Origin of the sequence: Alcanivorax sediminis (assembly GCF_009601165.1) — a bacterium.
GTDB lineage: Bacteria > Pseudomonadota > Gammaproteobacteria > Pseudomonadales > Alcanivoracaceae > Alcanivorax > Alcanivorax sediminis.
This window is the reverse complement of record NZ_WIRE01000001.1, coordinates 1,716,589-1,831,931: the sequence shown is the minus strand read 5'-3', so window position 1 is coordinate 1,831,931 and position 115,343 is coordinate 1,716,589. Positions and strand designations below refer to the sequence as shown.

Below are 115,343 nucleotides of genomic sequence, written 5' to 3'. Positions count from 1 at the left end.
GCAACAGGATATTCTCGACCTGGAACCACAGCCTTCGCCCGATCAGCGCCCCGTACTTCAGGCAGACCGCTCCCTGCATTTTGCTATCGGTCACAGTGCCCAGCGGGAAGTGGAAATCCTGCAGGACGCCCTTCTACAGCGTTTTGCTGATGATCCTTCCCTGCAGCCCCGGGATGTAATTGTCATGGTGCCGGACATCGAAGCCTATGCCCCTTATATCGATGCGGTGTTCGGACGGCTGCAACGGGACGATCCCCGTTACCTTCCCTATACGCTCAGCGACCGCAGCGCCGGTGCCGCGTCACCCATGGCCCAGGCGATAGAATCACTACTGCATCTGCCGCAGTGGCGCTTCACCGCCGGTGACATTCTGGACCTGCTGGATGTACCCGCGGTGCGCCAGCGCTATGGCATTGAAGAAACCGACTTGCCCCAGCTGGCCAGCTGGATTGATCAGGCCCGCATCCGCTGGGGACTTCACAGCACCCAGCGCCACACACTCGATGTGCCTGGCTTTGAACAGAACAGCTGGGGCTTTGGCCTCAAGCGCATGCTGGCCGGCTACCTGATGGGGGATGGCCCGGCCTGGAACAACATCCAGCCACTGGATGAGGTGGCCGGACTCGGTGCCGAGCTGGCCGGTCGTCTGTCTTGTCTTCTGGATAGCCTGGAGCATCACTGGCAAGCCTTCCGCAGTGTCGCAACCCCAAGCGAGTGGCAGCAACGCTTCAGTACGTTGCTGGACGACCTGTTCAAACCTGAAGAACAGGACGATCAGGGACTGGATGCGGGATTGCGTGATGCCCTGAATGACTGGCTCGCAGCCTGCTCGGAAGCAGACTTCAACCATACACTGCCGCTGACGGTGGCCCGTCGCCCCCTGCTGGATGCCCTGAATTCGGAGAGCCTGTCCCAGCGATTCATGGCGGGTCGTATCAACTTCTGTACCTTGATGCCCATGCGTGCCATCCCGTTCCGGCATGTGTGCCTGCTGGGCATGAAAGACGGCGACTATCCGCGCCCCCAACAACCCATGGACTTTGACCTGATGCGCCAGTGGGGCAACTACCGGCCCGGTGATCGTTCCCGCCGGGATGACGACCGCTATCTGTTCCTGGAAGCCCTGCTCAGTGCCCGTGACAGCCTCTATATCAGCTGGACCGGTCGTAACGTGCGCGATAACAGTGAACGGCCACCCTCAGTACTGGTGGCGCAGTTGCGGGATCACATCAATCAGCGCTGGCAAAGCAACGACGGAGCCCCTGTGGATGCTCTCACCCAGGCGCATCCGCTGCAGCCCTTCAGCGCCCGGTATTTTGATGCCGCCAACGATGCCCTGCGCACCTATGCCAATGAGTGGCGCGTGCTGCACGATGGGCAGGCGCCGATGGTCAACAATGATCAGCCGCTGCCTCCGCTGGAGAACCAGGAACCGGTCAACTGCACTGCACTGGGCAGGTTTCTCAAACAACCTGTAGCGCATTTTTTTGAGCAGCGCCTGAAGGCGCGCCTCAAGCAGGATGCTCAGGTGCTCGACGACAGCGAACCCTTCGCCTTTGATGGCCTGCAGCGCTTCCACCTTCAGGACCAGCTGATCAGGGACGCCCTGCACGCGGGCCCGGAGCAGGCTCAAGGCGCCATGCACGCCACCCTCGACAGACTGGCCGCCAGTGGTGATCTGCCCTTGCACCCGTTTACGCAAAGCAGCCGTGACAGCCTGCTGGTGCCACTGGCCGAACCGTTGGAGGATTTTTTCACTCTGCTGGCGCAGAGTGGAGAACTGCAACCCCAACAGGAAATCCGCCTCTCTGCCGGACCGCTTCATCTGGAAGACTGGCTCACCGACTTGCGGGGCGCGAAAGGCAACCCGCAACGACTGGTGCTGCAAACCGGCAAGCTGGAAAAGCGTTACGAGAAACTGACCCGGGACTGGGTCATCCACCTGGCGGCCTGCGCCGCAGGCTACCCGCTGACGACGCATGTTCAGGGTCAGGATGGACGCTTCACCCTGCAGCAGGTCAGCCAGGCGGCAGCCCAGGGCTTGCTGGATCAGATTGGGTACGCCTGGCAGGAAGCGCTGTGTCATCCGCTGCCCGTGGCTTGTGCCACGGCCTTCGCCTGGCTCAGTGAGGACAATGACGAGAAACGTCGGCAAACCGCAGAGCGAAAATACACCAGCACGGACTTCAACCACGGCGAAGTGGATGATCCCTCGCTGGCACGGGCATGGCCGGATTTCGAAACGTTGTGGAAACAAGAAGCAGACGGACAACCTTTGTTCGAACACTGGACAGAGCAACTCTATGAGCCCCTCTACCTGAATAGCCACTGGGCCGAGCTGGGGGGTGCCGTATGAGCGAGCAGAGCGAGGTGCAGGAACCGTTGCTGCCGATTACGTTTCCCCTGCATGGCACTCAGTTGATTGAGGCCAGCGCGGGCACCGGCAAGACCTTTACCCTGGCCGCCCTGTATCTGCGACTGGTGCTCGGCCACGGCGAGGAACGCGCTTTTCAGCGCCCGTTGTTGCCGCCGGAAATTCTGGTCGTGACCTTCACCGAAGCGGCCACGGAAGAGCTGCGCGAGCGGATTCGCGATCGTCTCGCTGATGCAGCCCGTACCTTTGCCGATCCTGACGCCACCGCCGACGACCCGGTTCTGGCACAACTGCTTGCGGATTACGCCGAGCCCGAGCTACGCCAACAAAGCGCCCAGCGTCTGGATGCGGCAGCCCAGTGGATGGACGAAGCCGCCATCTACACCATCCACGGGTTCTGTAATCGCATGCTCAAGCAGCATGCCTTCGACTCAGGCAGCCTGTTCAGTCTGGAGCTGCAGGAAGATGCCAGCGAGGAACAATTGCAGGCAGCCCGCGATTACTGGCGCAACATTATTTCCCGGTTCCCGGTGAGCGCTGCCAACCAGTTACAGAGCGAGGGGCTGGGCAATCCCGACACCCTGCTCAAGGAAGCGCGTCCGCTACTGGGCCTGAAAGAGGCAGACCCGGACGCCTTGCCGGACAGCGTACAAAAGTGGCTGACTGAAACCGATCCGCAGGCAGAACTGGACCGACTGGCCCGCCAGCAACTGGCCGATGCCCTTCCCGACTTTGTGTATTGGGTTCGCGGCGCCCAGGACAACAAGTGGCTCAATGGCAACAGCTATCGCGCCAAGAGTGTGCCAGCCATGCTCAAGGTGCTGAAACGTTATGCCAACGGTGAAGGGCTGCGCGAGAAGGATTACGACACCCTGTTCAAGTTTTCAGAAGACGGCCTGAAACTGACCAAGAGTGGCCAGGAGCACCGCCCAAACTTCGACTTCTGCAAGACGCTGGACCGCGTCATGGCCGGCCGGGCAAACACCCGCCTGCCGCGCACCGACCTGCTCGCCCATGTGGCCGCCTGGATTGACCGCCGTGTGGATCAGGTCCGGCGACAAACCGCCACTCTCGGCTTTGATGACATGCTGACCCGCCTGCGCGATGCGCTGGGAGGCGCCAATGGCGAGCGGCTGGCCGCGGTGATCCGCGAACAGTTTCCTGTTGCCCTGATTGATGAATTTCAGGATACCGACCCGGTCCAGTACGGCATTTTTTCCGCGCTCTATGAGAATCAGCCCGACACCGGCTGGTTCATGATCGGCGACCCCAAGCAGGCGATCTACGCGTTCCGCGGAGCTGACGTTTTCACTTATCTGAAAGCGCGCAAGGCCACGGAGGGCAACCACCATACCCTCGGCAAAAATTTCCGTTCTGCGCATGCCATGGTCACTGCGGTGAATGAGCTCTTTACTTACAGCGACGAGACCTTTGGTGATGTGTTCCGCATGCAGCAAACCGGGAATCCCTTCCCCTTCAAGAAGGTAGCGTCGCAGGGCCGTAAGGAAGCGCTTGAAATCGACGGGAAGAAAAAGGCGGGCATCACCCTGTGGGTGGAAGATCGCGACAAGGCGGTGAGCGCAGGCCAGTACCGTGCGCAGATGGCAGAACGCTGCGCCACTGAAATCACCCACCTGCTCAATGGCGCAGAAAAAGGCGAAACCGGATTCCGCAAAGGCGACCAGTTCCGCCCCCTTCACCCCAATGACATCGCCATCCTGGTGCGCGACCGTACCGAGGCCAGGGCTATTCGTGATGCGCTGATGGCACGCTCTGTGCGCAGCGTCTATCTGTCCGATCAGGATTCGGTCTTTGCCCAGCCGGAAGCCGCCGACCTGCTGCTGATTCTGCAGGCTTGTGCTCACCCGGAATCCGATAGCCGGGTGAGAACGGCCCTGGCTTGCGCCTCTCTGGACATGGCTTACGTGGAGCTCGATGCCATCAATCAGGATGAAGTGCGCTGGGAGCACATGGTGGAACAGTTCCATGCCTATCGTCAGCAATGGCAACAACAGGGCGTGCTGCCCATGTTGCGCAATCTGCTGATGGATTTTCATGTCCCGGTACGGCTGAGCCAGAGCCTGGATGGCGAACGGGCCCTGACCAATCTGCTGCATCTTGCCGAACTGCTCCAGCAAGTGGCCACCCAATTGGACGGCGAACAAGCCCTGATCCGCTATCTTGATGAAACCGTGGAACAGCAGAACAACAGCAGCAAGGAAAGCATCCTGCGGCTGGAGAGTGACGACGACCGGGTCAAGGTCATCACGATTCACAAGTCCAAGGGACTGGAATACCCGCTGGTGTATTTGCCGTTTATCTGCAGCTTCCGGCCCGCGGACAAGAGCAAACCGCCCCTGCGTTTTCATGATGATGATCGCCTGCATGTCTCTCTGGAGCCCGATGCAGATGACGAACGCAAGGCTGATGAAGAGCGACTGGCTGAAGACATGCGCCTGCTCTATGTGGCGCTGACGCGGGCCTGCCACACCTGCACCCTGGGCATCGCGCCCTACGTGAAAGGCAACGGCAAAGTAAACCAGCTGGAAAGAAGCGCGGTGGGTCGCCTGCTGTTTGGCGAAGGAGTGGAGAACGAAAAACTCACCCGAGCACTGTTAGCCATCTCCAGCGATGCGGTGACGGTGACCGCGCCGCCGGAAAGCAATGACGAGCATTATCTGCCTGCGGAACAGACACTGACACTGCTGCCTGCGCAGCTGCCGCCAAAGCACTCACGTCAGCCCTGGTGGATTGCCAGTTACAGCGCGCTCAAGCAGGTGCAGGAAACCCTGGCCCCTGCCGATCCACGCAGCGACCAGCTGGCCGAACAGCCGGATCAGGACACCACACCAGAGCAGCAGCCCTTGCCAGGCACCATCCATGCTTTCCCGCGCGGCGCAGCCCCCGGCACCCTGCTGCATGATTTTCTGGAACAGGCCGCCAACCAGAACTTTGTTGCCACACTGGAAGCCCCTGAAGATTTCGAAATAGCTCTGGATGAAAAACTTCAGGCCCGTGGCTGGCAGGATTTCAGTGCCGTTATTCGTCAGTGGTGGAAATCCACATTGAGGACCGGCCTGCCACTGGCACAAGGACAGGTATCGCTGCATCAGATGCAACAGTATGTGCCCGAGATGGAATTCATGCTGCCGGCGCATCAAGTCAGCGTAGCGGAGTTGGATCAGCAGATCCGCCAGCATATCCACCCGACACTGCCTCGCCCCCGCCTGGAAGCGGATACGCTGAACGGCATGCTCAAGGGGTTTATCGATCTGGTGTTCGAACACGAAGGCAAATACTACGTACTCGATTACAAATCCAACTGGCTGGGTGTGGACGATAGCGCCTACACCGCCGATGCCATGACCCGGGCAATCCTCGACAAACGCTACGAGGTGCAATACGTGTTGTACCTGCTGGCGCTGCACCGTCTGCTCAAGAACCGTCTGGGTGAACACTATGACCCGGAGCTTCATCTTGGCGGCGCCGTTTATGTCTTCCTGCGCGGCATGCAGGGCCCGGCGGCGGGCACGGTATTCGACCGGCCGGATACGGCGTTGATTGAAAGCCTGGATGCGATGTTCGGAGGTGAGGAATGAGAAGCGAGCTTCAAGCTACAAGCTTCAAGCTACAACACGGGAAAGTCTGTAGCAGCCCGCCAACCATTTTATCCGCGATTCAAAGAAACACGAACGCGGGCACGCCTTATCACAGCCCGATAGCCTGTTTCGCGCCTTGCAGCTTGAAGCTTGTAGCTTGCAGCTCATACTCCCGGAGGGCTTGCCATGCAATCTGACATGTTCACTGCCCTCCACTGGGAGGATGCCCTCAAGCAACTGCGCGACAACGGACAACTCCGGGATCTGGATGTGGCCATTGCGCGCTTCCTGCAACAGCAGTGCGGTGATGCCAGCCATACGGTGCTGATGTTGGCCGCCCTGGCCAGCAACCAGCAGGCCAGTGGCCATTTATGCATTGATCTTGCCAACCCGGACCTTGAGCAACAGCTGTGGGGCACCAGCACACCCGAGAATGTTCAGGCTTTGCTGCCAGGCACAGCAAAAGCCTGGCTTGAGGAGCTTGAGCAGAGCCCCCTGGTCAGTCAGGACGGCAGCACCCCGCTGGTGCTGGATAACCAGCGCCTCTATCTGAAGCGCAACTGGTCCCAGGAATTGATCGTGGCGAAGGCCATTGCCACCCGGCTGGCCACGCCCTCCGGATTGTCTGCGCAGCAGCTTTATGGCCCGCTTCAGGCCCTCTTCCCGGATAGCGGCGATGGGACTAACTGGCAGCAGGTGGCTTGCGCGCTGGCCAGCCGCAGTGGCATCGGCATCATTACCGGCGGCCCCGGTACCGGCAAAACCACCACCGTGGTGAAGCTGCTTGGTCTGCTGCAAAGTCTGGCCATGGAGGACAACAAACGTCTTCGTATTCGGCTCGCTGCCCCCACCGGCAAAGCTGCTGCGCGACTGACCGAATCCATCGGCGATCAGGTAGCCGCCCTGCCCGTGCCAGACTCGGTACGGGACAGTATTCCCACCGAGGTCACCACACTTCACCGGTTGCTGGGTACCCGACCGGATTCACGCCATTTCCGTCACCATGCCCACAACCCGCTGCACGCAGATCTGGTGGTCGTGGACGAGGCCAGCATGATCGACATGGACATGATGGCGAGCCTTCTCAGTGCGCTGCCAGCCCATGCGCGATTGATTCTGCTTGGTGACAAGGACCAACTGGCCAGCGTAGAAGCCGGTGCAGTGATGGGCGACCTTTGTCGTCATGCCGCGGGTGGACATTATCAAGACAGCACGCTGGAGTTCGTGGCACAAAGCTGCGGTGCAGATATCGGCCATTTCAGCGAAGCGGTAAAAGGGCCCGGCACAGCGCTGGCGCAGTGTACTGCCATGCTGCGTACCAACTGGCGCTCCAAGGACAGCCCGGGCATCGGCGCTCTTGCCACCGCCATCAATGAAGCCAATCTGGCAGACATCCGTAACGCCTTCAAACACTATGCTGACAGTCTTTACCGCCGCCAGCTGACCAGCGATACCCAGCAACTGGAAAGGCTACTGGTGGAAGGCAGCGCCGGACATGATGGTCTGCGTAGCGTGTTTACTGCTGTTCAGACGCCGCCACATGATTCACACGAACTGGATCGCTGGGCTGCAGGCCTGCTAAAACAACTGACCCACCAACAGCTGCTCAGCGGGCTGCGCAGTGGCCCATTCGGGGTGGAGCAACTCAACCAGCGCATGACGCACTACCTGCAGCAGCAGGATCTGGCACCGGAACGGGAATGGTATGCCGGCCGACCGGTGATGATGACCCGTAACGATTACCAGCTGGGTCTGATGAACGGCGATGTGGGGCTGACCTTGCCCGGTACTGAAAACGAGCATGGCCAACGCGTGTTGCGGGTGGCCTTCCAGCTGCCGGATGGGCGCATCAAGTGGGTGCTGCCCTCCCGGCTGGATGGCGTGGAAACGGTGTATGCCATGACGGTGCATAAATCCCAGGGCTCCGAGTTCCGGCATACCCTGCTGGTGCTGCCGGACGCTCCCCACCCGCTGCTCACCCGTGAACTGATTTACACTGCTGTCACCCGGGCGCGAGAAACCTTCACGCTGCTGGAATCCGGGAATTCCGGTGTCTGGGATAGCGCCGTCAATAAACCCACCCGGCGTGCTTCCGGGCTGGCGTCACGACTTTGATTAATGGCGATGGATCAGGGCGATGGGGTAGCCGACTCAGTCACCGCTTGATGCAGCAATAGCGCCACGGCTGCCACACGGTTCATGGCATCCACGGAAAGGGTGGCTCCGGTGATGCCATCCACTTCTCGCGAAAGCTGCAAGGAATCGGTAAGAGTCACGCCGAGATATTGCTCACGAAAACCCGCCTGATGGACTTCACCACCCCGGGGCTCTCGGTAGACGAGCAGTTCAAGTACGGCTATCTCAGCGTCCGGCTTCACACCAATGCCGATGGTCATTGGCTGGTCCTTGCTCTTTTCATCAATGATCCAGGCGGTGGTGCCGTCCTGCTGCCAGTAGCGTAATCGCATACCGTTGTATCGATGCCCCAGTGCGGCTTCTATCTGATCACGGAGCTTGCCGCGAATGGGGAGCAACGAGATATCCGGGACATGATCACCATAAACCTTGGCCAGAAAAGCGTTCGGTTCAAGATACTCAGTGACATCGTAAGCCCTTACGATGCCCGGCAGGCACAACGTCACCAACAACAATCTGATCGTGTTGAAACAGCCGCACCCTCTCATCAGTTGACGATCCGTTCCTTGTCAAAGAAGGCTTCGATCAGCCACTGGTTGTAACCGCCCAGGCGCTCACCTTCCAAACGGGCTTCTGCCTCCTTGTAAATCGGATGATATTCCAGAGACTTGGGCACCAGTACCTGAGCCGTCCAGGTGGCAGCGCGAATCCAGCCGTAGTTGAACTTCTGCCACCAGCCGTATTTCATTTCATACTGATCCCGGATGCGAGGGGGCAACTCGGCAGAGGTGATGATTTCCTGCCCCCAGAGTGGCGCGATCATCCAGATAGACCGGGGATCGAACAGATCTTTCTTCAGCTGCAAGGCATTGGGCGTTACCGTCAGCTGGGGGCTATTCCACATGGCTTCGTTGTAGGCCATGAATTCATTCCAGTCCGCCGGGAGGGCGCTCTCCGGAATACCGAACAGCATGGCGAACAACTTGGTTTCTTCATAGAACTGATTTTTTTCTTCGGGCGTCAGTTCGTGCTCCAGTTTCTCATACATGTGCACGATGGTTTCCCACAGGGTGGCATGCACCCAGATCATGGCACTGATTTCATTGGCCCGGTACTCGGAACCATGATCGAAGGCCCCCGCCTGTTCGGTCATCTTTCCGTCGATTTCTTCGTGGATATCACGCACCTGATTGGCAGAGGCCATGGCCTGGGGAATACTGCCAAAGACCATGCTGGAAATATGATAGAAGGTACGGCGGGCACGTCCCAGAGGATCTGTGCGAACATCAGAGTGCTGATCAATGCCAGCCGTTACCCAAGGGTGAGCAACCTGCAACAACAAGGCTCGACCGGCCCCAAACGCTGGAGGGGCACCCAACCCATCCAGTTTCCACATCATGGAATCCGGACCGAACAGTCCCTCTCGGGGGTTCGGCATCTTGCCATTGTGAATCTTTGCCAGTTGGCGGCAGAAATCCACCTCGTTGATCCAGCGCGGCAGTGGCGCCCTGCCATCACGGGGAACCAGCTGGGCCACCACGTCACTGGATGGCTGCGGGTCTGAACCAGCCACGACCATCTCTTCGCTGACACCCTGATCACAAGGGTGCGTCAGATAGCCGGTTTCACCACGGACCAGATCCAGCCTCAATGACGTGTCTTTGCTATCAAATTTAATCTCGGAGGGAAGTCGATACCCCCCCTGCAGAGACATATATTCGCGGTAGTCGATATCCCAACCGGCCTCTTCCATCCGGTCGATTTCATAGGTGTCATCCTGATAGATGACCGCCTTTGCCGTTGCCGGCAACCCCCTTAACCAGTAAGAGAGGTTACTGGTGCTGATGCTTGATTTGATGTGCTTCGCCACAGACATCGCCTCGGCACCACCGATCACGTCCAGCGTTTCGCTGCCAGGCTCAAACACATTACCGCGGATAATCACCTTGGGTTCACCCACAGGCTCATCCATTAACACAGCAAGCTCATAGCTCTCACCGATCTGCTGATAGTAGAAGTAACTTTTGCTTTTTTTTCCGTCGGTAAAAAGCGCCAGCTTCCCTTCAACCCGCCACTCACTCATCCCCTCTGGGGATTTGGGCACATAGTGTGATTCCTTAAGGGACGAGCAGCCTTGTAAGGCAACCATCATTACAAGCAAAACGGCTTTGGCATGACGCAGCAGAACATCTTTCATGAGCTCTCTCTTTATTATTCAAATGGAAGACCAGCGTTATGCCGACTGTCGTAATGCCTTCTTGTCCATCTTGCCAACCGAGGTCAACGGGATTGCGTCGATAAAAAACACTTCCCTCGGCACCTTGTAAGGCGACATGTTTTCCCGACAGAAACTTTCCAGCTCGACTTTCAGATCCGATTCGCTGCGATCACTACCCGGCATCAGCTGCACATAAAGCTGTACCACATCATTACCGGGACGCTGGGTGTCCGGGCGTCCCACAACCGCACACATGGCTACCCAGGGGAGGCTCTGGACCTTGCTCTCCACTTCAACAGAGAACACCTTGTACCCCCCCACGATCAGCATGTCCTTGCTGCGATCACAAACACGAATAAAGCCATCTTCATCCATGACGCCCACATCACCGGTGTACATCCAGATCTTGCCATCCACTTCACGCAGGGATTTCTGAGTGGCCTCTGGCATCTCCAGATACCCCTGCATGACCTGGGGACCCGCAGCAATAATCTCTCCAGGCTCGCCCAGCGGCATCAGGGTTTCACCGTCTTCAGCATCGACGATGCGGACATCGGTACCCGGCAGAGGAATACCCACATGGGCTTCCTTGAAATGCGAGGCAGGGTTGAGGGTGATGACCGGGCTGGTTTCAGTCATGCCATAGACTTCACAGAACTTGCCTGCGCCCACTATGCTTTCCAGTTTCTTAACCTCTTCCTTGCCGAACGGCGCCGCCCCGGAAATGGCCATACGCAAACCGGAGAAATCCAGGCTTTTGAACGTGTCGTTGGCACACAGCATCTGGTACAAGGCCGGCACTGCTGCCAGCACTGTAGGCGTACGACTATTCATTTCACTGACGAAGTGATCGATATCACGGGGATCCGGAATCAGCAGAAAAGTGGATGCGGTACGCAGGGCATTGAACAGCACCGCCGCGCCACCGATGTGAAACAAGGGGAAGGCTGAGGCGACTGTTTCTTCACCCGTACGGTAGCCATAAAAGACATTGGCTTGCAGGTTGTTCATGAACAGGTTGCGTGACGTCAGCCTGGCGCCCTTCGGCAGGCCCGTCGTACCACCGGTGTACTGCAGGTATAGCACCTTACCCATGTCGACGCGGGTATTAACTGGCTCTGCAGCTTCCGGCAGGTGGTCATGCAGAGAAATGCCCGTCACGCCCTCAACGGTTGTATCCAGCGCGTCGCCCTCGCCAGTCAGGATATCCATCGGACCGGAAACGATCACCGTACCCAGGGAGGGGACCTTGCCCAGTACCGGCTGGACAGAGGTCTGCCAAAACGGCATCAGGGTCATCAGGATCTTGATCCTGGCGTCGTTGGCCTGATGAGTGATTTCCGGCGGGGTCATCAGTGGGGAAATGCTGGTGGTCACCATACCCAGACGGGCCGCCGCAATGAAACCAATCACGTATTGCGGTGTGTTGGGCAACTGCATGCCAAGCACATCGCCTTCTCTCGCTCCCTGGCTGGCGAACAGCGCAGCCATGCGGTCCGCCAGGGCATCCAGTTGTTTGTACGTGAGAGCCTGCCCCAGGAAAACCAGTGCTTCACGGTCCGGGAATTGTGTCGCGTAATCGCGCACGTAGTCAGACAGGGTCTTCTCAGGCAACTCCGGCAGAGTGTGCCAGTCCTTTCCCAGCGATTCGTAGGTCGAAAGCCAGGGACGATTAACCGAGTTCATAGTGCGCACCTTTCAGCGTTTTATTGAGGTTATAGGCTTCAGGGTGTTGGCGAGCGTCCTTGAATGCTTTTCGGGCCAGCGGAATCAGTCGAAGCGTTTTGGGTGTCAGGGCATGCATAACCCGATAAAAACGGCACCATGCCTTGAACAAGCGCTGATCATTACGGGTCCACGGAATAGCAAACTTCTCACGATACTGATCTGGCAACGTGGCCTTCAGAATAAAGCGCATAAAACGCCCCATCACCGCCCGGATCATCTTCCAGGCAAACTCCGGCAGCCAATCAACCGGGGGCTTCGGTATCTCAAGATAGTGGCTGGGTGCGAGAAGGTCTTTAGCCACATCTGTCATCTCGAGCTTATCTTTGATCATGCCGTGAAAATATTCCCAGTATTCGCTTTCGTTGGCGGGCAAGTCCTGGTCGCGGATCCCCATCAGCATGCCAAGCTGACGCCATTCCTTGAACATGGCGGCGCGCTGCTCGGCCGTGGGCGAGCGGCCCATCAGCTCGTGCATGCGGATGGTGGCGTCATACCCTGTGATATGTACCCAGCTATAGGCTTCAGGGTTAAGCGCAAAATACGTGTTGCCTTGCTTGTCCACGCCCTTGATCGAGCGGTGCAGGTCGTACAGTTTGACGCCCATATCAATGGCCTTTTGTGGGCGCGCATAGACAATCGGCCAGAGCAATTGGGTGGAGCGCCTGGCGCGCCCCCAAGGATCGGTTTTGTAGACCGAGTGCTCGCCTACACCGGCATCAATGATGGGATGGGATACCTGCAGCACGAAGGCCTGAGGCAGCATGAGATTGAACCGCCAGGAACCAAAGTCATGCCAGGTGTAGGAGTCCGGGCCAAGGGGAGTCAGAACGGGACGACTGGATTGCTCGGCGGCCTTTGCCATGGTTGTTTCCTGCGCATCAGATTGAGACGAAGAACAAAATACGTCTCATCGATAAGCATAACAAGCCACCCATACATTTTTCTGAAATGTGTATCTGCCGCGAACACGCGGCACAGAATGACGTGGGACGTCGGGGTTACCTGGAGAGCAAGGGACGCAGGTAAAGCTCCGCCACCTTGCGAACGCTGGCTTCATCCGCAGGATTCATAACGCCATCCGGGGACAGCACCATGGATTGCACAAGGCGCAGCATCAGCTCGGCCAACATTTCACTGGACTGGTCACGGATGTCTCCCTCCTTCTTTACCCTGTCCAGCAGGCTGGCCAGGTAGATACGGAAGAAGCTCATCATCTGCCACAAGCGTTGGGTCAGCATGGGCAAAATAGTTTCAGGTTCAGATGTCATCAGGCGCCGTAAAAGAGGGTGTCCGTAGGCTCGCGTCACCGCCAGCACAAACGATTCAAGCACTCTTTCCAGCCCTCCCTCGATGCTGCGCAAGTCGTCTTCAATCTTGGATAATTCACGCTGGCACTCTCTCAGAATCACTACCTGAATAAGCTGATCCTTGTCAGAGAATCGTCGATACGCCGTTGCCCGCCCCACTCCCGCTTTGGTAGCCACGTCTTCCATGGTGGTGCGGCGCAGGCCAAATTCCGTAAACAGCTCCAAACCGGAATCCAGCAATTTCTGGTAGGTTTTGTCCCCCTCCGGCACCTTCAGATTCTGGAAAAAGCTCTGGGTGACAGTGGCTGCCTGTGACATTTAGACTCCGGAGTCTCATCATTTTAGAAAATTTTATAACTCATGAAGCCTGTGGCCGTAAACCGTGCCGCCATCATCATTGGCGATAATTGAAAAAGCGGCCTGCAAGGACCGCTTTTGTTTTTCCCTCTGAATCAAACCTCATGCAGAACGGGCCATCTCCATCAGGTGCACATCAGCGTTACCGAACAGGCCATCCACCGCGGTGAGACGCTTCACAAAATGGCCCACATTCAACTCATCGGTCATGCCCATGCCACCGTGAATCTGGATCGCTTCCTGCCCGATTTTGCGCCCGGCACGCCCCAGCTGTGCCTTCATTGCATGCACTGCCTTGGCAGCATCGTCATGGCCTTCCGCCAGCTTCATGGTTGCGGCCATCAGCAGCGACCGGGTTTGCTCCATGGCGATGAACATGTCCGCCATGCGGAACTGCAGCGCCTGGAACTTGCCGATGGGCAGGCCAAACTGCTTGCGGGTCTTGCTGTATTCCACGGTGTCCCTGAGCAGCACTGCCAGGCTGCCCGCGCACTCGGCAGACAGGGCCAGCAGACCCTCCAGCAGCACAGCGCGGGCGATGTCATAACCCTGGTCCAACTCACCGATGCGCGCCGCCTCAGCGACCGTCACATTGCTGAAGCGAATCTCGGCCCCCTGACGACCATCTACGGTGCGATGGGGAATGCGCTCAATGCCTTCAGCATTGGCATCCACCAGGAACAGGCTCAGGCCGTCCTTGTCGCCGGGCTGACCAGCCGTACGGGCCAGCACGATCAACTGATCCGCGTGGTCACCGTTCAGCACGCAGGCCTTGGTTCCATTCAGTACCACGTCACCACCCTGCACGTCGCCCTTCATGGCGGTGTTTTCCAGGGTAAAGACACGCTCGTATTCTTCTGCGGCAAAAGCCAGCTGCAGGCCGCCTTCCAGCAGGGAAGGGATGGTTTCTGCCTGTTGCGCTTCAGAGGCATGACGCAGGAACCCCCCACCCAGTACCACGGTGGCAATGTATGGTGCCATGATCAGGCCTTCACCCAGTTCCTGCAGCAATACCATGGTCTCCAGTGGGCCCATGCCCAAACCACCATGCTCTTCGGCAAAGGGCACGGCCAACCAGCCCAGCTCAGCGAACTGCGCCCAGGTGGCTTCGTCCAGCGGCATCAGCTTCTTGTTCTGGCGGTGTTTCTCTACGTCGTGGTTATCACGGACAAAACGCTTGGCGCTGTCCGCCAGCATTTGCTGTTCTTCACTCAACTGAAAATTCATCAGACTTCTCCTGGTTGGCGGACGCTTACAAACCCAGCACGGCTTTGGCAATAATGCCGCGCTGGACTTCGTTTGAGCCGCCGTAGATGGAGCAGGCTCGTGAGTTCAGGTAATGGGGCATGGCGGTAAGTGCATACTCGGGGCCAATCACCGGCTGTTCGGCGCCGGGCACCAGCGCCTGCGGCTGCCAGATAGCGGCCTGGGCGCCGAGGGTGTCGATACGCAGCTCGGTGACTTTCTGCAGCAGCTCGGTGCCCAGAATCTTGGTCATGGAAGACAGCGCACCCGGATCCTTGCCCGCTGACAGCGCAGACTTTATGCGCATCTCGGTGAATTCCAGTGCCAGAACATCAGCGGAGACTGAGGCGAACTTGTGTTGCCACAGCGGATCCTGGCTCATCGGCCCCTGTACCGTCTGCTGCTTTTCCGCCATCAGACGGATCTTTTCCAACTGCACGTTCAGGCCCGGCGCGTATTCCTGGCCGCCACGCTCGAAGGTGAGCAGATACTTGGCCACGGTCCAGCCATCGTTCTCCGCACCCACACGGTTCGCCTGGGGAACGCGTACGTTATCGAAGAACACCTGGCACTGTTCAGTGACTTCATCCAACCCCACAATCGGCTCGATGGTGATACCCGGCAGATCCATATCCAGCAGCAGGAAAGTAATGCCCTGCTGTGGCTTGCCATCCTTGTTGGTCCGCACCAGTGCAAACATCTTGTTGGCGTAATGGGCGTAGGTGGTCCAGATCTTGGTGCCGTTGATGATGTAGTCATCACCGTCTTTCTCGGCAAAGGTCTTCAAGGAGGCGAGATCAGAACCGGAGCCGGGTTCCGAATAACCCTGACACCAGAAGTGTTCGCCGTTAAGAATCTTGGGCAGGTATTCGTTCTGCTGTTCTTCGGTGCCACAGCCGATCAGGCAAGGGCCACACATGTGCAGGCCCATGGGCACCAGCGGCGGCGTCTCTGCGCGCACCAGCTCTTCAGCAAAGATAGCGCGCTGGGTCACGCTCCAGCCGGTGCCGCCGTATTCTTTCGGCCAGTGAGGAGCGGCCCAACCCTTTTGATTGAGGATTTTCTGCCAGGCCATGGCTTCCTTCACCGGCGCAAACACCGAGGTCACCATCTTGCCCGCTTCCCGAATCTCGGGAGTCAGGCTTTCCTCAAGAAAGGTCCGCACCTCTTCCCGAAATGCTTTCTCCTGCTCCGGCACACGCAGATCCATACCGTACTCCGCTGTTATCAGAATCAATGATATACAGTGTATACGATGGCCTTTGAGACGCTTATGACGAGACGTATCACCCCTCTGGAGAAAACCGTCATATGCCATTTCGTTACGGGCTACGCCCTTCAATCGCTCAGCAGGACATCTACAGACCCGCTATAATCCCGCAACTTTGCTTTTCCAGAGACAGGCAGCCCAATGAGCATCAACTGGTTCCCCGGCCACATGAACAAGGCCACCCGAGAGATCCACGACATCCTCCCGAAGGTGGACCTGATTATTGAGGTGGTGGACGCCCGCCTGCCCTACAGCAGTGCCAACCCGGTGATCGAGAACTTCCGAGCCGACAAGCCCTGCCTGAAACTGCTAAGCAAATCCGATCTTGCCGATCCGGCGGTGACCCAGCAATGGCTGGATCATCTGCAACAGGACCCCAGCGTCCGCGCCATGGCCATCACTACCCAGAACCCCGAGCCGACCCGCAAACTGGCCGATACCTGCCGGCAGATGGTCAACAAGAAGATTGATCGCGCCACTACCATCACGGCCCTGATCACGGGCATTCCGAATGTGGGCAAGTCCACCCTGATTAATACCCTGGCCGGTCGCCAAGTGGCCAAGGCAGGGAATGAGCCTGCGGTGACACAGCGCCAACAGCGCATCGAACTTGGTGAAGGGCTGGTGCTGATCGACACCCCCGGCATCCTCTGGCCCAAGATCGAAAACCCGGCCAGCGGCTATCGCCTGGCCCTTTCCGGGGCCATCAAGGCCACCGCCATGCAGGATGACGACGTGGCCCTTTATGCCGCGGAGTTTCTGATGGAGGCCTACCCGGAACTGATGAAGGAGCGCTTCAAGCTTGATGCGCTACCCGCTGAAGGCGTGCCGTTTCTGGAAACCATCGGCCAGCTGCGCGGCTGTCTCGGCCGTGGCGGGCATGTGGATTTCGACCGCACGGCCACCCTGCTGATTAACGAGTATCGCAGTGGCAAGCTGGGCCAGATCACTCTGGAAACCCCGGCCATGGCGGAAAAGGAACACGTGAGGGTCGCTGAAATCCGAGCCAGCAAGGCGCAGGAAAAAGAAGAAAGGAAGAAGGCAAGAAAGGCCGCCTATAAGGCAAAGGCAAATAAAAAGGCCTGACGCCTGACGCCTGACGCCAATGATGAAACCGTAGAGCGAAAATGCCACATGGGCATCTCCGTCAGAGTGACCCAAAGGTCAACGGCGCAGATGGGCCCACCCGCAGGTTTTGCCGCAAAAGAGACCGGATTATTGCCCGCCGCGGGAGTTTGCCAGAAAGCGATGAGGGCTCAATCGAAGGCAAATCGCTTGCAGGCAAGCTCCCACCGCGACTCTGACAAAGGAAGCACCCGCAGAGCGGGCATAAAAAAAGCCCGGCATAAGCCGAGCTTTTTAGATCCGACCAAAATTTGGTCGGGGCGAGAGGATTCGAACCTCCGACCCCTTGCACCCCATGCAAGTGCGCTACCAGGCTGCGCTACGCCCCGAGGCGCTTTGTCAGCAGTGCTAACAAAGCGGCGTGCATCATAGCGGATTCATTCGCGGGATGGAACCAGTAAACGGCTGATTGGTCAGGGTTTGAGCGGCGACAAGCCACGAGCTTCAAGCTGTAACGCGTCACAGGGCATCTGTACTCGTTGCCCAGTGCCGGCCCCAGAAGCGGGGCCCCTTCCACACCACAAATCCAGCCTTCCCCATGGGAGCGGTCGTTCGACCGCGAAAGATGTCACCCTCAACTCAAAAGGGCGTGGAGCTTCGCCCTGTCAGTATGATGCGCGGAGATAGCTTTCCCGTAGGCGAGGCCTCGCTCGCGTTGTAGCTTGTAGCTTGGGGCTTGGGGCTGTGGCTGAAAAGGATCGCCTGTGGGCAGGCTCCTACTGTGAGCCGGGAGGAGGCGGGAGTCGATCAGGCATGAAAAAGCCCCGGGGCATGGCCACCGGGGCTGTTTCGCTTTCAGGCAAGCTCCCAAAGGAGCCAGCCCTGATCAGGAGGCCTTGAGCACGTCCAGAACGTCTTCCAGCTCCACAATCATCTGCTTGATCAGCTGATGATACTGGGTGGCCGATTCAGCATTGGCGCCACCTGTAAGCTGTTGACGGGCGCCACCAATGGTGAAGCCCTGATCGTACAGCAGGCTGCGGATCTGGCGGATCATCAGCACGTCCTGGCGCTGATAATAACGACGGTTTCCGCGGCGCTTCACCGGCTTCAATTGGGGGAATTCCTGCTCCCAATAACGCAGCACATGCGGCTTTACATCGCACAGATCGCTGACTTCGCCAATGGTGAAATAACGCTTACCCGGGATCGCCGGGAGTTCGTCGTTATGACTTGGTTCCAGCATAGGCCTCAACCCGTTGTTTTAATTTTTGTCCTGGACGAAATGTCACCACCCGACGCGCCGTGATTGGGATTTCCTCTCCGGTTTTCGGGTTACGTCCGGGCCGTTCGCTTTTGTCTCTGAGATCAAAATTACCGAAGCCTGAGAGTTTCACGGGAATGTTGTTTTCAAGGGAATGGCGGATCTCCTCGAAGAACATTTCCACCATTTCCTTCGCTTCGCGCTTGTTAAGGCCAAGCTCTTCGAACAGGCGCTCGGCCATGTCCGCTTTGGTCAGCGCTCCCATGATCACTCCCAATCCCGAATCAATCCCTTAAGGCGGCGTTAAACTGCTGTTTTAACTGAGAAACAACAGTATCTACCAGGTCGTTGACTTCTTGATCCTTAAGAGTGCGTGAACGGTCCTGGAAGGTCAAGCCCAAAGCGAGGCTTTTGCGATTTTTGCCGATGCTATCACCTTGATATATATCGAAAATCCGAACATCTGTGAGACGCTCATCACAGGCAGAACGCGCAGCAGCTACCAGTTCGCCGGCGGGGACGCTGTCATCAACAACAAAGGCCAGGTCGCGACGCATGCGCGGCTGATCAGAAACACCCACAAATTTTGGCAGCACACCCTGCTGAAGCGGGGCTGAGGCAAGTTCGAAAGCATACAGGTTGGCAGGCAGATCAAGATCTGAGGCCAGCCGCGGATGAATACGGCCCAGGTAGCCCACCACCTCGTCACCCCGCTTGAGAGCAGCCGTCTGCCCGGGATGCAGCGCTGGGTGCTCACCGGCGGTAAAGGTGAAGTCAGCGGCATCAGACAGCGTCAGCAGCGCTTCCACATCCCCTTTCAGATCAAAGAAGTCCACAGGACGCTTGCCTTCCCAGTTCTGGGGTTGGGCGCTACCAAACACCAGGCCGGCAATCATGGGCGTCTGCTCCAGACCTGCTTCACCCGGCACAAACCGCAGACCTGTCTCGAACAGGCGCAGTCGGTCAGCCTGACGGTTAAGGTTGTGACGGGCAGTGCTGAACAGGCCAGCCAGCAGGGTGGTACGCATTACGCCCAGATCCGAGGAGATGGGATTGAGCAGCGGCAGCGGCTCAAAACGAGGCTCCACCTGCTTGAGCAGGCCCGGCTCCACGAAGGTGTAGGTGATCGCTTCCAGGTAGCCTCGGTCAATCAGGGTGTCGGACAGACGACGCAGGGCCACCACGTGCTCTCCCACGGTTTCACCGGAGGGAGAACCCGCTGGCACCCGGCTGGGCAGCTTTTCATAGCCGTAGATACGCGCCAGCTCTTCGATCAGATCCTGCTCGATCTCCATATCAAAGCGCCAGCTCGGCGCCAGCACGACCCATTCCTTGCCGCTCGCCTGAGTAGACACTTCCATACCCAGACGACTGAGGATGTCTTCCACCTGGGTGGCCGGCAGCCCCATGCCCAGCAGCCCCTCAATGCGCTCGGCATGCAGGGTGATCTCGGCCTGTCTTGGCAACTTGTTCTCATCGACGGCCTCGGTGACCGGGCCCGCCTGACCACCAGCGATTTCCAGAATCAGGGCCGTGGCACGCTCGATAGCATCGTTCTGCAGCTGCGGATCCACACCACGCTCGAAACGGTGGGACGAATCCGTGTGCAAGCCGTAGGAGCGGGCCTTGCCGGCAATGGCCAGCGGTGCGAAGAAGGCACATTCCAGGAAGATGTCCTGGGTACTGTCTGTCACGGAGGAGGCCTTGCCTCCCATCACACCTGCCAGCGCCAGTGTGTCCTTGTCATCGGCGATGACGAGGGTGTCGTCGCGCAGGGTCAGTTCCTGCTCGTCCAGGGTAACCAGCTTCTCTTCAGCGCTGGCCTTGCGCACGGTGATCCCACCGTTCAGCTTGGCCAGATCGAAGGCATGCAGGGGCTGACCCAGCTCCAGCAGCACATAGTTGGTCACATCAACGATGGGGTCGATGGTGCGCAGGCCTGCACGGCGCAGACGCTCAATCATCCACAACGGGGACTCGGCCTTTACGTTAACGCCCTTGATGACACGGCCCAGATAGCGGGGACAGGCCTCGCTGTCAGCCAGGGTCACGGTCAGGGTATCGTCAATGGCCGGGGCCACCTTGCTGATGGCCACTTCCGTGATCGGGCACTGGTTCATCACACCCAGCTCGCGGGCAATACCGCGCACACTCAAGCAGTCAGCGCGGTTGGGGGTCAGGTCCACCTCAATCACCGCATCATCCAGCTGCAGGTACTCACGGAAGCTCTTGCCCACCGGCGCGTCTTCCGGAAGCTCCATCAGACCATCGATCAGGTCTTCCAGGCCCAGCTCGGAGGCGCCACACAGCATGCCGTTGGATTCAACGCCACGCAGCTTGGCTTTCTTGATCTTGAAGTCACCAGGCAGCTCGGCCCCTACCTGGGCGAAGGGGATTTTCAGGCCAGGACGCACATTGCTGGCACCACATACAACCTGAGTGGTGTTGGTGCCGTTGGACACCTGACAGACACGCAGTTTGTCCGCGTCGGGGTGCGGCTCGCAGCTTTCCACGATACCCACCACCACGCCGGAAAACTCCGGTGCCGCCGGCTCCACACCGTCCACTTCCAGGCCTGCCATGGTCAGCTGTTTGACCAGAGTGTCTGTATCGACCGCGGGGTTCACCCACTCCCGCAACCAGGCTTCATTCACTAGCATTTTCGAATTCCTTAAACGTGTTTGCGGGCGTTAGCTGAACTGGGACAGGAAACGGGTATCGTTTTCAAAGAACAGCCGCAGGTCATTGACGCCATAGCGCAGCATGGTGATCCGCTCGATACCCATGCCGAAGGCAAAACCGCTGTACTCGTTGGCGTCCACACCACCGTGCTCAAGCACTTTGGGATGCACCATGCCGCAGCCCATGATCTCGATCCAGCCGGTATGCGAACACACCCGACAGCCTTCACCACCACAGCTGACACAACCCACATCCACTTCGGCGCTGGGCTCGGTGAACGGGAAATAGCTGGGACGGAAACGCACCGGCAGGTCTTCCACTTCGAAGATGAAGCGCAGGAATTCGGCCACGGTGCCACGCAGGTCGGCAAACGTAATGTCCTTGTCCACCAACAGGCCTTCGACCTGGTGGAACATGGGGGTATGGGTCAGGTCGGAGTCACAACGATACACCCGGCCCGGCGCGATGATCCGAAACGGCGGCTTGCCCTGCTCCATCACCCGCACCTGCACCGGCGAGGTGTGGGTACGCAATAGTCGACCATCACCAAAATAGAAGGTGTCGTGCATGGCCCGCGCAGGGTGATGGGACGGGATATTCAGGGCTTCAAAGTTGTGGAAATCATCTTCCACTTCCGGCCCTTCGGCAATATCAAAGCCCAGGCGCAGAAAGAAATCCTCAATGCGGCGACGCATGCGGTTCACCGGGTGCAGATTGCCCGGCATGTCACCACGACCCGGCAGGGTTACATCCACGGTTTCGCTGGCCAGCTGCTCGGCCAGAGCCGCCTCTTCCAGCAGGGTCTTGCGAGCAGAAATGGCACCCTGCACCTTTTCCTTACCCTCATTGATCACCGCACCAGCCTGGGGACGCTCTTCCGCGCTCAGCTTGCCCAGGCCCTTCATCAGCGCGCTGATTTCCCCCTTCTTACCCAGGTACTTCACCCGTACATCGTCCAGGGCCCGGATATCGCCAGCTTGTTCGACTTCTGCCAGGGCAGCGTCGACCAGGGCATTGAGATTTTCCATTGAAGACTCCGCAGTCTTTTAAAAGCTGCAAGCTTCAAGCTGCAAGCTTCAACGCGGCTCCAGCGCTGTGCTATTCGAAAGCTTCAATGCCGCGCCCGAACTTAGCGGCGCAGGGAAAGCGGTTTCGGGTGGCAACAGTTGCGAACCGTGTTGTAGCTTGCAGCTTGTAGCTTGTAGCTGGTCTTTTAAACAAAAACGGGGGAAGAGCGCGAGCTCTTCCCCCGTTAGTGTACTGTCAGGCTATTGCTTAACAGTGAATCAGGCGGCAAGACTCGCTTTGGCTTTTTCGGCCAAAGCGCTAAAGGTCGCCAGATCGCGAACAGCGATGTCCGCCAGTACTTTACGGTCGATGTCGATGGACGCTTTTTTCAGACCATCGATCAGACGGCTGTAGGACATGCCGTTCAGACGCGCAGCGGCGTTGATACGAACAATCCACAGACGACGGAACTGACGCTTGCGAACCTTACGGTCGCGGTAAGCGTACTGACCGGCTTTGGTAACGGCCTGAACCGCTACGCGATAAACACGGCTGCGGGCACCGTAGTAGCCTTTAGCCTGCTTGAGAATCTTCTTGTGCCGACGACGGGCCTGCACACCACGTTTTACTCGTGCCATTTTTCAGTCTCCAGATCCGTATCAGTTATGCGTAGGGCATCATGCGTTTAACCAGAGCTACATCAGACTCATGTACCTCGGTTTTCGGACGCAGCTGACGGATAGTCTTGGAGGACTTCTTGGTCAGAATGTGGTTTTTGAATGCCTGCTTGCGCTTGAAACCGGAGGCGGTTTTTTTGAAACGCTTGGCAGCCCCACGATTTGTCTTGATCTTAGGCATGGTACCTTCTCAAGTTGGTTAGTTAATGCAGTAACCTTTCAGCTACAGAAAGGTTACTTCTTCTTTTTGCCCGGGCCGATCACCATGATCATCTGGCGACCTTCCATATTCGGGCGTTGCTCAACAGTGCCGATTTCTTCCAGGTCCTTCTCGATACGCTCGAGCAGATCCCGGCCCAGCTCCTGGTGCGCCATTTCCCGGCCGCGGAAGCGAACGGTAATCTTGGTTTTGTCGCCGGCCTCGAGGAACCTTCTGAGGTTACGCAGTTTCACCTCATAGTCGCCGATATCGGTGCCGGGACGGAATTTGATTTCCTTGACCTGAGTCTGACGCTGCTTCTTGCGCCCGTCTTTGGCCTTTTGTTTCGCCTCAAACAGATGTTTGCCGTAATCCATGATTCGGCAAACAGGCGGTTCCGCACCAGGGGAGATTTCTACCAGATCCAGCTGTTTAGAAGTGGCGTTCTCAAGGGCTTCCTGCAGGGTCACAATTCCCAGCTGTTCGCCGTCCACATCGATCAACCGAACGTCGGTTGCCTGGATTTGCTGATTAATTCGGGCGCGTTGCTCGCGGCCCTTATTGCCTCCACGCTTAATGTCGTGAACCTCCAATCTATTATCGACAATGAGGCGACTAGCCTCGTCCCCTCAGTAAGGCGCGCATTGTATGCCACCACAACGGGCACAACAACCCCAAACCCGTGGGCTGGAGCACGCAACTGACTGAAACGGAATGAACTCTGCCCGGTGGTGAGACGTCACGCACAACCCCAGAGGAGTGCATCATCGTCCCGTACGCCGGGAAGGCTGCGTATTTTAAGCAAATCCGGCTATTTTTCAAGCATCTTCATTACCCCCGGAGCTCCCCGACCACCATGGCCGGCTAGCCATGGCCACCCCACCGTATAATCAAGCAAGACACCGTGATGCGTGATGGGCACGCTGATTGGCCAACCCAACCCTGTTTCGGATAATTTGAACCATTTAACATTCCGGGGTCAGCTTGTAATGTTCCAGATGGGTTAGCAATGGGGGACAAAAGACAGCGATGGTAACGGACAAGCAAGGCCATAACAGCGATCCTGGCCATAATCGTTTGCGCGAGACAGACTCGCAGTGGCTTGGGCCGGGGGATGCCATCGACAAGCTGGACAACCTTGTCACCAGCCTCTACAGCTGCGTAGAGCATAAAGACGGCTTTGACCCCTTCCTGTGCCGCATCCGGGAAGAACTGGACCTGGCCAGCTGCTGCCTGGCAGTCATTCAGAAGAAACCTCAGCTCAAAGGCCTCTATGGCTGGGCCGTCGGCTACCCCCCTGGCGTGGTTCCCCTGATGCTGAAGACCGGCCTGGTCTTCAAGGATGAGGCCATAGCCCGGGCCCTGGAGCAGGGCCCCAACGCCCTGTTCAGTTATGCGGACGGGGATCCGGACCGGGATGTATTCGATGGCATGTCCAATTTCACTCGCACCTGGATTCGTGCTGCCGGCATTATCGACAGCGCCGCCATCGCCTTTACCAATAAATACCAGCAGCAGGTCATTCTGGTCTTCAACCGGCACAAGGGCAGCCCGATCTTCAGCAAGCAGGAGATGGCATTGCTGTCTCGCCTGAAGAAACATGCCGAGATTGCACTGGACCTCTACGAGCGGCTGCATCGCTCAGAGCAGATCTTCAAGGATCTGCAAAGCAGCATTGCCGTCCTCAGACAACCCGTGGCCGTGTTCTCTCCAGTGACGTTACTGATCAGTGCCAGCCCGTCATTCCTGGATATTGGCCGTCGCTATCAGGTCTTCAAGGTGAATGAAAACAGCAAGGAGATCGAGTTCCGGGATCAAGCCTTTGCCAAAAGCTTCTACACCCAGCTGATGCTCTTCATTACCGGTGAGACCTCCGCGCTGGACGACAACGACACCCTTTATCTGCAAACCGATGCCCTGCCCTTGCGACTCTCCATTACCCCGGTGCATAACGAGCAACGCAATAATCGCAATGTATTGGTCGAAATTTTCGACCCCAATGCCTGTCGCACGCCAAGCACCGCAGAAATCCGCAAGGTCATTAACGCCACGGAAGCAGAAGCGCGCGTCTGTCTCTGCCTGCTCAAGGGAGCCAGCACGGCTGAAGCTGCCGAGGAGCTGGCGCTGGCCGTCAGCACCATCCGCACCAACATCAAAGCCCTGTTGCAGAAGAACAGTTTCAACCGGCAGGTGGACCTGATCACGCATCTATTGAGGATCTGCTCCTAATGGGACCTCAATGCGCATAAAAAAGGCGGCCCGTGGCCGCCTTTTTTACTTACACCTGCTTACTCCCACTCAATGGTAGCTGGCGGTTTAGACGAGATGTCGTAGGTCACCCGGCTAATGCCCGGGATTTCGTTGATGATACGGCTGGAAACCAGTTCAAGGAACTCATAGGGCAGATGTGCCCAGCGAGCCGTCATGAAGTCGATGGTTTCCACCGCGCGCAGCGCTACCACGTATTCGTAGCGACGGGCATCGCCCACCACGCCCACGGACTTCACTGGCAGGAACACCGCGAACGCCTGACTTGTCTTGTGGTACAAGCCCGCAGCACGCAGCTCTTCGATGAAGATATGGTCTGCCAGACGCAGGGTATCGGCATACTCTTTCTTCACTTCGCCAAGGATGCGCACACCCAGACCCGGTCCCGGGAAGGGATGACGGTAAACCATGTCATAGGGCAGCCCCAGCTCGAGACCGATCTTGCGCACTTCATCCTTGAACAACTCGCGCAGCGGCTCGACCAGCTTGAGCTTCATGTCTTCTGGCAGACCGCCCACATTGTGGTGACTCTTGATCACGTGCGCCTTGCCGGTTTTGCTGGCGGCAGATTCGATCACGTCCGGGTAGATGGTGCCCTGGGCCAGCCAGTTGGCATTCTTCAGCTTGCCGGCCTCTTCATCAAAGATCTCGATGAAAGTATTACCGATGATCTTGCGCTTCTTCTCAGGATCCGCCTCGCCCGCCAGCTTGCCAAGGAAGTTGTCCTCGGCATCCACACGGATCACTTTCACACCCATGTTGTCGGCAAACATTTCCATGACCTGATCGCCTTCCTGGTGACGCAGCAGACCGTTGTCCACAAACACACAGGTGAGCTGCTCGCCGATCGCCTTGTGCAGCAGGGCCGCGACCACGGAAGAATCCACACCACCTGACAGACCCAGAATCACTTCATCACCACCCACCTGCTCACGGATGGTTTCAATGGCATCGTTGATGATATTGCTCGGGGTCCACAGCGCTTCACAGGCACACAGCTCGCGCACGAAACGCTCAAGCAGACGACCGCCCTGCAGGGTGTGAGTCACTTCCGGATGAAACTGGATACCGAAGAAACGTTTCTCTTCGTTGGCCATGGCAGCAATCGGACAACTGCCAGTAGTGGCAATCACCTTGAATCCTTCCGGGGTGGCGCCAACACGGTCACCATGGCTCATCCACACGTCCAGAAATTCCTTGCCGTGCTCTTCGTGATCGACAATGCCATCCAGAAGACTGTTCTTTTCAGCCTTTTCAACGCGAGCGTAGCCGAACTCGTGCTTTTCGCCAGCCACCACCTTGCCGCCCAGCTGCTCCGCCATGGTCTGCATGCCATAGCAAATACCCAGCACCGGCACACCCGCCTCAAACACCGCCTGCGGTGCACGCGGCGTCTCTGCGGCCGTTACGGATTCAGGGCCACCGGAGAGGATGATCCCCTTGGGTGCAAACTCGCTGATTTCCTCAGCGGTCATGTCGAAGGCACGTATCTCACAGTAAACACCGATCTCACGCACACGACGCGCGATCAGCTGGGTGTACTGGGAACCGAAGTCCAGAATGAGAATGCGCTGGGCATGGATGTCTTGCATGGGGTTCTATCCCGCGGTGGTTGCCGACGGTTAGGCCGGGCCTTGTTGGTAACAGGTCGGACGTCGCATGTCTGACGTCGGACACTAAAAGCAAAACGGCCGGAGATAACCCCGACCGGTTCTGGCGTCAGACGTCCGGCTTCGAACGTCCGACCCCTCTCAAGTCACGACAGGCCCGGAATCACCCAACCGGGTAATTCGGCGCCTCCTTGGTAATGGTCACGTCGTGAACGTGGGATTCCTTCATACCGGCGTTGGTCACCTTCACGAACTCCGGCTTGGTGCGCATCTCTTCCACGGTGCCACAACCGGTGTAACCCATGGAGGCACGCAGACCGCCCATCAGCTGGTGGACGATGGCACTCATCGGGCCTTTGTACGGAACCCGACCTTCGATACCTTCCGGCACCAGCTTCTCGATACCAGCTGAAGCATCCTGGAAATAACGGTCTGAAGAGCCAGTCTTGCCAGACATGGCACCCAGAGACCCCATGCCACGGTAGGCCTTGTAGTAACCGCCCTGATACAGCTCCACCTCGCCAGGCGCTTCTTCTGTACCCGCGAGCAGTGAACCGATCATGATGGCGCTGGCGCCGGCCGCAACGGCTTTGGCGATGTCGCCGGAGAAGCGAATGCCTCCATCGGCAATCAGCGGAACCCCGGTGCCTTCCAGTGCAGCAGCCACATCAGAAATGGCAGTAATTTGCGGCACACCGATGCCGGCCACAATACGGGTCGTGCAGATGGAACCCGGGCCGATACCGACTTTCACGGCATCAGCACCCGCTGCCACAAGATCCTTGGCGGCAGCAGCAGTGGCGATGTTGCCACCGATAACCTGCACTTCCGGGAAGTGTTTCTTCACCCAGGCCACTCGATCCAGCACACCCTGGGAATGACCGTGGGCCGTATCGACCACAATCACGTCCACCCCGGCCTCGACCAGTGCAGCAACGCGCTCATCGGTGCCTGCACCCGTACCGACAGCCGCGCCGACACGAAGGCGGCCCTGGGAGTCTTTGCAGGCATTGGGATATTTGCGGGCCTTCTCGATATCCTTAACGGTGATCATGCCGCGCAACTCGCCAGCATCATTGACCACCAGCACCTTCTCAATACGATTCTTGTGCAGCAGCAGCTGCACTTCGTCTGCACCCGCGCCTTCCTTCACGGTCACCAACCGGTCCTTGCCGGTCATGATGTCCTGAACACACTGGTCGAAATTGGTCACGAAGCGGGTATCGCGGCTGGTCACGATGCCAACTACCTTGTCACCCTCGACCACCGGCACACCGGAAATATTGTTGGCTTCGGTCAAACGGAGCAGCTCGGCCACGGTGGCGGTCGGGCCGATGGTGATCGGATCTTTCACCACGCCGGACTCGTATTTCTTCACCATGCGCACGTTACGCGCCTGCTCTTCCACATCCATGCTCTTGTGAAGGATGCCAATGCCGCCTTCCTGGGCCATGGTGATGGCCAGACGGTACTCGGTGACCGTGTCCATGGCTGCGGAGACCAGCGGGATGTTAAGTGAAATGTCCCGAGTCAGCTTACTCTTCAGGGACACATCCTTGGGCAGCACATTGGAATGGGCGGGCACAAGCAGAACGTCGTCGAACGTCAATGCCTCTTGCACGATTCTGAGCATATTGCACCGTAGGAAGTGAGGGGAGAGCCTGAGCAGCCATCCGCTTGGGATTCTGTCAGGCGCACCCGGAGTTAAGGAGGAGGACCGGGTGCCGCCGGTTAAGGCGACCTTACCTTGGCCACCCCCGGAAATTAAGCGGGCGATTATACGTCATTGTGCGCCTTGTACACAATCCAGACAGTGGCAGAGTACAACGAAAATCGCTACTCTCCCGCGATGAGCTTTTCATCCCGCACCGACCCCTTGTCCATCAGCCAGCTGAACCTGGAAGCCCAGGGCCTGCTGGAGGGCTCCTTTGCCGTCATCTGGCTCCAGGGGGAGCTTTCCAACGTTTCCCGCCCCTCTTCCGGCCACTGGTATTTCAGTCTCAAGGACAGCCGGGCCCAGATTAGCGGCGCCATGTTTCGAAATCGTAACAGGCTGGTGGATTTCAACCCCCAGAACGGCCAGCAGGTGCTGGTGCGCGCCAAAGTCACTCTGTATGTGCCACGCGGCAACTTCCAGATTGTGGTGGAACACATGGAGCCGGCCGGCCAGGGCGCACTCAAGGCGCAATTTGATGCACTCAAAGCGCAACTGCAGGCTGAGGGCCTGTTTGCCCAGGAGCGCAAGCAGTCGCTGCCAGCCTGGCCGAACCAGATTGGAGTGATTACCTCGCCCAGCGGGGCGGCCATCCGGGATATCCTTCAGGTTCTCAAACGCCGCTGTCCATCTATCCCTGTGGTCATCTACCCTGCGGCCGTTCAGGGCGCCGAAGCCCCTGCCCAGCTTCATCAGGCGCTGCAGCTGGCCATTGCCCGTAACGAATGCGACGTTCTGATTATCGGTCGGGGCGGCGGTTCACTGGAGGATTTGTGGGCCTTCAATGACGAAGCCCTGACGCGGGCGGTGGCGGACTGCCCTATCCCGATCGTTTCTGCGGTGGGCCACGAAGTCGATACCGGGCTCACCGACTTTGCCGCCGACTTGCGGGCCCCAACCCCCTCTGCAGCCGCCGAGCTGGTCAGCCCGGACCTGACAGTGGTCAGCCAGCGCTTCGGCACCCTGCAGCGAAGACTAAAGTGGGTCATGGCTCAGCAGCTGCGCGGCCCAAAGGATCGCCTGCGCCATCTGACCCAGCGACTGCGCTCACCGCGCCACCACCTGGAACAGAGCAGCCAGCGGCTGGATGAATTGCAGGCCCGCCTGCAACGGCAAATCCGTCATCAGTTGCGACTCACGGAAAGCCGGCTGCTGCCCGCCCAGCAGCGCCTGGCACGGGTCTCCCCGGAGCGCCTTCTGGAGGCTCGCCAGCAACGGCTGGAAAACCTCACTCTGCGCCTGCCACAACCTGTGCTGCGCAAGGTGGAACAGCAGCAACTTCAGTTGGCGAACCTGAGCAAGCGACTGGATACCGCCAGCCCCCTGCAAACGCTGGCCAGGGGTTACAGCATCAGCTTCAAGGGCAAGCAGGCGATGCGGTCAGTGAATCAGTTGAAGCCGGGGGATACGGTCACTACCCGGCTAAAGGACGGAGAGTTCAGCGCCCGGATTGAGCACGTTCAGGGGTCAGATACGGGGTCAATACCCGACTAAGTTGCTGACGCCGGAAGGGTTTGGCCAGATGGGCATTCATGCCTGCAGCAAGGCAACGCTCGCGCTCTTCTTCCATGGCATTGGCGGTCAGCGCAATCACCGGCATCGGCACCCTGCCCTGCTCCCGCTCCCACTGCCGGAGGAGACGTGTAGCCTCCATGCCGTCCATGACCGGCATCTGCACATCCATCAGGATACAGTCGAAATCGCGCTGCTCAGCTTTTGCCAGCGCCTCCCTGCCATTCACGGCAGTAACCACGGTCACTCCCATTTGCTCCAGAATACGACGTGCCACCATCAGGTTGACTTCGTTATCTTCCACCAGCAGCACCAGGCCATTCAGGGTGCGCGGAGCATCATCGTTGCCAATCAGCACAATCTCGCGATCATCACTCACCTCATTCCGGAAGAACAACCGCAACGACACCGTAAAGGTACTGCCTCCGCCCTCTGAGCTGGACAGGGTCAGCGTCCCGCCCAGCATTTCGCTGAGTTTGCGCGCAATAGCCAGCCCCAGCCCGGTTCCACCGAAGCGACGCGACGTAGAAGAGTCAACCTGGGAAAAGGCCTGAAAAAGACGGGACTGCTTGTCTTCAGGAATACCGATGCCGGTGTCCTTCACCGCCAGCTTCACGTCCAGCCAGTCTTCGCGGACCTGATGGGCGGAAGCACTCACGGTGATGCCGCCTTCATTGGTGAACTTGATCGCGTTGGAGATCAGGTTGTTGAGCACCTGACGCAGGCGCGTCGGATCGGTTCTGACCCGTTTACCGCTGATCAAGGCATCCTTTTCCAGCTTCAGATACAAGCCCTTTTTTTCGGCCAGGTAACGAAAGGTGGAAAGGCTATTATCAAGCAACGGGTCCAGCTCGAAGAAGACCGGGTCCAGATCCATGCGTCCGGCTTCGATGCGGGAAAAGTCCAGGATGTCGTTGATCACATCCAGCAGATGGCCAGTGGACTCCAGCGCCACCTGGGTATATTCGTGCTGCTCTTCGCTCTGCCGGGTTTGCTCAAGCAGCTGCAGCATGCCCAGCACCCCGTTCATGGGTGTGCGCAGCTCATGGCTCATCATGGCGAGAAAATCGCTCTTCGCCTGGCTGGCAGTCTGTGCCTGCTTGTGCGCAGCCTGCAATTCGTTGATGGCACTCTGCTGGTCTATTCGCGCTTCTTCCAGGCTACCTGCAAGCTGGTTGATGTCGCTTTGCAAATCACCCAGCTCACCCTGCAGATTACTGGTGCCGCGCACATGGTAATCACCACCACGCAGGGTGCGTAGCAGACCCGACAGATAGTTCAGCGGCGAGGCAATCTGGCGAGCCAGATAATGGGCGATCCACAGGCCAAGAATCATTGCCGACATGGCGGGAATCAGGCTGGCAAGCAGGATCTCCTTCTGCCTCGCCAGCAAGCGGGAGCTGGACATCCCCAACACCACCTCACCAATACGCACTGGAGCATCCCGGTGATTGGCCGACACCCGCATGGTGTCTGTATCGATCAGCGGCTGGCGATAAATTCCGGAGTGAAACTCGATAATACTGCTGCCAGCCACCCGGTCTTCACGCCCCTCGTACAGCAGCACCTTGCCGTCATTGTCCCTGAATACCACGTACTGGAGATCGGCCTGCTGCATGGCCAGTTGGGCCTGACGGCGCAAGTCGCTGTAGTTACCCGCCAGCACACCGTACTCGGAAGAGGACGCCAGCTGGGAAGCCATAAAGCTGCCCAGGGCCTGCAGATCACGATCCGCATCCTCAAAACGTTGCCAGGTCAACGCCACCAGCAACAAGCCGAGCATGAATAACGCCGGCACCACCCCGAGCAACTGGAGTTGCTTGCGGATGCCTGCCCCCGCCTTCACGGCATCACCTCGAGAGCTTCTCGTAGTGCTTCAGAGTCGTGGAAACGCATGTCAAAACTGTTGGCGACGTGTTCGTTAACGATCACGGAGGGGGTATGAACAAAACCTGAGCGCCGGAAACGGTGACGCGCCCTGAATGAGTCCAGCTGAATCAGCGTTTCGGAGACCAGATCGCCACCACTGGCAAACAGGCTTGCAGCACTGCCCGCATGAACATAGCTCTGCTCCGGACCAAACACCGGGCGTCGTTGCCGATAGCTGGTCAACAGGACCAGTTTTGCGCTGTCCGGCCCAAACAGGCCTTCATCCACTGGTAATACCAGGGCGTCCAGGGCCCCCAGCTCTTCACGCAATACGCGGCCAAGCTCTTCAGGTTTGTCTATCCGAAACAGGGTCAGACCAAGTCGGCCGCCATAATCCTTGACACTACCTTCCGACCAGGCGCTGTTCTTGCCAATGATCACGCCCACCTTCGCAGCCACGGGCATCATCAGTTGCAGCATGGCCAACTGGTCGTTCAGGGCGACCCCCGCCCAGATCGCGGCACAATGGCAGCCTTTGCGGCGCAATTTTTCCTCCAGGCGCCGACTCACAAACACACCCAGTACGGGCTTGTCATGACGGGAAGCACGAGAGAATGCCTCATCCCCCAGGGCCACAATCAATTCAGCATGTTCGCCGGAGGGCGCAATGCGAATATTCGGATCCCCCGCCTGCAAGGCATTCACAAAACCGCTCTTGAAAGGCCCCTCCGCTGCCTGAACATGGACCCTCAAGGGTTCGCTGGCAAACAGCGGCTGCGCTGACGACAATAGCCAGAGAAGCAAAAACCAACATCCATGTTGAGCTTTCATCTCAGAACCTCACCGACACCCCGAGCCACATCCTGTCCTCGGCGTAACGGTTCTCTTCAAACACTATTGGCGCCTTGTTGAGCGCATGCTGTGCCACCGCCTTCCATTCCACCTCCGAGCCAGCCAGCCGATGCCGAAAGCGGAGCTGGGCATCCACTCGCTCGAACGTATTCTGATTATAATCATTGAACAGATAATAGGCTGAACTGAGACCCCAGCGCTTGGTGAGCTGCCAGGCCCACAGCATACTGCCGCTGTTTCGGGCTGCCAGACGGGTCTCGGTCTTGATATTGGTGCGGGTATGAATATGGGCCCCCGTGGCCCTCAGCAAGTGGTTTACGGTGGGCCGCCAGGTAAGCTGTGCCTCCGTTCCCTGATGGAACACCTCTCCATCATTCGCCGGCACAAACTCGAACAGGTTGAGCGAATTGCTCAGCAAGTTGGTGAGCGACTCCTGGAAATAGCGAACGTCCAGTTCCAGCTCCTGTAACTGACCAAAGTAGCCCACTTCCCAGGAGCGAATTTCTTCTGACTCCAGCGTGCCCGGACTGGTGCGGGTGACGAAGAAATACGCCGGCGACCAGCCCAGCAACCCCTGAGGGTCTGATGCAAAAGCTCCACGCAAATCGTTGGCCCGAATATTGGTTTTCGCCCGGTCTTCATAAATATCGGGCGTCCGCACGGCCTCGGAATAGACATAGCGAAGACTGTGCCCCGGCATGAAACGCCAGTTCACTCCGGCTCGCGGGCTGAAATGCTTGCCGGTGAGCTCATCGTGCTCCCAATAGCCACCCAGATTGACCAGCACATTACGAATGACCTCCGCAGACAAGTTGCCAAACCCACGGTAACTCAGGTTCTCTTCTGTGCCGGACAGATAGGTCTCGGATTGCGCGCGATCCTGGCGTACGTTCAGACCACTGACCAGCCGCAACCGATCCGTGATTTGCAGGGTATCCTGCAGCTCCAGGTCATAGCGCTCTTCCTTGACATCAAGCTCATTGACCGCACAGAAATCCTCACCAACGCCCGACAGCACACCATAACGGGCGAGGACATCCGGATCAGAAAAGGCTGCATTCAGGGTGGCGTCAATATCGCTATTGTTGGCCAGAAAGAGGTCACGTAATTCCTGACTGAAGAACAAGCCGCCCCCCGGTCCGGTCTGCCCGGTCACCGGATCGAAATAGCACACCTTGAAGTCAGTCACTTCGTTGTTGTACTGGCCATACCCGGTGAGTTTGAGTTGGTGGGTATCACTGAAGACATGCTGCCACTCCAATTGCAGAAAGGCGCGCTCTCCTTTCTGTATCGGATCCTGACGGTACTCGCCAATGTCCGCGACACCACTTTCCTGAACTCTTTCCAGTCGGCTGGTGCTGCCTCCCGCCAGAACAGCAAAGGTGTTTTTCTCATCCGCCGTCCACAGCCATTCGCTGTTGAGCGTTTCGATCAACTTGGCATCAGGCAGCTTGGCATCTTCAAAGGGCTCGTCGTACCCCTCATCGGCACGACGTGCCACTGAGGCCCGCCATGCCATATCCTCTGACTGCCCCGCAGCCGCTGCACGGCCATCACGAATGCCATTATTACCGGCCGCCACAGACACGCTGTTGCGGCTGATATCCCTGGGATCACGAGTGATGATGTTGATAACCGCGGTAAATGCGTTGGCGCCGTAGGCCGCTGCCGCCGGGCCACGGGTGACCTCTATGCGCTCAACGTCCTGAATGTCCACCGGCATGTCATTCCAGTTGACGCGGGAAAGTCCAGGCTGGTATTGGCTACGGCCATCCAGCAACACCAACATGCGGCGGGTATCGCGGGCCTGGGTGCCATGATAGGCCACGGTGGGCACATTACCGTCCACCTTGACGGCAGACATGCCAGGCACCAGCTTGAGCACTTCATAAAGTTCGCGGGCGCCGCTGGCCTCAATCAGGTTACGGTCGATGACCGTGACGCTGGCCGGTGCCTCGGACTGGGGCTGACTGACCCGGGCGGGCGTCAGCACCATGGCAGGCATGTCGCTCATCGGCATCATGGGCTCCATGGGCTCCATGGCCCATGCCGTTGACGACAAAGCAGAAAAGGCTATTGCTCCCCAAATCCCCCGACGTTTGATAGCGAGCCCTCCCTGAATGCTGCGACTTATTTTTTCATGCGCTTGATCATTCGGCGCCGCTTGTGGGCCTGACGATCGGTGAGCACATTCTTCTTGCCCTCATACGGATTGGTGTTGGACTTGAATTCAAGCCGTATGGGCGTCCCTTCCAATTTCAGCACTTCCCGGAAGCGATTTTCCAGAAAACGTTTGTAGCTGTTTGGCAAGGATTCCGTGCGGTTCCCGTGCAAAACGATGGTCGGCGGGTTGTTGCCGCCCATGTGCGCATAGCGCAGCTTGGCCCGGAAACGGCCGTTTCGTGGTGGCGGATGCCCGGCCAGGATGGACTCCATGATGCGGGTCATCTCGTTGGTGCCAATCTTGATGAAGGCACTGTCCCACGCTTTTTCCACCATACCCCAAAGGTCGCCGACCCCGGTACCATGAAGCGCTGAAATGAACTTAATCTTGACCCAAGGGGCAAATTCAAGACGCCGCCCCAGTTCAATCCGCACCCTTTCCTTGTGGTCGGCATCAAGCCCGTCCCACTTGTTCACCGCGATCATCAGCGCGCGGCCACTATCAAGCGCATATCCCAAAAGATGCAGATCCTGATCGGTAATGCCCTCCCGGGCATCAATCACGATCACCACCACCTGGGCAGCCTCCACCGCCTGCAACGCCTTGATAACGGAGAACTTTTCCACCATTTCATAGACCTTGCCACGGCGGCGTACCCCGGCGGTATCAATCAGGGTGTATTTCTTGTCCATCCGCTCAAAGGGAACTTCAATAGAATCCCGTGTGGTGCCGGCATGATCGAACACCACCACCCGCTCTTCACCCAGCATCCGGTTGATCAGGGTGGATTTACCCACATTCGGACGCCCCAGCACGGCCACGCGAATGCTGCCATCATTGGTGTCGACCGGCTCGCCGTCTTCGTCGAAATAGGGTTCAAGATCAGGAAAGGCTTCCAGCACGGTCTCGATCATACTGCGCACGCCACGGCCATGAGCGGCGGCAATCGGCAGCACTTCGGTCAGGCCTAGCGTGTAAAAGTCGGCCATGGCCGTATCCGGATCGAGCCCGTCGGTCTTGTTGACCACCAGGTAGGTCGGCTTGGGCAGCTTGCGCAGCTCAGCCGCAATCTGCTCGTCAGCGGCAGTCAGACCCGACCGGCCATCCACCATGAACAACACCAGGTCCGCCTCACCGACCGCGGTCAGCGATTGCTCGGTCATCGGCACATCGATGCCATCATCGTTTTCACCAATACCCCCGGTATCCACCACGGTATAAAGGTAGTCGCCAAGCCTGCCATCACCGTATTTACGGTCACGGGTCAGGCCAGGGAAATCAGCAACCAGGGCGTCGCGGGTACGCGTCAAACGATTGAACAGGGTGGATTTGCCCACATTGGGCCGCCCCACCAGGGCGATAACCGGCTTCATAGGTGTCTCTGCAAGAGTATTTGGGCGCTATGGTAACGCGAAACGGGTTGGTGCGCTGCACGCAAAACGCCGACCAGGGCCGGTCGGCGCTTGAGTCACTGTCAGGTTGACGACGTCCTGCTAGCGGGGAACCAGACGGTAGGCCGACAACTTGCCATCAAAACCGATCACGTACAGCACGTCATCGTAGGCCACCGGCGTACCGGCAAAACCATCACGGTCATGGCGCTTGCGGGCCACAATGCTGCCATCATCCGCATTAAGCCAGTGGATATAACCTTCAAAATCGCCCACTGCCACCAGCCCATCCTGATAAGCAGTGCCTGTCAGGCGGCGGCCATACAGCTTGTCCTGCTGCCAGAGAACCGTACCACCACGCTGGTCTATAGCCCGGACCACACCCACATCGTCAGCAACGAACAGGCTGCCTGCGCCACTGGTGCTGATGGCGGTGGCACTGGACATGGCCTTGTCCCAGTATTGACGACCGGTATCCTTATCCAGCACACCCACCTTGCCCTGGAAGCTGACCGCGAAAACGCCGCCCCCCTCCACAACCAGACTGCCATCCACATCCACAAGGCGGTCCAGCTCGGAACGGCCGGTCGGCTCAGCAATGCGCTTTTCCCAGATGGGAGAACCACTGACCAGATCCAGCGCCGCCACCTTGGCATTAGCGAAGCCAGCATAAACCTTGTCACCGGCAATCACTGGCTGGGCCAGACCACGCAGAGTCAGGGTCGGAGGTGGCGTTTCATAATCCCAGCGCTGCTCACCGGTTTCGGCGTCCAAGGCGGTCACATGGCCATCCTGGGTCTGAAAAATGGCCAGGCTGCCATCACTGGTCGGAATGGCCAACGCCTCACCGGTCAACTGGGTGCGCCAGCGGGTTTCACCCGTTTCCGCGTCCAGTGCAACCGCCATCCCCTCACGGGTCCCGTAGAGCACCATGCCATAGCCGGCATAGAATGCCCCTGCGATGCGGTCACCGGTTTTCACCCGCCACAGCCGCTTGCCCTTGTCGCGCTGAATGGCATAGACGTTACCATTCACATCTCCCGCCACCACCAGCTGGGTAGTTACGGCCGGACGCAGGGTCAACTGACTCTCTTCAAGGCCATCGCCCACCCCCTCACTCCACAGCCGTTTAACCTTGTAGCTGGCCTTGAATTTGGGCAGATCGTTGGGCTCAATGGCGTTTGGGTTGGAGCTGCAGCCACTGACCAGCACAAAGCCAGCCAGCAGCAGGGGGAGCAGAAGGTTTTTCATGAAAATCCTGTTCAGGAAGCGGTCTTCAGGTCATCCAGTTTCATCTGTACGCGGTCTTTCTCGCCTGCATCCTGGAGTACGTTCAGCGCTTCGGCATAATGTGCCTGAGCTGCAGCCAGATCGCCCTGGCCCTTCGCAGCGTCACCACGCAGTTCCAGCGCCATGCCACTGAAGGCCTGCGGGAACTGACCGTTCAGTGCAGATTCGGCCTTGTCCCAGGCTTGCTGCTGCAGGTAAACCCGAGCCAGGCGCATTGCTGCGGTGTAGGTGAGCTCATCAGTGGCACCATCATTGGCCACTTCTTCCAGCAAGGAGATGGCTGCATCATAGTCAGCCTCGGACACCGCCAGGCTGGCCTTGGCCAGACGGGCATGATCCGCATAGGCTGAGCTCGGATAGCTTTCGATCAACGCATCGGCTTTCTCGGTCACGGCGTCTTTGCGGGCTTCGCCCAGACTTTCCAGCATGCTCTGGTACTGGCTGGAGGCTTCTGCGGACTGTTCGCCCTGATAGCCCTGCCATTCACGCCAGCCAATCAGCGCCGCCACGGCCAGAACCACGGTGATGATCGCGGCAGTGCCGTTTTCCTTCCACCAGCTCTTGAGCAGTTCCGCCTGTTCTTCTTCGTCACGGATGTAGTCGACCACCCTGATCTCCTTTCGTTTTTATGACCCGGAAGCGTTACTCCCGGCGCTTGTTTATTTCGCATCCCGACGTTCGAATCAACGTAGGGGAAGCAAGCCTCAAGCTTCAAACTACAACGCGGCAAAAGCCTTGCTTTTCGATTTCCGGCAACGCCGCGCCCGAGCTTAGATTGCGGGCAACACGATAACAAACGGCACCCGCCTTCTATCGCGCCTTGTAGCTTGCAGCTTGTAGCTGCCTTTATCCCAAGAGCGACGTCACCGCGTTGGCCACATCGCCCTGGGCAACCTGTACCTGTTCGCCCTGGCCACGCAGCGGCTTGATCGTCACCACCCCACTGGCCAACTCATCTTCACCGATGATCAGGGCCACCGCTGCACCGCTGCGGTCCGCTTTCTTCATCTGGCTTTTGAAGCTTCCGCCGCCACAATGCAGTTGCACACCTTTGCCGGGCAAGGCATCGCGCAGCTGCTCCGCAAGCGTCATGGTCGGGGCCAATACGTCACCCATGGCCATCACATAGACGTCAACCGGCGCCGACAGTTCCGGCATTTGCTGTTCCACCAGCAGGATCAGTCGTTCCACACCCATGGCGAAGCCTACCGCCGGGGTTGGCTTGCCGCCCAGCTGCTCCACCAGACCGTCATAACGGCCACCGGCGCAGACTGTGCCCTGGGCACCCAACGCATCGGTGACCCACTCAAACACGGTTTTGCCATAGTAGTCGAGGCCGCGAACCAGATAAGGATTCACTTTATAAGCAATGCCATTGGCATCCAGCAAGGCTTTCAGGCCTTCGAAGTGTGCACGGGCATCATCGTTCAGGTAATCGGCCAGCTGCGGGGCACTTTCCAGCACCTGGCGGGTGCCACCGTCCTTGCTGTCGAGAACCCGCAACGGGCTGCGCTCCAGACGCTTCTGCGAATCTTCGTCGAGTTGCTCGAAGTTGGCTTTCAGGTACTCCACCAGCGCCTCGCGATAACGAGCCCGGTCGTCGCTGTCACCCAGGGAGTTCAGCTCCAGCGTCACCTTGTCGGCCAGACCCAGGGCCTGCCACAACCGCGCGGTCATCATGATTACTTCCGCATCGATATCCGGACCGGTCATGCCAAAGGTTTCCACCCCGATCTGGTGGAACTGGCGATAGCGACCCGCCTGGGGCCGCTCGTGACGGAACATGGGGCCGGTATACCAGAGCCGCTGGGTCTGGTTGTACAGGAGACCGTGCTGTTCACAGGCACGCACACAGCTGGCGGTACCTTCCGGGCGCAGCGTCAGGCTGTCACCGTTGCGGTCGTCAAAGGTGTACATTTCCTTTTCGACGATATCCGTTACTTCACCAATGCTGCGCTTGAACAGGTCCGTCTGCTCGACGATGGGCATGCGGATTTCCTGATAGCCGTAACTGGCCAACACACCACGCACCTTGTCTTCCAGCCACTGCCACAGGCCAGTTTGCTCCGGCAGGATGTCATTCATCCCGCGAATGGAGGTAATTTTTTTACTCACGGAAATTCCTTGCTAAAAACGTCAGACCTCGGGAGGCGAACATCTGGCGCAAAACCTTATGGGTTCAAGCGTCAGACGTCAGGCTTCCGACGTCCGAGCAATCATTCACTTCTCGCAATGATGCCCTTGGCCTCATCTTCGCGCTGTTTCTTTACCTTGGCCCGTACCATCCGTTCCAGCTCGTCCACCAGGTCTTCTTTGGTGACATGATGGCTCTTCTCGCCATCAAGGTAGGAAAGATTATTGGGCGTGCCACCGGTCAGTCCCACGTCCGCCTCTCGGGCTTCGCCGGGGCCGTTGACCAGGCAGCCAATCACGGCCAGATCCACAGACTCATTGATATCTTCGAGCCTTGCTTCCAGCTCGTTGACGGTCTTGATCACATCAAAGTTCTGACGGGAACAGCTGGGGCAGGCAATGATATTCACGCCCTTCTTGCGCAGGTTAAGACTCTTGAGGATATCAAAGCCCACCCGCACCTCTTCCACCGGGTCTGCTGCCAGGGAAATACGGATGGTGTCGCCAATGCCTTCCATCAGCAGTGAGCCCAGGGCCACGGCCGACTTGACCGTACCGGAGCGAAACGTGCCCGCTTCAGTCACGCCCAGATGGAGGGGCTGCTCAATCTGTTGGGACAATTTGCGGTAGGCCTGCAGTGTCATGAACACATTGGACGCTTTAACGCTGACCTTGAAATCCTGGAAGTCATGGCGATCGAGAATATCCACGTGACGCAGGGCAGACTCCACCAGTGCATCAGAGGTCGGCTCGCCATACTTGCGCTGCAGTTCCTTTTCCAGGGAACCGGCATTCACACCGATCCGGATCGGGATCCCGTTATCCTTGGCGCACTGAATCACCGCCTTGATACGATCCTCCCGACCAATATTGCCGGGATTGATACGGAGGCAGTCGACACCCCGTTCGGCCACCGCCAGGGCAATCTTGTAGTCGTAGTGAATATCCGCCACGAGAGGCACGTCCACACGCTTGCGAATTTCGCCAAAGGCATCGGCCGCTTCCATGCTGGGCACAGAAACACGCACGATATCCACACCAGCATCCTGCAAACGCTGGATCTGGCCTACCGTGGCGTCCACATCACAGGTTTCAGTGTTGGTCATGCTCTGAACAGAGATGGGTGCATCACCGCCCACCGGCACCTTGCCGACAAAGATTTGTCGGGTCTTGCGGCGCTCGATTTTGACTTCCGGTTCCATGGTGTGTCCTGGCCTGAATCAGGGAAGAGTGAGAGAAACGACTTTACCGGGTGAATCCGTCGGCAAGGTGACAGCCTCGCCATTCAGGAAAAGTTCGCTCACCGCAGCCGCATTACCGAGCTTGAGGCTAAACGGTGCCTTGCCATCCACCTTCAGGGTGGCGCCAGCAGGCTTGACGCCCTGGCGCAAGACGCGGCCATTGGCATCGCGAATCTCCATCCAGCAATCTGCAGAGAGATCCAGCACGAGGCGGTCCAGCCCATTATCTGCCAGCATGTCCGGATCAATTTCCGGCTCCTGAACCGCTGCCTTGTCTTCGGCCACATCCTCAGCAGACCCGGTTTGCTGCCCCGCATCGTCAGCGGTCATGCCCGCCATGGCAGACCCCACCTCAGCGGTGCCCGCGTCGTCCTGAAGTTCTGTGTCCAGAGGATCGCTACTCTCTATCGATTCGTCAGACATCTCCTCAAGCGGAGCCATCTCTGCACTGTCAGAATCAGATGAACCCTGCGGCCAAAAGACCACCGCCAGCACGCCAATCATGACCAGTGCCACCACCCACATCAGTGGACGGGTCAGCAGCCCTGGCTTGCGTGGCAGGGTCGGCAGCTCCAGCGGCTTGTCGAAGGCATCCTCATTAACCATCTGCTGGAAGGTATTTGCCACTTCATCCGCAGGCAAACCCAGTAGCCGGGCATAGTTCTTCAGGTAACCCTTGACGAAGGTGGCCTCGGGCAGGCGCTCGTAATCGTCAGCTTCCAGTGCCAGCAGGTAGGATTGAGAGAGGTGCATACGTTTTGCCGCCTCTGCCGTGGTCCAGCCCATGGCTTCACGGGCCTTTCGGCAACGCTCGCCGGGTAACACGACCATCTTGTCACTCATTGTGCGCTCTCCCGTGCCGCTTTCCATTCCTGCCACTGCCGGAACTCCGGCGAGCGACGATAGAGATTTTCCAGTGCCAGTTCATAACTGGACAGCTGATCCTTGTAACCCAGCGTAGCCGCCAGCTGTGAACCCAACAGCAGTGAGCGCGCGGTTTGCCGGTTGCTGCGCTGTACGTACTGCTGGTAATAATCCCAGGCCATACGGGTGCGATCTTCCTTGAAATACAGATCCGCCAGTTCCAGGTTGGGAATCACTGCCCGCGGATTCAGGCGCAGGGCCTTGATAAAGGCTTTCTGGGCCTCTTCATCACGACCCAGCTCGCGATAGCAGCGACCGATATTTTCCCAGGCACTGCCACGCCCGGAATAGCTCGGATCGTTCGCCGCCCGCTCGAACCGCTTCAGGGCATCGTCATATTCCCCACGGGAAAACAACAGGGTGCCGTAGTTGTTCTGGGCCGGAGAGTAGTGACGATCAGCGCTGACCGCCTTCTTGTAGTGATATTCTTCCATGGCAGGATCTTGCTCATACTTGTAAAGCAACGCCATGGCATTGTGTGCAACCGCACTGTTGTCATCGAGCTGGAGGGCACGGGAAAAATGTCGGCGTGCCTCCGCTGGATCGCCTTGTTGAAGGTATTGCAGGCCCGCAGCGACCCGGCTGGTCACTGCATCGTCAACTTTGACTTCCCGCTCACCAGATTCCACCGTCACGCACCCGGTGGAGAGAAAGCCCATAAAGAAAAGGGCCCAAAAACCGCGAATAAGAGGATTCATTACGCTTGCGCTGTATTGTTATCCGTGTGTTCGGAGCGGTGAAAAATGGATTGCTTCCAGCGCTCACTGCGCCGGGTCCGGTCCTGCACCTGCCCCACCAGCTGACCACAGGCGGCGTCGATATCATCACCGCGCGTCGTCCTGACTGTAGTCAACAATCCATTGTCATTCAGATACTTATGAAATTCCAGAATATCGCTCTTGCGGGAGCGTTCATATCCCGCATGCGGGAAAGGATTGAACGGAATCAGGTTCACCTTCACCGGAATACCGTTGAGAAGTTTAACCAATTGACGTGCATGTTCCGGTTTGTCGTTCACATCCCGAAGCATCACATATTCCATGGTGATGGTGTTGTGCTTGTGGGTAATGTTCTTGGTGTAGCGCTTGCAGGCCGCCATCAGTTCTTTCAGCGGGTATTTGCGGTTCAGCGGCACCAGCTCGTTTCGCAGCTCATCGTTGGGCGCGTGAAGGCTGACCGCCAGCGCCACATCCAGATCCTGACTCAGCTGGTCGATTTTCGGGATCACGCCCGAAGTGGACAGCGTGATGCGCTTCTTGCCGATCCCGTAGCCGAGGTCATCCTTCATGATGCGCATGGCGGTGAGCACGTTGTCGTAGTTAAGCAGGGGCTCGCCCATGCCCATCATTACCACGTTGGTGATCGGGTGCTCACCCAAATTGCGGCGCGGGCCAAAAGAGCGGCTCGCTTGCCATACCTGGCCGATGATCTCGGCGCTGGTCATGTCCCGCTGGAAGCCCTGCTTACCGGTGGAGCAGAAGCTGCAGTCCACTGCACAGCCCACCTGTGAGGACACGCACAGGGTGCCGCGGCGGCCATCGGGAATAAAGACGGTTTCCACAGCACCACCATTATCCAGTTCGAACACCCATTTGCGGGTGCCGTCACGGCTGATGCTTTCGTGGGTCACTTCCGGGCCACGGATTTCCGCCACCTCGGAAAGCTTCTGGCGCAATGCTTTACCCACATCGGTCATTTGCTCGAACGAATCCGCCTGATGATGGTGGATCCACTTGAGTACCTGCTGGGCACGGAATTTCTTCTCGCCCATATTCAGGAAGAACTCTTCCATTTGCGGGCGATCAAGACCGAGCAGATTGACCTTCTGTTGGGCTGTCATAGCATTCTCCAGGACGGGAATTTGCCCCGTCTATATACGCGTCTGCCACGGCACAGGCCGTGGCAGACAGAGCAACATCGCTGAAATTAGCGAGTGCGCGGGCACAGTTCTTCGTCAGAGAAGAAGTAGGCCACTTCGCGGGCAGCAGACTCGGTGGAGTCAGAGCCGTGTACCGCGTTCTCGTCAATAGTCTGAGCGAAATCGGCGCGGATGGTTCCCGCAGCCGCTTCTTTCGGGTTGGTAGCACCCATCAGATCACGGTTCTTGGCGACGGCATCTTCACCTTCCAGAACCTGAACGACCACAGGGCCGCTGGTCATGAAGGACACCAGATCGTTGAAGAAGGGACGCTCTTTGTGCTCGGCGTAGAAACCGCCCGCCTGCTCGTCGCTCAGGTGTACCATCTTCATGGCAACCACTTTCAGGTCGGCCTTCTCGAAACGGGCAACGATGTCGCCGATTACGTTCTTGGCCACGGCATCAGGCTTGATGATAGAGAGGGTGCGCTCAACAGCCATCAGTCTGTTCACTCCAGATTTACGTTAAATGGTCCTCGGAAACCCAAACGGCTCCCCGGGGCAATGACAGGGGCGATCGGCAGACTGGCAAGCAGTCCACGCAGCAACCCCCTGGAACCGGCGGATTATACGCAAGAGAGGCGAATTATGATACCGTTGCCGCCCCGTCGGACACGCACCGCCCAGCCGTCACCGGGAGCCGGCATTTCTGCCCCCGGCCCTCATTCGACAGCGCTCGCGAAAGGCGTATAATACCCGACTAAATTACTCTGGTATTTTCCAATTACCCTGGACCGCAGGCGCTGATCTATGAGCCAAGCCGAACTGGACAAGCTGATTCGCTCCAACTACGAGGCCGGTTTTACCACCACCGTGGACACCGAGACCCTGCCTCCCGGCCTGAGCGAGGACGTCATCCGCTTCCTGTCTGCCAAGAAGGAAGAGCCGGAATGGATGCTGGAATGGCGGCTGGACAGCTACCGCAAATGGCAGGAAATGCCCTCTCCCTCCTGGGCACACCTGCAGCACCCCCCCATTGATTTCAATGAGGTGTCCTACTATTCCAAGCCGAAAAGCCTGGATAACGCCCCGAAGAGCCTGGATGAGGTCGATCCGGAGCTGCTGGCCACCTACGAAAAACTGGGCATTCCCCTGCACGAGCAGGAAATGCTGGCGGGTGTGGCCGTGGACGTGGTGTTTGACTCATCCTCGGTATTTACCACCTTTAAAGAGAAGCTGGCGGAAGCCGGGGTGATCTTCTGCTCCATCTCCGAGGCTATCAAGGAGCACCCGCAGCTGATCAAGCAGTACCTGGGCTCTGTTGTGCCCAAGGGCGACAACTTCTACGCGGCCCTGAACAGTGCGGTCTTCTCGGACGGCTCTTTCGTGTACATCCCCAAGGGTGTTCGCTGCCCGATGGAACTGTCCACCTACTTCCGCATCAATGAAGCCAACACCGGCCAGTTCGAACGTACCCTGATCATCGCCGACGAAGGCAGCTATGTGAGCTACCTGGAAGGCTGCACCGCGCCCCAGCGGGATGAAAACCAGCTGCACGCCGCCGTGGTCGAGCTGGTGGCCCTGCCCGGTGCCGAAATCAAGTACTCCACCGTGCAGAACTGGTACCCCGGTGACGAGAACGGCAAGGGCGGCATCTACAACTTCGTGACCAAGCGCGGCGTTGCCCATGACAACAGCAAGATCAGCTGGACCCAGGTAGAAACTGGCTCCGCCATCACTTGGAAGTACCCGTCAGTGATCCTGCGTGGCGACAACAGCATCGGGGAGTTCTACTCCGTGGCGCTGACCCGCCACATGCAGCAGGCGGATACCGGCACCAAGATGATCCATCTGGGCAAGAACACCAAGAGCACCATTATCTCCAAGGGCATTTCGGCTGCTCGCAGCCAGAACACCTATCGGGGTCTGGTGCGCATCAGTCCACGGGCAGAAAACGCCCGCAATTTCACCCAGTGTGATTCACTGCTGCTGGGCGATCAGTGCGGCGCGCATACCTTCCCGTACATCGAGTCGAAGAACCCCACGGCCACCATCGAGCACGAGGCCACCACTTCCAAAGTGAGTGATGACCAGATGTTCCTGTGTCGCCAGCGCGGTATTGACCCGGAGAAGGCCGTTTCCATGATCGTGAACGGCTTCTGTAAAGAGGTGTTCAAGGAACTGCCCATGGAATTCGCGGTGGAAGCCGGCAAGCTGCTGGAAGTGAGCCTTGAAGGCGCAGTGGGCTAACACCCGAGACTAACTACGCCGTAGGAGCTTTCCAGCAAGCGAAACTGCATTGGCCAACGCCAAATCGCTTGCAGGCAAGCTCCTACAGCAACCCCGAATCAACCCGGAGCCGGACTCCCGGCCCAATCGAAAGGCGCATTAAAACATGCTGGAAATTCGTGATCTGCACGCCTCCGTGGCGGACAAGCCGATTCTCAAGGGCCTCAACCTGACCGTTAACGCCGGTGAGGTGCACGCCATCATGGGCCCCAACGGCTCCGGCAAATCCACCCTGGCCAACGTACTGTCAGGCCGTGACAACTACGAGATCACCGGCGGTGAAGCTCTGTTCGAGGGCAAGAGTCTGGCCGAGATGGAGCCGGAAGAACGTGCCCAGGCAGGCCTGTTCCTGGCCTTCCAGTACCCGGTGGAAATCCCTGGCGTATCCAACATGGAGTTCCTCAAGGCAGCACTGGAGTCCGTACGTGGCGCCCAGGACAAGGAAGAGTGGGATTCTGTCACCCTGCTCCGCCAGGCCCGTGCAGCCTGCAAACAGGTCAACCTGGATGCCAGCTTCCTTAAGCGCGGAGTTAACGAAGGTTTCTCTGGCGGCGAAAAGAAGCGCAACGAAATCATGCAGATGATGCTGATGGAGCCGAAGCTGGCGCTGCTCGATGAAACCGACTCCGGCCTCGACATCGATGCCCTGCAGGTGGTGGCCAAGGGCGTTAATTCCCTGCGCAGCCCGGAGCGCGGCATTGTACTGGTGACGCACTACCAGCGTCTGCTCGACTACATCGTGCCGGACTTCGTGCACGTGCTGTACAACGGCCAGATCATCAAGTCCGGCGGCAAGGAACTGGCGCTGGAGCTGGAAGAAAAAGGTTACGGCTGGCTCACCGGCGAGGAAGAGTCCGCATGAGCCTCCCCTCCACCAATCTGGCTCTCGACCTGAAAACCCAGACTCTGGCCAGTGCACGTCGGCTGGCCGGCGATGGTGCCAATCTGGCCGCGCTGGAAGCGATCAGCTTCCCGGAGCGCAAGACCGAGCGCTGGAAGTACACCTCCCTGCAGGCACTGGCCGATGGCCACATGAATGCTGTCGCCAGTGGCGAGCTGAGCCAGCCCCTTCCTGCCCTCAGCGAGTATGTGGTGACGGTCACCAATGGCGTGCTCACCGGCAGCACCCTGCCGGACGGCGTGAGCCTTGCGCAGGCCAGCCCGGCAGTGAACGGCCTGGAAACTCCGTTCGCCTTGTATAACAGCGCAGTGGCAACGCCAGTGGTCCTGGAAGTGGCCGCCAACACCCGTATCGAACAGCCGATCCATGTGCAGATTCAGTCTGCTAGTGATGCACCGGCGCACTGCAACCCGCGCCTGGTCGTCAAGCTTAACAATGGTGCCGAGGCCACTGTCATCGAGCACTATCATGCCGAAGGCCAGGCCCTGACCAATGCGGTCACCGCCTTGATCACCGCTGACAATGCCAAGCTGACCCACTACCGGCTGCAGGGTGAGCAAGCGACTACCCTGTTCATCGGAACCCTTGTGATTGATCAGCAGGGCACCAGCACCGTAAACAGCTATCAGCTGATGACGGGCAACCGTCTGCGTCGTAATGATGTACATGCGCTGGTTGGCAAGAGCGGTGCCGAACTGAACATGAAGGGCATCTTTGTCGTTCGCGACAAGAGCCACGTGGATAACCAGATCTGCGTTGAGCACTCTGTCCCCAACTGTGAATCCGACCAGAACTTCAAGGGCCTGGCCGGGGAAAACGGCAAGGCGGTGTTCAACGGACGCATCCATATTCACCCGGGCGCCAGCGGTACCAACGCTGAACTTTCCAACAAAAACTTGCTACTCAATACCGGCGCGGAGATCAACACCAAGCCGGAGCTGGAGATCTACAACGACGACGTTAAATGTGCCCACGGCACCACCGTCGGCCAATTGGATCCCATCCAGCAGTTCTACCTTCAGTCCCGCGGCATTCCTGCGGCAGAAGCCAAGCGCATGCTGAGCCTGGGCTTCGTCAACGAACTGCTGATGTCGCTTCCCCATGAAAAAGTCGCTGAGTGGGCCACCCCCTGGCTTGAGGCCGAGCTGGTCCATGCCCGCCCGACAGGAGACGCTGTCTGATGACCGTGAAGGCACTGGATATCAACGCCCTGCGCGCCCAGTTCCCGATTCTGGATCAGCAGGCCAACGGCAAGCCGCTGGTCTATCTGGATAACGGCGCCACCACCCAGAAGCCGGTGGCGGTACTTGATGCCCTGCAGAACTACTATCGCAGCGTGAATTCCAACGTGCACCGTGGCGCCCACTTTCTTAGCGACGAGGCCACCGGTCAGTTCGAAGGTGCCCGCCAGACCGTAGCGGATTTCCTCAACGCCAGCCGCGAAGAGATTCTCTGGACCAAGGGCACCACCGAATCCATCAACATCGTTGCCCAATGCGTTGCCCGCGAACAACTGCAGCCCGGTGACGAGGTGCTGATCAGCACCAGCGAGCATCACGCCAATATTGTTCCCTGGCAGCAGGCCTGCCTGGCTAAAGGTGCCACCCTGAAAGTTATCCCGCTGGGCGACGATTGCAGCCTGGATCAGGACGCGTTCACTCAACTGCTCAGCGAAAAGACCAAAATCTTCGCCATCGGCCATGCCAGCAACGCGCTCGGCACTCTCAATCCGGTGAAAGAGATGATCGCCAGGGCGAAATCCATGGGTGCCATCACCCTGGTGGACGGCGCCCAGGCGGTAGCCCACTTCCCTGTGGACGTGCGAGACCTGGGGGCAGACTTCTACGCCTTCTCCGGCCACAAGCTGTTCGGCCCCACCGGCATTGGCGTGCTCTATGGCCGTCGCGAGCTGCTGGAAGCCATGCCGCCCTACCAGACCGGCGGCGAGATGATTGAGGTGGTGACTTTCGAGAAGAGCACCTGGAACCAGTTGCCCTACAAATTCGAGGCCGGCACCCCGAACATCGCCGGTGCCATCGGTCTGGCTGCTGCCATAAAATGGCTGAACGGCCAGGATCGGGTAGCACTGGAAGCCCATGAAAATGCCTTGCTGGCTCACGCTACCGAGCAGGCACTGGCGTTCGATGGGTTGAAAATCATCGGTACCGCCGCCAGTAAAGTGAGTGTGTTGTCGTTCCTTCTGGAAGGCGGTCACCCGGCGGATGTGGGCATGCTACTGGACAAGCAAGGCGTTGCCGTTCGTACTGGCCATCATTGCACCATGCCGCTGATGGATACCCTGGGCATCCCCGGCACTGTGCGCGCCTCGTTCTCGATTTATAATACCCTTGATGAGGTGGATAGCCTGTTCGCGGCGCTGGAGAAGGTACGAACCTTCCTCTAGGCTTGGCAGCCACGCCACTGTAGGAGCGTCGCTTGGGATGCGAAAAGCAGTGACGAGTTGCGAGGAGCGAGTTTCGAAAAGCAAAATACCAGGAAGATATTCCCGGCAAGGTTTTCGCAACTCGAAACTCGTGACTCGCTTCTGCCCATTCGCGTCTCAAGTGACGCTCCTACGGAAAGCTCAACCATGCATTACGCAAGGTAGGTAACACCCATGACGGTTCAGACTTTTACCCCTGGTCAGATCACTCTTCACCTGACCGAGGCCGCCAATAAACAGGCGCTGCGTGAAATCGCCCGCGCCAATGCCGCCGGCATCCGTCTGGATCTGGACGAATCCGGCTGCTCCGGATTCATGTATGTACTGGATTTTGTCGACGACGCCAAAGACGGCGACAAGCTGTTCGTAATGGATGGCGTGAATCTCTACGTGCCGGAAAAATGGCTGCCCATGCTCAATGGCCTGGTCATCGACTACGTCACTGAAGGCGTCAACAGCCTGTTCAAGTTCCGCAACCCCAACGCCACCGGCGAATGTGGCTGCGGAGAAAGCTTCACTGTGAACGAGGTCTGAGCCTTGTTTGAAGCCCCCAAGCCCAAGGAACAGCGCACCGTTGTCGTCCAGCGCGACGTACCGGCCCGCAAGGTACCGGATGGCACCCGTATCACCATCCCAAAGAACAGCTTTGTCAACCTGCGCCAGGCGCTGGGCGGCACCTATACTGTCACCATTAACGGCAACATGGCGCGCATCGACGGCACCGACGCCGATGCCATTGGCCAGGAACCCCTGAAGCTGGATTTTGCCCCCGCCAATGACGATGGCAGCGTGCGCCAGGAGGACCTGGAAACCACCCTGCAAACCATCTTCGACCCGGAAATCCCGGTGAGTATCAAAGAGCTGGGCCTTGTGTACGGCTGCGATGTGATCCAGCGTGACGGCCAGAACGTGGTTCAGGTCCGCATGACGCTTACCGCGCCCAACTGCGGCATGGGCCCGGTCCTGGTGGGAGACGTGGAAGATCGCCTTGGCAAGGTACCCAACGTGGACAAGGTGGAAGTGGCCCTGGTGTTCGATCCCCCCTGGAGCCGCGACATGATCAGCGAAGAAGCCCAGCTGGAACTGGGGTTGTTCTAAATTTACGCCGGACGCCCGACACTGAACGCCGGACGAGAAAAACCGCCACCGGTTTAGCGTCAGGCATCAGGCGTCCAGCGTCAGGCCATGGAGTCAAACGACGTGTTCGATATTCGCAGCATCAAGCTGGGCAGTGATGTGACCGCCGAGGACATTGCCGAGGATCTGGAGTTTCTGGACGACTGGGAAGAGCGGTATCGCTACATCATTGATCTGGGCAAGCAGCTGCCTGGCCTGCCCGATGAGCTGAAGACTGAGGACCGTTTTGTGCGCGGTTGTCAGAGCCAGGTGTGGCTGGAAACCGACTATGACACAGATGCCAATACGCTATATCTGGCAGTGGATTCCGACGCACTGATTGTGAAAGGCCTGGCGGCCATTGTGCTGTCAGCGCTGAACCAGCAATCTCCGCAGGCCATTCACGATTATGATATGGATGGATTCTTCGAACGTATTGATCTGCTCAGCCACCTCAGCCCCACACGTGGTAACGGACTGCGTGCCATGGTGGCGAAGATCAAGCATCAGGCCGAACAACTGGTCGCCTGATCACGCAACCCGCCCACACCCAGTGAGCCGCTTGCGTTAACCGGCTTGCTTGCTGGTCATCTCTCCGCTGCTCACCCGAAACACATAGGTGCTCTGTCCTCCCTGCCCTGGCTCGGACGCCAGTAGCGCCACCTCCTCATGAAACCAACTGGCAATGCCTTTGACAGCCCCGGGGATCATTGCCCCCATGTTGCGCGTGGAAGCATAGCGAATCTCCAACAGCCCCGCACCACAGCGCTTCACCGTAATCCCCGGTGCGTGGGCTTCAGGGTCCTTGAGCTTGAGAATACGTTCGTGGGTTTGCTGCAGGTTCACCAGGAAAGTGGTGGCATCGCAATCCTGCGGGATCATGGCTTTGTAGAGCTGCATGAGCGGGGCAATCACCCACTCGCCAAAATCCCCGAGCAGGTCATCACGACGCAGCCCGGAAGCCTGCTCTGCGGCCCTCAGCAGGGCCTCCATCTCCTCGTCCGGATAGATGGACACCGGCATATAGGTTTTGCCCTTCAAACCGGCATCTTCCACCGCGTGCCGCCAGATATCCTCGCCCAGGGCGGTATCCAGATAGCGTTTGAAACTGGAAACAATGGCTCCGTGCATGACTCGTCTCCCTGCGGGTTACACAGAAAGTCCAGCAAGAGGCATACCCGGAATAGCACCGCCTGGCGGCACTGTGACGCCACTCACACCTCTTTTTGTGACGAGGCTCACAATGCATTGCCGCGGCCTGTCACTTTATGCTGAAAGAGGTCGCTATTGGCGTATTTGGGAAACCCGCAACCGGCAGGGTCAGCCCTTCTGGCGTAACCGCGACACCGCATCCACTACACAGGCCGCCGCACGCTCAATATCAGCTTCAGAGGTAAAGCGCCCCACCGAGAACCGGATGGAGCCATGGGCCAGTGCATCCGGGATGCCCATGGCCTTGAGCACATAGGACGGCTCCAGGGACGCGGAGGTACAGGCGGAGCCAGAAGACACTGCCACCTGATTCATGGCGGTCAGCAGCATCTCGCCGTCCACATCAGCAAAGGCCACATTCAGATGTCCGGGGAGACGGGGGCTGTTGCCGCCATTAATACTGACCCCCTCCAGCTCACTGATGCCCTGCCAGAGCCGATCACGCAACGTGGCGATGCGTTGCCCCTCTTCTTCCCGACGGGCTACCGCCAGGGTGAACGCCTCGCCCATACCCACAATTTGATGCGTCGGCAGTGTCCCCGAGCGCATGCCGCGCTCATGACCGCCGCCATGAATCTGGGCAGCCACCTTCACCTCCGGCGCCCGCCGCACATACAAGGCTCCGATCCCTTTTGGCCCGTAGACTTTGTGAGCACACACTGACACCAGATCGACCGGCATAGCGCGCACATCCAGTGACAGCTTGCCAACCGACTGGGCCGCATCGGTATGGAACAGCACGCCACGCTCCCGGCACAGACTACCAATGGCCTCGATGTCGTTGATGACCCCGGTTTCGTTGTTGGCGTGCATTACTGACACCAGCACCGTCTCATCGCGGAGCGCAGCCTGCACCGCCCCAAGGGAAATACGCCCGTCTGCGTCAGGCATTAAGTACGTTACCTTATGGCCCTGCTGTTCCAGCCACTTGCAGGCATCCAGCACCGCCTTGTGTTCGATGGCGCTGGTCACCAGATGGCCACCACCCCGGGCCTCCAGTACGCCTTTCAGCGCCAGGTTATTGGCCTCTGTGGCGCCACTGGTCCAGACAATCTCACGGGGGTCGGCATTAAGCACATCCGCCACCTGACGACGGGCATTCTCCACCGCTTCTTCCGCCAACCAGCCATACAGATGGCTGCGGGAGGCCGGGTTGGCAAAGGTCCCTTCCGGGCCGAGGTGGCGCACCATCACGTCAACAACAGCCGGATCCACCGGAGTGGTGGCGGCGTAATCAAGATAAACAGCTTGGCTCATGGCAAAGATACAGACCAGTTGAACGACGGGAAAAGGAAGAAGAATTATAGCATTGGGGTACGCCGCATGTCGGACGTTCCGGACGTTAGAGGCATGCCAACTTGATGCAGCACAGGCGTCCGCGCTGTTGGCATCTCGTCCGGCATCAAGCGTCCAGCGTCATTACAAACTGCTGACGGGTAACCGCTGGTGACGATCCTGGCGCTCGGAAATCTGCTTCACTTCCTGCCGCGCCACCAGCTCACCCAGGGTAATCCCGCCCAGGAACGCCTGAATCTGGTCAGAGAGATCACACCACAGGTGATGGGTCAGGCAGGTATCACCCTCCTGACAGTCGCCCTGACCACCACAACGGGTCGCATCCACCGGTTCATCCACCGCCGAGATCACCGAGGCCACATCAATATCCTGGCTTTCGCGACTCAATTGATAGCCGCCACCGGGGCCGCGCACACTACTGACCAACCCATTGCGACGCAGCTTGGCGAACAACTGCTCAAGATAGGAAATGGAAATGCCCTGGCGATCCGAAATATCCGCCAGCGAGACCGGGCCCGCGTCAGCGTGCAGGGAAAGATCCAGCATCGCCGTCACCGCATAACGGCCCTTGGTAGTCAGTCGCATATCCACACCCTTTTTATGTGTATTCCAGCCTGAAGCCTAATAATCCCGACCAATTCAGTCAAGTATTTGGCCTGCAATAATGACAATGATTCTCAACTATGACAAGAAAACCCCAAATCGTTCCCCCGCTACGCAAAGACTGGCTAAACATTGCCCAGCTGAACGAGGAAAGCTTGACACCCGCACCCGCCTCACGGAAAATTCGCGGCCTCGAATGGCAAGGTAGCTCAGCTGGTTAGAGCACAGCACTCATAATGCTGGGGTCGGCGGTTCAAGTCCGCCCCTTGCTACCAGACAAAGAAAAAGGGTTAGAGAGCGATCTCTAACCCTTTTTTGTTTTTGCACTGCGGGCAACCACACGATTTATTGTGCATGCAAGAGAGGGCGAGTTACGGACACTCCCATGTCACAACAACGTACTGCCCGCGGAATGATTTCAGCTTGAAATCACTGAAACGATTCAACGTCTCGAGTAAGCGCGATGTGATTCGAGGGACTCAATCAGGCCGAATAACAAAATAATAGTTATCACTGAGCCTCAGGCGCAGGCATTCAGGGTCATCGGTGCGGTCTTCCCACTCCACGTCCTGGACCCCGAGGTCAAAAGCAGCCGTGTTGCGGGCGATGGATTTAAGGCGTTCGATATCGTTCGATTCAGTGATCAGGACAGGGGGAATCGGCGTGGCGGTGCCACGATGTTCACGAAACAGCTTCATTGTTTCTCTCCTTTGCGCACACCAACGCCATCTTTCAGCGTTTGATGACGGCCACTACGTCATGGGCAGTGGCGTTATCCTTATTGATCCTTTGGCGTCCAGAGGCATTCCTGGCAAACCACAAAATACGGTCTGACCTGTCTCCAACACCCGTTATTCGCTCTCTTTTGTTACCGGAATCAGAGAGCCCCTGCAATTGTCTACTTTTCTCATATTCAATTGTTGAATAGGCCCGCTCCCCCCACTCAAACCCTGTACCCAGGTCCGCAAAGGCAGCCATTCCTTTTGTGATTCAATTAATTAGCAGAGAGTAGAAAAGGACAAGCAAAGGACCTGCCGCCTCACCTGAGGCCAGAATTGCACCGACACCAAGTGACGAACGGCAGTTTTTAAATCATAAAATGATCAGGTGATTAGGCAGTTCGTTCTTCTCACCGGAGGCAGGTACGTGCTCGGCCAGCTTGTCGCCGCAGGCGGCCACACACTGCTGAAAGCCCTCCGCCACTTGCCCGGCTTTCACCCTCGCCACAAAGGCATCCACAATGGCCTGCCACTGGGCATCATCCACGTGGCGGGCAATCCCTTGATCCGCCAGGATCTCCACGTAATGTTCCGCTTCACTGACGAAGATCAGCAGCCCGGTATCGTCACGGGTGTGGTGCAGCCCCTGTTGCAGAAAAGCGGTGCGCGCCAGGCTGGCGGCACGCTGACGCTGAAGAGCACGGGGCACCAGCCGGAACTGGATGGGCTTGAAACGGAACAGCACCGCCAGCACGATCAGCACGCCCCACTGCAGCAGCAGGACTTCCAGAGACGTCAGCCAGTGCGGCATGAACAGTAGTGCGGCAGGGACCAGCAGGGACAACAGTGCTGCCCACAGGGTGGTGATATAACGATAGTCATCCGCCTGACTGGCCAGCACCGTGACCAACTCGGCATCTGTCCGCTTTTCCTGCTCTGTAATGGCCGCAGCCAGATCAGCCTGGGCTTGATTATCCAGCAACATCACCATCCTCCCGAGGCGCCACCGCCCCCAAAACCACCACCGCCGCCGCCGAAGCCGCCGCCACCAAAACCGCCACCGCCGCCAAAGCCACCGCCCCCCAAGGGCATGGGCAGGAACATAAAGCCGCCACGGCGCCCTCCCCTGCCTCCGCCACCGGCGGACAGCAAGAAAGTGATGATGATCATGATCGCGAGGATGACCAAGGTCTTGAGGCCTGACGGTTTCTGGCGTGGCTGCCGAGTACCGGCATATTCCCCTTTGATGGCTGCCAGAATGGCCGTCACGCCAGCCTGAATACCGCCATAGAACTGCCCCTGACGGAACGCCGGCAGGATTTCCTGCTGGACGATCAGGCTGGCCAGAGCATCAGTGAGGGTACCCTCCAGCCCATAGCCCACCTCGATGCGGACCTTGCGATCATTGGGGGCCACGATCAGCAGCACGCCGTTGTCGTTGTCCTTGCTGCCGATGCCCCAGTGTCGCCCCAGCTGATAGCCGTAGTCGGCGATGTCGTAGCCCTGTAAATCCGGCAAGGTCACCACCACCACCTGGTTGGAGGTGTTTTGCTCGGCGGCGGCCAGAGTGCCGGTGAGACGTTGCACTTGGGCCGGGGTCAGCAGACCGGCCTGGTCTACGACCCTGCCGGACAGTTCAGGAAATTCCGGCGCAGCCCAGAGGGGGCGCGCCAGCAGCAGCATGGCCAGTATCAGCAGGCGCATCATTCGAAGCTGACGGCCGGTGCCTCATCGGCCCCTTCCGAGGTCGCTTCATAGGTATCACGCACTTCCATGTCGCTGTACAGGAAGCTGTGCCAGAGGCGACCCGGGAAAGTACGGATCTCGGTGTTGTACTGCTGCACGGCAGCAATATAGTCACGACGAGCGACGCTGATGCGGTTCTCGGTTCCTTCCAGCTGGGACTGAAGCGCCAGGAAGTTCTGGTTGGCCTTCAAGTCAGGATAACGCTCGGCCACCACCATCAGGCGCTGCAGGGCAGAGCCAAGCTGGCGCTGGGCCTGCTCGAACTGCTGCAGTTTCTCCGGGTTGTCGAGCATGTTGCCATCGACCTGAATGGAGCCGACTTTTGCTCGGGCCTGGGTGACATCCACCAACACTTCCTGCTCATGGGCCGCATAGCCCTTCACGGTATTGACCAGATTGGGGATCAGGTCAGCACGACGCTGATACTGGTTTTCCACCTGACTCCAGGCGGCCTTCACCTGCTCGTCATAGGTAGGGATATTGTTGATGCCACAGCCACTCAACCAGCCCGCCAGCAACACCAGCACAAAACTACGCCACAGTGTCATTACCTTGTTCTCCATCAGTCTCATCCGTTTATGAATCTTCCAGCCAGATCGACAGCGGCGCCCGGCGTTTATCTTCACGCAGCGCCGCCAGTAGTTTGTCCTTGTTGGCCCGACTCAGCCGCTTCAGACGGGCTTCCAGCTGACTGGCCGAGGAACGATCACCGCCGGGCACCAGCAATACTGGCACCACGGGGCGTCTTACCCGGGTGTAACGTGCCCCTTTGGGGCTGTGATTGTGCTCGTGAAAGCGGCGAGCCGGCTGTGTGCATATACCGGTGTAAAGAGACCGGTCTGCACACCGCACCATGTAGACCCACCACTGTTGCATGCTTTTACATCTGGCTTTGAAATCATTGCTATGATGCCAGACAGAATTTTCACAACAAGCTCAACAAGGATGAAAACATGGTTACCTACCTTTATTGGTTTCTTGTCGCCGCTTTGGTCATCGGCACGCTGTTCGGTATTGGCGTACGCATGGAGAAATGGAAGCCTGCACTGATTATTGCCGCGCTGATCTGGTTCGTCGCCACCATCGCCTATTACTTCTGGCTACAGCAGGTGTTTGTGAAGCGCTTCGGCGGCACCATGAGCATCACCATCCCTGAAGAGCATTACCACCTCAATGCCACCTGGAAAGATGACAACCTGTGGATCGAGGACTACAACCCGGAAACCAATGAATGCATCTTCCGTGAGTATTCCCGCGGCAACATGCTGCAAGGGAGGGTCGTCTTGAAGAACTGTAATCCACTGGGTGCCCGGAACATTGCCCAGCCGCCCGCCAAGACCGAGTAACTGGCTGTTTAGCCTTCCCCTGCTCCGGTGATGACGCTACCCTTCTGCGCTATCCAGAATGATCACCACCGGAACAGGATCACCCATGAGCAATTCCGTCGAAACCCTGCTGTTTGCCCTGAACCTGATGCCCGAAGTGGTTGCCTTCGAACAGGTACAGGCCGCCATCGACGAGCACTACGATTACACCCCCACCCGCTTCACCAATGGCAGCGGCGATGACGTGGTGATTAACGAGGCTGGCACCAACGAAGGCTCTTGCAAGATTTTTGCCTTCGCCAAGCTGCACAAACTCACCGACGAGCAGACCCTGGCCTGCTTTGGGCACTTCTTCCGCGATCATGTGCTGAGCAACCCGGAAGGTGATGACCACGCCAACATCCGCACCTTCATGCGCCACACTCTGGCAGACGTCAAGTTCGACGGCGACGCCCTGACCCCCAAGGCACGCTGATCTTCGCGTGTCGTTGACCGATCAGGGGCAATAGTGCGGTTTTGGCCGATGACTGGAGAGCACCGTGATGCGCTTATTGAAAGTCGCGCTTGTTGCCTTGCCCCTGATAGCGATGCTTGGTACGCCTCTAGCAGCACACGCTGCCGATTGTGCCGCGCTGTTTGACACCCAGGTGCGCAAGCTGCACTCCAAAGACAACCTGGATTTGTGCGCGCTGACCCGCAACCAGCCCACCCTGGTGATCAATACCGCCAGCCGCTGTGGCTACACCGGCCAGTTCAAGGGGCTGGAAAGCCTCCACCAGCGCTACAAGGATGAGGGACTGGTCATTATCGGTTTCCCCTCCGATGACTTTCGCCAGGAGCTGGATGACGAGGCAGAGACAGCCAAGGTTTGCTACATCAACTACGGCGTGACCTTCCCCATGGCAGCGACCAGCAAGGTAAAGGGTGACGGAGCCCATTCCGTGTTCAAGGCACTTGCCGAGGGATCTGAAGCGCCTGGCTGGAATTTCAACAAGTACCTTGTCTCCGCAGATGGGCAGTCCATCCGCCATTTCCCAGCATCGGCAAAGCCATTGGGGGGCGCTCTGGAGGAGGCAATCAAAGCAGCGTTACAAACTCCCATCAGTGGGCAGTAGAACCCCCGGACGCAGGCTGCTATGGTCGATAGTTCCACTTTCAACCTGGGACAGGGCCCGTTGTGAAGGTTCTCAACAGTAAAGAACAGCAGCGTCATCGCCTCGAGCGCGATATGCAACGCTTTCTCGAGAAAGGTGGATCCATCAAGGAAGTCCCCAGCGGCGTCAGTGGCACCGATCCGGTCAGCGGCAAAGGGCATCAGACCGTGCTGTTTAACGGTCCTCGTGAAACCAGCCGCACCGATCTCAGCCAGGTGGCCGCCACCATTGATGCCCGCAAGCACAAACCCAAGCGCCAGCGGCTCAACCCCCGTCCACAGCGCAAACTGCTTTATGATGATTTTGGCGAACCGCTTCGCTGGGTCTGGCAAGATCGATAATCGCCAGGCCCCAGGGGCATGGCGTGTAATGTGAAAACCTCAACACTACTTCCAATCACCAAGAGGAAAGATGATGAAACGGCTTGGGCTGTTTTTCCTGGTTATGTTCATGGGCAATAGTGCCTTTGCAGGTATCATTGAAACCAACGTGACCCTGCCTGATGGCCTCGGCACCGGCGTCATGTACCTCAACGACAAGCAGAAGGAACCGTCTGCAGGTGTCATCGTGGTTCACGAGTGGTGGGGCCTCAATGACTACGCGCGCAACCGCGCCCGCATGCTGGCCAAGGAAGGGTTTGTCGCGCTGGCCGTGGACATGTATGGCACAGGCAAGGTCGCCACCCATCCCAAGGACGCCACTGCCTTCATGGAAGCGGCACTGGCCGAGCCAGAAAAAATGAATGCCCGTTTCGAGGCCGCCCGCAAGATGCTCCTCAAACAACAGCAAGTCGATCCCAAGCGCCTGTTTGCCATTGGTTACTGTTTTGGCGGCGCGGTCGTACTGAATCAGGCCCGTATGGGCGCTGACCTGGCGGGCGTGGCCAGCTTCCACGGCTCACTTGGCACCCAGACCCCCGCCAAAGCCGGTGACGTCAAAGCAAAGGTTCTGGTCGCAACAGGCCAGGCCGATCCCATGGTTCCCGCCGAGCAGGTCACCGGGCTGGTTTCCGAGATGAGCGCCGCCGGGGTGGACCTGCGACTGCTCAGCTTTCCTGGTGTGAAGCACAGCTTTACCAATCCGGGCGCTGATGCCGTGGCCAAGCGGTTCGAATTGCCGCTGGGCTATGATGCCCATGCAGACCTGACCAGTTGGGAAGCGCTGATGGATTTCATGGCGCAATAATTCCTCACCCTACCCCATCACCGCTGAACAGCACCAACAAGGGGCGCGACGAAATATCGCGCCCCATTTTAATGCAATTCTTTGACTCCCGTTAAAACCGTCTTCCTTCAGTTCAAACGCAACCCTTTGTTTTCCAGCTTTCTTTACAGTTGGCACCCCACTTGCAGAACTCAATGTCGAGGAATCGAATGGCACTTGCCATCAAGCACTCATGACAATTTGCGAAATAGACAGCTAGGGTTCCGGTCTTCTCCGTGAAGATGCCTGGTCCGAGAGCTGACGACCTCATCTGACTTACCTGGCAGAGGGTTACACGGCGGGACAAAAGCCCGGGAGAGCACGATGACAGCAGTGTCATTGGATTCCTCTCCGTCCGTAGCCAAGGAGGTCTGACATGACCCTTTCCGTACGCAAGACAGCAGCCGCTGCCGCATTTTCCCTGTTTGCCGTTCTCACTCCTGCCAGTGCCATGGCCAAGGATTCCTTCAGCGTTTGCTGGTCCATTTATGTGGGCTGGATGCCATGGGACTTCGGCGCCCAACAAAAGATCATCGACAAGTGGGCTGACAAGTACGATATCGAGATCGACGTAGTGCAGATCAACGACTACGTGGAATCCATCAACCAGTACACCGCCGGCGCCTATGATGGCTGTGCCATGACCAACATGGACGCCCTTACTATCCCTGCTGCCGGAGGCGTGGATTCAACCGCCTTGATCGTGGGGGACTTCTCCAACGGTAATGACGGTGTTGTGCTGAAAGGCACCAACAAGCTGGCCGACATCAAGGGCCAGAACGTCAACCTGGTCGAGCTCTCCGTGTCCCATTACCTGCTGGCACGTGCTCTGGATACGGTGGGTCTGAGCGAAAAAGACCTGACCGTGGTGAACACCTCAGACGCCGACATGGTCGCCGCCTTCACCACCAAGGATGTCACCGCCGTCGCCACCTGGAATCCACTGCTCAGCGAAATCACCGCCATGCCGGACAGCCACAAGGTGTTCGACTCTTCAAAGATTCCCGGTGAAATCATCGACCTGATGGTGGTCAACACCGACACCCTGAACGCCAACCCGAACTTCGGCAAGGCGCTCACGGGGGCCTGGTACGAAATCATGGCCACCATGTCCGCCGACGATGACGCAGGTAAGGCGGCCCGCACCTTCATGGCAAAGGCCTCTGGCACCGACCTGGCCGGTTACGAAGCCCAACTCGCCTCCACCCGTATGTTCTATAACGCCAGCGAAGCGGTCGCGTTCGTCAATAGCACCGAGCTGAAAGACACCATGCAGAAAGTGGCAGAGTTCTCCTTCGAGCATGGACTGCTGGGCGAAGGTGCTCCGGATGCCGGTTTTGTTGGTATTGCCACGCCAGCGGGCATATTCGGCAGCGACAGCAATGTGCAGCTGCGCTTTATCCCTGACTACATGCAGATGGCCGCCGAAGGAAAGCTGTAAATAAACGCCTGATGCCCAATGTCCGACGCCAGACGCTGGCGGCTCTTTCAGCCGGCGTCAGGCAGCCGGCCTCCTGCGATTTATCTACCGGGAATTGCCATGAAAAAACTGATCAATCGCCGCCCCGGCAATGCCATGAGCTGGGCGTTGGGACTGCTGCCTTTCCTGCTGCTAATCGTCGCCTACATGGTGGCATCGGATGCGCGATTGGCAGAGAACCCCAACGACAAGCTTCTGCCCGCACTGGACAGCTTTGTTCAGGCGATCGATCGCATGGCGTTCGAGCCCAGCAAGCGCAGCGGTGAATACCTGCTGTGGGCAGACACGCTCGCCAGCCTGCAACGGCTTGGCATCGGGGTCGCCATCAGTGCCCTGATCGCGGTCATCGTGGGAATCGGTAACGGCACCATTCCACTGATTCGCTCGACTTTCTCGCCACTGGTGACCGGGCTCTCACTGGTGCCACCCATGGCAATCCTGCCGGTGCTGTTCATCATCTTCGGGCTGGGGGAGCTGGCCAAGGTCATGCTGATCATCATCGGCATTACGCCTTTCATGATTCGTGATCTGCAACAACGAGCCATGGAAATCCCCACCGAGCAAATCATCAAGTTGCAGACGCTGGGCGCCAACACCTGGCAGATCATCACTCGCCTGGTATGGCCGCAATTGATGCCTCGCCTGATCAGTGCCGTGCGCCTGTCTCTGGGGCCTGCCTGGCTGTTCCTGATTGCTGCCGAAGCCATCGCAGCCACCGAAGGCCTGGGCTACCGGATCTTCCTGGTACGCCGCTATCTGTCCATGGATGTCATTCTTCCGTACGTGGTGTGGATCACCCTGTTGGCTTTCGCCATCGACCTCATCCTCAGACGCTATTCGCAATGGCGCTACCCCTGGTTCCACCAACAGGGTCATTAAGGGAGAACCATCACGATGGCTATTATCGAAATGAAAAACCTGTGGAAGGAGTACGGTGACCAGGTTGTGCTGGAACGGCTCAATGCTACCGTGCAGGAAGGCGAGTTTGTCACCATTGTCGGCGCCTCCGGGTGCGGCAAGACCACCTTCCTGAAACTCCTTCTCGGCACCGAAGAAGCCTCCCGTGGCGAACTGCTGATGGATGGTCTGCCCCTACCCGCCGAGCCGGATGAAAGTCGCGGCATCGTCTTCCAGCGCTACTCGGTGCTGAGCCACCTGACCGCACTGGAAAATGTGATGCTGGGTGGTGAGCTGCAGAGTAACCGCTGGCTGGGTATTACCTTCGGCAAAAAACGCAATCAACTACGCCAGGCCGCGCTGGACATGCTTGAGTCAGTGGGGCTCGGCCACGCTGCAGATAAATACCCCCATGAACTGTCCGGCGGTATGCAGCAACGCCTGGCTCTGGCCCAAGCGCTGATCAAGAAGCCGCGCATTCTGTTACTGGATGAACCGTTCGGCGCACTGGATCCCGGCATACGTGCAGACATGCACAAGTTGGTACTGAGCCTGTGGAAAGAGCAGAAACTCACCGTATTCATGATTACCCATGACATTACCGAAGGCTTTTATCTGGGCACCCGGCTGTGGGTGTTCGACAAGCCCAGGCTGGATCCCCAGGCGCCCGGCGCCTATGGCGCACGGGTGACCTATGACTTACCCGTGGGCGACTGCGAAAACGGCACGCTTACCAGCATCAACCGGAACGTGACCCGCACCAGCCGCGTTCTTAACGACACGCTATAAAAAACAGGAAAACGAAGGACTTCACCATGAGCGAAAGCCTTTACACAACGACCCTGCCCGGCAGCGCCCACTGGTCGCTGCGGGTACGCCGCGGCATGCAGCTACGCCTCACCGATCTGGAAGGCGGCGCCAACCTGTCCGTGCTGATGTACAACCCGGAAATGCTGCTCGAGCGTTACAACGCACCAGACACGCTCAAGGGCCAGCACACCTTCAAGTTGACCAAAGGCAACTGCCTGTATTCCGACATGGGTCGCGTGTTTGCCTCCATCGTGGAAGATGATTTTGGCTGGCATGACACCGTGTGCGGCACCCTGAGCGAAAAAACTCTTAAAGAGAAGTATGCCGTGCGCTCCTATCAGGATTGCCATAACCAATGGACTCTGAGCGGCGAGCACAGCTTCCTGACCGAGCTGGCCAAATACGGCCTCACTGAACGGGACATGGCCGCCAACCTGAATCTGTTTTCGAAGGTGACAGCAGATGATGACGGCAACCTGGTCTTCGATCCGTCAGCGGCCAAAGCCGGTGCCAGCATCACTTTGCGTTTTGAGATGGAGACCCTGGTGATTCTGCACAGCTGCCCACACCCGCTGAACCCGGCAGAGGAATACCCCATGAAGCCGGTGCAGATAGAGATGCTGAAAGCCGACCCGGTAGCCGCAGACGACTACTGCAAGAACTTCCGTCCGGAAAACGGCCGCGCATTCGAGAACAATCGTCTCTACCACCTTGGCCTTTGATATTCCGTAGGAGCTCTCTGTGCCCTTTAGGGTATGCCTGCAAGCGATAACCGCCATTCGCCTGCAGGCAGGCTCCTACAGCAAAAACATGTAGGCGCACGGAAAGGCGCAAAGGAAAGAAAAATGATCAAAGAAAGTTCTCGACAACCAGAGCAGGCCAGCTTTCGTGAAGTGGTGGCAGCCGGAGACTACTTCATTCGCACCATCAAGAAAGGTGAAACCGTTCGCCTGCTGGACCTGGAAGGTAATCAGGCTGCCGATACCCTGTTCTATAGTGCAGAAGATCCCGCTGAGCGTTACAGCGCCATGGACACCATCCGTGAGCAGGGCAACGTCTATCTCACCGCGGGCACCATGCTGATGAGTAACCGCATGAACCCGCTACTGGAAATTGTCGCTGACACTTGCGGGCGTCACGACACTCTTGGCGGCGCCTGTGCCACCGAGAGCAATACGGTGCGATACGACCTTGAAAAGCGTTGCATGCATGCCTGCCGAGACAGTTGGATGCTCGCCGTCAACGAGCACCCGGAATTTCATCTTGGCAAGCAGGACATCACCCACAACATCAACTTTTTCATGAATGTGCCGGTGACCGCTGAAGGTGGCCTGACCTTTGAAGACGGGATTTCTGCGCCAGGCAAATACGTGGAGCTCACCGCCTGCATGGACACAGTCATTCTGATTTCCAACTGCCCGCAGCTGAACAACCCGTGCAATGGTTATAACCCGACTCCCATTGAAGTTTTAATCTGGAACAACTGATCGTCATTTCCCCGGGGACGACCCCGGCGGCCAAGGTTTAAAAGACGGGACGACCCGTCATCTGTCGACGAGACAGCACCACAAGAGAAGAGTGCCATGTTCAACAAGGTTCTGATTGCCAACCGCGGCGCCATTGCCACCCGTGTTATCCGTACCCTTCAGTCACTGGGCGTTCAGGCCGTGGCGGTATTTGCAGAGGCCGACCGGGATTCCCTGCACGTGAGTTGCGCTGACGAGGCCTTTTGTCTGGGCGAAGGTAGCGCCCGGGATACCTATCTGAATCAGGAAAAGCTGTTTGCGCTGATGGAAGAACACGGCGTGGACGCGGTACATCCCGGCTACGGTTTTCTCAGTGAAAACCCGGATTTTGTCAAAGGATGTGAGGCCCGTGGCATTGCCTTCATTGGTCCCACGCCCCAACAAATGGATACCTTCGGCCTCAAGCACACCGCACGCGCCCTGGCCGAAAAAACCGGCGTGCCGCTGTTACCCGGCACCGATCTGCTCACCGACAAGGCCGCAGCGATGAAAGCCGCCGAAAAAATTGGCTACCCGGTGATGCTGAAGAGCACCGCCGGTGGCGGCGGCATCGGTATGCAGATCTGTGGAAGCGCTGAGAGTCTGGATAAAGCCTGGGATTCAGTACGCCGACTCAGCGCCAACAACTTTTCCAATGATGGCGTCTTTATCGAAAAATACATTGCCCGCGCCCGCCATATCGAGGTGCAGGTGTTTGGTGATGGCAAGGGCAAGGCCGTGACGCTGGGAGAACGGGACTGTTCTGCCCAGCGCCGCCACCAGAAGGTGCTGGAAGAAACCCCCGCACCCAATCTGCCGGACCAGGTACGAAGCGAATTACAGGACACTGCGCGAGCACTGATGGAAGCGGTGCAGTATCGCAATGCCGGTACCGTGGAATTCATTCTCGATCAGGACACCAATGCCTTTTATTTTCTGGAAGTGAACACCCGCCTGCAGGTGGAACATGGTGTCACCGAACAGATCTTCGGTGTGGACCTGGTGGAGTGGATGGTCAAGCTCGCCGCCGGCGATCTGCCCACACTGGATTCCCTCGGCCCCTTTACCGCCAAAGGCCATTCCATCCAAGCGCGGATCTACGCGGAAGATCCCAACAAGGATTTCCAGCCCAGCGCCGGACTCTTGACCGCAGTCAACTTCCCCGGTACCGACGGGAAGGCGCTGCGTATCGATCACTGGGTGGAAGCCGGGCTCACGGTGTCGCCACTATTCGATCCCATGCTCGCCAAGGTGATCATCCACGAAGCCGATCGCGACAGTGCCCTGGCGGCACTGAGCCAGACTCTCGATGCCATCACCCTGGAAGGCATTGAAACCAATCGGGAATACGTGCGCGCCATTCTGGCTGACCCGGTATTTGCGGAGGGTCGCATGACCACCCGCTACCTGAACGATTTCAGCTACGCCCCCTTCACCCTGGACGTACTCGCTGGCGGCACCATGACCACGGTGCAGGACTACCCCGGCCGCAGCGGTTACTGGCCGGTGGGCGTGCCGCCCTCAGGCCCCTTCGACAGCCTCAGCTTTCGCCTGGGTAACCGTTTGCTGGGTAACGAGGAAAATGCCGCCGGTCTGGAGCTCACCCTCAACGGCCCGACCCTGAAATTCAATCAGGCCACCCGCATTGCCCTCACCGGCGCCGACATGCAGGCCACTCTTGATGGCGCACCTGTCGCCAGCTATCAGAGTATCGCCGTGCAGGCAGGACAGGTATTAAAGCTGGGCAAGGTCAGCGGCGAAGGCGCCCGCGCCTATCTGACCCTGGCCGGCGGTATTCAGTGCACCCCTTATCTTGGCTCGCGCAGCACTTTTACCCTGGGCCAGTTCGGCGGACATGGCGGCCGCGCCCTGCGTACCGGCGATGTGCTGCATTTCGCGCAAGACACTGTTAGCAGCAACACAGCACCGGCCATCCCGGAAAGCCTGAAACCGTCACTGGGCAAGCAATGGACCTTGCGGGTGATCTACGGCCCCCATGGCGCACCGGACTTTTTCACCGACGATGACATGGCCATGTTCTTCACCACGGACTGGCAGGTGCATTACAACTCCAGCCGTACCGGTGTTCGTCTGGTGGGCCCCAAACCGCACTGGGCGCGCAGTGACGGCGGCGAAGCCGGCATGCATCCGTCCAACATTCACGATAATGCCTACGCTGTGGGCACCGTGGATTTTACCGGTGACATGCCGGTGATCCTGGGTCCGGATGGCCCTTCTCTGGGCGGTTTTGTCTGCCCGGCCACCGTGGTGCTGGCCGACCGCTGGAAGCTGGGTCAGCTGAAAGCCGGTGATACGCTGCGCTTCGAGGCGATCAGTCTGGAAGACGCCGACGCCCTGGCGGCTGAACAGGATGCCTGTGTCAGCGCCTTGAGCGAGCCGGTGAAACAGGTCGGTCCCGCGCCCATTACCACTCCGATTCTCAACACCCTGTCCGAGGATGAAGTCGGTGTCGACGTGGTCTATCGCGCCGGCGGCGATCGCTACCTGCTGGTGGAATACGGCCCGCTGGTGCTGGACCTGCGCCTTCGCTTCCGCGCCGATGCGTTGATGCTGTGGCTGGAGGAGCAAAAGCTCGACGGCGTGATCGAACTGACCCCGGGGATCCGCTCCCTGCAGGTCCATTTTGATCCGCAGATATTGTCCCGCGACGCCCTGCTGGAAACCCTGGCCAACGCCGAACGGGCACTGCAGCAGAAAGATGATCTGGAAGTGCCCTCTCGGATTGTGCACATTCCACTGAGCTGGGATGACGAGGCCTGTCACCAGGCCATCGAAAAATACATGCAGTCGGTACGCAAGGACGCCCCCTGGTGTCCCTCCAATCTGGAATTCATTCGTCGCATTAACGGGCTCGACAGCATTGATGACGTTAAGGCAATCCTGTTCAGCGCCAGCTACGTGGTGATGGGGCTGGGGGATGTGTATCTGGGGGCCCCGGTGGCGACGCCCTACGACCCCCGTCATCGTCTGGTCACCACCAAATACAATCCGGCACGGACCTGGACCGCGGAGAACTCCGTGGGCATCGGTGGCGCCTATCTGTGCGTGTATGGCATGGAGGGGCCCGGCGGGTACCAGTTTGTGGGGCGCACCCTGCAGATGTGGAACCGCTATCGAAAAACCGACGCATTTGATCAACCCTGGTTACTGCGCTTTTTCGACCAGATTCGTTTCTACGAGGTGAGCCACGAAGAGCTCAACCAGATACGCAGGGATTTCCCTAAAGGCGAATACCCGGTGAAAGTGGAAGAGACCACCTTCAGCCTGAGCGCATACCAACAGTTTCTGGACGACAATCAAGAAGACATCAGCGCCTTCACCAGCGCCCGCAATCGAGCCTTCGACGAAGAGCTGCAACGGTGGGTGGAAAGCGGCCAGATCAATTTTCAGTCGGAACAGGACCTGGACGCCAACAACGGTGCCGAAGAAGTGGATGGCACCCCGGTGGAGTCGCCAGTGGCAGGCAGCATCTGGAAATTGAATGTGGCCGAGGGCGACAGAGTGCAACAGGGCGATGTGGTGGCTGTGCTCGAATCCATGAAAATGGAAATCGAAATCTACGCTCCGGAATCCGGCAAGGTGGTCGCCATTGCACGGCAGGAGGGCCAGCAAATCAATGCCGGGCAGGCGATCATGGTGCTGGATTGAATGCAGGAGCGAGTGATGAGTTTCGAGTTGCGAAAGGGTAAACCTGGATACATTAAAGGTTTATGGCTTTTCGAAACTCGCTGCTCGAAACTATTATTACCTTGAGAGCCTGCCTGCAGGCGATTCTTCGCTTGCAGGCAGCTCCTACGGGTTGATCAGGGAACCGCCGAACAGTTGGCCGGCAGGCTGCGCTGGTCAATGATCATGAAACGGTTGGTATCAACACCGCCGCATTGCCAGAGCACGCCATCAGGCCAGGTGACGGTGAGGTCTGCGGTGTCGGCCTCCCCCATACCGAAATGCAAATCCGGCGGGTTCTGGCCATTGAAGTTGGTGTTGGCCATGGCAAAGCGGGTCTGGGTTTGCAGGCCGAAGGTCCCCCCCACATCCCCCATTACCTGCACCCTGGCGCCCAGCGCTTCCGTATTCGGCGACTGGCCAACAAGACGAACAGACAAGAAGCGCTTGCCGGCGCCATTTCCAATCTGGTTACTGTAGAACTGCAGCCCCCTGGAATGATCCAGCAAAGCCACATCAACATCACCATCGCGATCATGATCCAGACAGGTAATGCCACGGCCCTCGCTGGGCAACAGCAGCCCCCAGGCAACGGCTTGATCCACAAAGGTGCCGTCACCCTGATTGATGAACAGACGTGGAAGCGAGTCAAAATACTCCTGAGTGAATTTTTTGTACATCGCTATCATTGTGTCACCCGCTTCCGAGCGGCTGGCCTCGGCGGGGATGGCACCAAAGCCATTCACATGGAACACATCCAGGAAACCGTCATTGTTGAAGTCAGCAAAACACACCCCCCAGCCCCAGTTGCCATCGGCAATGCCGGCAGCATCAGTCACGTTCTCCAGTATCAGCTCGCCAGCGGTGCTGTTATTGCGATAGAGACGGTTTCCGGTCACGCCCCAGTTAGCCTCAGCCTCTCCGTTAGGGTCATAGATCGACGTGACAAACCAGTCCAGGTCACCGTCATTGTCGTAGTCCCCCAGAGTAGACCCCATGCCGTTTTCATCAGTAATAATTGACCGGTCAGTAATATTCGCGAACGTACCGTTGCCGAGTCCTTCCATGACCACACTGGTACCAAAATCGGCTCCCAGTAACAGATCAAGCTCGCCGTCAGCATTGATATCGGCAAACTGCGGTGAGAAATTCCAGGACTGTGAAAGGTCATTATTAGACAGGCCCGCGGCCACGTCATTGTGTTCGAGTTGAGCCCCCCCGTTGTTTTCCCAAAACACGGGGGCCGTCAACACATTGCCTGAGAACCAGTGGGCGAGAAACATCTCTGGATAACCATCATGGTTGGCGTCGGCAAAAGACATACCAAAGGTACTACGACTCATGCTCAAGGACCCGACCGGGTAGTAGCTGCCTTCATCGTTACTGGAATAAATCGGCAACCTTTTCTGTTGCAGGTTTCCCAATAACATCTCACGACGGTAATCACCGTTGAGGTCAATAAAGCCAGAGCCTGTAAACTTGCCACCGGGGTCATCGGTAAGTAGTGACATGGCATCGAAGCCCATTTGCCCTCCTCGATTGCGATAGAACACCATGCTGGATTGATCTCCCCCGGCATAGGCCAGATCCAGCCAGCAATCATCATCCAGATAGGCCGCACTCACCCCACCGGCAATCATCGTCGGCTCAATACTGAAGACGGAATCCAAGTCCCAGGTTTCTGGATAGAAACCATGCGGGTGCAATGGCCTACCCAGCAAATCATAAAGCCCGAAAGAGTACAGGTGGCGAGGCAGAAACACCGGCAGCCCTGAATTCACTGACAGCAGTGAAGGCTCGGCACTACAATCCGCCAATTCAGCAAAAGTAGTTCGGGCGGGTGCCGTAAAGCCCAATGCTACCGTCTTGGGATAATCACCCGGTTCGGCCGGAGGCTCCTGCGGATCTGGGTCCGGGTCCGGCTCTACCGGCACGGTCGGATCCGCTGCAGGGTTTACCCCCACGACCAGCAAATTACCATCTGGATCATCCGCCGCTGCCGGTCGCCACCGGTTCCTGCATTGGTAGTCTTTGACACAGTCATCGGTGAGGGTACGCAGAAACACGCTCAGAGCATTCACTTCCTGCACCGTAAGATCGCGGCCCGGCAACAGCGGTTCAGCCAGCTCAAAACTGGACGCAGACTGCACCATAAGGCTATGCCCCTGCGCATAGTCGTAACCTTCCTTTCCCTGGAACTGTGCGAGTTGCTGCAGCGAAAAATCATAGGACGACAACGCCTGGCGCGGATTGGCATGGTAGCGAATCACCTGGCTCAACTGGTCAAAGGTGCCAGCATGACCATAGGGCATGGTAACTTGAACATTCAGCAGGCTGGGCACACGAAAAGCATACTTGTCCGCCTCAAGGCGAGTGCTGTTCCAGCGGCCGATATCATCCTTTTCAGCGCGCATGAAACCACGGCCAATTTGCGGAAAACCCACGTTGTAGAATTTCTCGTTGGTGAAGAAGTCACCACTATGGCAGGCCGCACAACCCAGCCCCCCTTCGTCCTTGCTGGCAAAAAACAGTCTTGCGCCCTCTTTGGCAGTGGCAGTCAGTGCGGCATCGTTGCCTTGCACATATCGCTTCCATGGGCTCTCAACAAAGATCATGGATGACATGTAAGCAGCCAGTGCACGTTGCACATTCACGACGGTGATCACGTCCTGCGCACTGGCCTGCGGTTGATCAAAAGCCTGGCGGAACAGGGCCAGCCAGTTTTCGCTGCCTTCCGGGGACAGAAAATTGGTATCCACCTCGCCACGCAGCCTTGCCACCAGCCGCTCACGGTACTGCTGTTCCGACAAGGCGCTGAACAGGTAGGCGCGCATTTCATTGTGGTTGGTCAGCGGAAATTTCGAGAACACTTCCAGCAAGCCGTCCGCGCCGGAACCATCTGAAAGGTTACCGGTTTCCGGAGTCCGAATGCTCTGCCCCTTGCCGCCACTTTTCACCTCTGCGTCGAGTACAAACACTCGACCGTCATAGGACAGGCTACGATCATAGAGCGAAGCATTGAAGACGGTCTGGCTGTTTCGATGCATGTTGGGTTTGTCGTCCGCTGCAGGGTCCAGGTCCTTGCTGCTGTCAAGCTGACGGGCCGGACCTGCCTGGGAGGCATCCACGGGGGAGACCCCGATACCCAGAGACAGGGCATCACTTCCGCCAAAGTCCGGCATATGACAGCTGGCGCAGGATGAGGTCAGGTCACCGGACAGACTATGGGAGAAGAACAGCAGCTGCCCCAGCTTGATCCTGGGGTCACTGTCAGGAACCGCCTGGCTCTGTTGGCGGGAAGCCGCGGGATCGCCGGTCAGGCCCTTCTCAGCAATAACACTTCTCAGCCAATCGTCCAGGCCAGGTTCAGGTTCGACGGGATCTGTGGGGTCGGTTGGATCAGTGGGCAACGCTGCCGAGCTGGCAGGGCCACCACCGGAGGAGCCGCCCCCGCCACCGCATCCACCCAGAACAAAAACAACGACAGCGGCGAACAGCACCACAGAAAAACGTGCAAGCGACATCCCAGGGATCATGACAGGGTCCGGCAATCTTGTTGTTATCGCGACGAGAGTGTGTTTTACGTCTCACTTTAATTGGCATTATGGTACAGAAGTTAACCAAACCGCCACACAAAGTTTCACACTCATATCCTGCCAGATAACAGCCTATGCCTTTGTTTTTATTGCTAAAACCACACCATGGACATAAGCCGAAATTTTGTATACTCGCGTTTGAACCTAAGACGACGGTCCCTCAGAGCGCAGTCACCTTCTGCTTGCCACAACGTTCGCAACGGTACACCGTCACCAGCTTCCCCTGCTTCACATCAAATTGCTTTTCCTTGCATACCACCCACTTGTGAAAGCCGTGCTGGCACATGCCCTTGCGAGGCGATTTCTTGGCCGGTTTGCGAAAAGGTACAACATCACCCATAACGAATCAGACTCAGAACGTGGAAAGACAGCATAACAATTGCCTCTTGTGCTGTAATGCTGGCCTGTCAACATCGAAGCGCGGCGCACAAAGCCGTATAATTCGCCCCCCTTGAATCAACCGGCAGTGACAATGACAGATTTCACCCCCGGCCAGCGCTGGCTGAGCGAATCCGAAACCGAACTGGGTCTCGGCATCATCAAGGAACTGGACTACCGTCTGGTCACGGTGGAATACCCGGCAGTTGAGGAAGAGCGCACCTACGCGATCAACAATGCCCCCCTGTCGCGGGTGACGTTTGACGCTGGCGACACCATTCGCACTGAAGGCGAACTGGAACTGGTCGTCGCCGAGGTCAACGAACTCAACGGCCTCAAAGTCTACATGGCGCACCCCGCCGGCGAGCCGGAGAATATTCAGCCGGTCCCCGAAACCCTGCTGGGTCACACGCTGCGACTCAATTCCGCACTGGACCGCCTTCTGTCCAACCAGCTCTCCTCCAACCGCTGGTTTGAACTGCGCGTGGATGCACTCAATGCCCATTGCCAGCAGCAACAATCCCGGATCAAGGGACTGCGTGGCCCTCGCATCGATCACATTGGCCACCAGCTTTATATTGCCGATCAGGTCGCCAATCGCTATGCACCGCGTGTACTGCTCGCTGACGAAGTGGGCCTGGGCAAAACCATCGAGGCCGGCCTGATTCTTCACCAGCAACTGCTTACCGGTCGCGCCAGCCGGGTACTGGTAGTTGTCCCCCCGGCCCTGGTCCACCAGTGGTTTGTGGAGATGGTTCGTCGCTTTAACCTGCACTTTTCTATCTTCGATCGTGAACGGTTGGAGGCGCTGCAGCCGGAGACCAGCATCAAGGACATGCTGGCGCAGATTATCGAGGAAGAAAAAGGGGAAGCCCCGACCAACCGGGACAACCCGTTCATGGCCGAGCAGCTGGTGCTGTGCAGCACCGACTTCCTGGCTGAATGCGATATTGACGACCTGGCCGGTGCCGATTGGGATCTGCTGGTAGTGGACGAAGCCCACCATCTGGAGTGGAGCGAAGACGCGCCCAGCGAAAGTTATCAGCGCGTGGACGCCATTGCCCGCCAGGCCCGCGGTTTGTTGCTGCTGACCGCCACCCCTGAGCAGCTTGGTCTGGAAAGCCACTTTGCCCGCCTGCGGTTGCTGGACCCGGACCGATACCCAAGCCTGGATGCCTTCAGGGAAGAACAGAGCCACTACCAGGAAATTGCACAGCTGGCAGGCGAACTCCATGATCAGCCACGTTGGGACGCTGACCTGGTCAACCGTGCCCAGGCACTTCTGCCCGACATGGCCATTCGCGACTCGGATCGTGATGCGGTATTGGCGGAGCTGCTCGACCGCTCAGGCCCCGGCCGGGTCATGTTCCGGAATACTCGCCACAATATTGCCGGCTTCCCCCAGCGCACGGTGCATGGCTACCCACTGGCTCTGCCGGATGAGTATCGTTATGACAGTGACGAATCCCTGGACGGCCAGCTGCATCCGGAAACCCTGTATCACGATGACCGCTGGTGCACACTGGACCCCCGGGTCAGCTGGCTGGAACAGTTTTTCAAGCAACACCGCCATGACAAAGTGTTGGTGATCTGTGCCAGTCGCCATACTGCCAGCGATCTGCATGCCCATTGTAACTACAAGCTGGGTATGAACATCGCCATGTTCCATGAGGACATGGATCTGATCGAGCGTGACCGCGCGGCGGCGTTCTTTGCCGATGAAGTAGACGGCGCCCAGGCGTTGATCTGTTCCGAGATCGGCTCGGAAGGGCGCAACTTCCAGTTTGCCCATCACCTGGTGCTGCTGGATCTGCCCCTCAACCCTGACCTGCTGGAACAACGCATCGGCCGCCTGGACCGTATCGGTCAGAGGGAGGATATCCAGATCCATGTGCCCTACTTCGAAGGGCATGCCCAGGAGGTGCTGTACCGCTGGTATCACGAAGGCATGAATGCCTTCGAACACACCAACCCCGCCGGGCATGACATTTATTTGCGCAGCCGTGATGCACTGGAACCCCTGCTGAGTAGTGATCCGGAGTACACGGCTATCGATGCCCTGATCGAAGAAACCAGGGTGATCACCGATGAACTGCACACCCTGATGGAAACTGGTCGTGACCGCCTGCTGGAGCTGAGCTCTTGCGACAGTGACAAGGCGGACGCGTTGAAATCCGCCTTGCAGGACGCCGATGATTCGTCTCCCCTTCCCTTCATGCAGCGTGTGTTCGACCGTTACGGTGTGGATCAGGAAGACCATTCCGACACGGCCGTGATTCTCAAGCCCGGTCCACATATGCGTGACGCCTTTCCGGGTCTGCCGGATGAAGGCATCACCATGACCGATGATCGCGCCACTGCACTGAGTCGTGACGACATGCAGTTCCTTACCTGGGAACACCCCATGGTCACTGGCAGCATGGAGATGCTGCTGGGCGAAGACCGTGGCAAGGCTGCTGTCAGCCTGCTCAAGAACCCGCGCATCAAGGCTGGCACCCTTTTAATCGAGGCCATCTACACCGTAGAGTCCATGGCGCCACGTCATCTGCAGGCCGATCGCTTCCTGCCGTGCACCGTAATTCGTCACCTGCTGGATGCCAACGGCAAGAACATCAGCAAGGCAATCAGCCACGAAGGCTTGAGCCAGCAGTGCCACAAGATGGACAAGCCGCTCAGCCGTAAAATTGTTTCCAGCCAGAAACCCTTGCTTGAAAAGCTGCTGAAAGGCAACGAGGCTGCCGCCGTCAAGGAAGCGGACGTTATCATTGCAGAGGCACTGGACGCCATGCGGCAGGAGCAGTCACATGAACTTGCGCGTCTGAAAGCGCTGCAAGCCAAAAACCCGGCGGTGCGGGATGAAGAAGTAGTGGCCCTGGAAACCCAGACGGCACAGCTGGAAAAGCTGCTGGCCAGCGCCCAGTGCCAGCTCAACGCAGTACGCGTCATCGTTGCCGGAGGGGAATAATCATGGCCTTGCTGGACTGCATTGAGATTGAACCGAAACAGACCGCTGTAGCCAGTGTGATATGGCTCCACGGGCTTGGCGCCAGCGGCCATGACTTTGAACCTGTCGTGCCAGAGCTACAGTTACCGGCAGATCTGCCAGTGCGCTTTGTCTTTCCCCATGCGCCGAATATTCCTGTCACCGTGAACGGCGGGATGGTGATGCCGGCGTGGTATGACATCCTGGCCATGGATATTGATCGCAAGGTGGACGAAAGCGGTGTACTCGCCTCCGCTGACGCAGTAGATGCCCTGATCGAACGAGAGTTGGCACGGGGAATTCCCAGCAGCAGGATCATCATCGCCGGTTTTTCCCAGGGGGGGGCGGTGGCCTACCAGTGCGCCCTACGCCACCCCAAACCGCTGGCCGGCTTACTGACGTTGTCCACTTACATGGCCATGCCGGTCAGCCCAAGTAATGCCAATGCCCAGCTACCAGTCATGGTTTGCCACGGCAGTCGGGACCCGGTGGTCCCCGAACAACTCGGCCAGCGAGCCGTGGCCAGCCTCAAGGCCATGGGGCTCAACCCTGAATACCGCAGCTACCCCATGGAGCACATGGTGTGCCTCGAGCAAATTCGCGATATCGGGGAATGGATAAGAGAACGCCTGATGCTTTATGCTTGATGCTTGATACAAAAAGGCCCGCCCGATACCCCGGGCGGGCCTTTTTACGTCGCCCCCCCCCTCTCTATGCCCCGCTGTAGAAGAGCCAACTTGTTGGCTGAAGAGCTCTCCGCAGGCATGGCCTCTGTAGAATGACCACCCGCCTTCGTGCAACAAGTTGACTCTCCTACATATTCGAAATGCGTTTCTGGAATCCTTACCTCGCTTAGGCTCGGATCGCCTGCAGGCAGGTTATTCGCTGCGCTCACCCCTTTGGGGCCGCACTCCGTGCGTTACTCCGCTACGCTACGTTCCTGCAGCGGCTTCGTAGAAATGATAGCGATCGGGAACTTTTAGGGGCTTTCTATCGAATCAAGCGTAGCTTGTAGCTCAGCCCCCCCTTTTACCTTCTTTCACAATCCCTGCGTCCTGTTTGCACATTTCGGACTCAGTCTGAAATGTGCAATCTTTGTGACCACCGGCACATCCAGAAACATTTTGTACCCGGTTAGCCGGCACCATTGTCAGAATGGATAGTCAGACCTGACAGACAGAACGGTCGGACGAATAAGGAGAACCCCATGAAAACTACCACTGTGCTTACCCTTACTGCCCTGCTTGGGCTCAGCGCCGTACCCACCATCAGTCAGGCACGCCCGCCCTGGGAAAAAGAAAAAGCCCAGCAACAGGAAAGCGCCAGGGTGCTGCTGGTGGACAGCCGCCGCGACCGCGACTATTCCGACTACCGCTTCACCACCCGTGAGCGTGAGGCTCTGCGCAACCGCATGAGCCGTCGCGACTATGAATCTCTGCCCCCCGGCTTGCAGAAAAAAGTCGCCCGCGGCGGCAAGCTGCCACCGGGCTGGCAAAAAAAGCTGCAGAAAGGCCAGCGTCTACCCGATGATCTGTACTACAACGGCCAGCGCCTGCCGGTCTACGACGACATCCGTCATATTGATGGTGTCACCGATGTCATCATCGACAATGAAGTGGTCCGGGTCATCGACGCCACCCAAACCATTATCGATGTATTCGGAATTCGCTAAAGGCAGGTTTACTGCAGGGTCCACAGAGATCACGGAGGAAAGACCGCTTTTCCCTGCGACCTCTGTGCGATCTGTGCGGTCCGTGGAGAAACAGGTTTTGATATTGCTTTAGCGTCTGGCGTGATGCGTCCAGCGCCCAGCGCTGCAGAGCCGCCCACAAAAAAGCCGCGCCCTTTTCGGGGCGCGGCTTTTTTGTGGGCAGTGTTGCGTGACGCGTGCAGCGTCTCTTACAGCCAGTACACGGTAACGAACAGGAACAGCCATACCACGTCTACAAAGTGCCAGTACCAGGCACCCGCTTCCCAGGCAAAGCAGTTGTCTTCACTGAAGTGGCCCTTGATCACACGGATCAGGGTAACCAGCAGGAAGATGGTACCGATAGTCACGTGGGCACCGTGGAAACCGGTCAGCAGGAAGAACAGGCTTCCGTAGATACCCGCGTCCAGAGTCAGCCCCATGTCATAGGCATGTACGTATTCCAGTGCCTGCAGGCCCAGGAAGAGCACACCCAAGGCAACCGTGATGGCCTGGAACAGGATCAGGGTACCGCGCTTGCCCTCCAGCAGAGCGTGGTGAGCGATCGTCAGGGTGATGGAGGACACCAGCAGGATCGCGGTATTGATCGCCGGCAAGCCCCATGCGCCCATGGCCTGGGTCATTTGACCGGACGGGGTCTCGGTCAGCGGCCACATGGCCTGGAAATTCGGCCACAGCAGCTCGTGGGTCATGGCGTTGGAGCCTTCACCGGCCAGCCAGGGAATGATCAACCAACGGGTGTAGAACATGGCACCAAAGAAGGCCGCGAAGAACATCACCTCAGAGAAGATGAACCACAGCATACCCTGACGGTAGGATCCGCCCAGCTGGTTGCTGTGCAGTCCGGTCACGGATTCCTTGATGGTGTCGCGCCACCACAGGGCGATCACTACCAGCAACCAGGCCAGACCCAGGAAGAACAGGGGCTTGCCAGTGAAGCTCGGCTCCATATCAGCCATGGTGCTTTGCTGGATGAAGTGAGCGCCGCCCACAGCGGTCATACACAGACCGATGGACGCGGTCAGCGGCCAGGGGCTGCTTTCCGGTACGTAATACTTGTCAGTAGCCATTAAAATTCTCCTCTACAACCAGCTGTTATCAGTTCACAGCCACGCTGTTGTTTTTACCGGCGACCCGCTCTGTCACATCAAAGATGGTATACGACAGAGTGAATTGATTAATGTGACGGGGAATTTCCGGATCCAGATAGAAAATCATCGGCATGTCCTTGCGTTCGCCTGCCGCCAGAGTCTGCTGATCGAAGCAGAAGCACTGGGTTTTATGCAGGTAACGCGCCGCAATACCCGGAGTCACCGAAGGGATGCTCTGGGTCACCATGTCCGAATCTGTGGGGTTGCTGGCATAAAAATGCACCAGGGTGATTTCACCCGGATGCACCTTCACCCGCTTGGTCTCAGAGGTGAACTCACCCGTGATCCCGTCCCCTTTCTGGGTAATAAATTCCACTGTCACGGTACGGTCTTCAACCACTTCAGCCGGAGCATCGGCGGCAGCCGTACTGGATGTCTTTCCATTCAGTCCAGTGATATCACAGATCACGTTATAAAAGGGCACCATGAGGAAGGCAAAGGCAAACATGCCAATCGCCCAGATCACCAGCTTTTTCAGCGTACGCTTGTTGCGCTGTTCCACGCTGAGCTGATTCTCACTCATAGTGCCCTCGCTACGTGTCGGTTACTTGATCACCGGCGGGGTGTCGAACGTGTGGAACGGCGCCGGTGACGGCACTTCCCATTCCAGACCCTCTGCACCTTCCCAAGGCTTGGCCGGAGCCGGCTCGCCCTTCTTCATGGCGCAGCGTACTGCAACCACCAGGAAGATCACCTGGGACAGACCGAACCAGAAGCCACCGATGGAAATCCAGAAGTTGTAGTCCGCAAACTGCAGCGCGTAGTCAGCGTAACGACGCGGCATGCCAGCCAGGCCCACGAAGTGCATGGGGAAGAACAGCAGGTTTGCAGAAATCAGAGAGTTCCAGAAGTGCAGTTCACCAAGCAGCTTGCTGGGCATCACACCGGACCACTTCGGCAGCCAGTAGTAGGCAGCAGCGAAGATAGAGAAGATAGCGCCAGTCACCAGTACGTAGTGGAAGTGAGCTACTACGAAGTAGGTATCGTGGTACTGGAAGTCGATGGGAGTCATGGCCAGCATCAGGCCGGACAGACCACCACAGGTGAACAGTACAACGAAGGCAATCGCCCACTTCATCGGCAGTTCAAAGGTCATGGAACCGCGCCACATGGTGGCCACCCAGTTGAACACCTTCACACCGGTTGGTACGGAGATCAGCATGGTCATGTACATGAAGAACAGGGTGCCGGCCAGCGGCATGCCCACGGTGAACATGTGGTGAGCCCATACCACGAACGACAACAGCGCGATGGACGCAGTTGCGTACACCATGGAGGCGTACCCGAACAGAGGCTTGCGAGCGAACGCAGGGATGATCGCTGACACGATGCCGAAGCTCGGCAGGATCATGATGTACACCTCGGGGTGCCCGAAGAACCAGAAAACGTGCTGGAACAGTACCGGGTCACCGCCACCGGCGGCATCGAAGAAGCTGGTGCCGAAGTGACGATCTGTCAGCATCATGGTCACCACACCCGCCAGCACCGGAATCACGGCAATCAGCAGGAAGGCGGTGATCAGCCAGGTCCATACGAACAGCGGCATCTTCATCAGGGTCATGCCCGGGGCACGCATGTTGAAGACGGTTACCACCACGTTAATCGCACCCATGATGGAGGAAATACCCATCATGTGGACAGACAGGATGAACAGGTCAGTCGACGCCGGGCCATACTTGGTAGACAGCGGGGCGTAGAAGGTCCAGCCGAAGTTCGGTGCGCTGGGGTTACCGGCACCGAAGGCGCTCATCAGCACAGCGAAGATCAGGATGCCAAAGGCGAACGGCAGGATCCAGAAGGACCAGTTGTTCATCCGCGGCAGCGCCATATCCGGCGCACCGATCATCAGCGGGATCATCCAGTTGGCAAGGCCAACCGTGGCGGGCATCACCGCACCGAACACCATGACCAAACCGTGCACGGTGGTCATCTGGTTAAAGAATTCCGGATCCACGAACTGCATGCCGGGCTCGAGGAGCTCGGCACGAATTACCATGGCCATAAAGCCGCCAACCAGGAACATGGCGAAGCTAAACCACAGGTACAGAGTACCAATATCTTTGTGGTTGGTGCTGAACAGCCAACGTTTCAGGCCGGTCGGGGCGTGGTGATGATCGTGATGATCATCATGGGTTGCAGCTGCAGTAGACATTGCTTTCCCCTCCCTTATTCGTGGTCGTTAACGTCGGCGGGCTGAATCAGATCGCCGGTATCGTTGCCGAATGCGTTACGCTCGTAGGTGACCACCGCCGCAATCTGGCGTGGAGTCAGCTGAGCCTTGAAGCTGGGCATGGCGGCACGGCCATTCACCAGCACATCGATATGTTCGTTCAGGTACTCGCTCTTGGTAGCGAAGTCAGTGCCCGCGAACGGAAGACCAATACCACCTTCACCGTTAGCACCGTGACAAAGAGCACACGCAGTGGCGTACACCTGCTGACCTTCTTCCATCGCCTGATCCAGACCCGAGAACGGGGTCAGGTCAGGACCAGATGCGGCCTTTTCCTTCTCTTCGGCGATCCAGGCCTTGAATTCATCCTGGGTAACCACTTCCACAGCAACAGGCATGAAGGCGTGGTTCTTACCACACAGTTCAGCACACTGACCGTAGTAGGTACCTTCCTTGCCTTCCGGCACCAGCGCCCACATTTCGTTGACGAAGCCCGGAATGGCATCTTTCTTGCCGCCGAAGTCCGGCACCCAGAAAGAGTGGATCACGTCGTCGGAAGTCACCAGGAAGCGTACTTTCTGGCCTGACGGGATAACCAGCTTCTTGTCTACTTCCAGCTGGTAGTTGTGATCCTTCTCGGGAGCTTCCTTGCCGACCAGATCTTTGGCGGTGCCATAGGGGAACAGGCCACCAGACAGTACCGGGTTGTTGTACTGCTCCGGCGGGGTCGCCAGGTTGGAGAAGAAGGACACACCAATATTATTGTCGTCCTCGTAGGTCAGGTATTCGTAGCTCCACTTCCAGCGGTAGCCGGTCACCTTTACCGTGAGCTGGGATTCTGCCGTGTCATCCAGTTTGACCAGCACGCGGGTCGCGGGCACAGCCATGGCGATCAGGATCACGAAAGGAATCACTGTCCACAGTACTTCCAGGAAAACATTTTCGTGGAAAGTGGCCGGATTCGGGTTCTTGGAGCGGCGGTGGCGGATCATGGAAATCACGATCAGGCCGAACACCAGCAGACCGATAACGGTCACGATCCAGAGAACGGTAGTGTGAAGGTCTTGAATATCCTGGCTGACCTCGGTAACACCGGGTCGCAGGTCAAGGTTGGAACGTTCGGTCCAGTCGCTTGCGTAGGTCATGCCACTGATCATCAGTGCCGTAAGACCCGCCGCCGCGCGGTGGAACAGAGTTGACTGCATGCGTTTGCTCCCTGTTTTCCCCAGCGATGCCTCTATATGGGCACGCTTGTTCTTTGCCGTTACCGGCACCTGGAAAGCGAAGTTTCAGGATTGATGCGCAGAGAATCCGCTACACCCAACTGTGGACCACAGTGACCAAGGGGGTGGTCATTTACTGCCGTCGCACAGGCGCAATACCAATGAAATCAACCAGCTAGTTCCCAACAGCTGGAGACTCAACAGTTTGAACAGGGTGCGGCAAAATGCCCTATTGCATTTATGGGCGCCAACTCTAGTCATTCGCATGGGTAAAGTCCAGCCAAAGGGCAGGGTTTATCAAGCTTTTCAGGCAGATGCAGCGTTACATTTTGTGCTAGACTCCGTCGCCTTTTTCTGCAATCCAGCGGACACCCCCATGCCAGAAGATCGTCCGATTTATCGAGTGATATTCCTGAATAACGGCAAAACCTACGAAATCTATGCCGGACAGATATACCAAAGCGACCTTTATGGCTTTATTGAAGTAGAAGAGTTTCAGTTTGGCGAGCGAAACGGAGTAGTGGTTGATCCGGCGGAAGAGAAGCTGAAGAGCGAATTCACTGACGTCATCCGCTCCTATATCCCAACCCACGCCGTCATCCGCATTGATGAGGTACGCAAGGAAGGCCCCATGAAGATTTCGGAAGCCCGCGGCCCCAATATCGCCACCCTGACCTTCCCGCCCACGCCGCCGCGGGACAAGTAATCCTGTCACCCGTCTTCAAAAGGCAAAAAAATAGGGCGCCGATGCCATCGAACGCCCTGAGGGTTGCCTGATATTTCTTGAGGAGAAAACGTTTCTTTCAGAGAATTTGTCATTCTCACCTCAGGAAAGTTCCTTCCTTCAGTGAAATTTGGCGTTTTTTTCGCCTGCACCCAACCCATCACGATGCACACGTGACTGTGCCAGCCGTTCGGCTCGGGCCACCAGCTTCACAAAAACCAATAAAATCAAACGCATAGCCACCATGATGCACTCCTGAATCGGCAAATCATGGCTTATAGAGTGCTTTCACCCAGCGAGGGTTCAGCCCCCGCCAGGAGTTTTACCGGGATTTTACTGCTCCGGAACGGAACCAGGATCAGCCGGGGCCTGCTGGTGTATAGGCTGGCCGTACAATTTATTCGGGTTTACATCATGGGGCGTGATCCAGCCCATCAACATGCTGAACAGGATGAACAGGAAAACCCCGGCGGAAAAAGCCACTCGCCAGGCCAGCGCCTTCATGGTTCTGGATTTCCCCTCGCCTTTCTCCCCCTTCACCAGCGCCATCAGCGCTCGGCCCAGCGAAAACACGGCCGCAAGCAGCAGTACAACAACAATCAGCTTTACCCACCACATATATAGGTGACTCCTGTTAGACAAACTGTCCGCAGCCACGCACTGTGCATGGCCGCATCGGGTTGTCCTATGTAGAATGTGCCGCCATTGTAATCATCCGCCAGCGCCATGCACACAGCAGGCTGGTGGCCCAACGGCCAACAGGCAGAGATTTCCACTATGGCAACGCGCACTCGCGTCAGGGCCTACCTGGCTTTGATCGCCCTTTTTGTGGTTGTTGGTACCTGTTTACGCCTGAGCTGGTGGCAGCTGGAGCGAGCCGAACAAAAACGTGTCTGGCTCGAAAGCCAGCAGGAAAAGGCCGAACTTCCTCCTGCCAGTCTGACCACCCTGCTCGCGAATGACGATCCACAACATCGCCGCGCTCAGCTGAGCGGAGAAATCGACAATACTCACCCGGTTTTGCTGGACAACCGCACCCTGAATGGCGTGGCAGGCTACCACTTGCTAAGCCCCATGCTGACGGATGAGGGCCGCTGGGTACTGATCAATCGCGGCTGGCTACCGCGGGGCCCACGCCGCGATGTATTACCCCCGATTCCCTTTGTAAAAGGGCGAATCCAGGTCGAAGGGATCGTTTATCAGTCTCCAGGAGAGGCATTTGTACTCAAAGAAGAGCCATTGCCAGACAATCAATGGCCCCTGCGGGTACAAAAAGTGGATTTTCACGCCATCGGCGAAAAACTTGGGGTAGAATTGGCGCCCTTCGAAATCCGGGTCACCCCGGATCTGTCGCTGGGCGGTCTCGACCCATTACCCAGGCACTGGCAGGACATCACCGTCATGGGCCCACAGCAGCACAAGGCCTATGCGTTGCAATGGCTGGCTCTGGCTATCGCAGCCCTGGTGATTTTCCTGTTCGCCGGGACTCGCGCCCAGAAGCGCCGCCTCACCGGCAAGCCTGAATAAGGTGCTCGTCCCTTTATCCGGCGGCACCATGGAGAACAGACACTGACATGTCACCAAAGACAAAGAACAAGCTGACCCTGCTCGCCATCATCAGCCCCTTTGTGCTGTTTGCCCTGGCAGGCCGCTTTCTGATTGACCCCTGGGAGCTGCCTCGCCAGAACAAGGGGCAACTGCTGATTCCGCATATCGATATCGCCAACCTGGGAGCCAATGATGGCGCCGGGCACTTGTTCGATGACGATGACACGAAAGGCATGTGGTCCATCCTTTATGTCGCAGGCAGCGAATGCGACACCCGCTGCAAAAACGGGCTTTATTATCAAATCCGCCAGGTACGTCTGGCACTGGGCGAGGACATCGACCGGGTTCGCCGTGTGATTGTTCACACCGCCCCCGCGGCTCAAAGCCTGACCGAATTCCTGCACAATAATGTTGAAGGCATGATCTCGATTAATGCCTCCCTGAACGCTGTAGAAAGCGCGCTGGCTCCAGTCTACACTCCGGAACCCAGCCAGCCCGTCGGCGATATCTTTCTGGTCAGCCCGGACGGCCAGATCTTCATGCGTTATCCAACGCACGAAAACATGGAAGCCACCCTGGAAGAAGCGGAAAACATCCGCGTAGACCTCAAACGCACCCTGAAAGGGTCACTGATAGGTTAATCGGCTTATGGATACCCCAACCACGTCGCAGCGCTGGCTGCGCGTTTTTTGTGTTTTTGCCGTCCTTCTGGCAGCGGGTGTAATAACGCTTGGCGCCTGGACGCGGCTCGCTGATGCGGGTCTTGGCTGCCCTGACTGGCCTGGCTGCTATGGCCATCTGGACGTTCGCAAGGCCATCGACCACGTGAATGCCACTAATGAAACAGACCCCGGCGCCTTGCGTGAAGCACACAAGACGGTCCCCGAGATGGTCCACCGCTACTTCGCTTCCACGCTGGGGCTCACCATCATCATTATTGCGGTGCTGTCCTTCATTAACCGCAAGCGTGAAAAGCAGCCACTGAAACTGCCTCTGTTCCTCGTCGCACTCGTCACCTTCCAGGGCATCCTCGGCATGTGGACCGTGACCATGGGTCTGCAGCCCACCATCGTGATGCTGCACCTGCTGGGCGGGTTTACCACCTTTACCCTGCTGGTATTACTCACTGCCCGGGTGTTCCGTTGGCCCAGCTTCCTCAATGACTGTGATGTGCGCATGCTCAAGCCCATCGCATCGCTAAGCCTGGCGGCGGTCATTCTGCAGATTGCCCTCGGTGGCTGGACTGCCAGCAACTACGCAGCGGTGGCGTGTACCGAGCTGCCGATCTGCGAGGAAGGCTGGCAGGATCGCCTCGACTTCGATGAAGCCTTTATCTTCTGGGGCCACGAACACGACAAACCGGATTACGAGTTCGGCGTACTGGATAACGAGGCGCGCACCACTATCCATGTGATGCACCGTTTCGGCGCCCTGCTGGTCACCTTGCTGGTACTGGCTCTGGTGGCCAAAATTCTGCTGCGTGCGCGCAGCAAGTTCTTCCGAAACTTTGCGTTCATCCTGTTTGGCCTGCTGTCCCTGCAGCTGGCCCTGGGCATCAGCAATGTGGTGTTCGCTGTCCCTCTGGACGTAGCCGTCGCCCACAATTTTGTGGCCGTCATCCTGCTCGCCGCCCTGGTGCTGTTTATTCGTGCCATCAATGTAAAGTGCGGCACCGGTAACCCACGGCGCAATGGAGATTGCTCATGAGCGAAACCACCACCTGGCGTGATTATCTGGCGCTGACCAAGCCCGGTGTCGTCATGCTGCTGATGGTCACCGCCGTGGCTGGTATGTTCCTGGCCACCGATCCGCCTGGCATGGTCCCGATGGGTATCTTTATTCCGTCCTTCATAGGTTTGACGCTGGCGATGATGTCTTCTGCCGCGATCAACCAGATCATGGACCAGAAGATTGATGCGATCATGACTCGCACCGAAAAACGGCCGCTGGTGGCGGGCAAACTGAGCCCCAAAGCCGCCATTACCTTCGCGGTATTGCTGGCGGCCGCCTCCATGATCATGCTGTATTTTCTGGTGAACCCTCTCACCGCCTGGCTGACCCTGTTCGGCTTTGTCGGCTATGCCTTCATCTATACCCTTTATCTCAAGCGCGCCACCCCGCAGAACATTGTGATCGGCGGCATCGCGGGTGCCATCCCGCCCTTGTTGGGCTGGGCCGCCGTAACGGGAGATGTGCATCCCTACGCCTGGCTGCTGGTGCTGATCATTTTCGTCTGGACGCCACCGCATTTCTGGGCGCTGGCTATTCACCGCAAGGATGAGTACGCCAAGGCCGACATTCCCATGCTGCCGGTCACCCATGGCATCCCGTTCACCCGGGAGTCAGTGCTGTACTACACCATCCTGCTGTTTATCTGCACGCTGCTGCCGTATCTCACCGGGATGAGTGACCTGATCTACCTGCTGGCTGCGCTTATTCTGGGGCTGGTGTTCCTTTACCATGCGGTGCGACTGCGTTTTTCCGATGACCCGAAGTTGCCAATGAAGACCTTCGGCTATTCGATAACGTATCTTTTTGCGTTATTCACGGCCCTGCTGGTGGATCATTATCTGCCGATCAAGCCGACCGATGTGGCGGTCTGGTTGGGGGCGTGACAAGCCTGAGGCCGGACGCTTGATGCCTGACGCGGCATAAAACATCCGGCCTCACCCGCACCTCCACCCCCTTTCCTGATTGCGCATCGCGGTGACATACTCCCTTTATACAAAGACAAAAGGGAGTGAATCATGGCGACCCGGAGCATGGACGACTGGCTTGACGCCTATGGCGAAAGCCACCAGAACCCCACCAACAAGAAGGTGCACTTTGTCTGTGTGCCGGTAATCTTCTTCACCATCATCGGCTTCCTGTGGGCCATACCCGCGCCCCTTTTTACCGGCTTCTGGGCCTGCCTGGCACTGGTGGGGGTGACCCTCTACTACGTCCGCCTCTCTCCCCCCATTGCCGCCGGCATGCTGGCATTCAGCCTGTTGTGTCTGCTCGCCCTGTCATTACTGGAAAGCGCCGGCGTGACCATCTGGCTGTTCTCTCTGGTGGTGTTCGTGCTCGCCTGGATCGGGCAGTTCTGGGGTCATAAGGTAGAGGGCAAGAAGCCGTCTTTCTTTGAGGACATCCAGTATCTGATGATTGGTCCCGCCTGGATCATGGGCTTCCTGTATCGCAAGTGGGGCATAAAATACTAAGCCTGCGTAACGGAGCTCTCGTAGGAGCTTGCCTGCAAGCGATCCGAGCCCAAGCGAGGTAGGGATTCCAGAAACGAGTGACGAGTTTCGAAAAGCAAAACCCCAAACCTGCTTCCAAACCCAGGTTTTCAGATTTTCGAAGCTAGTCACTCGCAACTCGAAACTGCTTCCCTCGAGGCTCGGCCATACCTACACGCCCTGAAAAGCATAGAATACCCCTACTCTGGCAACACAGGTCCACCTTTCCCCATTCACACTTTTGCAGTAGTTTAGAGGCCAACAATAAATTCGCTTGGGGAAGGACAACCCGTCATGGGCATGCTGATCTTTTTGGGCGTCATCGTCGCCATCATTGTTTACATCATCGCCATCTACAACCGTCTGATCGCGCTCAAGAATCGCTTCAAGAATGGCTTCGCCCAGATTGATGTACAGCTGCAGCGCCGACACGACCTGATCCCCAATCTGGTGGAAACCGCCAAAGCGTACATGAGCCACGAAAAAGAGACGCTGACCCAGGTGATCGAGGCCCGCAATCAGGCAGTTAGCGCCCAGAAAGCCGCTGCCGCGCATCCGGATGACGGCGCCGCCATGGCCAAGCTGGGCAAGGCAGAATCCCTGCTCTCCGGCTCGCTGGCCAACTTTTTCGCACTGAGCGAAAACTACCCGGATCTGAAAGCCAACGAGACCATGTCTCAACTGATGGAAGAGCTGACCAGCACCGAAAACCGGATTGGCTTTGCCCGTCAGGCGTTCAATGATGCGGTGATGAACTACAACACCTACCGTGAACAATTTCCGCAGAACTTTATCGGCGGCTTGTTTGGCAGTTTCAAGGAAGCCCAGTTGCTGCAGATTGAAAACGAAGCCGCCCGGCAGGCCACCAAAGTCAGCTTTTAGGGTCCCTGACCCATGGATTTTTTTCAGCATCAACAAAAGGCCAAGCGCCGCACTGGCCTGCTTGTGCTTTATTTCTGCCTGGCCATTCTCGCTGTCGTTGCCAGTGTCACTGCCGCCGTGGCACTGACGCTGGGCTTTTCCGGCATCCGCCTGAATGGCGATGGCGCCAACCTGCTGCTCAACCCGGTGATCTACTGGAGCGCACTGATTACCCTGGCGGTGATCCTGTTCGGCTGCCTGCTAAAAACCTGGCAACTGCGCAAGGGAGGCAGCGCCCTGGCGGAAATGCTTGGCGGACGGTTGATCAGAGCCTCCACCAACGACAGCGCCGAACGACAGCTGCTCAATGTGGTGGAAGAAATGAGCATCGCCTCCGGCATTGCCGTGCCGCAGGTCTACGTGATGGACGAGGAACACACCATCAACGCCTTCGCGGCGGGCTTTCGCCCATCAGAAGCCATCATAGCCGTGACCCGCGGCAGCCTGGACCGCTTCTCGCGGGATGAACTGCAAGCCGTTATTGGTCATGAGTTCAGCCACATTCTCAACTCGGATATCCGCATCAACCTGCGCATGGTGGCGGTGTTGGCCGGCATACTGGCAGTGGGAAAAATTGGCGAATACCTGCTTCACAGCTCAGGTCGCTCGCGCCGCTCCTTCTCCTCCTCGCGGAGCAAGAACAACGGTTTGCCTGTGCTTGGCCTGGCGCTCGTAGCCATCGGCTATGTAGGGCTGTTTTTTGGCCGCCTGATCAAGGCGGCCATCAGCCGCCAGCGAGAGCTGCTGGCCGATGCCTCGGCTGTGCAGTTCACCCGGAATCCAGCTGGGCTGGCCGGCGCTCTGATCCATATCCGCAATGATGGCGGCTCCTACCTGGCCTCACGCCATGCGGAAGACATGAGCCATATGTGCTTTGCGCCCTCCATTCCCATGAAGCTGAAGCAATGGCTGGCCACTCATCCTTCACTGGATGAACGCCTTGGGGCGCTCGGGCCGGACTGGGTAGCCCGGGCACGTACACGAGCCAGACAACAACAGGGCAACGCGGGCAGTAATGCTGCTGCCACATCCACGCCCGAGGGTAGTGCCGGTTTTGCTGGCACCACCGGCAGCACTCCCGTCAGCAGCGCCCCTTCTCAGCAAGTCGGCACGGTACAGCAGGGCGACATGGACTACGCCCGTCAGCTGCTGGACGCTTTGCCCGAGACAGTGCGCAACCAGACCCGCACCCCAGAGGGAGCCCGGGAGGTATTGTTTGCCCTGGTGCTGGCAGGCAGTGACTATGACAGCAGCGCCCAGCTGGCTCAGTGCCAGCTGGAAGATAGTGCCTCGCTGCAGTCGCTGACCCAGTCACTGAAAGCGCTTGGGCCTGAAACTCGCCTACCCTTGGTCGATATGGCTCTGGCAAGCCTGAAGCCCCAGCCCACCCAAGCCCGCCAGCAGTTTCTGACGAAGCTGGAAGCCCTCTGTCACGCTGACGATCACTTCAGTCTGTTCGAATGGACGCTGCTGGCACTGGCTCGCCAACAGCTGGACGAGAATGCCGGGCGAAACCGCCACACCCGATTCCACCGCTTTGGCGCCGTGGCCCAGGAACTTCAGCAACTGTTCTCGGTGCTGGTCTGGGCTGGTGGCGCCAAGGGCAGTCAGGCTGAAGCGCTGTTTCGCCAGCACGCCGGCAGCCTCCTGCCCGGAGCCCGCAACCTGCTCCCCCTCAGCCACTGCAGCAGCAAGAAGCTGTTCGCAGCGGTAGATCGCCTTGCGGACCTTTCTCCTCTACTGAAAGGCCCGGTGATCGACTGCGCGGTAGATCTGGCCATGGCTGACAACACCCTGAAAACGGCCGAGCGAGAGCTATTGCGGGCGCTGTCCAGCCTGCTGGAATGCCCCCTTCCGCCGCTTTTTGACTGCCGTTAGTCGATAATCGCCTACTGAATCATCTTCACCTGTAGGTGATGGCTTACACTTATTTAAGCATCTGCCTATATGATGGGATGTCTGTACACGCAGAATATCCCCTTGAGAGAACGGGACATTTTGGCCTGTCTGCACCCTGCAACGAGCATGTGGACCATGCATAGTGAGGGAGCAGCACGTACAAGGTAAGCGGATATGGAACTCAACAAAGCCAGCACCCGAAACGCCTGGGCCGCCGTGGACTATCTTACCCGTCAGGTTCGTAATGGAGATCTGGACCCGGGGCTCACCCAGTGGGTCAAGACCCAGGGCCTCGACCTGGACAACACCGTGTTTTCCAGTGTTTGTCTTTTTGATGAAGGCGTTTACACCGGCACCCTGGTGGACCGCGATGGCCGGGTGTGGGAATTCCTCGCCGACCTTAACGATCCTCAGGCCAGCGAAATGGATGATGTGACCAACGCTCTTGGCCCCAAGTCTCCGGAACACCCCCGGGCCGACCCCTGCGACCTGATTACCATGTCGATCCTGTATCATCGCGATGAGCAAGTCGCTGCCTGAATACACGCCTGACTGCACGAGATAAAACCACTGCGGGTGCCCGCCAGCAAGCGATCGCTCTTCGAATCACCCGCCATCCTTGCGAAACGGCAACAGTGTCATAGCCTCATCCCGATATCGATGCACATGCACCGCTTCTTCCTGACAGAAATCCATGATGGCATTCTGAAAGCCCGGTTCACGCAGGTAGTGCAATGACCAGGTAATCACTGGCTCGAAGCCACGCAGGATCTTGTGCTCACCCTGCACACCGGGGTCGAATACCTGCAAGCCAGCGGCGATGGCATGCTCAATACCCTGGTAGTAGCACAACTCGAAGTGCAGCCCATCCACCTCCTCAAGGCACCCCCAGTAGCGGCCGTATAGCTGTTGAGCGTCCAGAAAGTACAGTGCCGCGGCAATGGGTTTGTCGTTCCTTGAGGCCAGCACCAACAGGATCTGTGACGCCATTGTCTGTGCGAGCTGCAAAAAGAAGTCTTCACCCAGATAAGGAAGCTGCCCTCGTTTCAGGTAGGTACTGGCATAGCACTGGTAGAAAACACGCCATTGCTCAGCGCTGACTAACGGACCGGCCACTCTCTCAATGGTAACTCCTTGCTCCGCGACCCGCTGCCGCTCCTTGCGCAGGTTCTTGCGTTTACGGGACTGGAAGCGGGCCAGATAATCCTCGAAATCACTGTAGTCTCGATTAAGCCAGCGAAAATGGCATGCCTGACGCGCTGCCAGCGGCAAATCCACAAGCGCATCACGACAGGCCTGATCCGGAAACAGCAAATGCCAGCCACTGGCTCCCGTCTCGTTCATGCGCTCCTGCACACCTTCCCACAACCGGGTCGGCTCCAGGGAACCCCGCCAGCGGGGCCCGGTGACCGGCGTAAACGGGATGGCCGTCACCAGCTTCGGATAGTAGGCCAGCCCATGGCGCTGGTAGGCGTCGGCCCAGCTGTAATCAAATACATACTCACCCCGCGAGTGACTGCGCAGATACAGCGGAACCCAGCCACTCTCCCCGGCTAAATGGCATGGCTGCCAGCCACGCTCTGCGGTCACTGCACCGCTATGCTCCAGAGCAGAGAGATAGCTGTCTTTCAGAAAGGGATAGTCTGTCAATTCGACTCCACATGAGTTTCGGCTGCGGCTTGGGTACAATGCGCGGGTTGCACGGTCGTACCCAGCGTCTTTGAGGCTTTTTTTGCCATATTTAATACGCAGATCGGGCAACCCTACCTTAATCCCGGTGGGTTTTGTTTCTCGTTTAGTTAACTCTCAATATCTACAAGGTAACGTCAAATCCATGAATCCCTCCAAACCTTTGACCGCATTTTATGCCGCAGCGGCGCTTTTGCTTGCCATTCCTGGTGCCTGGCTACTGTTTGCTCCGGAAATGGCCATCGTCACCATTCACGAAAACCTGGCCTTCGTACAAATCTCCAATGTGCACAGCCAACAAACCGGTCTTGGCCTGCTACTGGCCGCCGCCGTCAATCTGGTCTGCCTGCGCGACAGTGCCGAGCGCCTGCCGCTGCATGTGGCGGTATTCTTCTATCTGGCCGGTCTGGTAGCCAGCCACGGTAGCCGTGTGTTTGGCGACCAGTGGTGGATGTGGCTGCCTGCAGCCGTCTATCTGCTGCCGCTGATCCCCTTCGGCAAGCTGGTTCCCAGCAAACTGCCACTGCCCATGCCGGGCGGCAATGGCCAGCAACGCGGTGAAGTGAAATGGTTCAACCCCAACAAGGGCTTCGGTTTTATCCTGACCGACAAAGGGGAAGAGCTGTTTGTTCACTTCAAGGCAGTGCAAAACGGCGGCCGACGCAGCCTGCGCACCGGCACCAAGGTACGCTTCGATACGCGCATGTCGGACCGTGGCGAACAGGCCGACAACGTCTATATCGAGCAATAAACGCATCACGCGGCAGGCAACATGCTGCACGCCGCAGCATGTTGCCTGCCCTGTTGCCTGAACCGGAATAACAACAATGAAACTGGCAATCGCAGACTGGATCGTTCTGGCGGGCTACCTCTTTGTGGTACTGGGAATAGGAATCTACTTTTCCCGCAAGAACACCAGCACCGAAGAATATTTCGTGGGCGGTCGCCGTTTTCGCGGCTGGGTCATCGGCTTGTCGCTGGTGGGCACCTCTATCAGCTCCATCACCTTCCTTGCCTACCCAGCGGATGCCTTCAAGACTGATTGGCTGCGCTACTTGCCAAATCTTGCCCTGTTGCCCGCCATGCTGGTGGCAGCCTTTGTGTTCCTGCCATTCTTTCGTCGCGGCAACATGACCAGCGCCTATGAATTTCTGGAAATGCGTTATGGTCCGTCTATCAGGGTGTATGGTGCCATCGCATTCCTGGTCGCCCAGCTGGTCCGCCTGGCCATGATACTGTGGCTGCTGTCACTGCTGATTCAGGAAGTCACCGGGGTCACTCCCACCACCGCCATTATCCTGGGGGGGCTGTTTGTCGGCTTGTACACGGTAATTGGCGGAATTGATGCCGTCATCTGGACCGATGTCCTGCAGACCGTGATCCTGCTGCTGGGCGGTGTGGTCTGTCTATGGGTAATTCTTGAGGCCCTGCCCGGCGGCCTGAGCCAGGTGTTCGATCTTGCCGGCCAGGCAGGCAAGTTCGCCCTCGCCCCATGGGAAAATGGCGCGCCGGGGGAGACCTCCTGGTCGTTCTCGCTGAGTGAAAAAACCGCCACCATGATGCTGCTGATCGGCCTGACCAACTGGCTCACCGAATATTCCAGCAACCAGAATACGGTGCAACGCTACTGCGCTTCCCAATCCACCAAGGAAGCCCGTCGTGGCTTGTGGGTGTATCTATTTACCGCACTGCCTATTTGGGCGTTCTACATGTTTCTGGGTACCGCTCTGTGGGTATTTTTCCAGGTCTATCCGGATGTGCAGGCCAGTGCGATTCTGCAGGGGGAAGCCCGCGCAGAAACCCTGATGCCGCATTTCATTACCGCCTACCTGCCCGCGGGTGTGGCAGGCCTGGTGATTGCAGCTGCGCTGGCCGCGGCCATGAGCTCGCTGGACTCCAGCATCAACTCGGTGACCACCGTCAGCGTGGTGGATCTCTACCGCCGTCACCTGCGTCCAGGACAGGACGACCGTCATTATCTGCGCGTGGCCTGGGGCATTGCCGTGGCGGTAACCGTCTTCATGATTGGTGGGGCGCTGTGGCTTAACGGTACGGAAACCAAAACCTTGCAGGATACCTCGACTATCCTTGTGTCGCTGCTGGGCGGCGGCATGCTGGGTTTGTATCTGTTGGGCTTCTTCAGCCAGCGCGGGGATGCACGGGCAGCGTGGTGCGGAATTGGCTGCACTCTGGTGTTCACCGGGTGGACAGTGCTGACCAACAAGGGGCTGCTGCCAGATGCACTCAGCGCCCCCTTTGACCTCTACTACACCGGCCTGATCGGTAATTTGCTGATGTTTGCTGTCGGCTACCTGGCGGCGTCGCTTTGGCCTGCATCATCATCGGCACCAGTGACTGACTGACCGCCGTCTTTATTGGCCCGGGATTGCAGCAGGCGATCCCGGATCAGCCAGCCCGCCGCCCAGCACACCAGCCAGGGATCGATCAGATAGTCCCAGAGATTATCGCTGGCCAGCAGGTCCAGCCGGAACGCCAGCTGCGCCGCCACCAGAATGATGCAGGATGCATAGGCTTTCAGCACCCAGGCGAACAGCCCCAGCAACAACAGCGTGGTGCTCAGTGTGAAGTTGCCGTAGCCCAACGAATACGGGTCCAGATACGTCGAGCCCATGCTGGCGGGATAGAACCATAACGCCAGCACCACCAGCAGAACACAGGCGCCGCGTAGCTGATTCACCGGTAACCAGTAATACCCCACGATACGATGCTTGATGGCCAGCACCGCCAGCAATCCGGAGGCCACGCTGAAACTGGCCAGATAGCTGAGCACCCAGGCAGCTGGCCCCCAGGGATAGGGGAGCATGCACCATGCAAATACCACCACCGCCAACACGATGCGGGCTTTCTCGGGCATCAGGGCCGCCGTCATGCGCAGCTGTACCGCCACCAGAACCAGTGCCGCTATCAACAGATCAATGGTCATTGTCATTGCCCTCTTCAGCAGGCTGAGCAGATTCTGGAGTGACGTCTTCGGCTTTCAGCCAGGCATGACGAATGGCGCTCTTGTTCCAGGTATAGAGAATGTGCAGATCCCCATTGCTGCTGCGAATCATGTAGGGGTAATCGTACTGGAAGCGACAACCGTGGCGTTTGTCACACTTGTTGTTCGTTACCCGCTCCAGCAACCGTTGCGGGTCCTCCGGTGACTCACCGATGCTCATTTCTTTCTGGATCAGCGACGCGAAGGCTGGCTCGTCCAGGCGCACATTTCGCCACTCTTCACGGTCATGCAGTGTCCAGCTTGTGTGCCAGTTAGTCCCGCCGTCACGGGTTTCCCGCACGCAGAGATCGTCACGTTCCTCGCGGTTGCAGTTGGCCACCACCATCCAGTGCCCTTTCCCCATAACCAAACCGCCCAGCGCGGCACTGGGGTTTTCCAGCGGGGAATAACTCAGCTCATCCCATTGCCAGCCCCCATCGCGGCTCTCTGACTGGAAGAGGTAGCCATTATTGGGCTCATTCTCGTTACGCAGAAACGCCACTGCGTGGTTGGGACTATCCACCAGCACCAGCGGCTGGATTGCCTTGCGGCCATGGCCGATGCGGTACTTGCCAAGAATATGGCTATCTTTATCAAGACGCAGAATTTCGCCAAACTTGCCGATCATCTCGTGGTATACCGGCAAGCCGATGGAACCATCGCTGTAACGCAGCGGCGGGGTTTTCACCAGGGTACTGATATTCAGCAACGGGGTTGTCACCAGCGGCTTGTCAAAGGTCCAGCTGGCCCCCAGGTCCGTGGACTCCAGAACGACCAGACGGCTGGCCGCCCAACCACCGAAGCTCACCGCCACCACGAACAGGCGCATGCGGCCATCGTCATCCAGGACAGGCACCGCATTGCCAAGCTTGCGGACATGTCGCCCCCAGCCCTGGCTGATCTGTTCACGGGTCACCACCACCGTTTCATCAGTCCAGGTGGCGGCCACTGGGTCAAAAACGGCACTGTGGATATTCACGTCTGGGGCCCCTTCACGGGAACCGGCAAACCAGAACGCCCGCAGGCGCCCATCCGGCAGTTCAACCATGGCAGGCGCGTGCACCAGCGGGGTGTCTGCATCGGAGGTAAAACGATACTGCCATTGATCATGTTCGGGGGAGGAACCTGCCGCGGGGACATCAAACACCGGAGCCGGCTCCCAGAGATGTTCTGGCGATGCGGCGAAATAGCCCGCCACCAGGGCGGCCCCCACCAGCAAATGGAAAAAACGCTTCATTATAATGTCTACACACACTGTGTTTATCAGGCCGCCTATTGTCCATGAATAGGCAGACTAAACCAGCCCGAAGAAGTCGCGGCATCCCTTCCAGCGCCTGGCCTGTCCGGCAGGGCAATTTCAGCGCCTTACCGCACTATGCCCCCTCCGTGGCACACCCTATTACACCGTTCATAAAATTGCCTGCCGTTAACTCACAGGATTTGAACCGACCATCAGAACCGCTAAACCAATAGCCCCAAAAGTGATCACAATATGTTCATCGCCTGAGGATTGGTGTCATAATGATTGCAGTTGATATGCCAAAAACAACATTAAGGATATCCCTCCCGACCATGGAACGTGCTGTACGTATCGGGTTGGCACTGCTGTTTGTGCTGCTGCTCTCCCCTGCCCACGCCGAAGAACAGGATCAGGACTGGAAACTGGTCAGTGATCGCAATGACATTCAGGTGTACATGAAGCACCGGGATGAATCCCGTCTGAAGACTTTTCGCGGCGTCACCCGCTTTGAGCTCAAGGACGAATTTGCCCTTGCCGCCATTCTCAATGACTACGAGTCCTACCCCAAATGGTTACACCTGATTGATGGGGCGGAAGAATTTGGTCGCGATGGCCCCCTGAACCGGGATGTACGCTTTACCACCAAGCTGCCCTGGCCACTGGCTGACCGGGAAGCAGTGCTGAATGCAGATGTTCAGCTGACAATAACCGACGAAGAAGAGTCGGTCATGATCGAGTTGATCAATGAGCCTGACGCCCTGCCCCCCAACAACGACTACATTCGCTTCCCGGAAATGTGGGGCAAGCTAGGGTTTATTCGCCTGGGCAACGATCAGGTGGAAATGACCTACGAGGTTATTCTTGATCCCGGCGGTTACATTCCTGCCTGGATTGCCAACATCCTGCTGCGCGACGCCCCCTACTTCACCCTGGAGCGTTTGCGCCGGATCATTCGCAAGCCTGAGTACCAGGGTCACTATTACGATTATCTGGATGAGCTGCACGGTCCGGGCCACCCGGACAACGCCCCGAGCGTGGCCAGCCAGGCACATAGTGAAAACGTAACAAAGTGATTATCACCCTGTCATTTTCGGCCAGCTCTCCGTTACCATAGCGCGTCACTGGTAAACGGAGAGGACCGCCATGTCCCGGTTGCTTTTCTTCCTCTATAGCTGGCTGGTATTTGTACCGCTGATGGCTGCAACCACTCTGGTTTGCGGGCTGCTGTGCCTTGCCCTTGTTCCTTTCCTGCCTGCCGATCGGGTGGCCCGCTACACGGCTGTGCCCTGGGCTAAACTGTGCCTTCTCTACAGTGGCGTGCGCGTGGACGTTTACGGCCGACACCACCTGGAGCCAGGGCAAAGCTATGTGGTTGTGGCCAATCACCTCAGTCAGTTCGACATCTTTGTCCTGTATGGCTATCTGGGCATGGATTTCCGCTGGGTAATGAAGCATGAGCTGCGCAAGGTACCGATCATCGGTATCTGCTGTGAAAAGCTTGGCCATATCTTCATCAACCGTTCCGACCAGCAGGCGGCCATTGCCAGTCTCAACGCCGCCCGCGCACGGCTCAACAATGGCGCCAGTGTGCTGTTTTTCCCGGAAGGCACCCGCAGCCGTAACGGCCAGCTGAAGCCGTTCAAGAAAGGGGCGTTCAAAATGGCGCAGGATCTGCAGTTGCCAGTTCTCCCCGTTACCCTTAACGGCACCTTTGAAATTCTGCCCCCTGGCACCATTCGCCTGCAGCCCGGGCATCAGGCCAGCCTGACCCTGCATGCACCACTGCCGGTAAGAGGTCATGACGAAGCGGAACTCCTCAAGCTCATGACGCTCAGCCACGAAGCCATTGCCGCTCCGCTGGCCGAACCCCTCCCGCAGGCCCTGGCCTGAAATGAATCACTTTAGCGCCGGCTCACGCCGGCGTTAATGCCAGCCACCAGCAAGATACCGTGCGGTATTGGCCCATTCTGCAGTGACAAAGTGTCTACACTCCTTGCCATGTAATAGCTGGCAACCACACCAGGCACCCGGAAACGATCCCATAGTGTGCCTCGCAGGTTCAGCTTGAAACTGGAACCGTTTTCACGTCTCCTTTCGGGAGGAGATCAAGGAGTCATCATGAAGAATTTCAAAGACAAAGTTGCCGTCATCACCGGAGCCGGCTCCGGCATCGGCCGAGCCCTGGCTCAGGAACTGGCGGCTTCTGGCGCCAAACTGGCCCTTTCCGATATCAATGAAGCCGGCCTGAAGAAGACCGCGACCGACCTGGGCCTCGCTGAAGACCGGCTGATGACCCGTGTGCTGGACGTGGCAGATCGTCAGGCCTTTTATGACTTCGCCGACGACGTGGTGAATCATTTTGGCTATGCCAACATGATCTTCAACAATGCCGGTGTTGCGCTCGGCGCCACCGTGGAAGACATGAAATATGATGACTTCGAATGGCTGATGAACATCAATTTCTGGGGCGTGGTGTATGGCACCAAGGCCTTCCTGCCCTACCTGAAGCAGTCCGGTGAAGGGCACATCATCAACATCTCTTCCATCTTCGGTCTGGTGGGCATTCCCACTCAGTCTGCGTACAACGCGGCCAAATTTGCGGTGCGTGGCTTTACCGAATCCCTGCGTATTGAGCTGGAACTGGAAGGCAGCCCGGTCTCCTGTACGTCCATTCATCCCGGCGGCATCAAGACCAACATCGCCAAGGCGGCACGCATGACCGACGGTGTCGAGCGCATCACTGGTGCGGACAAGGAAAAATCCATCCAGGATTTCGAAAAACTGTTCCGCACCACTCCGGAAGAAGCGGCCAGCACCATTCTGAAGGGTGTGCGGGCCAACAAGCGCCGGGTTCTGATCGGCTCTGATGCGGTGGCGGTAGACGCCATGCAGCGCCTGCTGCCGACCAGCTACCAAAAGCTCATCGCCATGGGCCAGAAATACATGAACAAGTAACTGATGACCAGCGAGCGTCCCTTCTCCCAAGCCTGCGAGAACAACAAGGGCCCGATTCTGACAGTGCTGAAAACACACTGTGAGACTCCGGGGACGCTGCTGGAGATCGGGGCTGGCACCGGGCAGCACGCTGCCTGGCTGTCAGCGCACCTCCCCCACCTTGTCTGGCAACCCTCAGATGTGGCCGAAAACCTGCCAGGTGTCCGCCTGTGGCTGAGTGATCCTGAAAGCCGCGCTCTGGATCCACTCACACTGGATGTGGGCAGAGAATGGCCAAGCGCCCGGTTTGACTACCTGTTTACCGCCAACACTTTCCACATCATGTCGGCCGAACTGGTCGAGCGTTGTATCGAGGAAGGCTGCAAACACCTCACGGAAGCAGGTCGATTCCTGATCTACGGCCCTTTTAATGTGGGCGGCCAATTCACCAGCGAATCCAACCAGGCCTTTGATCAATGGCTCAAGGAAATCGACCCACTCAGGGGCATTCGTGACAGGGAATGGATTGAGGCAGCGTTTGCACGCCACGGCCGCACCCTGCTTGCCGAGCACGACCTGCCAGCCAACAACAAGGTGCTGGTGTTTGGGTGAACGTAGGCCTGACGGTGGACTCCAAAGCCTTCTAGCGGGAGCCTAGGGCCGCACAGCCCTGCGGACCGCATGCATTCTGGGCTTGAGGTAGAGCACCCCGAACAGCATGACCATCAGGGCATCACGCCAGTGAAACACGCCGTGCCGACGGATCCACACCGCAAATCCCATCAGCTCCAGAAGGTGTAGCACGGCGACTACCGCACCGGCCATCAGCAGCAAGCGATCGAAAGGGGCCGGTAAATCCATGAAAATGGCTAACAGTACCCCCAGCCAAAACACTACAATGCCTCCACGCAGGATGTTCATCACTAAAGATCCTCTGACAGCGCTGGCTATTTTTTCTACAATGCGTGGTTAGGGCGAGGGCCGGGGTGCCTTGGCAATCACAAACATCACCCCGATCCTGAACGCCGACTCTGCCTGTGACAGGCAAAGAAAAAACAACCACTCGCATTCAGACTGAGCGAATACATGCAAAAAGACAAGGCAAATGCCTGGAGCCTGGACCAATTCCAGGTTCCCGAAAAAGACGGCGAACGCCGCTTCCATGACTTTGATCTGGATCCGCGCCTGATGCGCGGCATCGCCGATCTGGGCTTCCAGTACTGCACCCCCATTCAGGCAGAAGTACTGGAGCACACCCTGGCCGGCGCAGATGCCATTGGTCGCGCCCAGACGGGTACCGGCAAAACCGCAGCGTTTCTGCTGACCGTGATCAATGATTTGCTGAAAAATCCGCTGGAGGTTCCCCGCTTCGCCGGCGAGCCGCGCGCACTGATTGTGGCGCCTACCCGCGAATTGGCCATGCAGATCGAGAAAGATGCCAAAGGCCTGACCAGGCACACCGACCTGCAGGTCATGAGCGTGGTGGGTGGCATGAATTTCAATCGCCAGCAGGAGCGCCTGCAGTGCCGGGAAATTGATATTCTGGTCGCCACCCCAGGCCGCCTGCTGGACTTCGCCAAGCGCCGCGACCTGTGGCTGGACCGGGTCGAGTTTCTGGTGCTGGATGAAGCCGATCGCATGCTCGACATGGGCTTTATCCCCGATGTGAAACGCATCGTCAGCATGACACCACGCAGCAAGCACCGGCAGACCCTGCTTTTCTCTGCGACCTTTAACGAGGACGTGATGAACCTGGCTCGCCGCTGGACACAGGATGCCGAAGTGGTGGAAATCGAGCCGACCCAGGTCACCACGGACACGGTGGAGCAGAAGGTGTACATCACCAACACCGACGACAAGTTCAAACTGCTCTACAACCTGATCACTGGCATGAACATGGACAAGGTGATTGTGTTTGCCAACCGCCGGGACATCACCCGCCGCATCAACGACCGCCTGCTCAAGAAAGGCCTGAAGGTGTCGATGATTTCTGGCGATGTGCCACAAAACCAGCGCATGAAAACCCTGGAACGGTTCCGCTCAGGGGATCTGCAGGTGTTGATTGCCACCGATGTGGCGGGCCGAGGGATTCATATTGATGGCGTTTCCCATGTGGTGAACTACAACCTGCCGGAAGACCCGGAAGATTACGTACACCGTATTGGCCGTACTGGTCGGGCTGGCGCCAGCGGCATGTCCATCAGCTTCGCCTGTGAAGACGACGCCTTCCTGCTGCCGGAACTGGAGAGCGCCATCAGCATGAAGCTGGAATGCGAGTATCCGCCTGCGGACCTGCTGCAGGAGAAGGAAGCCAGTAATGCCTGAACGGATCAGCCCCCAGGAAGGCAAGGCCCGCTTCGATGAAGGCCAGGCGCTGTTTGTGGACATTCGCGACCCGCACAGCTTTGCCAGCGGACACCTGCGCGGCGCCGTGCACCTGACCAATGCCAATGTGGATCAGTTCTTTGCTGACACTGACAAGACTCGCCCCCTGGTGATCTATTGCTACCACGGCAACAGCAGCCAGGGCGCAGCGGATTGGTTGACCGAACAGGGTTTTCAGGCCGTCAGCCTGGATGGCGGCTTTGAGGTGTTCAAGCTGCAGTTTCCGGAAACGCTGGAAACTGCAGACGCCTGACGTAAAAAGGCCCGCCCGGTACCCGGGCGGGCCTTTTTGCATCACTACAAGACTCGCTATACCCCGCTGCAGGAACGAGCCTGCTCGCGATCCGAGCCTCAGTGAGGAATGAGTTTCGAGTCGCGAGTACCGAGTTTTGAAAGGCAAAACCCTAACCCGGAACCAGGTTTTAGATTTTCGAAACTCGGTACTCAAAACCCGCTTCTGGAATCCCTACCTCGCTTAGGCTCGGATCGCGAGCAGGCTCGCTCCTACAGCGGCTTCGCCGAATAGCCGTGTGGGAGACGCAGCCAGCACCAAACGCGTCCCTGCGTCAGGCGTCAGGCGTACCTAAAACCGATACCCAACACCGACCATGTATGCCCAGGGATCCAGCTCCACATCGATCTTGTCCACACGCGCATCATTCACATACAGGCGCGCTTCAGTGTCGATGTCGATCTGCCAGGCACTGAGATTCAACAGCCACTTGTCATTCAAAGCGATATCCGCGCCGACTTCCCAGGCCAGTCCCATGGAGTTGCTGAGCTTCACATCCGCATCCGCACCGCCAAGTAAAGGACTGACAACGGCATCGTCAATGCTGTCTTCGAAGAACAGGGTGTAGTTCAGGCCGACACCCACATAAGGGCGAACAGGGCCGATTTTGGGCGCATAAAACTGTGCAAGTACAGTGGGGGGCAGCTGACTGGTTTCACCCACTACCAGGCCCTCACCACCGGTATCAAGGATAATATCGTGTGTGAACGGAGTAGCGCCCAGCAGCTCCACACCAATAGAGTCAGTCACCATATAGGTGAAAGTCAGTCCCAGCTGAGTGTCATCATCCACATCCACACCGAGACCGCCCACCGCCGGCAACGCTGAATCAAAACGTTCACTGCTGACATCCGGATTCACATTGGCAACCCCGGCACGAACGATGAAATCCCCCGCCTGGTTGGCCATGAGTGGGCTACCCAGCAGCAGGCCGGTTAGCAGCAGAGCCCCTTTAACTTGTCCTTGCAGTTGCATACAGATCCCCTTGGATAACGCAAGATACATTCAATGACCAAACCCCGGTTGCCGGGCATTAGGGTCAACGTTCAAACTACGGGGCCATTGAACCTCTCGGCACATCAATGAGCATTGCTCTAAATCAATAAAAACGAGGCTTGTCACCATGTCGTCTTCTGAACTGATTAGCGCCCTGCGCGATGCCCACAAGGCACACCTCTGCCAACAACTGCAAAACCAGGATCACTGGCAGGCCATCATGGCCCAGGCCAGCGCCTGCCTTGGTGATACACCGTTAGGGAAACTGGTGGACAGCGACAGCCTGTGCCAAGTAGTTGAACAATGGGTGCTGGAAGCGAACAGTGCTCAAGGCTTGCAGGATGTGATCGTGCAAACCACCGAGGCAGTGCTCAAGGCCGCCGAAAATGATGACGCCACCGTTGGCGAACTGCTCAGTGAGGCGCACTTTGAAGCCGTACTGGAAAAATCTTTGCAGCTGAAAAGCCTGCGAGAAAAAGCCATTCATGCCGGCTTGAACCATCCACTCGTCAGCGAAATGGTCAGCGAGATGCTGTATACCGGCATCAAGAATTTCTTGCTGGAAGAAAACGCCCTGGCCAAACTGCCGGGCGTCAGCAGCGTGATGAAGATGGGGCGCAAGAGCGTGGTCGGCAAGGCCATGGGTGGTATGGAAGAGTCCATCCGCGGTTATCTACAAAAGAATATTCGCGAAACCCTGAAGACCGGGGAACAGTGGCTTAACAAACAGCTCACCAATGAGCGGATAGAACAGCTGGCCCGTGACGGGTATCGCCGTGTGGCACCGCTCAAACCTGCCAACTATCTCTCACAAATTCCTAACGGCACCGTCAAAGACCTGGTTGAGCAAGGCTGTCAGATTGGTGATGAAAGTGCCCGTCTCGATTACACCCGCCGCTTGATCAGCGTTGGCATCCGTGCGGCAGTGGACGCACTGAGCGAAAAAACCCTGGCGGATGTACTGGCAGGCATGCAGATCAGCGAAGAAAAGATTCGCGAGTTCACCGTTCCCGCCCTCGCCAAAGGGGCTTCTGTTCTGGTTGAGCAAGGCGTACTGGAACCGTTCATTAGCTGGTCGCTGGATGACTTTTATGAGTCCGAGGCGTGCAGGAAGATAATTAATAATTAATAGTGAATAATTAATAACGTCGCGATTGACCTCAGGCTTTACCTGAAATGCAAGAGGCCGCGCCCGGTTTGGGTGCGGCCTCTTTGTTTTCAAAAACAGAAAAACTGGTTTGAGTTAGCTATTAATTATTCACTATTCATTATTCATTCAGAGGAACGACTCCGCATACTCCGCCAGCAACGACCGCGGCACACCGTTCAGTTGCACCGATCCTCCATGGGCAAAACGCTTGAAGCGTTCGGTCATGTAGGTCAGCCCGGAGCTGGTGGGCGACAGATACGGGGTATCGATCTGTGCCAGGTTACCCAGGCAGACCACCTTGGAGCCTTCACCGGCCCGGGTGATGATGGCCTTCATCTGATGGGGAGTCAGGTTCTGGCTTTCATCAATCAGGATAAGTGACTTCTGGAAGCTGCGGCCACGGATGTAATTCATGGCCTTGAACTGGATATTGGCCCGCTCTTTCACGTACTGAATGCTGCCGGTTGGATTTTCGTCGTTCAGGTGCAACGCCTCGATATTATCGTTAATGGCACCCAGCCAGGGGTCCATTTTTTCCTCTTCCGTACCTGGCAGGAAGCCATGATCTTCCGCCAGTGGCGGCGTGGATCGAGTGGCAATAATTTTATTGAAGCGCTTCTGCTCCACTGTCATTTCGATAGCAGCAGCCAATGCGAGAATCGTTTTCCCGGAACCGGCAGCCCCAGTGAGGTTGACCAGATGCACATCCGGATCCAGCAACAGCTGCAAGGCAATGGCCTGCTGAATATTCATGGGCTTGAGACCCCACGCTTCCTGCTCCAGCATACTCTCGGCCTTGTAATGCTTCAGCGTCACCACACCATTCTCGATATGCATGACCCGCCCCACAAAGCCCATCTCATCAATGATGTACTGATTGGGATAAACTTCTTCTCCGAGAATTTCGCTGACCAGCAAACCGTGCGACAGGTAATGCAAGGTGTCGGCACCGTCCTGCTCGGTTTCCACCTGGGTCACCTGATCCCAGAAGGAACCCGGCACCTCAAAATAACCACGGGTCAACTGCTTGATATCTGTCACCAGCTGATCGTTATGATAATCCTCAGACTCAATACCGCAGGCCCGGGCCTTGAGCCGCATGTTGATGTCTTTGGTGACCAGGATGAAGCGCTGGTCAGGCGCTTGCGCTTTCATACGCACCACATCGTTGATGATGCGGTTGTCGTTAAGGTGATCCGGCAATGGCGCCTTCACGTCTTCCAACGATGACATCAACACAGTAAGGGTACCCTGGGTGGAATTATCCGGCCCTCGAGGAATCGGGATACCCGCTTCGACTTGCTCAGGGGTAGCATGGCCCAGCACCTTGTCTATCAGCCGAATAGCCGCCCGGCAATCTGCTGCCGTATGCGATTTGCCGCTTTTCAGTTTGTCCAGCTCTTCCAGCACCGTCATGGGAATCACCACCCGGTGTTCTTCAAAGTTCATCAGGGAGTTGGGGTCGTGAATCAGGACGTTGGTATCGATGACGTAGGTTTTTTTCTGTTCTTGCTCGATGGTGCCGTCGTTCTGGCTGGCGCTCGCGTGGTGGCTGATGGAAAGGGTGTGGAGTCTGGCCGCGCGCTCTTCCATGCGTATCCCCTGTACGGTTTGCAATGGTGTGGCGGCTTTGGCTGGACGTCAGATCTGGAGTGCGAGAGTGACGCCTGCCCCTGCCGCCGTTGGTTTTAAACCTTTTGGCGGTTCAGTAGCATTCAGCTGTTACAGCTTTTGATCGCGATCACTCCCGCTGTGGCGGGAATGGAATTACCATACCCCAGTTTTTTTAAGTCGATCAATAGGAACCTCCGAAAAGTTTTTTCTGAACACGTCTGTCGATTCAGTTGCCAGCGACTCTCCGCTACACTGGAGGGCCATCAGGTAACCACGCCCTTGCCCATGTCACTCGAACATCCTCAAGTCATGATGCCGCCCCCCGCCCTGTATCTCGGCGGCCTGCTGATGGGCTATGGCCTGGATCGCGCCATTCATTTTCCCGCTGTCCAGTTCCCCGGTGATTTCTGGCTGATGTTGGCATTGGCCATCATTGGCGCATTACTGGTGCTGTCAGCAGTAATTCAACTGCGCATGGCCAGGACCACGGTGATGCCCCACCGGGCCGCCAGCAGCCTGCTCACTACCGGCGTTTTCACCCTCAGCCGCAACCCCATTTACCTTGGCTTCACCTGCCTGGCAGCGGCCATGGCGCTGAGCCAGCACAGCGTCGGCATGTTACTGATGCTTTTGCCTGTGGTATGGGTCATTCACACCCATGTCATTGCAGCGGAAGAGGCCTTTCATGCGGAGAAGTTTGGGTCCGAATGGCATGACTACTGCCGCAAAACCCGGCGCTGGCTCTGAGATCTTCGCAGCCCGACTCCTGCTTTAACCACTGGGCCCGACCCAGCTTGCCATTCAACAACCGCATATGCCGGGAGCCAAAGTGCCCCGGCACCAGGGTGCTTGCCCGGATATCCCGGGGCAGCCAGCCAAGCCGCCGGTACAATTCGGCCACCAGTTCTGAGCAGAACCAGCCTCGCTGATCTGGCTTGCGCCTGAAGGCGGTCAGGACATCAATAGCATTGCAGAACAGGTAATTCTTGTAGGGACGATGCATGAGTCGTCGCAGCAAGCGCTGCAGCAGCCGGTCCTGATTCTCGCTCAAGTCAGGACCATGGCGCCGCCGCACCGCTACTGAGCCGGGATAGTCTTTCAGTTTAGTGTCCAGCGATACCAACGACACGCCGGCCACTGGCTTGCCAAGCCGCACATCATCGGACTCTCCCAGCGTGGTCGATTCCAGTACCAGCGGCTCAGGGCTATCAGGCAAAAACACCACCATGCCGATGTGGCTCCAGGGGCTACGGGTAAAGACCCGAATCACTTCACTGGTCAAACCACGTCCGGAAAACAGCAGTATGTCTCCCGTGCGCAAGGCAAAAGCAGAATCCAGAGGCAGTGTCATCGCAGACGTTCCCGGGTTTCTGATCAATTCTGATGTGGCAACGTTAGGCCTGTGGAATGACAGATCGCTGACAGCAACGTCACGGTTTGGTGAACAAAAGCGCGCTGTAGGAGCGAGCCTGCTCGCGATCCGAGCCTAAGCGAGGTAAAGATTCCAGAGCCCAGGATTCAAGAAGCGAGTTTCGAGTCACGAGTTGCGAAAATCAAAAGGTGACTGCCGAGAACGAGGTTTGAGGTTTTGTCTTTCGAAACTCGCTTCTCGTAACTCGAAACTCGAAACTCATTCCTCGCTCGGGCTCGGATCGCGAGCAGGCTCGCTCCTACAGCCGCTCCGTAGATTTGCGGGAGAGCGTTTGCAGGCTGCCTGCCGTCACATTTCTGTTACCTCCCTGCAGTAACCTCTGCGACACATTCTGCTCCTGCCCTGCCCCGCCTATGGAAGACCGCCTTTATCTGCTGCAACGCCATCTTCCGGAAATGCTGGAACTGGAGGCATTGATCCGTGAGGGCGAACGGCATCTGCGGGTGAGCACCGTCCATGACGTCCCCATGGGCGAACTGACGCTACCGGTGAAAGTAATCGAGATGGGCTCCACCTCCCCCAGGGTCCCGGTGATTGGCTTCTTCGGGGGCGTGCATGGTGTGGAGCGAATTGGCAGCCAGGTGCTGATGTCCTGGCTACATAGCCTGATCCACCGCCTGCAGTGGGATGACCAGCTACACCGCCGGCTGGAGCAGGTACGGCTGGTGTTCATGCCCATGATCAACCCGGGTGGCATCTGGCGACGCACCCGTAGTAATCCCAATGGGGTAGACCTGATGCGCAACGCCCCTGTTGATGCCATGGGCAAGGTCCCGTTTCTGGTCGGAGGTCATCGCATCAGCCGGCATCTGCCGTGGTATCGAGGTAAGCGCGGGGAGCCCATGGAGCTTGAGGCTCAAGCCATGATCCGGGTGGTGCAGGAAAAGCTTTTCCCCGCACCATTCTCCATGAGCGTGGATTGCCATAGCGGCTTCGGCCGACGCGACCGCATCTGGTGCTGCTATGCGCGCAGCCATCGGCCCATTCCTCACATCGGCGAGGTGTTTCGGCTTAAACAGATATTCGAGAACACCTACCCCCATCACCACCCCTACCTGATCGAGCCCCAGTCGGTAAATTACACCACTCACGGTGACCTCTGGGATTACCTGTACGACGATGCCCAGGAACACGCTCCCAACCACACCTTCCTGCCCTTCACTCTGGAGATGGGCTCCTGGCTGTGGGTGCGCAAGAATCCGAGACAGATGCTCGACTTTTTCGGCTACTTCAATCCCGTGATCTCCCATCGGCATCACCGGGTGCTGCGCCAGCATCTGCCCCTCTTCGAATTCCTGACCGGCATGACCGCCAATGCCGGCAACTGGCTACCCGCCCCCCATCAGCGAAACGCTCTGACCCAGGAAGCGGTACAATACTGGTTCCCGCCCCTGGATTAATTGCACCGATTTGGCGCTTCTCTTGCATTGCTGTAATCATAACCATAATCCGGTAGGCCACAGGACCTGATTACGGCATTTCTATCACGATCAACATAAAGGGATACCCACCCGATGAAATACCTTGCCATCGCCTCCTTTGCCATCACACTGGCTGGCTGCCAGCACCTGAGCTATCAACCTCCCCATGGTGAAGATACCGCTAAAATCACTTTCACCACCAATGGCACCCCCGCACAACCGGTTATCTGCGTCCCCGGCAAAGGCTTCCGATCCACCGAATACTCGCTTGCGAGAACACCAATGGGGGGCGATTCCATGAACGATTTAATGCAAACGCTGAAAAAAAACCCAACTGTTACGACCACAATTTCACCATCTGAGCAGGCCCGTGTTGGTGTTGTCTATAATCAGAAAAGCCTCAACAGCACTCTAAGAGACCGATGCAAAATCGCGTTGCAGTTTGATGCAATAGCTGGCGAGCATTATCAGGCAAGCTTTAATTATTCTGCAGACCAGTGCGGTCTTTCGATTAGCGACAGCACTGGCAAGGCAGCTGATGCAGTGCACATCGACTGGGAATGCCCATAACCAAGGCACCACATCGGTGCATGGCACCAGTGCGGTGCACCGATTCTTCATCAGCCCTAAGGAAAATTTCAACCCCTTTACACAGTATCGCATTAAGCCATTGATAAATAATAACTAGTTAAAACTGGCACACTCTCTGCATTATTCATTGCGAGCCTGATAGGCGGTGCGCCACCAGCGCACATTGAACAAATTAGACTTGTTAAGAGGGTTGCACATGAAAAACGTATTTGGTCTGAAGAAAGCCGTACTGGCCTCTGCTGTTGCCGCTGCTGTCACACTGCCTTCCATGGCCGCTGCTGAAATCAGCGGCAGCCTCGGCATCTCCAACATGTACTTCTGGCGTGGTCTTGATATCTCCGCCGGTGGTGCACAGGTTGCCGGTAGCCTGGATTACAGCCATGCCAGCGGCTTGTATGCAGGCGTTTGGGGCAGCTCTGAAACCGACACCACTGAGTATGATCTGTATGCCGGTTACGGCGCAGAAGTTGGCGGCGTAAGCTTCGACATTTCTTACTGGGACTACAACTACCCAAATGACACCGACAGCGATCTCGAAGAAGTCATCGGTAGCGTTGGTTTTGCAGGTCTGACCGCCACTGCTTACATCGGCGTGGGCGAGATTGGCCATGGCCGTGTTGATGGCGAGCCAGCTCCTGACAACGAGAGCAACTACTTCACCCTGGGTTACAGCTATGACAAGTACGGCATCACTGTCGGAACTTGGGACAACGAAGCTGATGATACTAACTACACCCACGTCGATCTGAGCTACGCCCTGACCGACGAACTAAGCTTTACTGTTTCCAAGGTAGTTGATGCTGACGATTGTGCGATCAACCTGACAGATGCTCTAGATGCTGATGGCAATTGTGTCGGTGATAGCGACGACGTAGATGACGACACTCTGTTTGTTGTTTCTTACAGCTTCGCCATCTAAAAAGTACGACCGGGCAGCTTCGGCTGCCCACAGTTTCAACGCCGCGGGGCTCTCCCTGGTCCTCGCAAACACGCAAGCAACCCCGCGGCGTCTTTTTAATTTTCAGCCTGACGCACGAAGTCTGATACAACAAAGCCAACCAAGTATCACGCGATGACAAAACAGGCCTGATATCCCGTTTTATCTTCTCGTTTTTGTTTCAGCTAATAACGAATGCCGTGCGGCACTTATGTTTGCGCACAGCCTCTGATTTCTAATCTCCGAAGTACACCACTAACGCATCGTGATCTGACACCGGGGACACCCCGTTCGACCCGTACAAACGATGGTAACGCCCGGCATTCCCGCGGCTGACATCTACCGCTTCCACCTGATGCTTCAATACTGGAGATAGCCAGATATGATCCAGCGCCTGGGGGCGACAGCGGTGTCGGTAAGAATATCGCTCGGAGGCACTCAGCTTTTGCCAGACATTAAACAGACCTGAAGCCGCAAACTGCTGATAACTGTCCGAAAAGCGGCCGGCATCCCAGGTGCTGTTGAAGTCCCCGGCCACAATCACCGGCTGCTGCTGCTCTGCTACCCAGCCTGCGAGCCGACTCGCCTGGCGTCGTCGCTTATCAAACACGCGAGAAGATTTCAGGTCCCGCGCACTGCGCAGGTGCACCACCACCAGTTCAGCACTTACTGGCTCACGCAGGGAAACCCTCAACGGGGGGCGAGAGTAAAGAAACTGCCCCCGGTATCGCTCGGCCGCGAACAGTGCGCGGGGATTTTCCAGCTCTACCGGTGCACGATACAGCAACCCCACGTCCATCCCCGACGGATCGTTGCCCTCCAGCAGCACCACACGGTAGTCCCACCCCCGTTCGGCCAACCTGTCCGCCAGGGACTGCAGCAGCGCACGGTTTTCCACCTCCTGCACAGCGAGCAGATGCGGGGCTTTGAGCGTCTCGACCACGGCACTCGCAAGGGCGTCCAGCCTCCTCGAAAGCAAGGCCTGCGAAATTGGATCATCCAGACCGGAGTCCTTGTGGGTATCCCTAAGCCGCCACAGGTTCAGGGTTGCCAATGTCCATTGATCTGCCGCAGGCGCAGACACGGCCCGGGCTGCCGCCAGGTTCTGGCAGTCAGCCAGCGCCGGATGGGCATAAAACAGCGTGAGGAATAGCAGAATTCTTCGCATGCCCGCAGTCTACGAGCAGGCCAGAGAGGTTTACAGAGGTGATTCACTCATCGCGGGGTAAGAAAGAGGCGGGGCTTCAGGTAAGAGAAGGAGACAGACACTCCCATGGAGCGCCATCGGGCTGGCTCTTGCCTCAATTCAGCGCTGAACGTCCAAAAAAAAGCCCGCTAAATATAGCGGGCTTTTGGTGTCAGAAAACTCAAGGACGGTATACCACCTTCAGTCCTGACGGCACACGAGCTTCATCCAGATAACCAATAAATCCGGGGTCACTGCCAAGCAACATACCCATCTCGCGCTCGCTGGAGACTTCCCGTGGCGGCATGCCGCGGCCAGTGAAGATCATCCGGGCCCAGTAACTTTTCATCTGCTCGGCTGACTTACCCATTGCCTGCTGATAAAAAAGTTCGCGCGTACCATTGCTGCCGGGCAAATCCAGTGGCTTCACACTCACACCGGATACACGACGCAGCTGACCATTGAAGATTTGGCGGACCTGATTCTGGGAAAGACTGGAGATACTGCTCTCAGCACCCACTACCACAACCGGATCGGCCATAGCGGTAATGCTGACAAGCATTCCAGCCACAAGAAGAAAACGGGCTAACAATCCTTTTTTCACCTTTCTTCCCCCTTAAAAAACCAGATCGACAGACAGCCGAACGACCGTCGGGTTGTCCTCTTTAAAAGGACTCCCATCCGTCACGAAGAAGCCTGAAGTGCTCACGTCTTCATCTGCAAAGTCGTAGTAGTAGCTGTACTCCCCTTTCAGGGAAACCGACTCGGTGAGCGAGTAACGCAACCCGGCAGTCCAGCTCTTCTGTCTTTCCGCCAGACCATCCTTCAGCATCTGCGGCAACTCATCATCCAGTTCCTTGGGATAAACCGCGGCCCAGGTGACGAGCGGCATCCATTTACCCAGATATTTACCCAGGCTCACGTAGCCACTTTCACTGGATGGGTACCAGTTGCCAAAACTCAGCTGCGCCACTTCACTGGCAAAAAACCAGCTGCCATTGTCATATTGCAGTCCGGCACCGGCAAAATAGGTGTAGACATCGTCCAGGCTCAAGCCAAGCGCCGTCGCTGGAATCAATGCATCCAGGTCATCCTGGGGTACGCTGACAGAGGCCCCGGAGTATGCTGCCCGGAACGTCCAGTCGCTCCAGCGGCTAGTCAGATTAATCCCGCTGAGGTCATCCGCCTGGAACTGGGCATTACCTGCCCGTGCACCGGCATCAACGGTACTGGAACCCCAGAAGCCGGACACACGGTGGTAAACCGGTCCGGTGGCGAAGGACCAAGCAAGTTCCATACCTTCCATGGTTTTAACCGGAGCCAGAAGGTACACCTCGGCCGGCGGGGTTACCCACGGGTAGGCATAACCGACATCCACGTACTGGGAATGCATGTAGAAAGGCGCAACGATTCGACCCGCCTTGGCGCTGACGGAGTCCGTCAGGGCGTAGTCAAGGTATGCCCACTGGATCTCAGCATCGAAATCTTCTTCACCTGACGCAAACAGCTGGACCACCGCCTGCGCTTTCTCATTGATTTTGGCGTTGAACTGCACACCAGCGCGAGTGAGGGAGTCATGGCTCCACTTATCGCCAGATCCATCGATATAGGAGGCTTCGCCGGTCTCTGTAGGCGCATCGGCGATGCTCATTCCGGCAGACAAAAACCCATTGATGGAAATCCGCTCTTCATCCTCCAGCGCACCTTCCAATTGCTGCTGTTCCAATTGGTCGAGCCGCTGCTCATACGCTTTTAGCCGCTGCTCAACGTCGCTTTCCGACGTTTCAGCCCAGACTGGTCCGGTCACCAGGCCAAGCGTCAGCGCGGCAGAAAATGCTCTTTTCATAATCGCCCCATCGACCTACGTCGTTTTCATTACATTGAAATACGACAAACAGGCGACATTATGCCGATCATACCGGCCCCTTCAAGCTTCAAATGGGGACGTTCCGCTGACCGTAAAGTCAGCGCAGACAGGCGCACCCTCCTTGAGCTCGAGACACAGGCGGGCCTGCTCACCCTCAGCAGGGACTCTGGAGAGATGCATTAGCATCAAGTGCATACCGCCAGGAGCAAAGGAAACGCTCTCCCCTGCAGGTACCTCCACTGCGTGCAAATGGCGCATGGCACGGGTGCCATCCTGCTGCACCGACATGTCATGCAGCATGACGTGGCCTGCAAAGTCGCCCTGTGCGCCGGTTATCATCACCGCCGCTTCGCCAGTGTTGGTCACAGTCACATAACCGGCCATGGTGGGAGAGACGGGCGGCACCGCCCGCAACCAGGCCTCACTGAGTACCAGCTCTGCCTGGGCTGTGGCGGCCCAGGCCATCGCGCTGACCAGCACCGCGCCTTTAGAGAAGACTTTCAGCATCAGCTGCCACCTCATCAATATTGAAATCCGCCGGATACAGCTTGCGCACCCGCGCCTGATCATCCAGCAGGTAAATATAGTCACTGTGGGTAAAGAGGTAATTCTCGCCCTCATTCCCTTTGATAAACACGACGCCGTACTGCTCGGCTACCGCCCTGATCTCGGCAAGGGTGCCAGTCAGCCCGATCATATTGGCCTTGAACCAGGGCAAGTATTCTTTCAGGTGCTGGGCAGTATCGCGCTCGGGGTCAAAGGTAATGAAAACCGGCTGGACCTTGCCTGCGAGGCCCGCCTCGTCCAGAGTGCGATAGACCTGCGCCACCCGGGCCAGCACCGCTGGACAGATATCCGGGCAGTGGGTATAGCCGAAGAACAGGATAGACACCTGCCCTTTCAGGTCTTGCTGGGTAAAGGGCTTGCCATCCTGGTCCGTTAGCGAAAACTCACCACCCAGACGGGTATTGATGGGCAGGTCACTTTCTGGCTTGTCGCATCCCGCCAGCATAATCAGCAGCAGGAATGGCAGGATGTACGGCAGTTTTCGCATGATCGCTCCGGTTGGTATAATCCGCGCCCATTTTGACGCTATTCAACGGTTAGGCAAGCCAAACCGGCTCGCTGCCCCTTGATGGAGGTGCCCCTTGGCACGCAAGCTTTTTATCCAGACCCACGGCTGCCAGATGAACGAGTACGACTCCACCCGCATGGTGGACCTGCTCGAATCCAGCCACGGCCTTGAGCAAACCGACAATCCCGACGAAGCGGATGTACTGCTGCTCAACACCTGTTCCATCCGTGAAAAGGCCCAGGAAAAGGTCTTTCACCAGCTTGGCCGATGGAAAAAGCTCAAGGACGCCAACCCCGACATGATTATCGGCGTGGGCGGCTGTGTGGCCAGCCAGGAAGGGGAAGCTATCCGTGAACGTGCGCCCTATGTGGATGTGGTGTTCGGCCCCCAGACCCTGCACCGCCTGCCCGGGCTGATCACCCAGGCCGCCAGCACCCGTGAGCTGGCCATTGATGTGACCTTCCCGGAGATCGAAAAGTTCGACAACCTGCCGGAGCCCAGTGTTGACGGCCCCACCGCCTTCGTCTCCATCATGGAAGGCTGCTCCAAGTACTGCACCTTCTGTGTGGTGCCCTATACCCGTGGTGAGGAAGTCAGCCGTCCGGTGCAGCCCGTATTGGCCGAGATCGAACATCTGGCAGAAATGGGCGTGCGTGAGGTGAACCTGCTCGGCCAGAATGTGAATGCCTATCGCGGCAAAGGCGCCAGCGGAGAAACACTGGATCTGGCAGACCTGATACTGCTGATCCGGGATATTGAGGGTATTGACCGCATTCGCTACACCACCAGCCACCCGGTGGAATTCTCCGATGCCTTGATTCAGGTATACGAGGAAGTGCCAGAACTGGTCAGCCATCTGCACCTGCCGGTGCAATCCGGTTCCGACCGGATTCTGGCGATGATGAAGCGCAATCACATGGTGCTGGAATACAAGAGCAAGCTGCGCAAGCTGAAACGGATCCGCCCGGATATCTCCTTCAGCTCAGACTTCATCATCGGTTTCCCCGGGGAAACCGACCGGGACTTTGAAGACACCATGGATCTGATCCATGACATCGGCTTCGACATGTCCTTCAGCTTTATCTACAGCGCCCGCCCTGGCACCCCGGCGGCAGACCTGCCGGATGATGTGCCCATGGAGGTAAAGAAGCAGCGACTGGCTATTCTTCAGCAACGCATCAACCAGAACGCCCAGGATATCTCCCGCAAAATGGTGGGCAGCACCCAGCGTATTCTGGTGGATGGTTTTTCCAAGAAGGACCCCGGCCAGCTCAAGGGGCGTACCGAAAACAACCGAGTGGTAAATTTCCGCTGCGATGACACCGATCTGATCGGCAAGTTTGTGGACGTGACCATTGCCGAGGCCTACAGCAACTCCCTGCTCGGCACCGACCCGCGTAACCCGGGCTAAGTACCCGGGCTACGCTTTTCCTTTAGCGTAAAAGGCTTAAGGGTTGCTTTGCAGCAGCCCGTCATCATCCCGCATCGGGGCCAGGTAGTCCGGAAGCAATACGACAGACTCGGGGTTGTTCTGGGCGAAGCTGGCATCCGGTGTCACGTCGCCGCCGGCGCTGTCGAACAGGTTGTCGAAACGCAGCACCTGCTTCTGCGACTTCTCTGCCACATACAAGCTGGCGCCATCCCAGGCAATATCCACCGGATTGCCCAGCT

At 57.7% G+C, this 115,343-nt stretch carries 107 protein-coding genes, 2 tRNA genes and 1 riboswitch (2 of these 110 only partly in view); of the genes, 51 read left to right on the top strand and 58 right to left on the bottom strand.

Annotated elements, in window-relative coordinates; all coding sequences use genetic code 11:
• The 3 genes from recC to recD all read left to right on the top strand — a co-directional run.
• Nucleotides 1–2,356, top strand: the 3' portion of a protein-coding gene (gene recC, locus GFN93_RS08340; RefSeq protein WP_153500488.1) for an exodeoxyribonuclease V subunit gamma. The gene continues 1,016 nt to the left of window position 1, outside the view; the window shows 2,356 of its 3,372 coding nt (coding positions 1,017–3,372); its start codon lies beyond the left edge, outside the window; its stop codon occupies nucleotides 2,354–2,356.
• The gene (gene recB, locus GFN93_RS08335; protein ID WP_153500486.1) at nucleotides 2,353–5,973 is read left to right on the top strand and encodes an exodeoxyribonuclease V subunit beta; all 3,621 of its coding nucleotides are present in this window, start codon (nucleotides 2,353–2,355) and stop codon (nucleotides 5,971–5,973) included. Before recC ends, recB begins: the two co-directional genes overlap by 4 nt.
• Before the next feature lie 186 nt (nucleotides 5,974–6,159).
• Nucleotides 6,160–8,088: an exodeoxyribonuclease V subunit alpha gene (gene recD, locus GFN93_RS08330; RefSeq protein ID WP_153500484.1), complete on the top strand. Its 1,929-nt coding sequence runs from the start codon at nucleotides 6,160–6,162 to the stop codon at nucleotides 8,086–8,088.
• A gap of 14 nt (nucleotides 8,089–8,102) precedes the next feature.
• Here the strand turns inward: recD and GFN93_RS08325 are convergent, their stop codons facing one another.
• The 7 genes from GFN93_RS08325 to GFN93_RS08295 all read right to left on the bottom strand — a co-directional run bounded on the left by GFN93_RS08325 (nucleotide 8,103) and on the right by GFN93_RS08295 (nucleotide 16,174).
• Nucleotides 8,103–8,615, bottom strand: a complete 513-nt coding sequence (locus GFN93_RS08325) for an FMN-binding protein (protein ID WP_194285773.1) — start codon at nucleotides 8,613–8,615, stop codon at nucleotides 8,103–8,105.
• Between the two features lie 41 nt (nucleotides 8,616–8,656).
• A complete protein-coding gene (locus GFN93_RS08320; protein WP_153500480.1) occupies nucleotides 8,657–10,306 on the bottom strand; it encodes a lipoprotein insertase outer membrane protein LolB in 1,650 nt (549 codons plus the stop codon).
• Nucleotides 10,307–10,342: 36 nt separating this feature from the next.
• Entirely contained in the window at nucleotides 10,343–12,013 is a 1,671-nt protein-coding gene (locus GFN93_RS08315) for a class I adenylate-forming enzyme family protein (RefSeq protein ID WP_194285772.1), read from the bottom strand.
• On the bottom strand, nucleotides 12,000–12,917 hold the full coding sequence (locus GFN93_RS08310; RefSeq protein ID WP_153500478.1) for an oxygenase MpaB family protein: 918 nt from the start codon (nucleotides 12,915–12,917) through the stop codon (nucleotides 12,000–12,002). Before GFN93_RS08310 ends, GFN93_RS08315 begins: the two co-directional genes overlap by 14 nt.
• A gap of 136 nt (nucleotides 12,918–13,053) precedes the next feature.
• Entirely contained in the window at nucleotides 13,054–13,680 is a 627-nt protein-coding gene (locus tag GFN93_RS08305; RefSeq protein WP_153500476.1) for a TetR/AcrR family transcriptional regulator, read from the bottom strand.
• 141 nt (nucleotides 13,681–13,821) lie between these two features.
• Nucleotides 13,822–14,946, bottom strand: a complete 1,125-nt coding sequence (locus tag GFN93_RS08300; protein WP_153500474.1) for an acyl-CoA dehydrogenase family protein — start codon at nucleotides 14,944–14,946, stop codon at nucleotides 13,822–13,824.
• Between the two features lie 25 nt (nucleotides 14,947–14,971).
• Nucleotides 14,972–16,174, bottom strand: coding sequence for an acyl-CoA dehydrogenase family protein (locus GFN93_RS08295; RefSeq protein ID WP_153500472.1), 1,203 nt, complete (start codon nucleotides 16,172–16,174; stop codon nucleotides 14,972–14,974).
• A 201-nt stretch (nucleotides 16,175–16,375) separates the two neighbouring features.
• On the opposite strand from GFN93_RS08295, the gene ylqF reads away from it, so the two are divergent.
• Entirely contained in the window at nucleotides 16,376–17,320 is a 945-nt protein-coding gene (gene ylqF / locus GFN93_RS08290) for a ribosome biogenesis GTPase YlqF (protein WP_153500470.1), read from the top strand.
• Between the two features lie 291 nt (nucleotides 17,321–17,611).
• Here the strand turns inward: ylqF and GFN93_RS08285 are convergent.
• The 8 genes from GFN93_RS08285 to infC form a co-directional block, all read right to left on the bottom strand.
• Nucleotides 17,612–17,688, bottom strand: a tRNA-Pro gene (locus tag GFN93_RS08285).
• 497 nt (nucleotides 17,689–18,185) lie between these two features.
• Entirely contained in the window at nucleotides 18,186–18,545 is a 360-nt protein-coding gene (locus tag GFN93_RS08280; protein ID WP_035230230.1) for a MerR family transcriptional regulator, read from the bottom strand.
• Nucleotides 18,526–18,828, bottom strand: coding sequence for an integration host factor subunit alpha (gene ihfA, locus GFN93_RS08275; RefSeq protein WP_007151347.1), 303 nt, complete (start codon nucleotides 18,826–18,828; stop codon nucleotides 18,526–18,528). The genes GFN93_RS08280 and ihfA overlap by 20 nt, the downstream gene beginning before the upstream one ends.
• A 19-nt stretch (nucleotides 18,829–18,847) precedes the next feature.
• Nucleotides 18,848–21,223 (bottom strand): phenylalanine--tRNA ligase subunit beta, encoded by a 2,376-nt coding sequence (gene pheT, locus GFN93_RS08270; protein ID WP_153500468.1) that lies wholly within the window; start codon nucleotides 21,221–21,223, stop codon nucleotides 18,848–18,850.
• A 30-nt stretch (nucleotides 21,224–21,253) separates the two neighbouring features.
• Nucleotides 21,254–22,273, bottom strand: a complete 1,020-nt coding sequence (pheS, locus tag GFN93_RS08265) for a phenylalanine--tRNA ligase subunit alpha (RefSeq protein WP_153500466.1) — start codon at nucleotides 22,271–22,273, stop codon at nucleotides 21,254–21,256.
• 258 nt (nucleotides 22,274–22,531) lie between these two features.
• On the bottom strand, nucleotides 22,532–22,891 hold the full coding sequence (gene rplT / locus GFN93_RS08260; RefSeq protein WP_153500463.1) for a 50S ribosomal protein L20: 360 nt from the start codon (nucleotides 22,889–22,891) through the stop codon (nucleotides 22,532–22,534).
• A 25-nt stretch (nucleotides 22,892–22,916) separates the two neighbouring features.
• Entirely contained in the window at nucleotides 22,917–23,111 is a 195-nt protein-coding gene (rpmI, locus tag GFN93_RS08255) for a 50S ribosomal protein L35 (RefSeq protein ID WP_022986949.1), read from the bottom strand.
• Between the two features lie 53 nt (nucleotides 23,112–23,164).
• A complete protein-coding gene (infC, locus tag GFN93_RS08250; protein ID WP_153500461.1) occupies nucleotides 23,165–23,722 on the bottom strand; it encodes a translation initiation factor IF-3 in 558 nt (185 codons plus the stop codon).
• 436 nt (nucleotides 23,723–24,158) lie between these two features.
• Here infC and GFN93_RS08245 point away from each other — a divergent pair, with 436 nt between their 5' ends.
• Entirely contained in the window at nucleotides 24,159–25,358 is a 1,200-nt protein-coding gene (locus GFN93_RS08245; RefSeq protein ID WP_153500459.1) for a hypothetical protein, read from the top strand.
• A 59-nt stretch (nucleotides 25,359–25,417) separates the two neighbouring features.
• Here the strand turns inward: GFN93_RS08245 and guaA are convergent, their stop codons facing one another.
• Nucleotides 25,418–26,989 (bottom strand): glutamine-hydrolyzing GMP synthase, encoded by a 1,572-nt coding sequence (guaA, locus tag GFN93_RS08240; protein ID WP_153500457.1) that lies wholly within the window; start codon nucleotides 26,987–26,989, stop codon nucleotides 25,418–25,420.
• Nucleotides 26,990–27,170: 181 nt separating this feature from the next.
• A complete protein-coding gene (guaB, locus tag GFN93_RS08235; protein WP_153500455.1) occupies nucleotides 27,171–28,640 on the bottom strand; it encodes an IMP dehydrogenase in 1,470 nt (489 codons plus the stop codon).
• 216 nt (nucleotides 28,641–28,856) lie between these two features.
• Here guaB and xseA point away from each other — a divergent pair, with 216 nt between their 5' ends.
• Nucleotides 28,857–30,215, top strand: a complete 1,359-nt coding sequence (xseA, locus tag GFN93_RS08230) for an exodeoxyribonuclease VII large subunit (RefSeq protein ID WP_153500453.1) — start codon at nucleotides 28,857–28,859, stop codon at nucleotides 30,213–30,215.
• Here the strand turns inward: xseA and GFN93_RS08225 are convergent.
• The 12 genes from GFN93_RS08225 to ndk form a co-directional block, all read right to left on the bottom strand.
• Nucleotides 30,160–32,079: an ATP-binding protein gene (locus GFN93_RS08225; protein ID WP_328594412.1), complete on the bottom strand. Its 1,920-nt coding sequence runs from the start codon at nucleotides 32,077–32,079 to the stop codon at nucleotides 30,160–30,162. The genes xseA and GFN93_RS08225 overlap by 56 nt on opposite strands.
• Entirely contained in the window at nucleotides 32,076–32,933 is an 858-nt protein-coding gene (locus GFN93_RS08220; RefSeq protein WP_153500451.1) for a type 1 periplasmic-binding domain-containing protein, read from the bottom strand. The genes GFN93_RS08225 and GFN93_RS08220 overlap by 4 nt, the downstream gene beginning before the upstream one ends.
• A 1-nt stretch (nucleotide 32,934) precedes the next feature.
• The gene (locus GFN93_RS08215) at nucleotides 32,935–34,995 is read right to left on the bottom strand and encodes a TonB-dependent receptor plug domain-containing protein (protein ID WP_153500449.1); all 2,061 of its coding nucleotides are present in this window, start codon (nucleotides 34,993–34,995) and stop codon (nucleotides 32,935–32,937) included.
• A gap of 89 nt (nucleotides 34,996–35,084) precedes the next feature.
• Nucleotides 35,085–36,491: a ribosome biogenesis GTPase Der gene (gene der, locus GFN93_RS08210; protein WP_153500447.1), complete on the bottom strand. Its 1,407-nt coding sequence runs from the start codon at nucleotides 36,489–36,491 to the stop codon at nucleotides 35,085–35,087.
• 120 nt (nucleotides 36,492–36,611) lie between these two features.
• Nucleotides 36,612–37,760 (bottom strand): outer membrane protein assembly factor BamB, encoded by a 1,149-nt coding sequence (gene bamB / locus GFN93_RS08205; RefSeq protein WP_153500445.1) that lies wholly within the window; start codon nucleotides 37,758–37,760, stop codon nucleotides 36,612–36,614.
• Between the two features lie 11 nt (nucleotides 37,761–37,771).
• Nucleotides 37,772–38,407, bottom strand: coding sequence for a YfgM family protein (locus GFN93_RS08200; RefSeq protein WP_328594410.1), 636 nt, complete (start codon nucleotides 38,405–38,407; stop codon nucleotides 37,772–37,774).
• Between the two features lie 238 nt (nucleotides 38,408–38,645).
• On the bottom strand, nucleotides 38,646–39,914 hold the full coding sequence (gene hisS / locus GFN93_RS08195) for a histidine--tRNA ligase (protein ID WP_328594409.1): 1,269 nt from the start codon (nucleotides 39,912–39,914) through the stop codon (nucleotides 38,646–38,648).
• A 101-nt stretch (nucleotides 39,915–40,015) separates the two neighbouring features.
• The gene (gene ispG / locus GFN93_RS08190; RefSeq protein ID WP_153500443.1) at nucleotides 40,016–41,134 is read right to left on the bottom strand and encodes a flavodoxin-dependent (E)-4-hydroxy-3-methylbut-2-enyl-diphosphate synthase; all 1,119 of its coding nucleotides are present in this window, start codon (nucleotides 41,132–41,134) and stop codon (nucleotides 40,016–40,018) included.
• A gap of 18 nt (nucleotides 41,135–41,152) precedes the next feature.
• Complete coding sequence (locus tag GFN93_RS08185) at nucleotides 41,153–42,016, bottom strand: RodZ domain-containing protein (protein ID WP_153500441.1); 864 nt, start codon at nucleotides 42,014–42,016, stop codon at nucleotides 41,153–41,155.
• Entirely contained in the window at nucleotides 42,013–42,795 is a 783-nt protein-coding gene (gene pilW, locus GFN93_RS08180; RefSeq protein ID WP_153500439.1) for a type IV pilus biogenesis/stability protein PilW, read from the bottom strand. Before pilW ends, GFN93_RS08185 begins: the two co-directional genes overlap by 4 nt.
• Nucleotides 42,795–43,937 (bottom strand): 23S rRNA (adenine(2503)-C(2))-methyltransferase RlmN, encoded by a 1,143-nt coding sequence (gene rlmN / locus GFN93_RS08175; RefSeq protein WP_153500437.1) that lies wholly within the window; start codon nucleotides 43,935–43,937, stop codon nucleotides 42,795–42,797. Before rlmN ends, pilW begins: the two co-directional genes overlap by 1 nt.
• Nucleotides 43,938–44,023: 86 nt before the next feature.
• Nucleotides 44,024–44,455 carry a nucleoside-diphosphate kinase gene (ndk, locus tag GFN93_RS08170; RefSeq protein ID WP_153500436.1) on the bottom strand — a complete coding sequence of 144 codons (432 nt, stop codon included), beginning with the start codon at nucleotides 44,453–44,455 and terminating at the stop codon, nucleotides 44,024–44,026.
• Nucleotides 44,456–44,764: 309 nt separating this feature from the next.
• On the opposite strand from ndk, the gene sufB reads away from it, so the two are divergent.
• From sufB to GFN93_RS08135, 7 genes are all read left to right on the top strand, one after another.
• Complete coding sequence (gene sufB, locus GFN93_RS08165; RefSeq protein WP_153500434.1) at nucleotides 44,765–46,204, top strand: Fe-S cluster assembly protein SufB; 1,440 nt, start codon at nucleotides 44,765–44,767, stop codon at nucleotides 46,202–46,204.
• 145 nt (nucleotides 46,205–46,349) lie between these two features.
• The gene (gene sufC / locus GFN93_RS08160; RefSeq protein WP_153500432.1) at nucleotides 46,350–47,105 is read left to right on the top strand and encodes a Fe-S cluster assembly ATPase SufC; all 756 of its coding nucleotides are present in this window, start codon (nucleotides 46,350–46,352) and stop codon (nucleotides 47,103–47,105) included.
• On the top strand, nucleotides 47,102–48,325 hold the full coding sequence (gene sufD, locus GFN93_RS08155; RefSeq protein WP_153500431.1) for a Fe-S cluster assembly protein SufD: 1,224 nt from the start codon (nucleotides 47,102–47,104) through the stop codon (nucleotides 48,323–48,325). Before sufC ends, sufD begins: the two co-directional genes overlap by 4 nt.
• On the top strand, nucleotides 48,325–49,548 hold the full coding sequence (locus GFN93_RS08150; protein WP_153500429.1) for an aminotransferase class V-fold PLP-dependent enzyme: 1,224 nt from the start codon (nucleotides 48,325–48,327) through the stop codon (nucleotides 49,546–49,548). Before sufD ends, GFN93_RS08150 begins: the two co-directional genes overlap by 1 nt.
• 213 nt (nucleotides 49,549–49,761) lie before the next feature.
• Complete coding sequence (locus GFN93_RS08145) at nucleotides 49,762–50,121, top strand: HesB/IscA family protein (RefSeq protein WP_153500427.1); 360 nt, start codon at nucleotides 49,762–49,764, stop codon at nucleotides 50,119–50,121.
• A 3-nt stretch (nucleotides 50,122–50,124) separates the two neighbouring features.
• Nucleotides 50,125–50,685 (top strand): putative Fe-S cluster assembly protein SufT, encoded by a 561-nt coding sequence (gene sufT, locus GFN93_RS08140; RefSeq protein ID WP_153500426.1) that lies wholly within the window; start codon nucleotides 50,125–50,127, stop codon nucleotides 50,683–50,685.
• 87 nt (nucleotides 50,686–50,772) lie between these two features.
• Nucleotides 50,773–51,234, top strand: coding sequence for a SufE family protein (locus GFN93_RS08135; protein WP_153500424.1), 462 nt, complete (start codon nucleotides 50,773–50,775; stop codon nucleotides 51,232–51,234).
• 36 nt (nucleotides 51,235–51,270) lie between these two features.
• Here the strand turns inward: GFN93_RS08135 and GFN93_RS08130 are convergent, their stop codons facing one another.
• The 3 genes from GFN93_RS08130 to iscR form a co-directional block, all read right to left on the bottom strand.
• Entirely contained in the window at nucleotides 51,271–51,834 is a 564-nt protein-coding gene (locus GFN93_RS08130; protein WP_153500422.1) for a heme NO-binding domain-containing protein, read from the bottom strand.
• A gap of 189 nt (nucleotides 51,835–52,023) precedes the next feature.
• Nucleotides 52,024–53,172 carry an IscS subfamily cysteine desulfurase gene (locus GFN93_RS08125; protein ID WP_153500420.1) on the bottom strand — a complete coding sequence of 383 codons (1,149 nt, stop codon included), beginning with the start codon at nucleotides 53,170–53,172 and terminating at the stop codon, nucleotides 52,024–52,026.
• Nucleotides 53,173–53,334: 162 nt separating this feature from the next.
• The gene (iscR, locus tag GFN93_RS08120) at nucleotides 53,335–53,796 is read right to left on the bottom strand and encodes a Fe-S cluster assembly transcriptional regulator IscR (RefSeq protein WP_153500418.1); all 462 of its coding nucleotides are present in this window, start codon (nucleotides 53,794–53,796) and stop codon (nucleotides 53,335–53,337) included.
• A gap of 216 nt (nucleotides 53,797–54,012) precedes the next feature.
• Between iscR and GFN93_RS08115 the strand changes: the two genes are divergently transcribed.
• Nucleotides 54,013–54,089: transfer RNA gene (locus tag GFN93_RS08115), tRNA-Met, on the top strand.
• A 204-nt stretch (nucleotides 54,090–54,293) separates the two neighbouring features.
• On the opposite strand, the gene GFN93_RS08110 is transcribed toward GFN93_RS08115, so the two are convergent.
• The 5 genes from GFN93_RS08110 to GFN93_RS08090 all read right to left on the bottom strand — a co-directional run bounded on the left by GFN93_RS08110 (nucleotide 54,294) and on the right by GFN93_RS08090 (nucleotide 57,155).
• Nucleotides 54,294–54,512 (bottom strand): hypothetical protein, encoded by a 219-nt coding sequence (locus tag GFN93_RS08110; protein WP_153500416.1) that lies wholly within the window; start codon nucleotides 54,510–54,512, stop codon nucleotides 54,294–54,296.
• 394 nt (nucleotides 54,513–54,906) lie between these two features.
• Nucleotides 54,907–55,518 (bottom strand): TPM domain-containing protein, encoded by a 612-nt coding sequence (locus GFN93_RS08105; protein WP_153500415.1) that lies wholly within the window; start codon nucleotides 55,516–55,518, stop codon nucleotides 54,907–54,909.
• A complete protein-coding gene (locus GFN93_RS08100) occupies nucleotides 55,518–56,240 on the bottom strand; it encodes a TPM domain-containing protein (protein WP_235901738.1) in 723 nt (240 codons plus the stop codon). Before GFN93_RS08100 ends, GFN93_RS08105 begins: the two co-directional genes overlap by 1 nt.
• Nucleotides 56,237–56,827, bottom strand: a complete 591-nt coding sequence (locus GFN93_RS08095) for a LemA family protein (protein ID WP_194285771.1) — start codon at nucleotides 56,825–56,827, stop codon at nucleotides 56,237–56,239. The genes GFN93_RS08100 and GFN93_RS08095 overlap by 4 nt, the downstream gene beginning before the upstream one ends.
• Nucleotides 56,828–56,855: 28 nt before the next feature.
• The gene (locus tag GFN93_RS08090; RefSeq protein ID WP_153500411.1) at nucleotides 56,856–57,155 is read right to left on the bottom strand and encodes a GIY-YIG nuclease family protein; all 300 of its coding nucleotides are present in this window, start codon (nucleotides 57,153–57,155) and stop codon (nucleotides 56,856–56,858) included.
• A 77-nt stretch (nucleotides 57,156–57,232) separates the two neighbouring features.
• Here GFN93_RS08090 and GFN93_RS08085 point away from each other — a divergent pair, with 77 nt between their 5' ends.
• From GFN93_RS08085 to uca, 11 genes are all read left to right on the top strand, one after another.
• Nucleotides 57,233–57,625, top strand: a complete 393-nt coding sequence (locus tag GFN93_RS08085) for a G protein-coupled receptor family protein (protein ID WP_153500409.1) — start codon at nucleotides 57,233–57,235, stop codon at nucleotides 57,623–57,625.
• Between the two features lie 85 nt (nucleotides 57,626–57,710).
• A complete protein-coding gene (locus GFN93_RS08080; RefSeq protein WP_153500407.1) occupies nucleotides 57,711–58,079 on the top strand; it encodes a HopJ type III effector protein in 369 nt (122 codons plus the stop codon).
• Between the two features lie 67 nt (nucleotides 58,080–58,146).
• Nucleotides 58,147–58,719, top strand: coding sequence for a glutathione peroxidase (locus GFN93_RS08075; RefSeq protein ID WP_208993759.1), 573 nt, complete (start codon nucleotides 58,147–58,149; stop codon nucleotides 58,717–58,719).
• A 62-nt stretch (nucleotides 58,720–58,781) separates the two neighbouring features.
• Nucleotides 58,782–59,099 carry a hypothetical protein gene (locus GFN93_RS08070; RefSeq protein ID WP_328594404.1) on the top strand — a complete coding sequence of 106 codons (318 nt, stop codon included), beginning with the start codon at nucleotides 58,782–58,784 and terminating at the stop codon, nucleotides 59,097–59,099.
• A 70-nt stretch (nucleotides 59,100–59,169) separates the two neighbouring features.
• On the top strand, nucleotides 59,170–59,943 hold the full coding sequence (locus GFN93_RS08065) for a dienelactone hydrolase family protein (RefSeq protein WP_235901736.1): 774 nt from the start codon (nucleotides 59,170–59,172) through the stop codon (nucleotides 59,941–59,943).
• Between the two features lie 223 nt (nucleotides 59,944–60,166).
• A riboswitch (guanidine-I (ykkC/yxkD leader) is annotated at nucleotides 60,167–60,281 on the top strand.
• A 56-nt stretch (nucleotides 60,282–60,337) separates the two neighbouring features.
• Nucleotides 60,338–61,402 carry a putative urea ABC transporter substrate-binding protein gene (locus GFN93_RS08060; protein ID WP_153500405.1) on the top strand — a complete coding sequence of 355 codons (1,065 nt, stop codon included), beginning with the start codon at nucleotides 60,338–60,340 and terminating at the stop codon, nucleotides 61,400–61,402.
• Between the two features lie 99 nt (nucleotides 61,403–61,501).
• Nucleotides 61,502–62,320 (top strand): ABC transporter permease, encoded by an 819-nt coding sequence (locus GFN93_RS08055; protein ID WP_153500403.1) that lies wholly within the window; start codon nucleotides 61,502–61,504, stop codon nucleotides 62,318–62,320.
• Between the two features lie 15 nt (nucleotides 62,321–62,335).
• Nucleotides 62,336–63,127 carry an ABC transporter ATP-binding protein gene (locus tag GFN93_RS08050; RefSeq protein WP_153500401.1) on the top strand — a complete coding sequence of 264 codons (792 nt, stop codon included), beginning with the start codon at nucleotides 62,336–62,338 and terminating at the stop codon, nucleotides 63,125–63,127.
• Between the two features lie 26 nt (nucleotides 63,128–63,153).
• On the top strand, nucleotides 63,154–63,870 hold the full coding sequence (locus tag GFN93_RS08045) for an urea amidolyase associated protein UAAP1 (RefSeq protein ID WP_153500399.1): 717 nt from the start codon (nucleotides 63,154–63,156) through the stop codon (nucleotides 63,868–63,870).
• A gap of 123 nt (nucleotides 63,871–63,993) precedes the next feature.
• Nucleotides 63,994–64,635, top strand: coding sequence for an urea amidolyase associated protein UAAP2 (locus tag GFN93_RS08040; RefSeq protein WP_153500397.1), 642 nt, complete (start codon nucleotides 63,994–63,996; stop codon nucleotides 64,633–64,635).
• A 96-nt stretch (nucleotides 64,636–64,731) separates the two neighbouring features.
• Nucleotides 64,732–68,322, top strand: a complete 3,591-nt coding sequence (gene uca, locus GFN93_RS08035; RefSeq protein ID WP_153500395.1) for an urea carboxylase — start codon at nucleotides 64,732–64,734, stop codon at nucleotides 68,320–68,322.
• 155 nt (nucleotides 68,323–68,477) lie between these two features.
• On the opposite strand, the gene GFN93_RS08030 is transcribed toward uca, so the two are convergent.
• Entirely contained in the window at nucleotides 68,478–71,864 is a 3,387-nt protein-coding gene (locus tag GFN93_RS08030) for an FG-GAP-like repeat-containing protein (RefSeq protein ID WP_194285770.1), read from the bottom strand.
• Nucleotides 71,865–72,096: 232 nt separating this feature from the next.
• Entirely contained in the window at nucleotides 72,097–72,276 is a 180-nt protein-coding gene (locus GFN93_RS08025; RefSeq protein ID WP_153500391.1) for a hypothetical protein, read from the bottom strand.
• Between the two features lie 132 nt (nucleotides 72,277–72,408).
• Here GFN93_RS08025 and rapA point away from each other — a divergent pair, with 132 nt between their 5' ends.
• From rapA to GFN93_RS08010, 3 genes are all read left to right on the top strand, one after another.
• Nucleotides 72,409–75,279 carry an RNA polymerase-associated protein RapA gene (gene rapA, locus GFN93_RS08020; RefSeq protein ID WP_153500389.1) on the top strand — a complete coding sequence of 957 codons (2,871 nt, stop codon included), beginning with the start codon at nucleotides 72,409–72,411 and terminating at the stop codon, nucleotides 75,277–75,279.
• A 2-nt stretch (nucleotides 75,280–75,281) separates the two neighbouring features.
• Complete coding sequence (locus GFN93_RS08015; RefSeq protein WP_153500387.1) at nucleotides 75,282–75,944, top strand: alpha/beta hydrolase; 663 nt, start codon at nucleotides 75,282–75,284, stop codon at nucleotides 75,942–75,944.
• A 560-nt stretch (nucleotides 75,945–76,504) separates the two neighbouring features.
• Nucleotides 76,505–76,969, top strand: a complete 465-nt coding sequence (locus GFN93_RS08010; RefSeq protein ID WP_194285769.1) for a hypothetical protein — start codon at nucleotides 76,505–76,507, stop codon at nucleotides 76,967–76,969.
• Nucleotides 76,970–77,196: 227 nt separating this feature from the next.
• Here the strand turns inward: GFN93_RS08010 and GFN93_RS08005 are convergent, their stop codons facing one another.
• From GFN93_RS08005 to coxB, 4 genes are read right to left on the bottom strand one after another with little or no spacing between them, the layout of a single operon-like run.
• Nucleotides 77,197–78,075: a cytochrome c oxidase subunit 3 gene (locus GFN93_RS08005; protein WP_153500385.1), complete on the bottom strand. Its 879-nt coding sequence runs from the start codon at nucleotides 78,073–78,075 to the stop codon at nucleotides 77,197–77,199.
• A 28-nt stretch (nucleotides 78,076–78,103) separates the two neighbouring features.
• Nucleotides 78,104–78,679, bottom strand: coding sequence for a cytochrome c oxidase assembly protein (locus tag GFN93_RS08000; protein ID WP_153500383.1), 576 nt, complete (start codon nucleotides 78,677–78,679; stop codon nucleotides 78,104–78,106).
• A 21-nt stretch (nucleotides 78,680–78,700) separates the two neighbouring features.
• On the bottom strand, nucleotides 78,701–80,308 hold the full coding sequence (ctaD, locus tag GFN93_RS07995) for a cytochrome c oxidase subunit I (protein ID WP_153500381.1): 1,608 nt from the start codon (nucleotides 80,306–80,308) through the stop codon (nucleotides 78,701–78,703).
• A gap of 14 nt (nucleotides 80,309–80,322) precedes the next feature.
• Nucleotides 80,323–81,531 (bottom strand): cytochrome c oxidase subunit II, encoded by a 1,209-nt coding sequence (gene coxB, locus GFN93_RS07990; protein WP_153500379.1) that lies wholly within the window; start codon nucleotides 81,529–81,531, stop codon nucleotides 80,323–80,325.
• A gap of 394 nt (nucleotides 81,532–81,925) precedes the next feature.
• Between coxB and GFN93_RS07985 the strand changes: the two genes are divergently transcribed.
• The gene (locus tag GFN93_RS07985) at nucleotides 81,926–82,255 is read left to right on the top strand and encodes a DUF1820 family protein (protein ID WP_153500377.1); all 330 of its coding nucleotides are present in this window, start codon (nucleotides 81,926–81,928) and stop codon (nucleotides 82,253–82,255) included.
• A 138-nt stretch (nucleotides 82,256–82,393) separates the two neighbouring features.
• Here GFN93_RS07985 and GFN93_RS17455 read toward each other — a convergent pair whose 3' ends face one another.
• A complete protein-coding gene (locus GFN93_RS17455; protein WP_268885542.1) occupies nucleotides 82,394–82,519 on the bottom strand; it encodes a hypothetical protein in 126 nt (41 codons plus the stop codon).
• An 87-nt stretch (nucleotides 82,520–82,606) separates the two neighbouring features.
• Nucleotides 82,607–82,891 (bottom strand): twin transmembrane helix small protein, encoded by a 285-nt coding sequence (locus tag GFN93_RS07980; protein WP_153500375.1) that lies wholly within the window; start codon nucleotides 82,889–82,891, stop codon nucleotides 82,607–82,609.
• A 159-nt stretch (nucleotides 82,892–83,050) separates the two neighbouring features.
• Here GFN93_RS07980 and GFN93_RS07975 point away from each other — a divergent pair, with 159 nt between their 5' ends.
• The 8 genes from GFN93_RS07975 (at nucleotide 83,051) to GFN93_RS07940 (ending at nucleotide 90,402) form a co-directional block, all read left to right on the top strand.
• Nucleotides 83,051–83,800: an SURF1 family protein gene (locus GFN93_RS07975; protein WP_153500373.1), complete on the top strand. Its 750-nt coding sequence runs from the start codon at nucleotides 83,051–83,053 to the stop codon at nucleotides 83,798–83,800.
• Nucleotides 83,801–83,847: 47 nt separating this feature from the next.
• Complete coding sequence (locus GFN93_RS07970) at nucleotides 83,848–84,462, top strand: thioredoxin domain-containing protein (protein WP_153500371.1); 615 nt, start codon at nucleotides 83,848–83,850, stop codon at nucleotides 84,460–84,462.
• 7 nt (nucleotides 84,463–84,469) lie between these two features.
• Complete coding sequence (locus GFN93_RS07965) at nucleotides 84,470–85,528, top strand: COX15/CtaA family protein (RefSeq protein WP_153500368.1); 1,059 nt, start codon at nucleotides 84,470–84,472, stop codon at nucleotides 85,526–85,528.
• Entirely contained in the window at nucleotides 85,525–86,436 is a 912-nt protein-coding gene (cyoE, locus tag GFN93_RS07960) for a heme o synthase (protein ID WP_153500366.1), read from the top strand. The genes GFN93_RS07965 and cyoE overlap by 4 nt, the downstream gene beginning before the upstream one ends.
• A 132-nt stretch (nucleotides 86,437–86,568) precedes the next feature.
• Nucleotides 86,569–87,024 (top strand): Mpo1 family 2-hydroxy fatty acid dioxygenase, encoded by a 456-nt coding sequence (locus tag GFN93_RS07955; protein WP_153500364.1) that lies wholly within the window; start codon nucleotides 86,569–86,571, stop codon nucleotides 87,022–87,024.
• Nucleotides 87,025–87,336: 312 nt separating this feature from the next.
• Nucleotides 87,337–87,924: a LemA family protein gene (locus tag GFN93_RS07950; RefSeq protein WP_153500362.1), complete on the top strand. Its 588-nt coding sequence runs from the start codon at nucleotides 87,337–87,339 to the stop codon at nucleotides 87,922–87,924.
• 12 nt (nucleotides 87,925–87,936) lie between these two features.
• Complete coding sequence (locus tag GFN93_RS07945) at nucleotides 87,937–89,841, top strand: M48 family metallopeptidase (RefSeq protein ID WP_153500361.1); 1,905 nt, start codon at nucleotides 87,937–87,939, stop codon at nucleotides 89,839–89,841.
• A gap of 195 nt (nucleotides 89,842–90,036) precedes the next feature.
• The gene (locus GFN93_RS07940) at nucleotides 90,037–90,402 is read left to right on the top strand and encodes a hypothetical protein (RefSeq protein ID WP_153500359.1); all 366 of its coding nucleotides are present in this window, start codon (nucleotides 90,037–90,039) and stop codon (nucleotides 90,400–90,402) included.
• A gap of 66 nt (nucleotides 90,403–90,468) precedes the next feature.
• On the opposite strand, the gene GFN93_RS07935 is transcribed toward GFN93_RS07940, so the two are convergent.
• Nucleotides 90,469–91,512: a GNAT family N-acetyltransferase gene (locus GFN93_RS07935; protein ID WP_153500358.1), complete on the bottom strand. Its 1,044-nt coding sequence runs from the start codon at nucleotides 91,510–91,512 to the stop codon at nucleotides 90,469–90,471.
• A gap of 184 nt (nucleotides 91,513–91,696) precedes the next feature.
• Here GFN93_RS07935 and GFN93_RS17550 point away from each other — a divergent pair, with 184 nt between their 5' ends.
• Nucleotides 91,697–92,302 carry a cold shock domain-containing protein gene (locus GFN93_RS17550; RefSeq protein ID WP_328594402.1) on the top strand — a complete coding sequence of 202 codons (606 nt, stop codon included), beginning with the start codon at nucleotides 91,697–91,699 and terminating at the stop codon, nucleotides 92,300–92,302.
• Nucleotides 92,303–92,378: 76 nt separating this feature from the next.
• Nucleotides 92,379–93,914, top strand: a complete 1,536-nt coding sequence (locus GFN93_RS07925) for a sodium:solute symporter (protein WP_153500356.1) — start codon at nucleotides 92,379–92,381, stop codon at nucleotides 93,912–93,914.
• Here the strand turns inward: GFN93_RS07925 and GFN93_RS07920 are convergent.
• Entirely contained in the window at nucleotides 93,860–94,501 is a 642-nt protein-coding gene (locus GFN93_RS07920; protein WP_235901734.1) for a hypothetical protein, read from the bottom strand. The two genes, GFN93_RS07925 and GFN93_RS07920, sit on opposite strands and share 55 nt — an antisense overlap.
• The gene (locus GFN93_RS07915; RefSeq protein WP_153500355.1) at nucleotides 94,485–95,789 is read right to left on the bottom strand and encodes a sialidase family protein; all 1,305 of its coding nucleotides are present in this window, start codon (nucleotides 95,787–95,789) and stop codon (nucleotides 94,485–94,487) included. Before GFN93_RS07915 ends, GFN93_RS07920 begins: the two co-directional genes overlap by 17 nt.
• Nucleotides 95,790–96,124: 335 nt before the next feature.
• Here GFN93_RS07915 and GFN93_RS07910 point away from each other — a divergent pair, with 335 nt between their 5' ends.
• The 4 genes from GFN93_RS07910 to GFN93_RS07895 all read left to right on the top strand — a co-directional run bounded on the left by GFN93_RS07910 (nucleotide 96,125) and on the right by GFN93_RS07895 (nucleotide 99,338).
• Nucleotides 96,125–96,865, top strand: a complete 741-nt coding sequence (locus GFN93_RS07910) for an START domain-containing protein (RefSeq protein ID WP_153500353.1) — start codon at nucleotides 96,125–96,127, stop codon at nucleotides 96,863–96,865.
• Between the two features lie 70 nt (nucleotides 96,866–96,935).
• Entirely contained in the window at nucleotides 96,936–97,682 is a 747-nt protein-coding gene (locus tag GFN93_RS07905) for a lysophospholipid acyltransferase family protein (RefSeq protein ID WP_153500351.1), read from the top strand.
• A gap of 228 nt (nucleotides 97,683–97,910) precedes the next feature.
• Nucleotides 97,911–98,747: an SDR family NAD(P)-dependent oxidoreductase gene (locus GFN93_RS07900; RefSeq protein WP_153500350.1), complete on the top strand. Its 837-nt coding sequence runs from the start codon at nucleotides 97,911–97,913 to the stop codon at nucleotides 98,745–98,747.
• A gap of 3 nt (nucleotides 98,748–98,750) precedes the next feature.
• Entirely contained in the window at nucleotides 98,751–99,338 is a 588-nt protein-coding gene (locus GFN93_RS07895) for a DUF938 domain-containing protein (protein WP_153500348.1), read from the top strand.
• 42 nt (nucleotides 99,339–99,380) lie between these two features.
• On the opposite strand, the gene GFN93_RS07890 is transcribed toward GFN93_RS07895, so the two are convergent.
• Nucleotides 99,381–99,647 (bottom strand): DUF1145 domain-containing protein, encoded by a 267-nt coding sequence (locus GFN93_RS07890; protein ID WP_153500346.1) that lies wholly within the window; start codon nucleotides 99,645–99,647, stop codon nucleotides 99,381–99,383.
• A 165-nt stretch (nucleotides 99,648–99,812) separates the two neighbouring features.
• Between GFN93_RS07890 and rhlB the strand changes: the two genes are divergently transcribed.
• Nucleotides 99,813–101,051, top strand: a complete 1,239-nt coding sequence (rhlB, locus tag GFN93_RS07885; protein WP_153500344.1) for an ATP-dependent RNA helicase RhlB — start codon at nucleotides 99,813–99,815, stop codon at nucleotides 101,049–101,051.
• Complete coding sequence (gene glpE, locus GFN93_RS07880) at nucleotides 101,044–101,364, top strand: thiosulfate sulfurtransferase GlpE (protein ID WP_153500342.1); 321 nt, start codon at nucleotides 101,044–101,046, stop codon at nucleotides 101,362–101,364. Before rhlB ends, glpE begins: the two co-directional genes overlap by 8 nt.
• A gap of 330 nt (nucleotides 101,365–101,694) precedes the next feature.
• Here glpE and GFN93_RS07875 read toward each other — a convergent pair whose 3' ends face one another.
• Nucleotides 101,695–102,378, bottom strand: coding sequence for an OmpW/AlkL family protein (locus GFN93_RS07875; protein WP_153500341.1), 684 nt, complete (start codon nucleotides 102,376–102,378; stop codon nucleotides 101,695–101,697).
• 148 nt (nucleotides 102,379–102,526) lie between these two features.
• Between GFN93_RS07875 and GFN93_RS07870 the strand changes: the two genes are divergently transcribed.
• Entirely contained in the window at nucleotides 102,527–103,528 is a 1,002-nt protein-coding gene (locus GFN93_RS07870) for a hypothetical protein (protein ID WP_153500339.1), read from the top strand.
• 147 nt (nucleotides 103,529–103,675) lie between these two features.
• Here GFN93_RS07870 and GFN93_RS07865 read toward each other — a convergent pair whose 3' ends face one another.
• Nucleotides 103,676–105,142, bottom strand: a complete 1,467-nt coding sequence (locus GFN93_RS07865) for a PhoH family protein (protein WP_153500337.1) — start codon at nucleotides 105,140–105,142, stop codon at nucleotides 103,676–103,678.
• A 306-nt stretch (nucleotides 105,143–105,448) separates the two neighbouring features.
• Here GFN93_RS07865 and GFN93_RS07860 point away from each other — a divergent pair, with 306 nt between their 5' ends.
• Complete coding sequence (locus GFN93_RS07860; RefSeq protein WP_235901733.1) at nucleotides 105,449–105,910, top strand: methyltransferase family protein; 462 nt, start codon at nucleotides 105,449–105,451, stop codon at nucleotides 105,908–105,910.
• On the opposite strand, the gene GFN93_RS07855 is transcribed toward GFN93_RS07860, so the two are convergent.
• The gene (locus GFN93_RS07855; RefSeq protein WP_153500336.1) at nucleotides 105,825–106,514 is read right to left on the bottom strand and encodes a C40 family peptidase; all 690 of its coding nucleotides are present in this window, start codon (nucleotides 106,512–106,514) and stop codon (nucleotides 105,825–105,827) included. The genes GFN93_RS07860 and GFN93_RS07855 overlap by 86 nt on opposite strands.
• Nucleotides 106,515–106,948: 434 nt before the next feature.
• On the opposite strand from GFN93_RS07855, the gene GFN93_RS07850 reads away from it, so the two are divergent.
• The 3 genes from GFN93_RS07850 (at nucleotide 106,949) to GFN93_RS07840 (ending at nucleotide 109,526) form a co-directional block, all read left to right on the top strand.
• Nucleotides 106,949–107,995: a M14 family zinc carboxypeptidase gene (locus GFN93_RS07850; protein WP_153500334.1), complete on the top strand. Its 1,047-nt coding sequence runs from the start codon at nucleotides 106,949–106,951 to the stop codon at nucleotides 107,993–107,995.
• Nucleotides 107,996–108,109: 114 nt separating this feature from the next.
• Nucleotides 108,110–108,586 carry a hypothetical protein gene (locus GFN93_RS07845; protein ID WP_153500332.1) on the top strand — a complete coding sequence of 159 codons (477 nt, stop codon included), beginning with the start codon at nucleotides 108,110–108,112 and terminating at the stop codon, nucleotides 108,584–108,586.
• Between the two features lie 217 nt (nucleotides 108,587–108,803).
• Nucleotides 108,804–109,526: a TorF family putative porin gene (locus tag GFN93_RS07840; protein WP_153500330.1), complete on the top strand. Its 723-nt coding sequence runs from the start codon at nucleotides 108,804–108,806 to the stop codon at nucleotides 109,524–109,526.
• A 253-nt stretch (nucleotides 109,527–109,779) separates the two neighbouring features.
• On the opposite strand, the gene GFN93_RS07835 is transcribed toward GFN93_RS07840, so the two are convergent.
• From GFN93_RS07835 to GFN93_RS07815, 5 genes are all read right to left on the bottom strand, one after another.
• The gene (locus GFN93_RS07835) at nucleotides 109,780–110,712 is read right to left on the bottom strand and encodes an endonuclease/exonuclease/phosphatase family protein (RefSeq protein WP_153500328.1); all 933 of its coding nucleotides are present in this window, start codon (nucleotides 110,710–110,712) and stop codon (nucleotides 109,780–109,782) included.
• A gap of 199 nt (nucleotides 110,713–110,911) precedes the next feature.
• Complete coding sequence (locus tag GFN93_RS07830) at nucleotides 110,912–111,334, bottom strand: type 2 periplasmic-binding domain-containing protein (protein ID WP_328594397.1); 423 nt, start codon at nucleotides 111,332–111,334, stop codon at nucleotides 110,912–110,914.
• 12 nt (nucleotides 111,335–111,346) lie between these two features.
• Complete coding sequence (locus GFN93_RS07825) at nucleotides 111,347–112,576, bottom strand: carbohydrate porin (RefSeq protein WP_153500326.1); 1,230 nt, start codon at nucleotides 112,574–112,576, stop codon at nucleotides 111,347–111,349.
• A gap of 81 nt (nucleotides 112,577–112,657) precedes the next feature.
• The gene (locus GFN93_RS07820; protein ID WP_194285767.1) at nucleotides 112,658–113,104 is read right to left on the bottom strand and encodes a copper chaperone PCu(A)C; all 447 of its coding nucleotides are present in this window, start codon (nucleotides 113,102–113,104) and stop codon (nucleotides 112,658–112,660) included.
• The gene (locus tag GFN93_RS07815; RefSeq protein ID WP_194285766.1) at nucleotides 113,085–113,651 is read right to left on the bottom strand and encodes an SCO family protein; all 567 of its coding nucleotides are present in this window, start codon (nucleotides 113,649–113,651) and stop codon (nucleotides 113,085–113,087) included. The genes GFN93_RS07820 and GFN93_RS07815 overlap by 20 nt, the downstream gene beginning before the upstream one ends.
• Before the next feature lie 94 nt (nucleotides 113,652–113,745).
• Between GFN93_RS07815 and miaB the strand changes: the two genes are divergently transcribed.
• Complete coding sequence (gene miaB, locus GFN93_RS07810; protein ID WP_153500323.1) at nucleotides 113,746–115,083, top strand: tRNA (N6-isopentenyl adenosine(37)-C2)-methylthiotransferase MiaB; 1,338 nt, start codon at nucleotides 113,746–113,748, stop codon at nucleotides 115,081–115,083.
• A gap of 36 nt (nucleotides 115,084–115,119) precedes the next feature.
• On the opposite strand, the gene GFN93_RS07805 is transcribed toward miaB, so the two are convergent.
• Nucleotides 115,120–115,343 carry the 3' portion of an NHL repeat-containing protein gene (locus GFN93_RS07805; protein ID WP_235901731.1) on the bottom strand. It continues 1,822 nt past the right edge of the window, so only the last 224 of its 2,046 coding nucleotides appear in the window; its start codon lies beyond the right edge, outside the window; it ends in the stop codon at nucleotides 115,120–115,122.

Coding starts and splice junctions, on each gene's coding strand:
- pilW (WP_153500439.1), bottom strand. CDS start 42,795: ATGAATCCTCTTATTCGCGGTTTTTGGGCCCTTTTCTTTATGGGCTTT.
- GFN93_RS08100 (WP_235901738.1), bottom strand. CDS start 56,240: ATGATGCGCCTGCTGATACTGGCCATGCTGCTGCTGGCGCGCCCCCTC.
- rpmI (WP_022986949.1), bottom strand. CDS start 23,111: ATGCCTAAGATCAAGACAAATCGTGGGGCTGCCAAGCGTTTCAAAAAA.
- GFN93_RS08125 (WP_153500420.1), bottom strand. CDS start 53,172: ATGAGCCAAGCTGTTTATCTTGATTACGCCGCCACCACTCCGGTGGAT.
- GFN93_RS07890 (WP_153500346.1), bottom strand. CDS start 99,647: ATGAACATCCTGCGTGGAGGCATTGTAGTGTTTTGGCTGGGGGTACTG.
- uca (WP_153500395.1), top strand. CDS start 64,732: ATGTTCAACAAGGTTCTGATTGCCAACCGCGGCGCCATTGCCACCCGT.
- GFN93_RS08005 (WP_153500385.1), bottom strand. CDS start 78,075: ATGGCTACTGACAAGTATTACGTACCGGAAAGCAGCCCCTGGCCGCTG.
- GFN93_RS07835 (WP_153500328.1), bottom strand. CDS start 110,712: ATGCGAAGAATTCTGCTATTCCTCACGCTGTTTTATGCCCATCCGGCG.
- GFN93_RS08085 (WP_153500409.1), top strand. CDS start 57,233: ATGGTTACCTACCTTTATTGGTTTCTTGTCGCCGCTTTGGTCATCGGC.
- GFN93_RS08060 (WP_153500405.1), top strand. CDS start 60,338: ATGACCCTTTCCGTACGCAAGACAGCAGCCGCTGCCGCATTTTCCCTG.
- xseA (WP_153500453.1), top strand. CDS start 28,857: ATGAGCTTTTCATCCCGCACCGACCCCTTGTCCATCAGCCAGCTGAAC.
- pheT (WP_153500468.1), bottom strand. CDS start 21,223: ATGCTAGTGAATGAAGCCTGGTTGCGGGAGTGGGTGAACCCCGCGGTC.
- GFN93_RS08105 (WP_153500415.1), bottom strand. CDS start 55,518: ATGTTGCTGGATAATCAAGCCCAGGCTGATCTGGCTGCGGCCATTACA.
- GFN93_RS07870 (WP_153500339.1), top strand. CDS start 102,527: ATGTCGTCTTCTGAACTGATTAGCGCCCTGCGCGATGCCCACAAGGCA.
- GFN93_RS08320 (WP_153500480.1), bottom strand. CDS start 10,306: ATGAAAGATGTTCTGCTGCGTCATGCCAAAGCCGTTTTGCTTGTAATG.
- GFN93_RS08135 (WP_153500424.1), top strand. CDS start 50,773: ATGGAGTCAAACGACGTGTTCGATATTCGCAGCATCAAGCTGGGCAGT.
- GFN93_RS08310 (WP_153500478.1), bottom strand. CDS start 12,917: ATGGCAAAGGCCGCCGAGCAATCCAGTCGTCCCGTTCTGACTCCCCTT.
- guaA (WP_153500457.1), bottom strand. CDS start 26,989: ATGCAAGACATCCATGCCCAGCGCATTCTCATTCTGGACTTCGGTTCC.
- GFN93_RS17550 (WP_328594402.1), top strand. CDS start 91,697: ATGAATCCCTCCAAACCTTTGACCGCATTTTATGCCGCAGCGGCGCTT.
- GFN93_RS08315 (WP_194285772.1), bottom strand. CDS start 12,013: ATGAACTCGGTTAATCGTCCCTGGCTTTCGACCTACGAATCGCTGGGA.
- pheS (WP_153500466.1), bottom strand. CDS start 22,273: ATGGAAAATCTCAATGCCCTGGTCGACGCTGCCCTGGCAGAAGTCGAA.
- sufB (WP_153500434.1), top strand. CDS start 44,765: ATGAGCCAAGCCGAACTGGACAAGCTGATTCGCTCCAACTACGAGGCC.
- GFN93_RS08130 (WP_153500422.1), bottom strand. CDS start 51,834: ATGCACGGAGCCATTGTTTCCAGTTTCAAACGCTATCTGGATACCGCC.
- GFN93_RS08090 (WP_153500411.1), bottom strand. CDS start 57,155: ATGCAACAGTGGTGGGTCTACATGGTGCGGTGTGCAGACCGGTCTCTT.
- GFN93_RS07985 (WP_153500377.1), top strand. CDS start 81,926: ATGCCAGAAGATCGTCCGATTTATCGAGTGATATTCCTGAATAACGGC.
- GFN93_RS07820 (WP_194285767.1), bottom strand. CDS start 113,104: ATGCTGAAAGTCTTCTCTAAAGGCGCGGTGCTGGTCAGCGCGATGGCC.
- GFN93_RS07965 (WP_153500368.1), top strand. CDS start 84,470: ATGGATACCCCAACCACGTCGCAGCGCTGGCTGCGCGTTTTTTGTGTT.
- ihfA (WP_007151347.1), bottom strand. CDS start 18,828: ATGGGAGCGCTGACCAAAGCGGACATGGCCGAGCGCCTGTTCGAAGAG.
- GFN93_RS07905 (WP_153500351.1), top strand. CDS start 96,936: ATGTCCCGGTTGCTTTTCTTCCTCTATAGCTGGCTGGTATTTGTACCG.
- GFN93_RS07895 (WP_153500348.1), top strand. CDS start 98,751: ATGACCAGCGAGCGTCCCTTCTCCCAAGCCTGCGAGAACAACAAGGGC.
- GFN93_RS07940 (WP_153500359.1), top strand. CDS start 90,037: ATGGAACTCAACAAAGCCAGCACCCGAAACGCCTGGGCCGCCGTGGAC.
- rapA (WP_153500389.1), top strand. CDS start 72,409: ATGACAGATTTCACCCCCGGCCAGCGCTGGCTGAGCGAATCCGAAACC.
- bamB (WP_153500445.1), bottom strand. CDS start 37,760: ATGAAAAACCTTCTGCTCCCCCTGCTGCTGGCTGGCTTTGTGCTGGTC.
- GFN93_RS07975 (WP_153500373.1), top strand. CDS start 83,051: ATGGCAACGCGCACTCGCGTCAGGGCCTACCTGGCTTTGATCGCCCTT.
- GFN93_RS07845 (WP_153500332.1), top strand. CDS start 108,110: ATGAAATACCTTGCCATCGCCTCCTTTGCCATCACACTGGCTGGCTGC.
- GFN93_RS08045 (WP_153500399.1), top strand. CDS start 63,154: ATGAGCGAAAGCCTTTACACAACGACCCTGCCCGGCAGCGCCCACTGG.
- GFN93_RS07815 (WP_194285766.1), bottom strand. CDS start 113,651: ATGCGAAAACTGCCGTACATCCTGCCATTCCTGCTGCTGATTATGCTG.
- GFN93_RS08220 (WP_153500451.1), bottom strand. CDS start 32,933: ATGAAAGCTCAACATGGATGTTGGTTTTTGCTTCTCTGGCTATTGTCG.
- GFN93_RS07840 (WP_153500330.1), top strand. CDS start 108,804: ATGAAAAACGTATTTGGTCTGAAGAAAGCCGTACTGGCCTCTGCTGTT.
- GFN93_RS08305 (WP_153500476.1), bottom strand. CDS start 13,680: ATGTCACAGGCAGCCACTGTCACCCAGAGCTTTTTCCAGAATCTGAAG.
- GFN93_RS07865 (WP_153500337.1), bottom strand. CDS start 105,142: ATGGAAGAGCGCGCGGCCAGACTCCACACCCTTTCCATCAGCCACCAC.
- GFN93_RS08050 (WP_153500401.1), top strand. CDS start 62,336: ATGGCTATTATCGAAATGAAAAACCTGTGGAAGGAGTACGGTGACCAG.
- GFN93_RS08215 (WP_153500449.1), bottom strand. CDS start 34,995: ATGGAGCCCATGGAGCCCATGATGCCGATGAGCGACATGCCTGCCATG.
- GFN93_RS17455 (WP_268885542.1), bottom strand. CDS start 82,519: ATGGTGGCTATGCGTTTGATTTTATTGGTTTTTGTGAAGCTGGTGGCC.
- GFN93_RS07945 (WP_153500361.1), top strand. CDS start 87,937: ATGGATTTTTTTCAGCATCAACAAAAGGCCAAGCGCCGCACTGGCCTG.
- der (WP_153500447.1), bottom strand. CDS start 36,491: ATGAAGCCGGTTATCGCCCTGGTGGGGCGGCCCAATGTGGGCAAATCC.
- GFN93_RS07855 (WP_153500336.1), bottom strand. CDS start 106,514: ATGACACTGCCTCTGGATTCTGCTTTTGCCTTGCGCACGGGAGACATA.
- GFN93_RS07955 (WP_153500364.1), top strand. CDS start 86,569: ATGGCGACCCGGAGCATGGACGACTGGCTTGACGCCTATGGCGAAAGC.
- GFN93_RS07920 (WP_235901734.1), bottom strand. CDS start 94,501: ATGACAATGACCATTGATCTGTTGATAGCGGCACTGGTTCTGGTGGCG.
- GFN93_RS07860 (WP_235901733.1), top strand. CDS start 105,449: ATGTCACTCGAACATCCTCAAGTCATGATGCCGCCCCCCGCCCTGTAT.
- guaB (WP_153500455.1), bottom strand. CDS start 28,640: ATGCTCAGAATCGTGCAAGAGGCATTGACGTTCGACGACGTTCTGCTT.
- sufC (WP_153500432.1), top strand. CDS start 46,350: ATGCTGGAAATTCGTGATCTGCACGCCTCCGTGGCGGACAAGCCGATT.
- GFN93_RS07825 (WP_153500326.1), bottom strand. CDS start 112,576: ATGAAAAGAGCATTTTCTGCCGCGCTGACGCTTGGCCTGGTGACCGGA.
- GFN93_RS07850 (WP_153500334.1), top strand. CDS start 106,949: ATGGAAGACCGCCTTTATCTGCTGCAACGCCATCTTCCGGAAATGCTG.
- recB (WP_153500486.1), top strand. CDS start 2,353: ATGAGCGAGCAGAGCGAGGTGCAGGAACCGTTGCTGCCGATTACGTTT.
- iscR (WP_153500418.1), bottom strand. CDS start 53,796: ATGCGACTGACTACCAAGGGCCGTTATGCGGTGACGGCGATGCTGGAT.
- cyoE (WP_153500366.1), top strand. CDS start 85,525: ATGAGCGAAACCACCACCTGGCGTGATTATCTGGCGCTGACCAAGCCC.
- rplT (WP_153500463.1), bottom strand. CDS start 22,891: ATGGCACGAGTAAAACGTGGTGTGCAGGCCCGTCGTCGGCACAAGAAG.
- GFN93_RS07925 (WP_153500356.1), top strand. CDS start 92,379: ATGAAACTGGCAATCGCAGACTGGATCGTTCTGGCGGGCTACCTCTTT.
- GFN93_RS08075 (WP_208993759.1), top strand. CDS start 58,147: ATGCGCTTATTGAAAGTCGCGCTTGTTGCCTTGCCCCTGATAGCGATG.
- GFN93_RS08300 (WP_153500474.1), bottom strand. CDS start 14,946: ATGAATTTTCAGTTGAGTGAAGAACAGCAAATGCTGGCGGACAGCGCC.
- GFN93_RS08150 (WP_153500429.1), top strand. CDS start 48,325: ATGACCGTGAAGGCACTGGATATCAACGCCCTGCGCGCCCAGTTCCCG.
- sufD (WP_153500431.1), top strand. CDS start 47,102: ATGAGCCTCCCCTCCACCAATCTGGCTCTCGACCTGAAAACCCAGACT.
- GFN93_RS08040 (WP_153500397.1), top strand. CDS start 63,994: ATGATCAAAGAAAGTTCTCGACAACCAGAGCAGGCCAGCTTTCGTGAA.
- GFN93_RS08095 (WP_194285771.1), bottom strand. CDS start 56,827: ATGACACTGTGGCGTAGTTTTGTGCTGGTGTTGCTGGCGGGCTGGTTG.
- GFN93_RS08000 (WP_153500383.1), bottom strand. CDS start 78,679: ATGAGTGAGAATCAGCTCAGCGTGGAACAGCGCAACAAGCGTACGCTG.
- GFN93_RS07910 (WP_153500353.1), top strand. CDS start 96,125: ATGGAACGTGCTGTACGTATCGGGTTGGCACTGCTGTTTGTGCTGCTG.
- GFN93_RS08025 (WP_153500391.1), bottom strand. CDS start 72,276: ATGGGTGATGTTGTACCTTTTCGCAAACCGGCCAAGAAATCGCCTCGC.
- GFN93_RS08245 (WP_153500459.1), top strand. CDS start 24,159: ATGGTAACGGACAAGCAAGGCCATAACAGCGATCCTGGCCATAATCGT.
- GFN93_RS07915 (WP_153500355.1), bottom strand. CDS start 95,789: ATGAAGCGTTTTTTCCATTTGCTGGTGGGGGCCGCCCTGGTGGCGGGC.
- ylqF (WP_153500470.1), top strand. CDS start 16,376: ATGAGCATCAACTGGTTCCCCGGCCACATGAACAAGGCCACCCGAGAG.
- GFN93_RS08110 (WP_153500416.1), bottom strand. CDS start 54,512: ATGAAGCTGTTTCGTGAACATCGTGGCACCGCCACGCCGATTCCCCCT.
- GFN93_RS08030 (WP_194285770.1), bottom strand. CDS start 71,864: ATGTCGCTTGCACGTTTTTCTGTGGTGCTGTTCGCCGCTGTCGTTGTT.
- GFN93_RS08065 (WP_235901736.1), top strand. CDS start 59,170: ATGATGAAACGGCTTGGGCTGTTTTTCCTGGTTATGTTCATGGGCAAT.
- GFN93_RS07970 (WP_153500371.1), top strand. CDS start 83,848: ATGTCACCAAAGACAAAGAACAAGCTGACCCTGCTCGCCATCATCAGC.
- glpE (WP_153500342.1), top strand. CDS start 101,044: ATGCCTGAACGGATCAGCCCCCAGGAAGGCAAGGCCCGCTTCGATGAA.
- ndk (WP_153500436.1), bottom strand. CDS start 44,455: ATGGCTGTTGAGCGCACCCTCTCTATCATCAAGCCTGATGCCGTGGCC.
- GFN93_RS08280 (WP_035230230.1), bottom strand. CDS start 18,545: ATGCTGGAACCAAGTCATAACGACGAACTCCCGGCGATCCCGGGTAAG.
- ctaD (WP_153500381.1), bottom strand. CDS start 80,308: ATGTCTACTGCAGCTGCAACCCATGATGATCATCACGATCATCACCAC.
- GFN93_RS08185 (WP_153500441.1), bottom strand. CDS start 42,016: ATGAGTGACAAGATGGTCGTGTTACCCGGCGAGCGTTGCCGAAAGGCC.
- GFN93_RS08015 (WP_153500387.1), top strand. CDS start 75,282: ATGGCCTTGCTGGACTGCATTGAGATTGAACCGAAACAGACCGCTGTA.
- coxB (WP_153500379.1), bottom strand. CDS start 81,531: ATGCAGTCAACTCTGTTCCACCGCGCGGCGGCGGGTCTTACGGCACTG.
- GFN93_RS08055 (WP_153500403.1), top strand. CDS start 61,502: ATGAAAAAACTGATCAATCGCCGCCCCGGCAATGCCATGAGCTGGGCG.
- rlmN (WP_153500437.1), bottom strand. CDS start 43,937: ATGACAGCCCAACAGAAGGTCAATCTGCTCGGTCTTGATCGCCCGCAA.
- GFN93_RS08145 (WP_153500427.1), top strand. CDS start 49,762: ATGACGGTTCAGACTTTTACCCCTGGTCAGATCACTCTTCACCTGACC.
- GFN93_RS08010 (WP_194285769.1), top strand. CDS start 76,505: ATGAAAACTACCACTGTGCTTACCCTTACTGCCCTGCTTGGGCTCAGC.
- GFN93_RS07950 (WP_153500362.1), top strand. CDS start 87,337: ATGGGCATGCTGATCTTTTTGGGCGTCATCGTCGCCATCATTGTTTAC.
- GFN93_RS08080 (WP_153500407.1), top strand. CDS start 57,711: ATGAGCAATTCCGTCGAAACCCTGCTGTTTGCCCTGAACCTGATGCCC.
- rhlB (WP_153500344.1), top strand. CDS start 99,813: ATGCAAAAAGACAAGGCAAATGCCTGGAGCCTGGACCAATTCCAGGTT.
- GFN93_RS08295 (WP_153500472.1), bottom strand. CDS start 16,174: ATGGATCTGCGTGTGCCGGAGCAGGAGAAAGCATTTCGGGAAGAGGTG.
- GFN93_RS07980 (WP_153500375.1), bottom strand. CDS start 82,891: ATGTGGTGGGTAAAGCTGATTGTTGTTGTACTGCTGCTTGCGGCCGTG.
- GFN93_RS07875 (WP_153500341.1), bottom strand. CDS start 102,378: ATGCAACTGCAAGGACAAGTTAAAGGGGCTCTGCTGCTAACCGGCCTG.
- recD (WP_153500484.1), top strand. CDS start 6,160: ATGCAATCTGACATGTTCACTGCCCTCCACTGGGAGGATGCCCTCAAG.
- GFN93_RS07900 (WP_153500350.1), top strand. CDS start 97,911: ATGAAGAATTTCAAAGACAAAGTTGCCGTCATCACCGGAGCCGGCTCC.
- ispG (WP_153500443.1), bottom strand. CDS start 41,134: ATGGAACCGGAAGTCAAAATCGAGCGCCGCAAGACCCGACAAATCTTT.